The following is a 97,750-nucleotide window of genomic DNA, read 5'->3' on the forward strand; positions in this document are numbered from 1 at the left end:
AAATTCACGGCATGGATTGTGCCGAAGAAGTATCGTTGATCAAACGCGAACTGGTGCCGCTGCTCGGTGGCGATGAGCGTTTGGGTTTCGACTTGCTAAGTGGTCGACTAACCGTCGACCTCGATGGCGTTGACGTTACTTCCGGTGACGTGTTGGCGGCGATCGAGCGAACCGGGTTGAAAGCTGAAACGTGGGAGAACGCACAACAGTCCTCCGACGACCAATCGTTCTGGGTCAAGCATCAGCGGGCGATCATGACCGCGATTAGGGGTGTGTTCGGCGGGATCGGGCTGGTGATTCATTTGCTCTCAGGCGGATTCGACGGGGCCGTCGCAACGCCCGCGATCGTTTGCTACCTGATCGGAATTTTGGCCGGGCTGTATTTGGTGCTACCGAAAGCTTGGCGAGCACTGGTCACCTTGCGGCCTGACATGAATTTGCTGATGTCGGTCGCGGTGATCGGGGCGATCGCGATCGGCGAATGGTTTGAGGGAGCGGCGGTCGCATTCCTGTTTTCGCTGTCGTTGTTGCTGGAATCATGGAGCATCGGTCGGGCTAGACGGGCGATCGCTTCGCTCATGGACCTGACGCCGCCGGTCGCTCACCTGCGACACGAATCTGGAGAAGTCCGCGACGTTGTTCCTGCCGAGGTGCCGGTTGGTTCGACCCTGATCATTCGACCGGGCGAGAAAATACCGCTCGATGGGGAAGTCACCGTGGGCATTAGCGACGTCAATCAGGCACCGATCACCGGCGAAAGCGTGCCAGTCGAAAAGCAGGTCGGTAGTGAGGTGTTCGCTGGAACGATTAACGGCGACGGCTTGCTGGAAATGCGAAGCACCAAAGCCGCTGAAGACACGACGTTGGCCCGCATTATTCAGATGGTCGGCGACGCCGGATCGAAGCGTGCTCCGTCAGAAAAGTGGGTAGAGAAGTTTGCCGCGGTCTACACACCGGTGGTGATGGCGGTCGCGTTGTTGATGCTTTTAATTCCGACTTTGCTGCTCGGACAACCATGGTCGGTTTGGATCTATCGGTCGCTGGTGTTGCTGGTCATCGCCTGCCCATGTGCATTGGTCATTTCTACACCGGTGTCGGTCGTCGCATCGCTGGCCGCCGCTGCACGCAATGGCGTGTTGGTTAAAGGCGGCGTGTTCATCGAGCTACCTGGTAAGCTGGTCGCGATCGCGATGGATAAGACCGGGACGCTAACCAAGGGTGCCCCCGAAGTCATCGACGTCGTTCCGATGAACGACCACGACGAAGAAGAATTGCTAACGCGCGGCGGAGCCTTGGAACTCAATAGCAACCATCCGCTCGCACGAGCCATCGTTGATGAAACCAAGAAACGTGGCATGACGATGCCGCCAGCCGAATCGTTCGAAACGATTCAAGGCAAGGGGGCGACCGGAGTCATTAATGGTAAAAGCTACTGGCTCGGTTCGCATCGCTATTTGGAACAACGCGGTCAGGAAACCCCGGAGGTTCACCAGCAACTCGAAGCGATGCAGGAGGCCGGGCGAACCGTCGTCGTGATCGGCAATGACCAGCACGTTTGCGGCTTCATTACGCTGGCCGATGCCATCCGTGACGAGACTCGAGAGGCAATCAAGACTTTGCACCAAGTCGGCATCAAGCAAATCGTGATGCTGACCGGCGACAACGAAGGCACCGCCAAAGCGATCGGCAAGGAGTCCGGTATCGACGAAGTCCACGCGGAGTTGTTGCCTGAAGACAAAGTCGCGGCGGTCGAACAACTCGTTTCACGTTACGAGCATGTCGCGATGATAGGCGATGGCGTGAATGACGCACCCGCCCTAGCCCGGGCTTCATTGGGACTTGCGATGGGAGCGGCGGGAAGCGACGCCGCGATTGAAACAGCAGACATCGCCCTCATGTCCGACGACCTGTCGAAACTACCTTGGCTGATCGAGCACTCGCGACGAACGTTGTCCATCATTCGCCAGAACATTTGGTTTTCACTGGCAATCAAAGCATTGTTCGTCGTGCTGACCTTGGCGGGAGTGGCATCACTGTGGGCCGCCATCGCGGCCGATATGGGCGCTTCCCTACTGGTGATCGCCAATGGTCTGAGGCTGCTCCGCTGCTGAGACGTTAAAATCGTTACAACCCGATCGCGGATTCTTCCGAATGTTCGCACTTGCGGAATCGCAACTAACAATCCGATCGTACCCATCCGATGGAAAGCATGGGCTGGTCTGTATTTTCACGGAGGAAGACGCGGTGATCGCGAACGATAGGACCAGTACGCGCCGGCGGCGAGCAAGACGCTTGTTGCTTTTGGCGGCTTTGGGTTTCACGAGTGGTTGCCAGTCGGTTGGGCAGCATGTCGCTCAATCGACTTCGAGCGAACACGTCTCGGCGACGAACCAAACGCGGGTTGTTGAACCGCCTATCACCGTGCGGACGGTTGCGTTCACGGACGATGACGACTTGCAGGTCAGAGATCTTGATGAATTGGACGAACTCGACGTCGAGCTTGATGATTTGGATTCGGATGGTGGTGCCTCTGCCAACGATCCCGCGTCTCTACGCGACGCGATGGCTTTGGACGCGGCGAACGAGACGGTTGAAACCGCTCCGTTCATTCAGGACCAGTATTCCTACGGTTTTGAGCAACCCGCCGGACTGACGCTTCAGTCAATTGAGTCGATGGCATTGGGTTCGCATCCGGCCATCGCGGAAGCTCGTGCTCGTGTCGAATCAACTCGCGGGCAATACGTTCAAGCGGGCTTGCCGTTCAATCCGGTGCTGCAATATCAGTCGGATGAGATCGGCAACGAAGATGCCACCGGTCTGCATTCGGTGCAGATGTCTCAGCAGTTCGTTACCGCCAACAAGCTGGGGATTGCTCAACAGGTGCAGGCCCGCGAGATCCAAAAACAGCAAGCTGCGCTGCGAATTGCGGAGCTTCGCGTTTTGACTCGCGTTCGTGCTGCGTTTGCGACAGCCATCGTATCGCAGCGAAGGGCCAACATTGCTGACCAGATTGTCGAGTTGGCTGAGAAGTCGATCGAATCAGTGAATGCCCTGTTGGAAGCCGAAGAGGTTTCCAAAATTGCTTTGTTGCAGGCTCGCGTTGAAGCTGAGCAAGCGCGGATTACGGCGGAGAACGCTCGAACGCAGTTGCAAGCCAACCTGCGGACGCTTGCCGCTGCTGCCGGGATGCAAACACTGCCGCCCGGACCGCTTAGCGGCAACGTGGGTGACGATCTGACCGGCGCGCCGTGGGAAGCATTGCTCGCCGAAATCTCGACCAACAGTCCCGAACTATCGCGGGCCGGATCGGAGCTTGAGCGAGCTAAATGGTCGTTGCAACTTGCCTGTGCCCAAGTGACGCCGAACGTGACGGGAACCGTCGGTGTTGGTGTCGATGCCGCTACGGATGATACGTTCGCGGTCATTGGCGTCAGCGTTCCGCTTCCCATTCGCAACCGCAATCAGGGCAACATACGCAGTGCCCGAGCCGACATCGCCGCAGCGTCGGCAGCGATCCAGAGCACGCAACTCAGCCTAGAAGCCCGGCTCGCCGAAGCCGTCGGCCGCTACCAAGTCGCGTTGGAACGCTACACCCGCTTGCAGGAATCGGTCGTGCCGACCTCGGAGGAAACCTACAAGCTCTCGTTGGAGGCATTTGATGCGGGCGAAACCGATTTCCTACAACTGTTAACAGCACAGCGAACACTCTTCACGACTCAATTGAACGTCCTGGATGCCGCCGGACAAGCCAAGCAGGCTGCTGCGGAAATCGAAGGCCTGTTGGTGACTCTGAGCCTGTGATTTCCCGCGATACCGCCACCAGAAGATGCGTAATCTGACGAAAGTTTGACATTACTATTGGACTGGTATGGTCGTTTCCACCGTATCGACCGATAATACCGTTGTACCGTACCCGAAGGATGTTTTTGTGTCTGTCGTTTGTCGTCTCACTACCGTCGCCGCATTACTGCTGCACCTGATTTTCGGGTGTTCGCTGCATCATGCTGACGCGTGTGGGCACCACGACCATGACGGATGCCAGCACACCTGTTCAGCGGCTGATTCACCAAGTGTCCACGACGATCACGCGTGTGGCCACGATCACGAGCATGATTGCTCGGGTGAAGAAGAGACGGTGGATTCGATCCACAATGCGATCGAGTTAGCGGCTCCGTGTTGTGCCTGCGAGTCGCAACCCTGTGATGGAAACCATCCGGGGTGCCATGGCGTCGTCGAATGCAGTTTTGTGCCTTCAAGTGATGTCGTGTTCATCATTGATGCTCCGTTGGTCGCGTTCGTGACTTATGAGCACGATCCGATGCTGAGCTTCATTAGTTCGCTATCGGCCCGTCATTTGAATCAGCGGTCGCCGCAGGTTGCGACGGACTCTCTCTCCCATTGTGCTTCTCTCTGCACGTGGATCATTTGAATTGAAGATTGTTGATTGAAGATTGACGATTTGGAAATGCGTTTGCGCGTCGCCAGATTGTTGAATCCTTCAGTCCTCTTTTGAAATCTACATTCTTCAATCTCAAATCAACAATGTGTTTGCATGTCCACGCTAAGAGCTTGGCTGGTGCGCCTGCGCGCCCCCGTTTTGACCGTCCTGGCGATGGCAATCGCGATCGTCATCGGCGCGTTCGCCTTTACCGACTATCCACAACAATTTGGCCTCGTTGCCACTGCGGTCGATGAGTCTGATCCGCACGCGGGTCACGATCACGGTCCAGGTGAACACGATCACCACGGCGACGACGACCATGCCGGACATGATCACGAGGGTCACGAAGCGGGTCAGTCGATTGAATTGAGCCAGCAGGCTCGTGCGAACTTGCGGCTGACGACGGAGGCCGTCACGGTCGGTCCTTACACGAGCTACATCGAAGTCCCCGGCATGGTGACGCGCTGGTCCGGTGAAACGCATGTGTCGATCACGTCACCGCTTACCGGCGTGATCAACGCGATCAACATCTCTCGTGGCGAGATGATCAAGAGTGGCGAGCCGTTGTTCACGCTTCGGCTGACGCACCAAGACCTCGTCAATACGCAAGAAGACTTTCTCTCGCAGCTCGGGCAACTGGATGTCGAGGAGCGGGAGATTCAGCGGCTGACTTCGGCGTCCCGATCGGGCGCGATCGCTGGGAAAACGCGAATAACCCGCGAGTACGAACGCGACAAATTGCAGGCGAAAATCCGTGCGGCGAAGCAGTCAATGTTGCTGCACGGTTTGAGTGAAGACCAAATCGCAAGCATCGAACGCACTCGCACGTTGGTCCGCGAAGTCGTCGTGACGGCCCCCTTGGTCGAAGAAGACAATTCACTGCATCACGAATCGCTGGGCGAAGCGAACAACCGAGTCTCGGGCAACCCGAGTGCAAGATTAGCGGCAATGCAACCACCGCCGATGTCGCTGCCTTCGCACAATCACATTGACGCTGAGTTCTTGGTCACAGAACTGAGTGTTCGACGCGGCGAATCTGTTAGCGCTGGTCAGCAGATCGCGCAGCTGTCGAATTACAGCCGCTTGCTAATCGAAGGCCAAGCGTACCAGCGTGACGCAGGTCTGTTGCGAAAGGCTGCCGATTCGGGTGCTGAACTGCAAGCCACGATGACCGGTGCGGGCGACGAAGTCGAAACGATCACGGGATTGAACGTGGTCTACATCGGAAACGAAGTCGGTACCGAATCACGGTCGCTGCCATTCTATGTCGGACTGACCAATGAGATCGAACGCAGCGAACAGCGTGGCGACAAACGCTACGTCAGTTGGCGATACAAGCCCGGCCAACGGCTAACCGTTCGGCTTCCACAGTCGCAAGTCGCCGACGCGATTGTTGTTCCCAAGGACGCGGTTGCCGAAGAAGGCCCCGAGCGATTCTTGTTCGTCGAGAACGGAGATCACTTTGATCGTGTTCCGGTGGAAGTCATTGCGTCGGACAGCGTCAACGTCGCGATCAAGAACGACGGCCAAGTTTGGCCCGGTCAGACGATTGCCGTTAGCGGTGCTCATCAATTGCAGATGGCGATGAAGAACCAAGCGGGCGGAGCCATTGATCCCCACGCAGGGCACAACCACTGAGTTGTTCGCTTTGCCAAACCAAATTTTTGAGGGATCAAGATGCTAGATAAAATCATTCACTTCTCGCTGAACAATCGACTGATCGTGCTTGCGGTTGCCGCGATCATGCTGGGCGTTGGTGCGTGGCAATCCTTGCAATTGCCGATCGACGTGTTTCCAAATTTGAACCGGCCGCGTGTGGTGGTCATCACCGAAGCGCCGGGGATGGCACCAGAGGAAGTCGAGACGCTGATCACGTTTCCGTTGGAGACCACGTTCAACGGTGCCAGCGGCGTTGAGGCAGTCCGCAGCAGCAGCGGCATCGGTCTGTCAGTGATCTATGTCGAGTTCGAGTGGGACACCGACATCTACAACGACCGACAAGTCGTCAATGAACGTTTGCAACTTGCCGCTGAGCAATTGCCCGACGGCGTGAAACCGACACTCGCACCCATCTCGTCAATCATGGGACAGATTCTCATGTACGGCATGTGGAGTGAAGGCGGCAAAACCGAGCCGATGGAGGTTCGCACGCTGGCCGATTGGGTCGTCCGTCAACGATTGCTGACGATCCCCGGCGTGTCACAAGTCTTTTCAATGGGCGGCGGCCGGATGCAGTACCAAGTGCTGGTGAATCCGGACTTGCTGCGTGAATTCGGACTGACGATGGACGATGTCCACACCGCTGTCAGTGAGTCCAATCTGAACGCGACCGGTGGTTATCTGGATCAGCGTGGTGCGAACGAGTTGCTGGTTCGAGGACTCGGGCGAATCACGAGCCTCGCCGACCTGAAAGAGATTGCGATCACACTTCGGGACGGTCGCCCGATCACTTTGGGCGACGTGGCCAAAGTCGTCGAAGGCCCGCAAGTCATGCGTGGCGATTCGTCCGCGTATCTACGCACTGATGATGGGACGGTCGAAGGCGGCCCCGCAGTTGTTCTCACCATCAACAAGCAACCCGGCAGCGACACTCGCGCCGTCGATCAAGCGATTGCCGAAGCGCTCGAAGAGTTGAAGGTGTCCCTGCCGGATGACATCCGAATCGCCAACGTCTATTCGCAGCGTTCATTCATCGACCGAGCCATCGACAACGTCGTCGAAGCTCTCGCAGACGGCGGCGTGCTGGTCTTGGTGATCCTGTTCCTCTTCTTGCTGAATTTTCGCACGACGTTCATCACGCTCACCGCAATTCCTCTGTCGATCATCGCAACCGCGTGCGTTTTCGCCGCTTTCGGTCTGTCGATCAACACCATGACGCTCGGCGGGTTAGCGGTTGCCATCGGGGAACTGGTCGACGATGCGATTGTAGACGTGGAAAACATCTTCCGCCGGTTGAAAGAGAACCGCCACTGCGATTCCCCCCGACCGACACTCGCCGTGGTTTACGACGCCAGCATCGAGGTGCGCAGCAGCGTGGTCTACGGGACGGCGATTGTCGTTCTGGTGTTCATCCCGCTGTTTGCTCTCGAAGGTATGGAAGGCAAGCTCTTTGTGCCGTTGGCGATGGGATATGTCGTCTCGCTGATCGCGTCACTGGGCGTCTCGCTAACCGTCACGCCGGTACTGGCATCGTTACTGTTGGTCGGCCGGCGCGTCTGGCAAATCGTGGTACCGATTCTTGCTTTTGGGATCGCCGCGTTAACGATGTACTGGGTCGTCCCGCGTGCGATTCACATTCTCCATTTGCCGTTTGAACTGCCAGGCAATCCGCTGTGGTGGTCGCTCGTCCTGACGCCAGTGGTTTGGGTTCTGATTCAAGTGACCGAACGACTGCTCGGCGGTCCCGAAGCCGAGGAAGGCCGGTTGCTGGAGGGACTCAAAGGCATTGCCGGTTTGGCGATTAACTTCAGTACCAAATTCGCCGGTCCCGTGCTGGGAGTCGCGGCCGTCATGGTGACGTTCGCGTTGTTCGCGGTTTCGCAATTAGAACGTGACTTCTTGCCGCCTTTTAACGAGGGAGCCGTTCAGGTCAACGCGTTGCTTGCACCGGGCACATCGCTGGCGACGAGCAACCAGATCGGGCAGAGCGTGCAAGAGGAGTTGATGAAGATCGAATCGGTCAAGTCGGTCGCACGTCGAACGGGCCGAGCGGAGCTTGACGAACATGCCGAAGGCGTCAACGTCACCGAGTTGTTCTTAGAGATCGCTGACGACGCGGATCGCGAAGGCACGATCCAGCAGATTCGCGAAACGATGGAGGACATTCCGGGCGTGGTGTCGAGCACCGAGCAACCGCTGGCCCACCTGATCAGTCACATGATCTCGGGCGTCAAAGCGCAGATCGGCATCAAGCTCTTCGGCGACGATCTAGACGTGTTGCGGAACAACGCGGAGGAGATGAAACGACTCATCGCGGACGTGCCGGGATTGGCCGACGTGATGATCGAACAGCAGACCAATATCCCGCAGCTTCGCATCGAGCTAAATCGTAAAGCGCTAACGCAAAACGGGCTGCGACCGGCCAACGTCATGGAATTGGTCGAGACGGCGATGAATGGGCAAGTCATTAGCCAGGTGCTGCTCGGCCAACGCACGTTTGATCTGATGTTACGAATGGATGAGCCGTACCGCGAGGACGTCACCAAACTCAAGCGTCTTGCCGTCCCACTTCCCGATGGAGGCACGTTGCCGCTTGAGGCGGTGGCGAACATCTACGAGAGCGGCGGGCCGAACATGATCAAGCGCGAACAGGTACGGCGTCGAATCGTGTTGCAAGCCAACGTTTCCGAGCGAGGCGTCGTGGACGTTGTCAGCGAAATCAAAACGCGACTGGCAGATTTGGAATTGGAGCCGGGTTACTTCATCGAATACGGCGGCCAATTTGAAAGCCAGCAATCGGCAACGCGTCGATTGATGATTCTTTCGGGCGTCGCGTTGCTAGGCATGTTCTTGGTGCTTTACACGTTGTTTGGCAACGTCAACTTCTCGATGCAGGTGTTGGTTGCGTTGCCGACGGCGTTCATCGGAGCGGTCGCGGCACTCGTCATCACGGATCAAAACCTAACGGTCGCAGCGATGGTCGGTTTCATCTCGTTGTGCGGCATTGCCAGTCGCAACGGCATCCTGCTGCTGAACCACTACATCCACTTGGTCGAACACGAAGGCGAATCGTGGACGGGTGAGATGGTGCGTCGCGCGGGCCAAGAACGGATGGCTCCAGTGCTGATGACGGCACTGACGTCCGGCATCGGTTTGCTTCCGCTCGCACTCGCCGCGGGCGAACCCGGCAAAGAGATTTTGTATCCCATCGCCACCGTGATCGTTGGCGGATTGTTGACCAGCACGTTGGCGGAGTTCTTCGTTCGACCGGCGTTGTTTTGGACGATCGGTGTCGGCGCGGGCCAGCAGATTGTTCGCGATCACGCGGGAGACATAGGAGATGAGAAATCGGGCATGGGGAGTGAACACCTCAGTCCTGAACCTGAATTGGTCACAAGTTAGTTGTTTGTTCCGGTGCGTTGCCGGAGTGATGTTTTCTGTTTGAGAAGGTTTCCACGGAGGATTTGAAATGTTGAATTTACGGATGTTTGCAGTCGCGGCTTTGGTCGCATCGATTTCGTTGGGTGGCATGTTGGCGAAGGCCGCTGAGCCGAACACGGCTGCCAAAGAACTGGTGTCGTATCGCTTGGAGAAGTGGAAGACCACACACAGCGAAGGCGAGAAGGCGGACAAGTTGGTCGGCACACTGAAGAAACTTCGCTGCGAAGTCAAAGTCGGCTCGCACGGCGGACACATGGACGTCAACTACCGCTGTCCAAAGTGGCAGCAGATGGCGTTGAAAAGCCACGAAGAAGCTCACCAGTGGGAAGCATGGTTAAAGAAGCTCGGCTTCGAGACCAAACACGCTCACTAAGAATCGCGGAATTGGGAATGGGGGATAGGGAACTTCGTTCTATCCCCCATTCCATTCCCTGACTTTCATCCGCTCATCCCCATCCTCTCATCGGTATCCAAAATGAAAATTCATCTATTCGCTCTGACCCTCGCTTGCTTCACTCTTCTCGGATGTTCAAAGAAGGACGTGCAGGTCTCCGAAGCTCCGGAAGCATCTGGCCCTGTCGAGATAGACGAAATGCCACCGATGATTGAGATGGATGGGCATCCCGAGCACGGACCCCACGGCGGCGAGTTGGTCGAACTAGGCAAAGAAGCGTTCCACATCGAAATGATGCACGGCACCGGAGCGGTCGCCATGTATGTCCTTGATGGTTCGGCAACGCAGCCGGTCGCGATCGAAGCCGAAAAGCTAACGGTCAGCCTAAAGCATGATGGCAAAGTGAAGTCGTTCGAGCTTCCCGCCGACCCGCAAGGCGAAGACGCAGCTGGCAAGTCGTCACGATTCGCTTCGACCAATGCCGAAATGGACCAGTGGCTCGAAGCCGAGGCCGAAGGTGCGGTCATCGTGCAAATCGAAGGCAAATCCTACACAGGCAAGATTTCGCATGATCACGATCATGACCACTAAGAACGTGAAATCCACAACTGATAATTGACCAATTGAGCATTAAACAATTTGCTCCAGTCGTGTGCGGTGTCTCACCGTAGACGGCAAGGCTCCCGACCCATCATACGACTAGCCCTCGTTGGGTCGGGAGCCGCTTTTCGTAATAGACAAAAGACGACGAAATCATGATAGACAACAAGAGCCGCTCTCAAGTCAATGCAATCCTGCCCGGCGACCAGCCGCATTGGTACCCCCGGTGGGTATTGGTATAACTTCTTCAATGGGCCAGCCCGATGAACGCAAATCGACCGAAACGATCGCCTCCGAGACAATCGCCGCTGCGATATCTGGAGATCGTTCTGCGTTGCGCTCGATCTACCAGGCGACGTCGGATCGTGTGTTTCGCTTGATGGTTCGGATGGTCGGTCAGCAGGACGCCGATGACTTAACGCAGCAAACTTTCGTCCGAGCGTTTACGAAGCTCGATCAATTCAGTGGCGAGTCGAAGTTTGAAACGTGGCTGTATCGACTGGCCACCAACGAGGCATTGCAACATCTGCGCCGCGAGAAACATCGGCGGACCGAAGAACTGGTGGTCGAGCCGACCGCTGACCAAACCGACCACATTGAGCAAGACGAACGAGTCGCGATGGTACGCCAGGCACTCGATCAACTCGATCCGGAACTACGGTCGATCTTCACGCTCAAAGAAGAGAGCGGTCTGTCATACCAAGAGATCGCCCAGACGCTAGACATCCCCGAAGGTACTGTTGGATCGAGGTTGAACCGGGCACGGCGTGAATTGCGGAGGTTGATAGATGGGAGTCGGGAGTGAGGGAGGAGCGAGTTGTGTTCTCCCTTCTCCTTCACCCCCAACACCCCTACTTCTTATTGAGGGCAACCTACAGTGCGATCCAACTGGGCGATCGTGCCGGCTAGCGTAGCGTCGATGCGGGCGAGTTGGGTCTCGAACATTAAGAGCTCGCGGTAGGTTTCTATCAGCGTGAAGAAGTCCGTGCGTTTGCCACGGTAGTCGGCGATCGAAAGTTCAAGTGTGCCTTCGGTGCGGGGAATGATGCGGTTTTCATAGATATCGCGTTGTTCCGCCAATGCGTCGGCTTGAACGATCAGGCGACGGATCTTTCCGTAGAGTTCGTCGCGTTCGGCTTCGAGGCGACGGGTGGTGCTGCTGCGTCGGTGAGCGGCTTCGCGGATGCCGGCGTTAATCTTTTCCCGCCAGATCGGCAGCGTCGTCCCAAAGCTGATGCTCAGGTTGTCGTTCCCGTTGGCGACAGGACTGATCACATCGTGACCGTCGCTGATCAATCCCCAGCTGAGGCCGACATTGAAGTCAGGATACTGCTGCAAACACGCCAAGCGTTCCTTGTCGCGGTCGCGTTGAATTTCCCACGCAAGACCCCGCAGTTTTGGATTGCATTGTTCGGCCAACGCGATCAATTCTTCAATTTGCTGGGGCGTGTCAGTGATACCGAGTTCATCCGTTGCTTCGGGAAGCAAGTCAACAGGTTGTTGCAGCAGCGTTGCGAGGTCGGCTTGGGCGACTTGCTTTTGTCTGCGAAGCGTGATGAGTTGTTCGTCGAGGCGATCGGTTTCAAGCTGAGCGCGCAGCACGTCTTGTTGCGAACCACCGCTGCGGTAGCGGGCTTCGGCAACGTCAGTCAAGTCAGCGACGAGGTCTTTGGTTTCCTCGATGATCGCGATCGCACGTGTGGCAAACCAGACTTCGTAGTATGCCAGTCGTACGGACTCAGTGATCTCGCGAGCGATTCCGTCGACTTCGGTTTGAGCGATCTGGACTTCGCGACTCGCAATGATGGCTTTCGTTTTTAGCTTGTCGGGAAACGGGACTTTCTGGTTAACCGACATCTGATTTCCGACACGACCGCCTGCGGTTTGCAACGCGTTGTCATGGAACGGCCAGAACGTGTTGTTGAACGTTGGGTCGGGAAGTGCTTTGGCTTGCGGGATGACGTTTGATGCGGCGGCGACTCGCTGTCGTGCGGCAAGGATTTTCGGGTGCCGCGATAGTGCTTCGTTGACGAAGAACTCGACTGGGGCGGTGGGGGAGCTGGGAGTGGGGGAGTCTGGGAGAGGGGGAGTCTGGGAGTCGGTGTTTCGAACTTCATCTTCATCGCTCTCCCCATCTCCCTGACTCCCCCTCTCCCCATCTTCTTCAGGTGGATCCAATTGCAGGAAGTCGCTGAAGCTGCGGCTCGATACATCTGCCTCTTCGCTGTCCAATCCCAGCTCACCGTCGTTGTCTTGTGGCAGCGTGAACGCGGCGGGCGAGGCGACGACCATGCCATCGTTGAAGCCAGCCAATTGCACTGGCGTTTCGACAGATCGATAGGCAATTGCCTCCGGCCGCGTGTTCGTTGAGACTGTTTCAGCGGCGACGAATGAGGTCGCTTTTTGGGTGTCCGAGGCAATTTGGACGCCTCTTTGGGTCGCACAACCGGACATGGAGGCGGCGATCAGTGCACCAAGCAATATTCGCTTGGTTTGTTTCGTAGCAGGTGTCCAATATTGCCGATCCATGGCATTTCCGTCCTGTTCCGTTACACTGAAGAAGTCAAAGTTTGCCTAACCGGGTGATTCCTATTGAACTTTTCGGCCAGATTTCCGATACAGTTCACATACCGGGCATGGGTATCTATTTCGGAAGGCCATAGTGAACAACTTCCCCCTAATTCGCACCGCCGTTAATCTTTGTCTGATCGCTGCAATGGTGATTCAGCCGATGGCGTTGGTGGCTGCGCAGGGAACATGTGCTCAAGGTCAGTGCTGCGAGGCCGAGACGGTCTGCCACGCTTGCAAATGCTGTGAAGTGAAAACGGACGGCGAACTGTGCGGTTGCTGTAGCGGCAATGAAGAAGACGCCAGCAGTTGCTGCACGAAGAAAGGCGAACAATCAAAGCACGACGACCTGTTCGGTGAAATTTCTGATGTCGTGCCCGAGCCACCGAAATCCGACGACGAGAAATTGGTTCAAGACCAATTTGCGTTGTCATCGTGCATGTGTGGCATTCGATCAGAACCGCTAGCACCGGCACCACATCGCGTACCTGTTCCTCAGGTTCGTGATTTGGTCGTGATTGCGTACTTGGATCACGTTGCATCCGAGGCTGGACTTTCAATTCGTCCAGATCAACTGATGTCACGATTGCCGATCGGCGATCACTCACCGCATTTCTCTCAGCGGTTTCTTTGCATCTGGCGCATCTAGCGTCGTCTCGATAGGAGAGCTGCGCGCTCGTAGCTCTTCGTTTTCAAGTTGGCTTTCACGCGAATGATGCTGCGCGCTCGTTCCGAATGAAGTCTATCCAGATGCAATCCCTACGCGATTTGATCGCGTCACCAAAACAATGAACCGGTCACAGCCTGGAGGCGATGACTGGTCGATGATGCGATCCCCTCCGTCGCGTCGTCGGCCAGTCACCTCTTGAGCTGACGTTCGTGGATGGAACCACAAACGCGTGCCGGAAAACGCCGCGAGAACTGTCATGAATCAGGACGAACCAATCGAACCCAACAAAGCCGACGTTGACGATAAAGTCAGCAGCGTGGATACGGATGCGCGGACCGATAGCGAGCCAGTGGAAGCGGTGGCCGAAGAAACGACCACGCCTATTGAAGCCAAGCCGACCCCACCGCAAAGTGATGGCGGGATGAAGTGGCTGGTGCGCACTGCTGTGCAAGCATCAACGGTCGTCGTCGTAGTCGGACTCGTATTTTTTCTGCTCGGTGTCGCACAGCGAACGAAGTGGCTGACTGCGGATGGCTTTTCCGGGGGCCAAGGCGAATCCGTTGCAGAATCCGGCGGTGGCGAAGACAAGCGATACATCTGTCCAATGATGTGTACGCCACCGTCGACGGAACCCGGACGGTGTCCCGTGTGTGCGATGGAACTGGTTGAAGCAACTGGAGGTGGAGGCGGCGACGGCATCTCGGTCACGATTGAATCATCGGCGCGACGATTGGTCGGCATTCGAACCGCGATGTCAAAGATGGGTGAAGTCAATCGCACCATTCGCACGATCGGCTCGATCGACTACGACGAAAGCCAACTATCGACTATCAGTGCCTACATCGACGGCCGCTTGGAAAAGATGTACGCGAACTATGCCGGAGTGAAGGTCAAGGAAGGCGATGATCTGGCATTGATCTACAGCCCGCAGCTCTACACCGCTCAAACCGAATTCATCACCAGCATGAACAGCGATGGCAAGATTGGTCGCTTTCAAATCTCTGGCGGCGATTTGAACAAGATGGCACGGGAAAATTTGACGGAACTGGGGATGACGGAAAGTCAGATCGAGCAGTTGGGGAAGTCGGGTAAACCAATGTCGCGCATCCGCATCAAGTCACCGCAGAGAGGAACCGTGATCGAAAAGTCAGCGGTTGAGGGCGACTACGTGAAAACGGGAGACAAGCTTTACCGTGTAGCCGACCTAAGCAGTGTTTGGCTGATGCTTGATCTGTTCCCCGACGACGCATCGGCTGTTCGTTTCGGCCAACAAGTTGAAGCGGAAATTCAGTCGATGCCGGGCGAGGTATTCACGGGCCGCGTCGCTTTCATTGACCCCACCGTGAACCCGAAGACGCGAACGGTTCGCGTCCGTGTCGAGATCATGAACTTCGACGGCAAGCTGCGACCGGGCGACTATGCCACTGCTCGGGTGACCGTGCCGGCGATCCCAATGGACCAAGTTTACGATCCGGCACTGGCGAACAAATTCATCAGCCCGATGCACCCGCAAGTCATCCGCGACGAACCCGGTAAGTGTCCGCTTTGTGACATGGATTTGGTGCCGACGTCGCAGCTTGGGTTCGCATCAGAACCCTTGCCGATGCAACAAGTCGTGACCGTTCCGCGCGATGCCGTGCTTCTGGCTGGTGAAAACAGCGTGATCTACGTCGAAACCGAACCGGGACGTTTTGAGATTCGCCGAGTTGCGGTCGGTCCCATGAATCGCAAAGAAGCGGTGATTGTGGAAGGACTTTCGGCTGGTGAGACGGTTGCGACGGGCGGCAATTTCCTGATCGACTCACAAATGCAGCTCGCCGGCAATCCTTCGTTGATGGACCCGACGAAAGCACCGAGCTATTCGCCGGGACCGCTGGAACTTCCCAATACTACTCCTGTCATGCTGGCCAGCGACGCTGGCAAAACGCTTGATCGAACCTACGACGCGTACTTTGAAATCCAATGCGCAATGGCGGCCGACCAAACGCCTCCGCCCGTTGCGTTGAATACGCTGATCGAAGGTCTCCGCGAACTGGAAATGTTGGCCAATGTTCCCGATGAAGCTCAACGGCGGTTCGCAACTGCTCGCCGCGCGGCGTCACGCATGGACGGTTCGTTAGAAACGGCTCGCGAGGCCTATCGCGGTGTCAGTCACGCAATGTTGCGAGCGGCCACGGTGGCTCGCGGGCCGAAGACGGCTGTGAAGTTGACGCACTATTACTGCCCGATGGTTCCCGGCGGCGGTGGCGACTGGATGCAGCCCGGCGGCGACTTGCAGAACCCATATTGGGGCAGCGAGATGCTGACGTGCGGCGAAGTAGTTCGTGATATGGCAATGCCCGCGGGCATGGTTCCCTCAATCGCGCGCACGGTGCAATAAGGAGACGAACCATGCTTAATCTAATCATTCGCTTCTGCGTTAAAGAACCTTGGCTGGTGGTATTGCTGACCATTGGTCTAAGCGTCGCTGGCTGGGTCAGCTTCAAGTCGATTCCGATCGACGCGATTCCCAACATTGGCGAGAACCAAGTCATCGTGTTGACGCCTTGGCCGGGTCGCTCGCCAAAGGACATCGAAGACCAAGTCACCTATCCGCTGAGCGTTTCGTTGCTCGCTGTTCCCGGTGCGGAATCGGTGCGTGGCAAGAGCATGTTCGGCTACAGCTTTGTGCAGGTCACGTTCAAGGACGAAATTGACTTTTACTGGGCACGCAGCCGAGTTTCTGAGCAACTCGGCAGTGCCGCGTCACAGTTGCCCGATGGCGTCGTGCCACAACTTGGCCCGGACGCGACCGGATTGGGACAGGTTTACTACTACACGCTTCAGCCACCCGAGGAAGGCATGGGGCTGGCGGAACTTCGCAGCATGCAAGACTTCGTTGTGAAGTACGAATTGCAGGCGGTCGAAGGGGTCAGCGAGGTCGCGTCGATCGGCGGTTACGTGCGCCAGTATCAAATCGAAGTCGATCCCGACAAGCTTCGCTTTCACAACGTATCGCTCGACAAGTTGGCGATGGCGATCAAGGGATCGAATTTGGACGTCGGTGCTAAGACAGTCGAAACGACCGGCATGGAGTTCATCGTCCGCAGCAAGGGGTTCCTCGGCTCTGGCGGTGACAAAGACAAAGCGGTTGAGGACATCGAGGACACCGTCATCATGCAGCGTGACGGAGTTCCCGTTCGCGTCCGCGACATTGCCAATGTGCAGATTGGCCCTGATTTTCGTCGCGGTGCATTGGATTACAACGGAGCCGAAGCAGTTGGCGGCGTGGTCGTGATGCGATACGGCGAAAATCCTCGAGTCGTCATCGACCGCGTGAAAGCCAAGATCGCCGCGATAACGCCATCGCTACAAGGAGTGACCATTCATGGCGTCTACGATCGCAGCGGACTGATCGACGAGACGATGGCGACGCTGACGCATGCGTTACGCGACGAGATCATCATCACGGCGATCATCATCCTCTTGTTTCTATTGCACATCCGCAGCAGTTTCGTTGTCGCGATCTGTTTGCCGGCAGCCGTGCTGATGTCGTTCATCGCGATGCGGTTCGTCGGCGTCGGAGCGAACATCATGTCGCTGGCGGGGATCGCGATCGCGATCGGCACGATGGTCGACATGGCGATCATTGTTTCGGAGAACATCTACCAGCATCTTTCGGATTGGGAGTCTGGTAGCGAAGAGGCTCGGATCAAACAACCTCGCACGGAAGTCGTCTACGAGGCAACGGTTGAAGTCGCACCGGCCGTCGTGACCGCCGTGGCGACAACCATTGTCAGTTTCTTGCCGGTCTTCTTTTTGACCGGTCGCGATTACAAGCTGTTCTCTCCGCTGGCTTACACCAAGACATTTGCGATTGCTGCGGCGATGATCACCGCCGTCACGATTGTGCCGGCACTGTGCCGTTTGATGCTGCGAAGCAATGTGCGTCGCAAGAGTGCGGCTTTGCTCGCTGGCGTTTCGCTGGCCGGACTTCTCGGTGTGGCTTCGCATTTCCTTTGGGGGTCGCGACTCGCAGAGCGATTCGGCTTGGAAACCTGGATCGTGACCACCGTCGCCGCAGTGATCGGATTCATTGCCGGTTGGCAATTGCTGCGAGAGCGGATTCGGCCAATCGAAGAGATTCCTTCCAGTCGCTTCGTTCGTTGGATTTACGCAGCCCGATTGCGATACGCCCTGAACCACAAAGCGGTTGCGCTTTCGTTTCCGTTGATGCTGTTGATCATCGGCGTGGGTGCCTACGTCGGAATGCCAACCGTGCTCCGTCCGGTCGAAAAGTTCGCCAACTTGTTCGGTGCCGATCTGAATGACTTTCCCGGCTACGTCGATGCCAAGCATGTTTTTACGGGGTTGCAGAGCGACGACTGGATCGCCCTAGACGAAGGAAGCTGGTTCTACATGCCGACGCTGTACCCGGCAGCCAGTTTCTCGCAAGCGATGCAAGTGTTGCAGACGCAAGATGTTTTGATCGGCCAGATTCCCGAAGTCAAAGATGTGCTTGGCAAGATCGGTCGCGTCGAATCGGCACTCGACCCCGCGCCGGCCGCGATGGTCGAAACCTATGTGATGCTCAAACCCGAAAGCGAGTGGCGAGAAGGCGTCACGGCTCGCGACGTGTGGGACGAAATCAACCGAGTCGCCACGTTGCCCGGTGTCACGCCCGCGTCGGCGTTACAACCGATCGAGGGCCGAGTCGTGATGTTGCAGTCTGGCATCAAGGCACCGATGGCCATTCGAGTTTACGGCAACGAACTCGACGAGTTGGCTGACGCGGCCATGAATGTCTCCGCTGAGCTGAAGAAGTCGCCGCTGATCAACGCCGGCACCGTCAATCCCGATATCGTGCTTGGCAAACCCTACGTCGAGTTCACCGTCGATCGTGAGGCGGCATCGCGGTACGGGATGAGTTCGTCGATGGTGAACCAAGTCATCGAGACCGCACTCGGCGGGATGAATTTAATCAAGACCGTTGAAGGACGTGAGCGTTATCCAGTGCGGCTCCGTTACAACCGCGACCTCCGCGAACAGATCGACGGCCTGAAACGCTTACCCGTCGTCACACATTCGGGGGCGGTCGTACCGCTCGAAGAACTCGCGACGCTGGAAACGACTTGGGGGCCGGGTGCAATCAACAGTGAGAATGGCCGACTGGTCGCTCACGTTTCTTTCATGACCAATGGCAGCAAGGGCGATTTGGAATCCGTCTCCGCGATCGAAGAACAGCTCCGCGAGGCTCAGTCGCTGCCTCCGTCGGACCCGAATCGGTTATCGCTGCCAGCGGGATACTCTCTCGAGGCCGTTGGTAGCTTCCGAAATCAGATCGAAGCCAACAGGCGTTTGATGTGGATCATTCCGATGGTGATCTGCATCAATCTGATGTTGCTTTACATGGAGTTCCGAAACCTCTCGATTTCGTTGGCCGTGTTCTCCGGTATCCCCGTCGCCTTCGCTGGTGGCATGATTGCAGTGGCAACGATGGGCGTCGAACTCAATACGGCAGTATGGGTTGGCTTCATCGCGTTGTTCGGACTAGCCGTCGACGATGGCGTGGTGATGGCGACCTACATCCATCAACTGCTGAAGAAACGTAAAGTCGAAACGGTCGAAGATATCCGCAACACAGTCTACGAAGCTGGACTGAAACGCATTCGACCTTGCATGATGACAACGGTGACGACGCTTGCCGCGTTGATTCCAGTGTTAATTGCGACAGGCCGTGGTGCTGACGTCGCCCGAGCGATGGCGATTCCCGTGTTCGGTGGCATGTTAGCTGAACCGTTCACGTCGTTTATTGTGCCGACGCTCTATTGCGGCTACCTGGAATTGAAAATGCGTTTCGGATTTCAAGACGAGCTTTGGGAAGGCACCGAAGCGATGCCGGAGGAGGAACTCATGAAAGCGGCATAAAACTTTTCGTTTGACCGTGAAGGAATTCACGACTCAGGCATCCAATCAATCAACCTCACCAAGATCGACGGACCCAACGGACGGTGTCCTGAAACTTTACAACGGAGTTCTCCCATGAAACGAACACTCATCATCACCGCTTTCTCACTCGCGATGTCCACATCGGGCGTGTTTGGGCAGACGATTCAATCGCAGCACAATCACGCTGGGCACAACCACGTGATGCCCGGCATGACGCAGGCTCGCGAAGCGACGCAAGCAGGGCCGCATGGCGGCAGTTTGAAACAAACCGGCAACCTGCAAATCGAAACGATTGTTTCACAAGGCGGGCTGCAAATGTTCGTCTATGACCGCGCTGGTCAGCCGGTTTCGGTTGACCGGGGACGCGGTGCCGTTTCGGTACGAGTCGAAGGCAATGCGAAACGCTATCGCTACGACCTGTTACCCGATGGCAAAGGAGCGTTGACTGCTCCTGTGAACTTGTCGCAAATCGCTGGTCGACAGATTGACGTCGATGTGCAATTGGTCGGTATTGCGGCCAGCACAATCTCTTTCAACGAAGTCGCCACCGTTCCGGCCAGCGAGCAACAACTGGCAGCCGCGGCGATCGCACGACAAAAGATCTGTCCCGTCAGCGGCAAACCGCTCGGCAGCATGGGTGATCCCGTCGCCGTCGATGTCAACGGACAGAAGCTCTACGTTTGCTGTGCAGGCTGTGTGGGCGCGGTCAAGTCGGACCCGGCTAAGTATGCCGCCGGTCGCCCGCAGATCACGGTCACCACAGCGACCCAAGCTGATGCAGCAGCCATTGCCGCCCAGAAGGTTTGCCCCGTCATGGACGAACCGCTCGGCGGCATGGGGACACCGATCAAGGTGATGGTTGGTGACAAGCCGATCTATCTGTGCTGTAAGGGATGCATCAAGAAGATTCAGGCCGAGCCCGCGAAGTATTTGGCGATGGTTTATGGCAACGGCACGCAAGCCAGTGCCCAGCCTGCTGCCACGACGACGGCAAAGATCACTGTCTCGACCTCAACCCAAGCCGACGCAGCGGCCATTGCGGCCCAGAAGACCTGCCCCGTCATGGATGAACCACTTGGTGGCATGGGTATACCGATCAAGGTGATGGTCGGCGATAAGCCGATCTATCTGTGCTGCAAAGGATGCATCAAGAAGATTCAGGCAGAGCCAGCGAAGTATTTGGCAATGGTTTACGGCAGCGGTAATCAAGCGTCCGTTCCCGCAGGTACCGAACAAGTTCGGGAAGGCATCTTCAAGGTCGTTTCTGCCGATGCGCCGTTCATTGCCGCACAAAAGAAATGTCCTGTGATGGACGAACCGCTTGATGCGATGGGTGGGCCATACAAAGTCAATGCGGATGGAAAGGCGATCTATATCTGTTGCCCTGGATGCGCGAAGAAGATTGCGGCCGAGCCGCAAAAGTGGTTGGCTGTTCTGAAGTCTCAAGGAGTTGATGCTCCATTGATTCGTTAATCAACTCGGGAGCGAGAACTGCTCGCTTTCGATCTGACTCACGCGGGGGCGGTGTCGCGGCTGATTCACGCAAGTGATGACGTCACCACGCCGTCCCTGCCTTTTTGTTTTCAACTTACGACAAGGACGTCGTCATGAAATCGCTATGGAAATATTGCGCAACCGCAGCGCTCGTTTTGCCCCTCTCGCTATCCGCCGGATGCCGTTCGCTGCCCTGGCTGGGCAATCGAAAAGACGAACCGGCAATGACCGCTCAGCAATACGCCGAGCAAGCTGCCGCCAACATTCAATACGACACGAGGGTTGATTTCGACACCGACTATCAACCGCCCGCAGCAAATTCGTTCACAACCGCTCCCACTTCAGTTTCGCAGCGTCCCTCATCAGGCGGCGAAAGCTGTTGCCACTAACGCAGGAGCACGTTCTACCATGAAGTCTCAATCTACACGCTCGATACGTTGGTTGGCGTATCGAGTGGTCCGTCGTTTTGCGATCGCGAACGTCAGTCACTTCTATCAGTCGCCGATCGACACGATGCCGCGAACGCCGACGCCTGACAGCTACACGATTGGTTCGTGTTCATCCAAACGGCTACGAGAACACGCATCCGAGTTGGATTACGCAATCCCAGAGCGGGACTTGGAAATGCTGGACGCCGGCGCAGCCAAATGCATTGCAGCCTTTCAAGCCGATTCGCTCGCCGGGTTCGCTTGGGTCGCCTTTGGAAACATACCCGGTGAAATGAACCACGACGGCAAGCCCGAAACTGGTCTGCCAATCCAACTCTCCGACGAAGCCGCTTTCGTATTCCAAGTCTTGGTGCTTCCTGCCTACCGAGGACGACGACTGTACGCGGCGATCTTGAGCAGGATGGCCGACGAATTGCAACGCGACGGCATCCGACACCTGGTGCTGACGACCGAAGGATCGAACCACAACGCCCTGCGAGCGGTCGAGCGAATGCAATTCCAAAAAGTCGGCCAAGCATCGTTCTTTCGCATCGGACCACTCAGTCGATCAACCTACCCGACGCTTTCAAAAGATGTTGGATTCACAATCGGACGATATCTCGGCGACGATACCGCAGCCCATTCAAGTTAACTGAGCCACCAACAGCGTGGTGTCATCGAAGGCCTTGCGCCCCTTGCGGAACGTTTCGATGGACGACTCAAACGCTTCAACCAGTTCCCGAGCGTTGCAGCGTTTGACCGTGTTCATCAACTGCTCAATCCGCTCGGTTCCGTACTGTTCTTCACTCGGGTCAAACGCTTCAGTCACTCCGTCGCTAACAATGACTAAACGGGCCGCATCACCGAGCTGGATTGTATCTTCGTTGTATTGGGTATCCTCTTCGACGCCCAAGATCAGGTCGCCCACATTCAATCGCACCGGTGTTTCGCGTCCAATCTGCAAGAACGGAAATTCATGGCCTGCATTGGCGTAGGTCAGTTGTCGCCTTTTTGGGTCAACGACCAGTAGCGTCATCGTCGCAAAGTGTCCCATCATCACGTACTCGCAGTATCGCTCGTTGACATCTGTCAGAATCTGGGCAGGGCTGGACGATTTCTTTGCCGCTTCCGACACAAACGCCTTCAGCAATGTCGCCGCCATCGCGGCCGGCACTCCATGACCCGACACATCCGCGACGCAAAGTAGATATTGTCCATCAGACAATGGAATCACGTCGTAGTAGTCACCGCCAACATCGTCGGCCGGCTCGAACAATTCGGCGACGTCGATTCCAACCAATCCATTCACCGTCGGTCGTAAGTTCTGTTGAATTTGACGTGCCTTTTCCATGTGAACGCGATGGTCGCGCTGAGCGTGATCCAAAGCCTCGGTCATCGAATTGATTTGATCGGCGAGATAACTCAGTTCTCGACAGCTTCGCGTACGTGCAATCACGCTTAGGTCTCCGGCGGCAACACTCCGCAGCGCCGAAACGAAACCTTGGATTGGTTTGGCGATCAATTGCCGCAGTACCGCGCTGACCACGAAGGCAGTAATCCCTCCCAGCAATAGGACTCCGAACATTTGGATCAACAACGAGCGGCGTGTTGCGCCCACAACGGCTGAACGTTTCTCTGAAATGTAGACCGTGCCCGCTGATCCAGTGAAAGACCCGACAACGAGCGCGCCGGTAGCGTTTGATCTGGAGAGGGTTGAATCAGCAGCCGACCGCATTGCCAGGAGCATTTCGTCGGAAGCATGCCCATGCGAGACAGCTTGGTACGGAAGCCCTCGCCAATCCGCAGCAATATGGTGACCGGGCGAATCGTCAGTATTCATTCGAGCGCAGACGTTGTCGACCAGATTTTGAATCGCCTCGCCGCCGTGAGGTTCAGCGACCAACAGCGATTCGTACATCGTTTTCGCTTCTTCGGTCAACGCGATCTGCTTCTCGTTCAAATGCCGATCCATCCTCACGCGGTAGTCAACGAGAAGAAACAGAACGACAAACCCAAAGAGAATCGCATTGACGAGGACAAGCAGTTGCCGGCTGATCGGCAGCTGATGCCATCGGTATTTGAACGCTTCCATCACGGCAACCTAACAGAGAAAAGCCGGGCGAGTTTTTTAGGCTCGTCCGGCCGATATGAGATCGAACGGAATCAGACGCGATTAGCTGAGTTCAGCCAATTTTGCTTCCGTTGCACTTACCGATCCTTTTCCGCAGCAGGCCGCACCGACGCTGCAGCAGTACGCTCGCTTTGCACAACAGGTCGGTTTACCTGCCGAGCTGGCAATGTCGCTGGTTGCCGCGTTCGTTCCAGCGTGCTTCCCACAGCATCGTGCGTTTACCGAACAGCAATAGGCACGCTTGGCACAGCAGGTGGGTTGAGAAGTTGCGCCGGCCACTTCGTCAGTGGTTGCTGTCGTTTCCGCTTGTTTTCCACAGCACGCCGCTTGGACGGTGCAGCAGTATGCATGCTTGGCACAACACGTCGGCTCAGCCGATGCGGCGGTGCCAACATCACCAGCAGGGACCAGCGAAACGGCAAACAAAACAGCAGGGAATACAGTCGCTAACATTTTGGAAACTCCAGGATTGATGGCGCAGCCGACATCGACATGCACCGATTGGGGAACAGAGACATCTTCATTTTTGACTTGGTCTGGCTTCGCAAGTCGAAGCAGAGACGACTGCTAAATCTGAAGACGAATGTGCCAATCAATCAGAGAGCTAGGATGAACCAACGAGACCGACCGCACGAGTGCGACCGACTCCGTCCTCCAGTCAATCCGTGAGAAGTCACTGCGGTCCAAACCGCGAGGCGTCAGATCGCTGGTGGAAGTTCTCGGCGGCAACCAGACCTTCGTCTCGCACGATCCCATCGCGGGACATTCGTGCAAAGGATCACTGTCACAGCAGCCGTGCCCGACCGGCTGCGGTTGGCAGCACGCATGAGGGCAAGGCTTCGCGTCGTTTGATCCTGCTCGGGCCGCCGGCGAGGACGCCAACAGCACCGCGATCACTGCAAAAGCAGCAAACAATCGAGCGGCAGCATTGGTGTGACGACGGTTCATGGCGGACAGTTCCAAAAGCTTTCAAAGGACTCCCACTGAGGGAATCTCTTCTTTGATGCTCTTTGGATGCACGGCCCCGACGTTTCTTCACGACTTCGTGAAAAGATTTCAGGATTCTTTTCGGGGTTCGCTGCTGGTGCAAACCGCTAGCGCGTTCAGGTCGTGAAGCCACTCGGATTGCTGATCGACAAAGGCAGCTTTTAGCTGGTCCAATAAATCGTCAGAGTCGCCAATCAACGGTGAAATCTCGATCGCCAACCGTGGGTCGGGCGCGTCATGCGTCGAGTGACAGATCACGAAATGCCGTTTGGTCTCCTCCAGCATCTGCATGCTAGCGTGCCAAAGCCGATCGACAGCCTCGGTGCTGGCGGGGAGCTTGGCCGCATCGACTTGCCGCACCGCTCGCATCATCGAAGATACCTCCAGGCAGAATCTCAGCATTCGGGTCATTGCATACCGCGGTTCGCTGAATCGAAAGTAATGCAGGACCGGATAGAAATGATGTGACTCCAACAAGTCCGCCATGTTCGACGACATCGTGTATAGGTCTTGGTTGACTAACGAAGGATCGCTCCCGGTCAGATACGCTCGCAAATAGCCAAGGCTGTCGCCCGTTCGTCCGGTGCGATACTCAATTTCGTTGGCAAACTGGTTGCGACGGGCCAGGGTCGAATAGACCGAAATGACATAGGCGAGAACAAGCGTGAAGAAGCTAAACCCCAAACCAGCAGCCGTGATGGTCAAGAACTGCATTGCTGGCGTTCGCGGCACCAAGTCGCCCACACCCAGGGTGGTGATCGTGAAACCAGCGTAATACACCGCGCTCGCAAAACCCCTGTCCGTCGGTGTCAATCCGGTTGCCGTGATGCCCGTGCCGAGCTGAGGCCATACGATCAGGCTGACACCAATCAACAGTAGCGTCGCCCAACACAACACCTGCGTCGCTATCAACGCCGGTCCGCAGTAAACCACAACTCGCGGATGAGCGAATACTCGCGTTCGGACTAAAAAGTGAAAGCCACGATTGATGCATTTCGTGATCGGGCCAACCGTCGCACGAGGATGCAGAACTGCCATGAAGGTTTCCCAGACGCCAAGGCAGGTCACAAGAAACCCGCCAGTAGTCAGGAACCAATTCATCGCGTTAATAACTCACTCGCCGTACTTCCGAAAGACTGTCATCAGCTCTTCGATCTTCTCGTCGCGGTCCTTGGCACTGCCACTCTTGATCGCCTCGCTGACGCAGGATCGGATGTGCTGCTCTAGGACGATTTGGCCGACTTTGTTGAGTGCACCCGTCGCGGCGGACAACTGCATCAGGATATCGACGCAGTATTCCTCATCCTCGATCATGCGACCAACCGCTTCGACTTGTCCGATGACACGTCGAAGTCGATTGTTGAGCTTCTTTTTCTCGTCGTCGGACAGCATTCGTGGAGACTTTTAGTCAAGTTGGTTTCGCGGAGTTCCCGATTTTAGCCTCTAAACGGCTCCGCAGTTAGTCCGCTTCACATCATCATCTTGGGCGCAGCTTCGTACTTACCGGGGTCACCGAAACGACGAACGATTTCAGCGAATACCGCTCCCTTTTCAACCGGCTGGTCGCTGTTTATTACCAACTCATACAGATCGTCTGGCAGAACTCGCAGCACGGTCATCAATCCTTTGACCGACATCGCATAGTTCGCTCGCATTCCGCGAACTTCCTTTCGGCTCCAAATCGCTTTCATGAATGCGTCGGACATTTCCATGCCCTGCATCTTCTGTGGGTAGCCTGGCGTCGCGAATTTGTCACTTCGTGTAGCGTCGACTTGCGGACGGCTGCTGAGATTCGCGAGGTACTGATCGACCGAAGCGTCATCGCGCATTCGCGGCCCCACTTGTTTGACCATGTGGTTCATCATGTGGTGAATCATGTGACAATGGAAAATCCAATCGCCGGGGTTGTTGGCGATGAACTCGAAGCTTGAAGCCTGAGCGACACCGACCAATTCGTTGTTGCGTGGAACCCAGGCACTCTTGGGAATGCGAGCCCCTTCGTGACTGGTCACCCAAAACGTATGCCCATGCAGGTGGATCGGATGGTGTTGCATCGGGGCGAAGTTCAACAGTCGCACACGAACACGCTCGCCATGTTTGCATACAAGCGGTGTCGTGTAGGGGCCACTCTTGCCGTTGATCGTGTGCCAATTCCAGTCCATCGACCACGAATCGCTAATCGTGTGCGTCGGCGGAATATGAAAGTTCTGAAACAGCAATCCAAAATCGCGATCCACCGGCGGGTCGAAGACTCTCTTGGGATGGACGATGAACCATCCGACTTGCCCAAACGCTTCTTGCATCGCAACATGCGAGTGATAGAAAAACGTGCCTTCTTCATGGATGTCGAACTCAAAGACCTTCGTCTTTCCAGGCTTGATGGGGTTCTGTGTCAACGTGGCGGCTCCGTCATACTGAACGGGCAGCTCAAAACCGTGCCAATGCACGAACGTATCTTCCGGCAGTTCGTTGGTGACAACGATGCGAACTCGATCGCCTTGAGTGACTTCGATCGTCGGGCCGGGCATGCTTCCGTTGTAGCCGTAGACGTTCATCTTCACGCCAGGATGAAACTCTTGCTGAACTGCCATCGGCACAAGTTCAAACACCTTCACACCGTTGTCCATCTTGTAGGGCAACGTTGGGATGTCGGGAGCCTCAAATGGCGCGGGGCCATCGGAAGCCTTGCGAAACCCTGGAACCAGCTTGCCGATGTAATAGTCCGAGTCTGGATCGAGACCGCGACTGGGTTTGAAGCGAGAGAATCCGTCGTATTCCGCAACGACCTCAGATGAGGCCGGGATTTCAGGGCGAGCCGAGGCGTTGCCGATTGGCTGCGGCATGTTGTCGTGTTGCTTCATGCCGTTGTGCTGCATGGGCTCTTGCGCGTTGGCATCGCGTCCCAGCAAACTGCCAACGAAACCAGTTGCTGCGGCGAACGAGCCTACTTTCAAAAACTTGCGACGATCTTCTGGACTGGGCATGAGATTGAGACTGTTTGATGTGAATGGATGTTGGTGACGACGAAGCGTTGATTAACGAGGCTTCGCAACGGCGTCGATGTGACCTGGTGGCGTTGGGCCAGGGGCTGCCATCAAACCGCCGTGCAGCAGGTAGCCTCTGACGAGAACTTCGTTCGTGCGAACTTGTTCGAGATGTTGGACTCGGGTCAAACGTGAGTCGAAGTAATCCATCTGTGCGTCCAAAACGGTCGGCCAATCAACTCGGTTCGCTTTGTAGCTTTCGAGCAATTCTTGATAGGCCAATTCGGCTTCGGGAATGATCACCCGATCGTATTCCGTCGCGATTTGCAGTGCCGTCAAATACTGTTGGTAGACGTTGGCCATCTGCTGCCCCAGCATCAACTCGGTTCGTCGAATCTCTTCCTGTTGCCGGCGATAATCCAGTTGGGCTTGGCGAATGGTGCCCTGGTTCCGATCAAACACAGGCAGTTCGATCGAGACTCCGGCCGCTGCAGTGGTTTCTTTGGCCTCGAAGTTATATCCGGCTCCGCCTTCGGCAACGATGTCCGGAACCCACTCGACTTGTTCACGTCGGACGGTGATGCGGTCCGCTGCCAACTTCGCTCGGGCGGCGGCAAGTTCTGGACTTTCCGTGAGCACCAAAGACATCGCCTCCTGATAAGAAAGCGGTTCACCTTGCGGCATCAGATCGCCGGAGACGACGCCGTCGGTCAAGTCGACACCAACGATCGCAACCAACCGTCGAAATGATTCGCGGTAGTGATTCTCTGCGGACAACACGTCTAGCCTCGCCCGCTGCAACGCAATGCTCGATTTGCGAACTTGTGGACGTGTTGCTTGGCCTTGGTTGTAAAGCTCGCGTGCAGTGACAGCACCATCTTCGGCCGTTTTCAACAGTTCCTTTCGCAGCTCGACGATTTCGCGACCCGCTAACGCTCGGAAGAAGTGAATCCGCACGTCATTGCAGACTCGGAACTGTTGAGCCATCGCGAGGTGTTCGGAGACATGAGCACGACGCATGTATTTTTCGCGACTCAATTTCAACTTGCCGGCAGTGACAAAACGCTGACTCACTGTCATACCCTGAAACTCGCCCGGCGAATCCTTGTCGCCTTCGACATCAACTCCGATCTGTTCGCCGATGTAATTCAGGGTCGGGTTGGGGTACAAACCTGCCTGCAATGCCTTGGCGGTCTGTGCTGAAATCTGCAACCGAGCTTGACGGATCGTGGGATTGTTCTGAGCCGCCAGAGTCAGGAAATCATCTAGCCTGTATCCTTGGACTTCTGTTTCCATCGGGAACGCTTCCGAGATCATTTCGCCGTCGACGTAAACGGGAGCTGGCGTGCTACCGAAGTCGCTGCCGTCGATACGAACACCGGGGAACAGTGGCCCGCTTGGATCGAGCTGATCTAAACCGTAGGGTGCAGATGGCACTGGTGGTGGTGGCGTGAATGTGCGACCGATCGCCGAAGCCGTGTTACTCATCGAAGGCATTTGGGCACTGGCAGCGGTACAAAAAATTCCGGCAGTCGCAATGACTGATAGTCCGGACTTGAACAAAAACGATCGCACTGAAATCACTCCTTTGATCTGAGCAGCGGCATGTTGGCTTGCTTTTCAAATCGGCTAGATACCTGCGAGGGGTATGTTTGCAGTGAACTTTCTGAAAGTCATTTGCGAAAAGGGGGTCAGTTGTACGGTCTACCGAGCCTATGCGCTGGTCGCAAATCGACCAACCGGAACTACGTGAGCTTGGCTGCCCGCAATCTCAACGCATTCGCAATCACCGACACACTGCTAAAACTCATCGCTGCTGCTGCAATCATGGGACTGAGCAACACGCCGAAGATCGGATACAGCAACCCAGCTGCGACCGGGATTCCCAGGGTGTTGTAGATGAAAGCGAAAAACAAGTTCTGACGAATGTTGCTCATCGTTTTGCGACTCAAGTTTGCCGCCGCAGCCACACCGCGAAGATCGCCACCGACGAGCGTGACACCGGCAGACTCAATCGCAACGCCCGTCCCGGTGCCCATGGCGATGCCAACGTTCGCTTCGGCCAGTGCAGGAGCGTCGTTGATCCCATCGCCACACATCGCAATTGTCTTGCCTTCCTGCTTCAGCTTGCGAACGAAATCATGCTTTTCCTCGGGCGAAACCCCAGCATGAAATTCGTCGATGCCCAGTTTCGACGCGACGGCTTTCGCGGTCGGTTCGGCATCGCCGGTCAACATCACCACTCTCAACCCCAGTTCATGCAACGTCTTTAGCGCTGCAGGCGTGCTTTGCTTGATCGGGTCAGTGATGGCGAGAATTGCCGCCAGCTTGTTGTCGATCGCCACGAACACAACCGTCGCACCTTCGACCTGATGCGATCCCGCTTTGTCTCGCCCCGCATCAACGCCCTCGATGCCTTGTTCGTCCAACAAGTCAGCCTTGCCAATCAACACATCATGATCATCGACGCGAGCGCGAACGCCACCACCGGTTATACTATTGAATTCACTCGCCTCCACGAGCTGCAACTCATCCGCCTTCGCTCGGCGAACGACCGCCTGAGCCAACGGATGCTCGCTCTGTGCTTCGACAGCAGAAGCCAACGTCAACACATCGTTCTCATTCCAGTCAGCAAACGTCTCGACACCCGTCACTTCCGGTCGTCCCTGCGTCAGTGTGCCTGTCTTGTCGACAACAATCGTGTCAACCTTCTCCATGACTTCGAGGACTTCAGCGTTCTTGATCAGCACGCCTTCCTTCGCTCCTCGGCCAACACCCACCATCACGGACATCGGCGTCGCCAGCCCCAACGCACACGGGCAAGCAATGATCAACACCGCAACGGCCGCTACGAACGCATGAGCCAGTTGCGGCTCTGGACCAAACACCGCCCAGCCGATGAACGCTGCCATCGAACAAACGATCACCGCCGGCACAAAGTAACGCGCGACCACATCAACCAGTTTCTGAATCGGAGCACGACTCCGCTGTGCGTCCGCAACCATTTGCACGATGCGGTTCAGAACCGTGTCCCCGCCAACACCGACAGCTTCCATGACGAGCGCACCAGTCTGGTTCAACGTGCCGCCCGTGATTTCGTCACCTTCCACCTTCTTCACCGGCATCGGCTCGCCCGTCAACATCGACTCGTCAACGCTGCTCGACCCGCTGAGAACTTTCCCATCGACCGGAACTTTCTCGCCAGGACGTACTCGCAGCCGATCGCCCTTGTGGACTGAATCGAGCGAGACATCTTCCTCGCCATCGTCTGTGATTCGGTGTGCCGTATCGGGAGCAAGCTTCATGAGTTCGCGAATCGCTCCGCCCGTCTGCTGTCGTGCTCGCAGTTCCAATACTTGCCCGAGCAACACCAAGGTGATGATCACCGCCGCGGCTTCAAAATAGAGAGGTGGAACACCGTTCTCAAAGAACGCCTCTGGTATCACACCAGGAAGCAACACGACGACCAAACTGAACAGATACGCCGCCAATGTTCCCACGGCGATCAACGAGAACATGTTCAAGTTCATCGTGTGAAACGACTTGGCTCCGCGAACCAACAAGGGCCATCCGCACCAAAACACAACCGGCGTCGCCAGCGCCAACTGCAACCAACCAAACACCGTCTGGCTCATCCAATCCGCGACCCGCAATCCGACCATCGGCCCCATCGCGATTACGAGCAATGGCACCGACAACGCGACGCCAACCCAAAAGCGACGCTTCATGTCGACGTACTGATTGTCTTCACCCTCGTCATCCAACGAGACGACCTTCGGCTCCAAGTCCATCCCACAAATCGGGCAGTCGCCGGGGCCGACCTGCTCGATTTCAGGGTGCATAGGGCAGGTGTAGATCGCCGTCGGGTCTGCGGGCGCATCGCTCGCCTTGGTCGATGAGTGACCACTGCAGCACGAAGACGTGTCCGAGGTTTCCTCGATCTGTACCGCTGCGCCGCCACCGCAACAAGACGAACCGCTTGATGCCTCTTTCTGTGATCGCTTCGCCAGCACCCCCGCAGGATCATCTTGGAACTTTTCCAAGCACCCGTCGCTGCAAAAAACGTAGTTCTTGCCACCAAACTCAGCCGATCGTGGACTATCCGCCGAAACGGTCATTCCACAAACCGGGTCGACCTGCGTTGACGGATCGGCGACCGGCAAGGACGACTCGTGTTTCTTATCGTGGTCCATGATTTCTCCAGGCTGTCAAAAAGTCATTCTCCAATATACCCCGTAGTGGTATGCAAGTTGCATACCGCTAATGCAGCGGCAACGGGGCCGCAACAACAATTTCTAAAGGAGAAACGAATGAGTACCGCAACCGCATCCATGAAAGAGTGCATCGAAAACTGCCAAGAGTGCCAAACGACCTGTGCTGACATGCTGACCAGTCATTGCCTGTCCGAAGGCGGCGACCACGTCGAGCAAACGCACGTCAAGCTGATGCTCGACTGCATCGCGGCCTGTGCTGCCTGCGTCGACTTCATGAGCCGCAATAGCGATCACCATGCGCACTACTGCAAAGCTTGCGCAGCGATTTGCAAGGCCTGCGCCGACAGCTGTGAGAAGGTCGGTAACATGGACAATTGCGTCGAATGCTGCCGCAAGTGCCACGAAAGCTGTTCGTCGATGGCATCGTAGCACCAGCCGAAATCCCAAAACGCAAAAACGCCGACTCCCCGATGTGGGACGCCGGCGTTTTGTTTATTGCCTTGGTAGAGTAACGCTATTCGTTTTCGTCAACGGTCGGCGGTCACTCGTCGAGGATGCCTGGATAGCTCGGCCAATCGTCGCCTCAGTCTCCGGGATGAACGACGGGATAATCGGGCATACCAGGATAGGCTTCGCCGGGGTGACCTGGCGGAAGGTTGTCGGGAGCAGAGTAGCCCGGCGGAACGTGATAGGGATGGTCCGGCGGCAGTCGCGGCCAGACGTGAATCGGCGGCGGTGACTCGATCACGACCGGTTCTTCGGGTGGCGGCGGCCAAGGGTAATCGTTCGGCCACCAAGGTGGGCGTGGGCCAGGGTCGGGAGTGCCTGGCGGATAGTCGTCGGGCCACACCGGCGGCGGTGGCGATGGCGGCGGAGTGAGAATGATTGGACCGTCGTCGTCTTCCTCGGGATCGTAGGGCGGTTCGCTGCCGGGCGGATCAAACGGCGGGACAAAGGGATACGGCGGCATTTCCGGATAGTCGGAAGGATACGTCATTGCAGGGCACTCCGTTGCAGAGGATCGGGATGGAAGAATGCGGTGCGTTTGCTGGGGCACAAGCGGCACTGCGGGATAGATTTGGTTTCGATGAAGGTTTGCAGTTCTTCATCCGTCGCGTTTTCTGAACACGCTTGGTAGTCGCGGAAGAGTTGCCATTGCGGCAAGTCTTGTAATCGAAGTTTGGATTCGAGCTTGGCGAAGTAGGCGAGCGCAGGACATTTCCAAAGCTTGCTTTCGTGAAGCTGCGTGCATGTCTTCTGCATGCAAACTTTGAACGCGGCGTTGGGCCGCGAGGCGAAGGGCATTGGCTTTCCGCCTTCGACCCTGTATTGACGCATCCAGCCGCGGTGCGACTGTCGAATCTTGATGCGAATGCTGGGAAACTGTTCTCGCCAGCGCCAAACCAGGTGTTTGACTTCGCGAAAGCGTTTGACGTACTCGTCGTGCATTCCGTGTTGGCTGACTTCGAGTCGGCAATTCGTTTCGATGAGTAGTTTTGGCAACTCAGGAAACCGATGTAGAAAGAACCCGTTGGTAACGAGCATCAGGTCGCTGTCCCAATGCTGTCTCGCAAGCTTGATGTGTTCCAATATTGCGGGGTTCAACAGAGGCTCGCCGCCGAGCAACGCGAACCGAGTCGGCTTCAGCCGATGCGACCATTTTTGGTAGTCGGCATCGGCTTGCTCGATCGTGGGCATCGCGCCGGGCAAATGATGGTCGCTGTAGTGGCTGCATTGCTGGCAGGACAGATTGCAACCGTGGGCCAAGTGATACTCAAGTGCCGGCAAGTTGTGGCGTTGCATTGGCGTCCTCCTTAACGCGAAGTCGAAAGCGCCGGGCGTTGACGCCAAGCTGCAACAGAAAGCGGGTTAGCACCAAGTGCGATGAACCGGTTTCCGTATGACTGCACATTCGTCGATCCAATTGGTCTAGCTCGTCTGACCACTGGCCTGTGACAATCAAGTCTGGATAGATGGCCAGCAGGTTCGCGGCGAGTTGTGGAGTGAAGATCGGTCCGATGTCATATTCAGCCGGTGGATCATTTCCCCATCGTTGAATCAATTCTTGCGTTTCAGCATTGCCCGGAAATGGCAGCTCTGGTGGTACGCGACGTTGCCAATGACAGGCATCAATGTGAGCTTTTGAGCGACCAACAAAATGGTAGACGTAAGATTGCATGACCGGATTGATGGCCCAGGCGGCCGAGTAGATCATGCTGACGTTGAAATCGGGCGGTAAGAATTTGATGTAGCCCGGATGGTCGTTGTAAAGCTGATTGACGATCAACGACTCGTCGGTGGCTTGATCGCTGGCACCCCACGTCGGAATCAAATGCCGAATGATGCGAGCAAACATTGGCCCGTACATTTCTGTGCCGTACAGATAGAGTCCACCATTGGGATGCAGCCATGTCGGTGCCGGCCGCACACCGCATCGCTTCGCCCAAATCTCTTGCGCCCGCTGCTGCCAACCTCCATTGTCGATCCGATTATTGGCTGATTGACGCTCGGCAACCATTCCGAATTGCTTCGGGGTCAGCAGATCAAACGGCGAAGGACAGTCCGATCGGATCAACATGTCGTTGTCTAGTTGCAGCACGTGCGCCGGCCCGAACTCTTGATGCACGTGATCGCAGACAAACATCTTCTGCCAGAATGGATGCACCGGTTGAAGGTGATCGTCAATCCAAAGCACCTCCGCGCCCCATCGTTTCGCGGCAGCCTCATAGCTTTCTCGTACGTTCTGCGATGCTCGCCGTGGTGGCAAGTCGAGGACCGCAATCACTCGTTTCATTTCCATACAACTTTCTCCAGTCCGTGTTTGTCCAAACCGGCTTTCAAGAACTCCGGTCGCCGTCGTTGATAGCCGGGCGGGTCGACGTGCTCATGTTTGAACGAGTGATTCAGATCGACTGCGACGTTCATGCCGGCGATCTTTGCTCGCCAAAAGAAGTCCCAGTGCTCTTCGACCTTGAGTGACTCGTCCCAGCGGATCGCTTGCAGGATGTCGCGATAGGCAACAAAGCAGTTGCCGACGTAATGGCACCAGCGAATCGAACGCCGCTGCCGGTAGCTGCCGAATGTGATCCGCAGTGTTCTGCCGTCGACACGCAACATGCGAGGACGTTCGTCGTTGTTACTGAGCGCCGCCAGCAGGTCGAGATCGTGATGCTTGTTGAGCGTCCCGATTAACACGGGAAGACGCGTTTGATTCGTCACTAGATGATCGTCATCGGCGAAGACAACGATCGGTGTGTCGCCAGAATCGAGCAGCCTGTTGCGACCGGCGGAAAGGCCGATGTCGTATTCGGCCTCGATCAGTCGATCGACCATGGCGGCTTCGTCTGGACAAACGGCCGAGAATCGCAGTTCCGGTTTGCCGTCATCGAGGACGTGGATCAGTGGACGGTGATCGCCATAGTGGTCGTGAATACTGCGAACGAGTGCCGCACAGCAATGCGGACGATGGACCGTCTTGATGCAGAAAGTGGCTTGATTACGCACGGACGATTTGACCTCCTGGATATCGCAACGAATGGAAACCGTGTTTGCGAAGCCCCATCGCACGAAACTTCGCTCTGCCACGCAGGTCGCGGTAGCCAGTGCCTGCGACATGGGCGTGGACGACAGAACAATCGGTGGCGACCGCGATTTGCAGATTGGCGAGGTGACTCGCTCGGTAGAAGAACTCCCAGTGCTCGTACGTCTTCAGGGCCTCGTCCCAACGGAGCGTTGCGATCGTTTCCTTGCGAGCGAGGAATGCGTTGCTGACCATGTCGCACCAGGCGACCGATCCAATTCGCTTCTTTTCACCGCGATGCATCCAGATGCGATTGCCGTTCATCAGCGGCGAGAGCATCGTAGGGCGACCGCCGCCTCCTTGCCGGACGGCGAGAACGTCGAGTTCGTGCGCCGTGAAGTACTCGCAAACGCGGTCAATGTGAAAATCCGCGGTGATAACGTGATCGTCGTCGAGCAGAAAGATGTGCTCGGTCTGCGCCGCGTCGATCGCAGCATTGCGTCCGACTCCAACGCCCACATCGTGCCGATCCAGGTTGATGACCGTGCAATGCTTGGCGGTTTCAGGATACTTTTCGCTGAAGCGAAGTTCGGGGCGACCGTCATCGACGACGACAATGGTCGGGTCGGCGATTTGCTCGCGCAGCGACTGGACCAGCCGATGGCAGGACCAAGGCCGGTGAATCGTCTTGATGCAGAACGTGATGTCTACCGTTGAAATGCTTTTTGCCATGATGCTCACCCAAACTTCCGGAGATCTGGATTGACGTGTTCGATCGCCGATTGGATTTCATCCGGAGTCGGCGTGATGCCGAGGAACTCGACCAGATTGCCGATCACCTCCTCGGGATACGTCAGCGTCCCAGGAATAGCCTCGCGTCTTTAGCGCGCCGGTTCGTTGGGCCTGCCGCGTTTGTTGATAGAGTTCGTATCCGTGACGCAGATCGTCGAAGAGTTCACGAGCAGTTGACGGCAACATGGTGTGACCGGCCGCATGAACATGTCCGCCTGTCGAGTCCTGGAATAGCACCACAGGGAATTGATTTGCCGGGACAATGTCCGCATATCGCGTTCGATACAGTGCATTGGATTCAGTGTAGACCTGAAATGCACACTTCGATTTCAACTTCACCAGGTTTGGGTCCGTGTTGAACCAGTCAAGCAGACGCTGGCTTTTGGCGTCACTGGCAACGAACAAGGCGATTTGATAGCGATTCTTCGCTTGTTCGGGCGGCGTCACGGGTCGCGTGCTGCTCGACGCGGGGGTGACGATGATCGGAGCTGGAACCGTTGGAGCTGTTGGCACCACACGATAGGGCTGCACAATTCGATGCGGCTCCGCAGCGGGAATCGTGTTCGGCGGACAGGGCGGGCAGTAACCAGACTGCTGTTTCAGCTCGCCCTGTGCTTCCAAGTTGACACGCGAAGGTTGCGGCAACTGTTGGATTCGCGATCCAACCTCGCTGGTTGGTTGTGCCGGCGGCAATTGCCAGGATTCGCTCGTGTCGACTGCCGGTGTTCGGTGCAATGCCGTGAACACCACTCCGAGCATCACCGCATGCAGCACTGCGACTACAATCAGGCCGACGCTCAGCCGGATTCGGATTTCATCTTTCATCAATGACCTCGTAGCTTCGATATGGCAAGGAACTGGCGGGGTCTTCCATCACCGTCAGGGCGAACCCGCCGTAGCCGGCCCAAAGACGCACGAACTGTTCACGCGGTGTGAGTTCAAATCGGCCGGGATAGTTGTTGTCGAGAATGGCTGCGTATTGCCGGCCGTCGCGATTGACCCAACCGACGAAGGTGCAGCAGTGGGCTGGCTTCCACCACAGAATCGCGCCGCGCCGCGTCGCCGTTGCCCAGTCAAGGAAACGAGGATCCGCTTTGACGGTGTAGCTGTAGTCGATGTCGGCAGCATCAAGTCGGTTTCGTAATCGTGAATCCCATTCACCGTCGCTGTAGGTCGCCCGCCAGCGCTCGCCGAGTTCAAACTCGTTGAGCCAGCGAAGGTGATTCACCAGCGACGCGTGAACACAGCTACCTTGGTTGAGACGCCCCGTCCAATTTCGTTGATGCAACTGAGTGGGAAGATTGGCGATCGGTTGTTCGGGCGGAGGTGCCGGCAGCGAGCGGACTTGAACATCGCCCTCCGGCAAACAGCCCGTGCAAATCAGCAGCAAGCATGCGACGACAAACCATGCGAGTTTGTATCTCCGGTTCTTCGCGGCTACGAAGGACTCGCCAACGTAGAGACCGCGGTGGACGCGATCAAAGAACGCGGCGCACGGGTTAACGAATCTTGCGGCCTGCACGTAACGGTTTCCTGGAACGGCGACGCCGCGGCCTTGGCCCGACTGATTTCGCTGATCGCGAACCACGAACGAGCCATCTACGCTTCGACCGGCACCAAACGCCGCGAACGAACCCACTGGGCAAAGCAAATCAAAAGCTACGGCAATAAAGACGCCGCGAAGACCCGCTGCGAACGAGACCGCTACCACCTTCTCAACCTCACGCACCTGGCCGCCGGCCGAAACCGAATCGAGATTCGGGCCTTCGCCGGAACGCTCAACAAGACGAAACTGATCGGATACATCCAAATGATTTTGGGCTTGGTAGAACTCGCCCTCAATACGAAACGCTGCAGCGGATGGGATTACGCCAAGAAGCCTGGCACGAAGAGTTGCTGGGACCGACCGGATGCCGGCCACGGCGAAACGGAACTCAACCGGCTCTTCTAGGCATCGTAATCTGCGTTGTCAGTTCATCAATTGCTTCCTGCAGTGACGAGACCCCAGCATGCTCGCGTCCCAACACGTTGGCCACTCGCATCAATCCGTCGACATCCTTGGTCCCTGATTCGAGCGCTGCAACGACCTCGTGAACACGTTGTGACCGGCCATCTGTGGGGATTCGCGACCAGTAGTCGCGTTGTTGCTCAAAAACGCTTCTGGCATAGGTTGGGTCGTTTTCTCCGACGATCGCTGACCATCGAACGACTCGGTAGTGCCATTTAAGAAAGTCAACTTCGGACATTTGCGACGGATTGCATCGGTAGCACGCGACCCAGGCTATCTCCTTTGCTACGGCGTGAACCATTTCGATCTGATCGTCATCGACGAAGCTCACCGCAGCGTTTATCAGAAGTACCGAGCGATCTTCGAGTACTTCGATTCGTTGCTTCTGGGTTTGACCGCGACGCCGCGCGACGAGGTGGATCGTGACACCTACGGGCTATTTGGTTTGGAATCGGGGAACCCTACCTTCGCCTACGAACTTGACCAAGCGATCAGCGATGGTTTTCTGGTCGGATTCAAGGCGATTTCGGTGCCACTGAAGTTTCAGCGTGACGGCGTGAAGTACGACGAGCTGAGCGACGACGAAAAGCTCGAATACGAAGAGAAGTTCTACGATGACGAGACCGGCTCGCTGCCTGCGGCGATCGAGTCGCCAGCGGTCAACAAGTGGTTGTTCAACCAGGACACGGTTGATCGTGTTTTGAAAAAGCTGATGACGGATGGGTTGAAAGTGGGCGGTGGCGACCGCATCGGCAAGACGCTGATCTTTGCCAAAAACCACGATCACGCTGAATTCATCGTCGAACGATTCAACAAGAACTTTCCCAAGACGGCGGGCAAGACTGCCCGCGTGATCGACAACCATGTGAAGTATGCTCATACGTTAATCGACGATTTTTATATCGCGGACAAGGCCCCGCTGGTCGCCGTATCGGTCGACATGATGGACACCGGCATCGACGTGCCCGAAATCGTGAACCTGGTGTTCTTCAAGATCGTTCGCTCGAAGACGAAGTTCTGGCAAATGATCGGCCGGGGGACTCGGCTGTGCCCAGATTTGTTTGGCCCAGGAAAAGACAAGACCGAATTCTACATCTTCGATTATTGCCAAAACCTTGAGTTCTTTGGGCAGCGCCCCGACGGCTACGACGCACCACTACAAGACTCGATCAAGACCAAGATTTTTCGGCGGCGGCTGCAAGTTGCTCATCAATTGCCGGCATCCGCTCCAAGCACGGATCATGCCGCCGACGCGACGCTACGCATCGGCTCCGAGTCCGAGTGGCGTGAACTGCCCGAAGCGTTCCACACCAGCAGCGAGAAAGAACTGGGCCAGTTGACCGAGCTGCGCCACGACTTGGTCGATCAGATGCATGAAGTCGTGACCAAGCTCGATACCGACAACTTCATTGTTCGGCCTAAACGTCGCTACGTCGAAAAATTCTCCAATCGCGATAACCTCAGCAAGCTTTCGCCCGAGGACGTGCTTGATCTGGACCAGAATATCGCTCCGTTGCCGTACGAAGACGATGACGAGGAGATGGCAAGGCGTTTCGATCTGTTGATGCTCAGCATGCAGCTAGCGATCCTGGAAACCTCGCCCAGGCAGGCTCGCTATCAGCGGCAAGTCATTTCACTAATGGGGAACCTGGAGGAAAAACAAGCAATCCCAGCCGTTGCCAAAGAACTCGAGTTGATCTTGGAGTTGCAGCGAGATGAGACTTGGCAAAACATCACTTTGCCGATGTTGGAATTGGCCCGGAAGAAGCTGCGTGATCTGATCAAGTTCATCGACCGCACCGGTTCCCAGGAAACCGTCTACACCAACTTCATGGATGATGAAGGCGACGAAGTCGAGATCACCGGTTTGGTGCAAGCTGATCCAGGGCTGGCAAACTACCGGCTTCGCGTCGAGCGTTTCATTCGTGAGCATGAAACACACCCCACCATTGCACGGATCAAGAACAACCTACCGTTGCACGCCGGCGACATCGACTCACTCGAAGCCATCCTGTTTGCCGATGACGGCCCCGGAACCCGAGACGAGTTCATTGAAACCTACGGCAGCGACGAGCCGCTTGGTGTTTTGGTGCGAAGGATTGTGGGGCTCGATCGCACCGCGGCAAAAGCAGCCTTGGCCGACTTCCTTGCTGAAGGTCAATACTCAGCGGACCAAATTCGGTTTGTCGATTTGGTCATCGACCACCTCGTCGACAATGGCCTGATCGACCTTGCACAGCTCTTCGAGCCGCCCTTCACCGACATTCACGCTGAGGGCGTCGCCGGTGTCATGGGCGAAAACGCCGAAACATTCATTGGTGCAGTGCGTCGGATTAACGCGAATGCCACTGGTGTCGCTCAGTGAAGTTGAACAGCCGAATATGTTCGATCGCGCTACTCTGCGTTTTGTTCATCGCCGCTGGCATCAATCACTTTGTGTCGCCGGGCGTTTACCTGAAGATCATGCCGGACTATTTGCCTTGGCCGTTGCCATTGGTTTACGTCTCTGGGTTCTTTGAGTTGCTTGGTGGCGTTGGCTTGGCGGTGCCACGAATGCGGCGAGCGGCGGGGTGGGGATTGATCGCACTGCTTGTTGCCGTCTTCCCAGCGAACGTGGATATGCTGATGAACGCGGGCCAGTTTCCGGCGATCCCGGTTTGGGCACTGGTTGCTCGGCTGCCTCTGCAGGGTGTGCTAATCGCTTGGGTTTGGTGGGCGGCAGTGAAATCGCGATGATGTTCGCGTCTCCCAGCTATTCTCAGTGTCTCTAAATCAGATGACCCGGCAAACGGCGTTTGGGCTCTGTTTCGGTGGGTCGCTACGAAGTGGGTGATTGGAAACGTCGCGATTTTCAGGGGCAAACGCGGTTCTCAACTGGACCGAAAGGGAGGTCGCTACGGCTCCTAACCCAAACCGGCTAAGACACAGAGAACGTAAGAATTCTGGCCCAGAAACCGAAATCCGGCCGCGAGTGCCGGCCTGAGTGTTCTCAGGATTCTGAGACGACAGAGAAACCTCCGCCACGAACATCGACGCAAGTCGTGCGTAGACAGCGGGATAAAACGAAAAAAGCCGATGCGGAGCACGCATCGGCTTTTCGTTAACCGTTGGGTCAGAACTTGTTCCAACCTTTCAGAGAAGTTGCGGGAGCCGGATTCGAACCGACGACCTCGAGGTTATGAGCCTCGCGAGCTACCGGGCTGCTCCATCCCGCACCGAAGTTATCGTCGATCGACTCGCCGGCGCCTAGCCGTTTCGATTCGAAAGTGAAAATTTCTTGAAGATGATTTCGGCAGCGCTAGAACTCCAACCGCGCAGCAGCAACGGAAGGGGAGACGGTTTCATTTCCTTACGTTGACTGAAGGTGCGACCGGCTCTTCAAACCGTATCATTCTGCCCCGTATCATTCTGTCATCGGTCTGCTGATTCCGGCCGGCGTGACAGAACACGTTTGAGGGGTAGCGTGGTAGGAAGATTTCGGAGGTAGGAAAATTTTCCTCACCGAAGGGATGGGGCGATTCCGCCATCTTCTTACCCCAAAATCTTCTTACCAATTTTCAAGAACGCGGGACCGCTTGCGCGAACCGGACAATGCTGCTTGTGTCTCGTCGAGTGATCGCTTCTGTGAGTCGACAGCCCTTTGCAAAACGCATGCTGCTGAATTCTGAACAACCGCGAAATGCCGACGTTCACTCAGCCCGGGGACAACATGGGAACAAGCGAAATTGACAGGCTGGAAGCCTATCCCACGGGAATGAGCCGCTCGCTTACGCGTCCCGCTGGCATTTGGTGTGGCGAGAACTTATTGGAAGACTTCGACGGGCAGCGTGAAGACCTTGCCGTCGCCGATCCGTCCGCTTCGCGCCGCCGTGACGACTTTCTCTAACGTTTCTTCGTAACGCGAGTCGTCGACCCACATCGTGATTTCGACTTTGGGCAAAAAGGCTTCGGAGAATTCGGTTTCCTGGTACTCGTCCAAATAACTTTTCTGACGTCCGTACCCTTTGACTTCGCTAACCGTGATCGCTTCCAGCGGTGCCCGTTTGAGAGTCTCTAAAACGCGCTCGGCCAGATGGGGACGAACGACGGCGATGATCTGTCTCACGTGATTCCCCACTGACTCTTTTTCGTCGCGATGTACTCCGCCAATCGATCCGCCTGGATTGCCTCGCGCGCCCCACGCATGACTTTCTGGTAGTACGTCAGATTATGCAGCGACAACAACGTCGGCCCCAACATTTCACCGGCGATGAACAGGTGACGCAAGTAGCCGCGACTGTGACGGGTGCAGGTCAAACAGTCACATGAATCATCCAACGGCGACGTGTCGGTTTTGTGTTTGGCGTTCCGTATTTTAATCGGTCCGGAGTCGGTAAAGGCAAATCCGTTGCGACCGTTCCGCGTCGGCATCACACAATCAAACAGATCGATCCCCCGGACGATGCTTTCCAACAGGTCGATCGGGCGGCCCACCCCCATCAGATAGCGGGGCTTTTCGGCCGGTAATTCGGGCGTGGTTGCCGCGGTGATCCGGTACATCTCGTCGGGTGTTTCGCCGACGCTTAATCCTCCCACCGCATAGCCCTCGAAATTCATCGCCGCCAGTTCGCGGGCGCATTGCACACGAAGATCGACATCCAAGCCGCCTTGAACGATGGCAAACTTTGCCTGATCGCCGCAGCTGGCATATTCCAGACAACGTTTGGCCCAGCGGATCGACCGCTCCATCGCCTGCTGAACCTCGTCTCGCTCGGCGGGCAGCGCGACGACGTGATCCAACACCATCGCGACGTCGCTGCCGAGCGATTCTTGAATTTCCATCGAATGCTCGGGCGTCAGATCGATCAGCGCCCCGTCGATGTGGCTGCGGAAGACCACGCTGTGTTCGGAGATCTTGTTGATCCCTTTCAGGCTAAAGACCTGGAACCCGCCGCTGTCGGTCAGGATCGGGCCTTCCCATCCTGACATGGCGTGTAGTCCTCCGAGCGCGCGAACGGTTTGGTGCCCCGGTCGCAGCCCCAGGTGGTACGTGTTGCCCAGTATCATGTGCGCCCCGGTCGAGGCGACATGATCGATCGTCAGACCTTTGACCGTCCCCTGCGTTCCGACCGGCATGAACCCCGGAGTTTCCACCGGACCGTGCGGTGTGGTGAACGTTCCTCGACGCGCGCCGGTATCGGCGTCGGTGTGGTGGAGCTGGAATCGGAACGTCATCGGGTGAAGTGATTGGGGATCGAAAAATTCAGCCCGTGAGATCAGCAGGAGTGGGCGACGTGAGCAACCCCGGCAGCTTGCGATCCGAATGGACTCGTCGCGTCGTCCACTACACGAAACTCGAGCGGATCGGCTAAAGCCTAGACACCAACGAGGCGGCGGCCCGGAGGGGCCGTCGCAGCTCGCACCTGGGATCAGTCGCCGCGAAGTTTGAGTCCCAGGTCGGTCAGCTTTTCGCGGACTTCGGTCAGACTGGTGACGCCGAAGTTCTTGCACTCTAGCAATTCGTCGCCGGTCTTGCGGAGCAGTTCGCCGATCGAGTTGAGCTGCAACCGCGCCATGCACTTGCGGGCTCGAACCGACAGGTTCAGATCGGAGATCGGACGCTCCAGCATGGCCTGTTCGTCGGGCGACAGGTGGCTGGTGTCGACCGGCGGCTCGGGAGCCTTTTTCTCGTGGGCGAATTGCCCCAGCTTCAGTCCCTTGCTGACCAACATCTCGCGAATTTCGATCAGGCTGGTTTCGCCGAAGTTCTTGCTGGAGAGCAATTCGGATTCGCTGGTGCGGGTCAGATCGCCGATGGTTTCGATGCCCATCTTGGCCAGGCAGTTACGGCTTCGAACACTCAATTCGAAGTTGGCGACCGGCATGTTCAGCGTTTGCGCCAAACGGTCGTTGCGACGCTGCATTTCTTCGTCGTACAGCATGTTGCCGTTGGCCGACGCGTCTTTCATGTACAGTCGCGTTCGCTCGTCGTCCGGGTGGGCGTCCAGGATGCGTTTGTAGCACATCTGGGCCTTGTCGAACTCGTTTCGATCTTCGTAGATCAACCCCAGGTTGATCAGCGCGCCGACGCCGGTGGGGAAGGCCTTGGCGGCGCGTTCGTACAACCGCAGAGCTTCTTCGTCGTTGCCCATGCGGTCGTTTTCCCAGGCCAGTCCGAACAAGGCGCCGGCGTGATTTTCATCGGTTTGAACGGCCCGCTGGTACAGCGTGATCGCTTCATCGCGGCGTCCGCCGACGGCGGCGACCGTCGCGGCACGCTGATACATGTACTCGGCGGTCTGCTCGGCGGGACCGAAGATGTCGTCCAGCAACAACATCGCCTTGTCGATCCGTCCGCTGTAGCGGTTCGATTCGGCAATGAAGATCTTGCATTGGTCTTCGTTGTAACCGGCACGCTGAGCTTGTTCGTAGGTGTCGATCGCGGCCTCAAAGTCCTTCAACTCAAACAGCGACCGGGCGCAATAGAACAATGCCGTCGCGCTTCCGTCGGCAGCCCGCAAGGTCTGCAACGCGTCGGAAAAGTGGCCGAGCAAAAATTGGCACACGCCCATCTTTGTCTTGCCGGCAGGGGTCAGCGCCGGATCTTCTTCCATCTCATTGACAGCGTCTCTGAGCTCGGCGAAATGGCCGTAGTTCTCCGCGATCATCTGCCGAATCTCGGCGACATCATTCGGCCCGAACGAATTGTTCGACAGAATGAGTTCTTTCAAGTCGACGACGTCCAGTTCGACTTCGTTCATCGAGTTCAGTTCTCCTGCTCACGCCTGCGAGCGTTGTTGTTTTGGTCCGCCGGTCCAGTCATTGTCTCACGTCGCATCAGCGTCGCCCGAGAGCAGCCTGGCCGACCTTTTGATGCTGAGCGGCGACGGGATCCCGCCCAGGATTTGAAATTTTTAGCGAAAAAAATATTTTTTGTCGAGTCGTGGCACGGCAATCGCTCGCCGAAAAGCCCGCTACCGGGGCGTTTTTTAACCTTTGTCCCGAAATTTTTTTGAAAATATCGCGAGAACGTTGGAAACGGCACGTCCCCAAAGAACTATCCACCTGCACACACAAAGAGGGGCACTGGACGGTTAATCAAGGGACTCGAAAGTGCCCCCGGATCGTAGCGCGAACCCACCGATGTGATACAGTCTGGGATCCGTGGGTTCGCGCTGCGATCTGTGGGCAATCCACCTCCATGTGGTTGTCGGCGATCGAGGTCGGATTCGCTGGGTCCCGTCGCGGCGTTCGTGGAATCGACGCCGCTCTCTTTCGATCGATACCATTCGTCGCAACTTTGATTGCAGATCCGCTCTACCGTGGCCGAAGAACGTAGTTGGGCCGCCGGAGCGGGAGAGAATTTTCCGACCGGCGGGTGTGAGATGTGCCCTGGTGTGACGAGCCTTGGTGAGGTAACTTTCACACTCGGACGCAGGTCACCGCGAGTGATCGCCGGTGGCGTCCATTCAAGATGCCGACGTAGCTCAGCTGGTAGAGCAATTCATTCGTAATGAATAGGTCAGGGGTTCGAATCTCCTCGTCGGCTCTTCTCACTCTCAGGTCGTGTATTCGCTGTTGAAGCGAACGTACTCGACCGTCAGGTCGCTGGCCCAATGGATTGCGGTCCCGGGGCCGTTGCCGACGAACAGGTCCAATTCGACTTCTTTCTTGGCCTTGATCGCCTTGCTGACTGCGGCGGCATCAAACTCGGTCGGCACGCCGTTGTGATAGATTTCGGTCCCGGCAAGCTTGAGCGACGTTTGCTGGGGATTGATTTTTGCGTTGGCATATCCGGCCGCCGAGACGATACGTCCCCAGTTGGGATCGCCGCCCGAGATCGCCGTTTTGACCAGCGGACTGGCACCGACCGTCCTTGCGATCGTCGCGGCACTCTCATCGTCATCGGCACCGACCACACGGATTCGCATCACGTGCGTCGCGCCCTCGCCGTCGGCAACCAGTTCCCGCGCCAAACGACACGAGACCTCGGTCAACGCGCGGACGAATTCTTTTTCGTTGGAATCATCGATGCGAACATTACTGGCGCCACTGGAGAGCAACAACAACGTGTCGTTGGTGCTGGTGTGACCATCGACGCTGACGCAATTAAAACTTTTCGCTGCCACTTCGCGGAGGATCCGTTGGGATTGCTGGGGGTCGAGCTGAGCGTCGGTCATGACGACGGCCAGCATGGTGGCCAGATTCGGGGAAATCATGCCGGCTCCCTTGGCCATCGCGGCGATCCGAATCGGTTGCCCGTCGATGTTGACCTGGCGGCATTCGGCCTTGCGGCCCACGTCGGTAGTTAAAATCGCATCGGCGGCGGCGTGGAAATCATCGGTGCTTCGCCCCAGCTTTGCGACCGAAGAATCAATGCCCGCGTTGACCCGATCCATCGGCAATTTTTTCCCGATAATCCCGGTGCTCATCACCAGCACCTCGGCTTCGGTCGCACCGATGGCGTCGGCGACGTGGCGGCACATTTCCGCGGCGTCCAAGTGACCTTGGCGGCCGGTGCATGCGTTCGCGTTGCCGCTGTTGGTGACGACGGCACGAATGCGATGCGACGGCGTCAATCCGCGACAGATTTCAACCGGCGCGGCGACCACTTGGTTTTGGGTATAAACCCCCGAGGCGACCAAGCGATGGTCCCCGACGATCAGCGACAGGTCTGGTTTCCCGCTCGGCTTGATCCCGCAGGCGACGCCGGCAAACTGGAAACCGGCGGGAAGATCAGATGAAGTCATAAAGGAGTTTGTGGAACAGGAGGGGGCTGGCGGTACGAGCGGGGCTGGTGCGGTGGTCAAAGTCGCCAAGTCGTTCGACAATGAACCGAATCACTGCCCTATGATTCTACGGTTTGACCGACCGTCACAATAGACCGACACAAGATCCACCATCCGGATGTCGAGAGCGTCTTGAAACAACCAACTTTAGTGACCGATAGCAGCGGCCCAAGCGGTCCCGATTCGCCACCGCGTCGGATCGTCGCAGCGGAGGGAACCGCCACCGAGTCTCCGGTCGTGGTTTGCGAACAGCTGTCCAAGAATTACGGCGGATTCCGGGCGCTGGCCGATTGTGACTTGCAAGTGCATGCGGGAGACATTTTTGGGCTGCTGGGGCCAAATGGCGCGGGCAAAACGACGTTGATCCGATCGCTGCTGGGGTATTTGCGAATCAGCGGCGGCAGGGCCAGCGTTTGCGGAGCGGACCCGCAGCGGGATCCCGTCCAAGTTCGCCAGCACGTGTCGTATCTGCCCGGCGACGCGCGGCTGCCGCGACATCTGCGGGGCGACGGGGTGCTGCGGTTTTTTGCGGACATCCATCCCCGTGGCGATCTGGCACGCAGCCGCAAGATCGCCGACGCGCTAGAACTGGACACGCGTCGACATGTCGGAATGATGTCGACCGGCATGCGGCAAAAACTGGCCTTGGCCGTCGTGCTGGCACCGGCCACCGAGTTGCTGATCCTGGACGAACCGACGGCGAATTTGGATCCGACCGTCCGCGGCACGGTGTTGGAACTGGTCGCCCAGGCCCATCGTGAAGGCCGCACGGTGATGTTTTCCTCGCACGTGCTGAGCGAGATCGAGGACACCTGCAACTGCGTCGCGTTCCTGCGACAGGGGCGATTGGCGCTGGAACTGCAGATGGCGGATCTGTTCCAACGACACCGTGTCTGGGCCGATTTGCCGAACGGTCAATCGCTCGATCAGCCGGCCGTCACGGCGAGCATCCCCGAGGCGTTTCGGGATCAAATCACGCTCACCCGCGTCGATTCGGTGACCAGCGGCGACGCGGTTTCGATCCGCATCGACACGGCCGGCGACCTGGCCCCGATGTTGTCATGGATCAGTTCGCTGGGATTGCACCGGATGCGGATCGAGCCCTTGGGGCTGAGGGCGATCTACGACTCGGTGCACCACGACACGCTGGAAGACCCGCGTGATCACGAGTTGGCACCGGACGACGAGATTGCCGATCACATCAGCAGCGGGGTGTCGGCATGATCCATCGAATTTTGCTCCGCAGTTACATCAGCCAAGCGTCGTTGTTGTTTGTCTCTTTGGGCGTGGCCTTGTTCGCGTTCGCCTGGGTCCGGGTCTGGGTGGTCAGTTTGTTGGACATGGGACAATTCCAAACCATCTTGGAACAATTCCGCGAGTTCGAAAAGCTATCGCCGATCAGTTTCGATTCGCTGTTCACCTACCAGGGCCGGGTGGGGCTGACGTATGACGAACCGATCATCATCCTGTGCACGGTGATTTGGTGTTTGTCGCGTGGCAGCGACGTCGTCAGCGGCGAACTGGGCCGCGGCACGATGGAGATGTTGTTGGCCCAACCGATCAGCCGCGCGCAATTGCTGTGGTCGCACGCGACCGTTGCGGTCGGCGGTCTGGCGTTGTTGTGCATTTTGGTGTGGCTGGGAATCTATGTCGGCGTTTCGGTGACGACCGTCGACGAAACGCTTCCACCGCCGAGTGTGGAAGTGCCGCTGTTCGGTTGGTCGATCCCGATTCAAATCAGCGAACCGCAAGTCGAATCGTTTCCGCTTTCCGAGCGCGTCGATTCACGCGCGTTCGCGGCCCCGACGTTCAACCTGTTCGCCTTCGGATTCTTCTTGCTGGGGCTGTCGACGTTTTTCAGCAGCATCGATCGCTACCGCTGGCGGACGATCGGATTGGTGATGGCGATCTATGTCGTGCAATTGGTGATGTTCGGCTTGGGCAAGGCGGCCGAATCGCTGGACTGGTTGCAGGGGATGTCCTTCTTTAACTGCTATCGGCCTCAAAAGCTGGCCGCCCTGGTCGCCGAAGACGGCTTGTCGGCCCCCTGGGGCTGGTCGACCGCGATGCCCGATTCGATGTTCCCTCCGCTGGTTTACCCGATGATTCTGATCACGCTGGGGGCGGTCGGGTACGGGCTTGCGGCCAGGCAGTTCGGCAAGCGGGATCTGCCGGCGCCGCTGTAGAGCTGGCAGGTGGTGGGGGAAGACAAGAAAATGGGTGACAAGAAAATAGCGGATCCCCGTCAAAAACAACCAAGAACGATTAGACTTTCGCCATGGGAGATCAACAAACCTCGTCGGGGCCTGGTGCCAAGTTGTCGCTAATCGCGGCGGTCGCAGCCGTGTTGCTTGTCGGGTTGGTGTTTGGGGCTTCGTTGTGGGTGCTGGCGGCGATCGTTGCCGGCGCGGTGATCTTGATCAACCGGTTTCTTGCACTGACCTGGGCCCGCTGCTCGATCGCGACGCGTGATGGCGGTGACGTGGAGATGAAGATCGGCCAGACGTTGCCGATCACGGTGACCGTCACCAACACCAGCAAGGTCCCCGTGTTCTGGTTGCTGGTCGAAGACTTGATTCCTCGCTGGGCGACGATTCACACGCCGCCGACGTTGGACATCCAAGGCGATCGCGTCCAGGTGTTTTTGATGTGGCCCGGCCAGACGCGTCAGTTGCAATACACGATCCGATGCAACCGCCGCGGCTACTTTCAAATCGGCCCCACCGTGCTGGAAACCGGCGATCTGATGGGCTTGTACCGTCGCTACCGTGTCGGCACCCATCCCCAGTATTTGACGGTGTTGCCCAAGACCGTGGAACTGGACGACTATGCAATCGCGTCGCGTCGCCCGATGGGCGAAATCCGGATGCGTGACAACGTGATGGAAGACCCGACGCGATTGCGCGGTATCCGACGCTGGGAACCGGGCGACCCGATGCGCCGGGTCCATTGGTCGGCCACGGCCCGGACCGGAATCTTGCACAGCAAGGTCTATGAACCGACCTCGATCGCCGGGGCAACGTTGGTGTTGGACCTGCACACGACCACCAACCCGACTCAACACGAACCCGTTCGGACGGACCTTTCGATCACCGCCGCGTTTTCGATCGCCAGTTCCTTGCACGACCAATCACAACCGTTCGGGTTTGTCACCAACGGCCGCGACGCCGCCGATCGAATTCGCACCGATGGTTGGATCGGCGACCACCGCGTCCGCGATCAAGCGAAACAGTCCGCGACGATGCTGGACACCAATGATCGACTTCGCCCCATCATTCTGGATGCCTCGCGCGGCGCGGTTCACCTGCAGCGATTAAGAACCACGCTCGCCCGCCTGGAACGTAGCGACGGGATGACGCTGACCGAGTTGCTGGTCGAAACCGAGTCACGGATCAGCAACGAAACGACGTTGATCGCGATCGTGCAGCAAGCCACACCGGACTCGCTGGCGACCTTGATCGGGTTTGCCCGCCGCGGTAAAGCGGTCGCGGTGATCATCAACACACTGGACATCAACGATTACAGCGCGGTCGCCGGCCCGTTGATCGCCGCCAACATCCCGACGTTTCATCTGGTTGACGAACGATCAATTCGCGGACTGTGTCGCGAAGTGAATCTGCGGACGGCGTAGAGAACGTGGTAGGAAAATTTCTGGGGTAAGAAGATGGTGAACGACACCGTCCGATCGGTGTTGCACATTCTCTTACCCCTCGAAGGTTCCTGGCTCTTTCCCCGCGTCCAGCCTTGTCACTTTGGTGGGAGTGACAAGGGAGGGATGGCAAAATGATGCGGGGCAGAATGATGACAGGCTGGAAGCCTGTCCCACGGGCGCGGGTTTACTTTTCGAACCACTTTTTGATGGTGTGAATTGTTGCGGCGCGGCCGGCCCGGGCGATGGAGGTGGTCAGGGGGATTTCTTTGGGGCAGACGGCGACGCAGTTTTGAGCGTTCCCGCAGGCCTGGATGCCACCGGGGCCCGTCAACGCGTCCATCCGTTCGCCGGAAATCGATTTGCCGGTCGGATGGTTATTGAACAGCACGGCTTGCGAGATCGCGTGGGGTCCGACGAAGCCCTCATTCCAGGCCTTCTCTTCTCGCCGACGGAACTCCTCGTCCGTTTCGCCGTCTTTCCGTGCCAGTTCGATCTTGTTGTATTGTGGACAGGCGTCGACGCAACAACCACAACTCATGCACTGGCTGAGCGGATAGTTTTGTTCCTGGGTGGCGCGAAGCTGTCGTTCGCCCGGGCCCATGTTGTAATAACTGTCGACCGGCACCCAGGCTTTGACCTTTTCGAGTGCATTGAACAGACGGCTGCGGTCGACCATCAGATCGCGCAGCACCGGGAACTTGCTCATCGGTTCGAGCACGAGTTCGTCGGCGTTGTCCTTGAGCAACTGGTCGACCAGGGCGCTACAACTTTGACGGACGCGCCCGTTGATTTGCATCGTGCAGGCACCGCAGACTTCTTCCAGGCAGCCGCAATCCCAGACGACGGGTGTGACCTTTTTGCCGTCGGACGTTTCGCTCAATGCGGCGATCCGTTGCAGGACCGTGATCACATTCAATTCGGGTTCATAGTCGATCTTGAACAACTGCCAATACGGTTCTTTACCCGGGCCATCTTGTCGCTTGACGCGGACGTTGATGAACTTGGGACGGTTGGCGTCGGGATCCAGGGCAATCATGCGTTGACCTATGAAAGTTGTCGAAAGTTGAATGTTCGTGGAGTGAAGTGTGTCGGCCGCCCGATTCACGAGCGGTGCCGGGGGTCGATCAGGAGGATGCCATTTCGGGGGTTTGCTTTTTCGCTTCGGCCCGCTCCTTCCAGACCTCTTCGATGATATCGGCACCGACAAGCCCGTAGAGCCGGGGGCGTGGCGGCTGCAGCGACGTGTCGACGTCCTCGTAGCTGAACTGGGGCTGCATGGTGGCGTTGTCGTAATCCGCGATCGTGCTCTTCAAATACTTTTCGTTGTTCTTTTCGAACGCATCGCACCACTCCTCGGCTTGCTTGCGTCGCTCGGCGGGATCTTCCGCGGTCAGCGAAGGCTTTTGGAAGTCCGGTTTGAAGTGGGCCCCACGGCATTCGTCGCGGCGAAGTGCACCGCCCAAGATGGACTTGGCGATCGGGAACATGTCTTGCAGTGATTTTGCGAAGATCACGTTTTGGTTGGACCAGCTGCCGGTGTCCGACAAGTTGACCTTCATCGCACGCTCGTGCAAATCGTTGACCTTTTCGATCGCGTCGCTCAATTGATCGTTTCGGCGAACCACGGTCGCGGCCCGCGTCATGATGTCCCCGAGTTCTTGGTGAATCAAATAGGGGTTTTCGTCGCTGCCGGAGTTGCCGGTCAGCAGGTGGTCGTGGCGCTCTTGTTGCTTGGCGACGGCGGCTGAGAGCGTGGACGGCTCGATGTCCGCATGGCCGCCGGATTGGCTGTCGATGTAGTTGACGATCGATGGCCCGGTAAACAAACCGGTAAAGATGCACGAAAGCAACGAGTTGGCGCCCAGTCGGTTGGCACCGTGGTAGTGGTAGTCACACTCGCCGATCGCATACAGGCCTTCCAGGTTGGTCATGTGGTTCCGCGGGGCGCCGGCCTCCAAGCCTCCGTCGGCACTCTTGACGTAATCGGCCCACAACCCGCCCATGCTGTAGTGAACGGCCGGGAAGATCCGCATCGGTTCGATGCGAGGATCGACGCCCTGGAATTTTTCGTAAATTTCCAGAATCCCGCCCAGCTTGCGGTCCAATTCGGCTTTGGGGATGTGAGTCAAATCCAAGTAGACGCACATCCGTTCGGGATCCACGCTCAGGCCGTCGTTGACGCAGATGTCAAAGATCTCGCGGGTGGCGATGTCTCGCGGTACCAGATTGCCGTACTCGGGGTAACGTTCTTCCAGGAAGTAGTAGCGATCGCTGGCGGGGATGTCGCGTGGGGCGCGCGAGTCGTGCGGTTTGCGCGGCACCCAGACGCGTCCGCCTTCGCCACGCGCCGATTCGCTCATCAATCGCAGTTTGTCGCTGCCGGGGATCGCGGTCGGGTGGACCTGAATGAATTCGCCGTTGCCGTACTTCGCACCGGCTTGGAAGCAGCGGCTGGCGGCGCTGCCGGTACAGAACACGCTCATCGTGCTGCGGCCGTACACCAATCCGCAACCGCCGGTCGCCACGACGGCGGCGTCGGCGGGGAAGGCGCGGATTTCCATCGACACCATGTCTTGGGCGACGACACCTCGGACGCGACCGTTGTCGTCTTGGATCGGTCCCAGGAAGTCCCAGAATTCGAACTTGCGGATCAGACCTTCAGCGACGCGGCGGCGGACCTGTTCGTCCAGGGCATACAGCAATTGCTGTCCGGTGGTCGCACCGGCAAACGCCGTCCGCTTGTACAAGGTGCCGCCGAACCGTCGTCGGTCCAGAAAGCCTTCGCCGGTGCGGTTGAAGGGCACCCCCAGGCGGTCCATCAGGTCGATGACCTTGGGGGCCCAGTAGGCCATTTCTTTGACCGGCGGCTGGTGGTTCAGAAAATCACCGCCATAGACCGTGTCATCGAAGTGTTTCCACTCGTTGTCGCCCAACTGGCGGGTCTGGTCGTTGCAGCTGTTGATCCCGCCCTGGGCACAGACGCTGTGGGAGCGTTTGACGGGCGTCAGGCTGATCAGGTCGACGCTGACGCCGAGTTCTGCCAATTTCATCGCCGAGGCGAGACCTGCAAGACCACCACCGACGACGACCACACGTTGATTTGACATAGCGACTGAAATTGAAAGAGTGGAATGTGTGTTGATTGGAACTCGAAGCGTGGGACGGAAGCTCGGCGGCGTCAGGACGCCGGTTTCATGTCTTGCAACGACGCTTGTTCGCCGCCCTCGGCGTCATCGATTTCGGATTCGACCGCGGCCCGTCCGCGGAGGTCACGTTTGTGTTCGTTTTCGGGAACCGTTCCGGCGACGACGCCCGCTTCGTACATGCGGTCTTCGATCGCACGCATCTCCGCCACGTCGTCTTCGCCCGGGAAGACGGCCCCCGCCCACGCGGCCAACGAGACAACCGTCAAAACGATGCCCAGCGCCACACAGACTTTGGTCGCCCGTGCCTGAGCTTCGGGGGAAATCCACAGGCCCCAGGTGATTCCTGCGGTCCAGATCCCGTTGATGAAGTGGTAAACGAGCGCCAGAACGCCGGCCAGATAGATCACCGGCCAGATGATTCCATAACCGAGATTCATCGCGGCGACCAACGAGCTGCCGGCGTTGTAGGGGCTGAATTGGCCGAATCCGATTTTATCAATCGCGTTCATCCAGGCCTCGGCGTGGATTCCGCCGTGCAGGTGCATCACGTGCAAGAATAAATACACCAATCCGATGAAACCGGTCCAACGTTGCCAGCTGTAGCGTCGGTTGCTGGTGAACCGGTATTGGCTGCTGTTGGTTTTGCCCGTTTTGGCGATCCAGATCCCCAGCACGGCATGAAAGATCAGCGGCAGAAAGATCCCGCCCCACTCGATCAGCGGCAACAGCGGACCCGGGCTATGGATCAAGAACACGGCGCGTTGAAAGATCTCGACACTGCCCAACAAACTGGCGTTCGTGGTCAAGTGAACGCACATGTAAAGTCCCAGCGGCACGATCCCCGTCAGCGAGTGGAGTCGGCGGATCGCAAATTCGTGCTTGGTGAAAAACGACAGCTCGCTGTTTGAATCGGAGTTGGAGTCGGACACGTGACTGCTTGACCGGTGCGTTGGGAGGAATCGAAGACGACGCGCGATCGAATGATCGCCACGGTAAGATACCGCAGCCAGCCATCGGCCGCGCGAGCCTGCGAATTTTGTTAAGGTTTTCAGGCCCATACTTTAGGCTTCATCCGTCCACTCGCCTAGATCGACGGATTGACGCAGACGATTTGTAGAATTCTGCCCCGCGGTCTCTGACTGTCGCAATCCGCACACATAGAAAACTTGTCGATGAACATCTGGTTGGTCGTGACCCTTGCGGTCGTCGTCGTCTTGGTCAGCATCCTGGTGTTCCGACTGCACGCATTTTTAACGCTCTTGTTAGCCGGATTGCTGGTCGCCGGGCTGACCGGGCCGGACATGTTGAAGCAATATGCCGACGCCGAAGTGGCGGCGAACAAGTGGACGGCTCAGGCCGCTGTGACATTCACGCACAGCAGCGCCGCGGCGCGTGTGACAAACGCGTTCGGATCGACGGCCGGAAAAATTGGAATTTTAATTGCCTTGGCCAGCGTGATCGGCGGCTGCCTGTCCGAATCGGGCGCCGCGGCCACCATCGTCCAGCGGATGTTGAAACTGGTCGGCCCCCGGCGATCCCCCGAAGCACTGGCGGTCAGTTCGTTCATCATCGGGATCCCGGTATTCTTTGACACGGTGTTCTACCTGATGGTGCCGTTGGCCAGGTCGTTGCGCCGCGCCGTCGGCAATGACTATGTGTTGTTCATCTTGTCGATTCTGGCCGGCGGTTCGATCGCGCACTCGTTGATCCCGCCCACCCCCGGCCCGCTGCAAGTCGCTGAAATCCTGAACATCGACGTCGGCGTGATGCTGGGCGTTGGGTTGGTCGTCGGTGCAATGAGTAGCGTGCTGTCACTGGCCTCGGCGCGGCTGATCAACCGCTGTGTCGAAGTGCCGTTGCGGCCCATCGCCGGTGAATCGATCGCCAGTGAGGCGCCCGATTCGGCGGCCCCCGATTCGAACGCTACCGCCGGGGCGTCGGCAGACACGCATTGGCCTGGGTTCGTCGAGTCGCTGCTTCCGATCCTGGTCCCCGTCGTCTTGATCACGATCGGCAGCGTGTTGGCGTACCTGATCCAATCGGGCGCGGTGCAGCGGAGTGGGGGGACCGATGCGCTGCAATTGATCGGCGACAAGAACATCGCGATCGCGATCGGATTGGCGTTCGCGATGGCGTTGATGCGGTACATCGATTCGGACCGCCGCAGGACGCTGGTCAGTCGGTCGCTGGCATCGGCGGGCAACATCATTTTGATCACCGCTGCCGGCGGGGCGTTCGGCGCGATGCTGCGCCAGGCCGGGATCGCCGGCGCGGTCGGTGATTTGGTCGACGCCAACGCGGGGCTGGTTCTGTTGCCGCTGGCGTTCGGCGTGACCGCCGCCATCCGCACGCTGCAAGGTTCCGCCACGGTCGCCATGATCACCTCGGCAGGCGTCTTGCAAGGATTTGCGTTTGCCGAGGAACTGCCGTTCCACCCGGTGTATCTGGCGATGGCCATCGGGGCGGGCAGCAAGCCGGTGTCGTGGATGACCGACAGTGCGTTTTGGGTGATCACACGGATGAGCGGGATGACCGAAGCGGAGGGATTGAAAGTGATCTCGCCGATGAGCATTGCGTTGGGGGTCTCGGCACTGACCGTCAGCGTCCTGATGGCTTGGTTGTTCCCGGGAGTGGGGTGACGGCGGCAAGGAACCGCGTTGAAACCTAACCCTCCCTGGCAGGGAGGGTCGAGCGTAGCGAGGGGAGGGTCGGCGGCTAAGGCCCGCCCACTCGTCGAAAAAGCCGACTTCCGGTATCCTGTTGGCGTTTTTAGTTCACACCCGACCCATTCCGCTAGAATCGGCAATCGCACCACCATTCTTATGACCCGAATCGCGAAACTCGCACTCGAAGACGGCACGGTTTACACCGGAAAAGGCTTCGGCGCCGAAGGCGAAATCAACGGTGAAGTCGTTTTCAACACCTCGATGACCGGTTATCAGGAAATCCTGACCGACCCCAGTTATCGCGGCCAAATCGTGACGATGACGTACCCCGAGATCGGCAACTATGGCATCAATTCGATCGACGTCGAGCACGAAACGCCTTCCCTGGCAGGCTTCATCGTTCGCGAAGAGAGCCGCATCTTCAGTAATTATCGCGCCGAAGGCTCCTTGTCGGCCTACCTGGAACAACACGGCATCGTCGCCGTGGCAGGGATCGACACCCGCGCGTTGGTGCGACGCATCCGCGAAAAGGGTGCCATGCGCGGCATTTTGTCGACGAGCGACTTGGACGACGCCTCACTGATCGAAAAGGCGAAAAACAGCCCGGGGCTGGTCGGCCGCGACCTGGTCCGCGAGGTGATGCCCGCCGAAACGCGGCGATGGGACAGCCAACTCGATGAGTGGACCGCGACGGAAATCGCACGCGGCAAAGCCCCCGCCGCCAACGGGTCGGCCAACATCGTCTGCATGGACTTTGGCATGAAGTGGAATATCCCGCGGCACTTTGCCTCGCGAGGTAACCAGGTCACCGTCGTCCCCGGCGATACCAGCGCCGACGAGATCCTGAAACTCAACCCCGACGGCGTGTTTTTGTCCAACGGCCCCGGTGACCCCGAACCGTTGGATTATGCCCACAAAACGATTGCGGAACTGATCGGCAAGACACCGCTGTTCGGCATCTGCCTGGGGCACCAACTGCTTTCGCTCGCCTGCGGTGCGAAAACGTTCAAGCTGAAATTCGGGCACCGAGGGGCCAACCAACCGGTTTTGGATCTGCAAACCGGCAAAGTCGAGATCACGACCCAAAACCACGGGTTTGCCGTCGAAGAATCGTCGCTCCCGGACTGCCTGGAAATCACCCACCGAAACCTGAACGACGACACGATCGCCGGCGTTCGGCACCGCGAGGCCCAGGCGTTCGGCGTCCAGCATCACCCCGAAGCATCCTCGGGGCCACACGACAGCCACTACCTGTTCGATCGCTTCCAAAGCGTGGTCGGCAAGGCGTAAGCGGGTCCGCGTCTCATCCCGGCGTAGCCACGCTCGCCTGAGCGTGGGACGCACTGGGAACCACCTTCTGGCGAAGGCAGCGACGCTGGCGCGGCCCGGCTCGAATCGGCTAGCGGACGGGCTCTTGCTTGAGAAAGTCGTTGACCGAGGGGGAGGCGTCTTCGTCGGCGGATTTCGGGAACGGGGCGAACAGGTTGCTAAAGAAGCCGCCTTGCTGCTTGGTCTGGGGGGCCGGCGTGGTCTGGCTGTTTTGACGGAACCCGGCGGGAATCAGCCGCATCGGGTTCAGCGTATCCTTGGTCCGCTGCCAGCTCTTTTTGGCGGTCGTGGAAACTTCGTCCACCAAGCTATCTTTTTTCGTGATCACGCGTTCCTTTTCTTGCTTGGTCGGCAAGAAGGTGGACATCGTGGGCATTTTCAACTTCGGCATCTGCCAGTTCATCGGATTCAGCCCGCTGACCATCCGCGTTAGCGGATTGCCTGGCAGGGCCGGCTCGGTCGCCGAATCCTGGGCCGTCGCCGAATCTTGGGCAGACGCGGCAGGCTGCGACACGAAGGTCATCGCGGCAAGTAACAGGACGCAAGTTGAGGCAATGGTTCGTGTGTTCATCGCGGTGAATCGTCTCCCATGGGCGAAGCAGAGCGAGTTAGGGGTGGATCGTGCGGCCCATCCGGCCGATGCCGCTGACTCGACGCGTCGAACAAGCGGTATTGGCCTTTTGGCACGTGGGCTGCCTATCGCAAGATTCCCCTCCGCAGGGCAAGACCAGTTTGTTGTGAGACCTGGCGCCGGGAGGACAAACGCACGACGTTAGGACAAGACTCTCCCTGGAAGAGGTCGTGCGGTTTTTTAAATTCACCTCCCTGGCAGGGAGGGGCGAGTGCAGCGAAGGGCATCGGCACCAAGTGAAGACGAAACCCTACCACAGTGAGGGTGAAGTCGTACACACCTGTTGGACCCGCGTTGAAAAACACCGAACCGGCCTTGTTTGCCGATTCACATCGGCGATAGCATCGCCGTATACCTTGTTCGACGCATACCTTGTTCGACGCTCAGCCAGGTCCACTTTCCCATGATGATTCTCTCGCGACGGTACGGCCAACTCGGGAACCGGCTGATCCTGTATTCAAATTTGATCGCGGCGGCTCGGCACTATCGCATCGAGCTTCGCAATCCCAGTTTTGCCGAGTATGCCAGTCTGTTTCCCAGCACGCGTGAGGACCTATGGTGCCGCTATGACGCGCACCTGAAACCGTCGCCGAACCACCGCCCCAGCCGGCGTCCGCCGTCACGACGGCGTCGCAATGCGTTGATGCATGTCATGCAAGCGGTGGCGAAATCGATGAACGCGATCGGCATGCGTCACTATCCGGCCAAAGTGATTCGGTTGGGGGCTGGGGAGATCTGCGATTTGGAAGGCGACCGTTTTCGCAGTGCGGTCGAATCCGGGCGGACGCTGTTGTTGCAGGGCTGGCTGTTTCGCAGTCCGCGATTGCTGGAACAACATTGGCCGCACATCCGTGATTTCTTCACCGTGTCCAAAACCGATCGAGATGTGATCGACCAAAGGATTCGCCAGGCGCGGCGCGACAGCGATGTGTTGGTCGGCGTTCACATTCGTCGCGGTGACTACGCAAATTATCGGGGCGGACAGTACTACTATGATGACGCGTTGTATTCGCGATGGATGCACAGCGTTTGCGATCAATTGCCCGGGCAACGCGTCCGGTTTCTGGTTTGCAGCAACGAACCATTAGACGAGAGTGCCTTTACCGGACTCAACATCACCCATGGGCCGGGCACGGCACTGCGGGACATGTATGCCTTGGCCGACACCGACTGGATGATGGGGCCGCCGAGCACGTTTACCGGCTGGGCCGAGATGGTCGGTCGACGTCCACGGATCGAATTGCAATCTCGCCAGCAGAGCGTGGTGGTTCCCCCATCGGTTGTATCACAGTCGCTCGCATTCCAGCCGAACGCGGAGCAGGTTGCGGCCTGAGCCTTTGATGGAACCACCTCGTCCCCAATGGCCAGACGACTTGCCCCGTGTATTGCTGGTCGGTTGCGGTGTGGTCGGCCGAGCGATCGCCGATGCGCATGCGGCGCGCGAGATTTCGTTCTGTCTGGCCGATCAGGACGCCGATGCACTGCGCGTCGCGTCGCAATCATTTGCCGACGCGGGCATCGCGACACGCGAGTGCTTGCTGCCGGTTGAATCGCTGCACGGCATCGTGGTCGGCCAAGGCGAGTCGACCGACACGACGCAACCGCCGATCGTGATTGAATCGATCGTCGAACGCTTGGATGCCAAGCAAGAGCTGATGGCGGCGATTCATCAAGTCCTGGGCGATGAAGCCGTCTTGTGCAGCAATACATCGACGCTGAAGATCGACGAGATTGCCGGTCGCGGGCCGGATTTACCTGAGCGAGTTTGCGGGATGCACTTCTTCATGCCCGTTCATGCCCGCGCGGCGGTCGAAGTGATCGCGGGACCGCGCAGCGCGGACGACGCCATCCAAGCTGTCGTCCGGCACGCCACACGCCTGGGGAAGCGGGCGATTCGATGCCAAGACGGCCCCGGATTTGTCGTCAACCGAATGCTTTCGCCCTATCTGAACCAGGCGTTGTTGCTGCTCTGTCGCGGTGCCACCGAATCTCAAATCGAGCGGGCCGCGCGGGCCTATGGCATGCCGCTTTCTCCGCTCGAACTGATCGATTGGATCGGTGCCCCCACGATGTACCATGCCGGCAGGGCGTTTTGCAGTGCCTTTCCGCATCGTGTCGATCCGTCGCCGCTGGTCCCGGCGCTGTTGAAACGCAAACGGCTCGGCCGCGCCACTGGCCAGGGGCTGTACGACTACACCGACGGGCACCGCAGTCGCACGTTGGCCGACGAAACACAAGCGTTGATCGAAACCTACCGCACCGATCGACATGAGTTTACCGACGGCGATGTGTTGTTGTTGCTGTCGATTCCGATGTGGATCGAGGCGACATGCCTGCTTGGCGAAGGCATCGCCGATTCAATGGCAACCGTCGACTTGGCCATGGCCGGTGGGCTGGGATTCACCAGCGACGCCAACTGGTCGGACTTTTACAATCAACTCGGCCGGCAGCGGATCGATGATGCGATCGACCGCTGGCAATCGGATTTCAAGTCGATGCGAATGCCTGAAATCAAATAGAAACCAGCATTCCAGTGGCGGTTGGTCAAAAAATTTGGTGGTCAAAAAATAGAACGGACCAACCGATGAGCCTCGCAACCTTGCCCCCATCTTTTGACCACCCCATTTTTTGACCAACCCTCCCCACTCCCCACATCCACCGATGATCGATTCGGTCTTCGTTTACGGCACACTTAAACGCGGGCAGTGCCGCGAATCCTGTTGGCCGGTCCAACCGTTGCGGGTGACGTCGGGTTGGGTTCGCGGGGCACTGTATGGGCGCGAGGACTATCCGGCGCTATTGCCGGGCGAGCATCACGTGGCTGGGGAACTGTGGACATTTGACGCCGCGACCATGCCAACGGTGTTGTCGGTTCTGGACGAAATCGAGGGGACCGACGGCAATTCGGCCGACGACCTCTATCATCGCCATTGGGTCCAGGTGCACGATGACGCGGGAGAGGTGATCGCAACGGCATACAGCTACTTTTACCACCGCGACCCGATCGCAGACGGTTTTTTTCTGGTACCGACGTGCGGAGAAAAACAATTCTGGCCGACGGAAGCTCGCTAGGCGGCGGTGAAACGGTCCCGGTCGGCGACGGGTGTCATGCCAGCCGTGGATACCATTTTGTGGCGGATCAGTTACAATACTGGGCTCGTTTTTCCCGCCCCCCACCCGCCAGAATCGGCCGAGGCATTCGCGCATGCACACACCCGCTGAAAATAACAGTACCGACCGACGATCCTTTCTCAAACGCGGGGCCACCGCATCTGCCGTCGCGAGTGTCTCGGCGATGACGCTGCCCGGCCGCGCCGAAGCGGCCGCGAATTCGAATGAACGGCTGCGAATCGGATTCATCGGCCCGGGCGGACGCGGCTTCGGCGCCCATGTCAAAACTCTCTGTGGCCTGCACGGCGAAGGGCGCAAGATCGACCTGGTCGGCGTCGCCGAGGTCTACGAAACGCAACGTGACATGGTCGCCGATTACATCAAAGACAAAACGGGCACCGATCCGGGCCGCTATGTCGATTACAACGACATGATCGCCAAAGAAAACCTGGATGCGGTTTGCATCGGCACCCCCGATCACTGGCACCACAAGCAGATCATCGATTCGCTCGCCGCGGGACTGAACGTGTACTGCGAAAAGCCGATGACCAAAACGGTCGCAGAAGCCTTCAACGTCGAGAACAAATGGCGGGAATCCGGCAAGGTCATGCAGGTCGGCGTCCAATCGACCAGCTTGCCGGTCTGGAACGAGATTCGCGCGTTGCTTCAGGAAGGAAAACTCGGCAAGGTACTGGGATTCCAAACCGAGTACTTCCGCAACAGCAACGTCGGCCAGTGGCGTTACTACAAGCTGGTCGAGGACATGAACCCCAAAAAGATCGACTGGCAACGCTGGCTGGGGACCAATGAAGAACTCGCCCCGGAAATGCCGTTCGACCGCGCGGTATACAAGCAGTGGCGACGATTCTGGCCCTTCGGCAGCGGCATGTTCACCGACTTGTTCGTGCATCGCACGACGTCGATGTTGAAGGCGACTGGACTGCGGATCCCCGGACGCGTCGTCGGTGCCGGCGGAATTTTCCTGGAGTATGACGGACGCGATGTGCCGGACGTGGCCACCGTCGCAGCCGACTTTAACGAAGGCGTCCAGGGGCTGATCACCGCGACGATGTGCAACCAGGAATCGCGGGTCAATCAACTGATCCGCGGTCACTACGGAACGTTCGAACTGGGCAACGGCGAAGGCTTTGACGGATTCGATTTCGTGCCCGAACGCCGCCAAGTCACCTCCAAGGGCGATTCAGCCAAGCGGACCTTTGAAAGCGAACGGATCGCCACGCAACCGGTCAAAAACACGACCAAGGCTCACTTCGAAAACTTCTTGGACGCCTGCGAAGCCGGTGAGCCAGAGCTGTGCAACAACCCACCGGACCTGGGCGCCGCCGCGATGGCCGTGGTCAACCTTGGAGCCCAAAGCTATCGCAACGGTGAAGTCTACTTCGTCGATTCCGACAGCCGCGACATCAGCACCAACGATCCCGGCTGGGCCAAGAAGTGGGAAGCGAAATCGAAGTCGCGTGAATTGCCCAATCACATCGCAGGCTGGAAAGCCGGTGATTTCGGCAGCAAGCTCGACGAGCCGGAGTACATGAGCTTGGGCGGCCCCTGGACCGACGGCAAAGACCCCGCCGGATCCTAGGCATCGCCCGCAGAATCCTCGTTCCCAGGCTCTGTCCGGGAACACAGTGCATTGACCAAGGTGAATCAAGAAACTTCTCTTTGGAAGTCATGCGGTTTAGTGAGTCATTGATTCCAAAGGGATTTTGAGGATTTCCCTGGCCGCCCTGAACTACAGCGAGGTCGATTGCCCACGGATGGCAGCGCGAACCCACGGATCCCAGGCCGTATCACATCCGTGGGTCCGCGCTGCTATCCGCGGGCTTTTTCGGTCCCCCCACACCTCCTGCCTGAACGCACCACCTCAGAAAAAGCTTCATGCCAAGGGGAGTGAAACGCACCAACGCCTTCTATCTCCGAGGTTGAAAACCGCACGACCTCGGCAGGAAGGGGGACCGACTTGATCATTGGTTCCAGTTCCATCTCTTAGCTCGATGCGAATTGAGTTGATGGGCGAATGTGCCGTCCAGTGCAACCACCTCGCCGCCTTGGTGGCTGGACAAAATTGCCTGCTTGGGCACAAAATGCGGATCGCCGGAATTCCGTTTCGTTTCCCTTTCCGCCCCACGATCTCGATGGCCACGCTTTCAACCCCCACGTTCTCTACCAGTCGCCATCAGATTGCGGGATTGTCCGTCGCGGAGTTGGCAAAACAGTACGGCACCCCGCTGTACGTGTACGACCTCCGCGTGATCGAGCAGCGGATCGCGGATTTGGAAGCGTTTGATGTGATCCGCTATGCCCAGAAGGCGTGTGGAAACATCGCGATTCTCGACCGCATGCGGCGGCAGGGCGTCGTCGTCGATGCGGTCAGCTGCGGCGAGATTCAACGCGCGCTTGCGGCGGGGTATTCGCCCCGGGGCCACGAGATCGTCTACACCGCCGACATCTTTGACGCCGCCGCGCTGGATTTGATCGCCCAGCACAAGTTGCACGTCAATTGCGGATCGCCCGACATGATCTCGCAATTGGGTGAGCGTTTGCCCGGTGCCGACGTGACGTTGCGGATCAATCCCGGATTCGGGCACGGCCACAGCCAGAAGACGAACACGGGCGGCCAGCAGAGCAAGCACGGGATCTGGCACACACAAATCGACGAGTGCTTGCGACGGGCCGACCAGTACGGTGTGACCGTGACCGGGTTGCACATGCACATCGGCTCGGGAACCGACCTGGAACACCTGAGCGAAGTCTGTGAAGCGATGGAGCGCGTGGCGATGGAAGTCGGACGCACCCTGACGACGATCAGCGCCGGCGGCGGATTGCCGGTCCCGTACAACGAGTCGGAAACCTACGTTGATTTGGACAAGTACTTTCAATTGTGGGACGCCACCCGCAATCGGCTCAGCAAATCGTTCGGGCACCCGGTCACGCTGGAAATCGAACCGGGACGCTACCTGTCGGCCGAGTCGGGGTTCTTGATTGCGGAAGTCCGCAGCGTCAAGAAGGTCGGCGAAAACCTGTTCGTGTTGCTCGATGCGGGATTCAACGACCTGGCACGACCGGTCATGTATGGCGCCCAGCATCCGATCTCGGTCTGCGCCGCCGACGGCGCGGCGGTCGATGATCGTGAGACGATCGAAGCGGTCATCGGCGGCCCGCTCTGTGAATCCGGCGACATCTTCACGCAACGCGAAGGCGGGTTCGTGCACAGCCGCGAGCTGCCGATGTGCCGCGTCGGCGATTATGTGATTCTGGAAAACGCCGGCGCTTACGGCTTCGTCATGGCCAGCAATTACAACAGCAAGACACGCGCCGCCGAGGTCATGATCGAACAGGGCCAGGCAAAGTTGATTCGCAAGCGGGAAACGTTCGAGGATTTGGTCCGTAACGAGATCATTCCGGAGTGAAGGCAGCGGTGCATTTCGGTCGCCGTGCACTGTTGACGATCGCCGTCGTGACGGCGGTGTGGGTCGCGTTGATTCATCTGGCGCGGCCCGTCGCGTTCTTGCTGTTCGCACTCGCCGCGTTCAACGCGGTGTCGCTGCCGGCCATTTTGGTGTTGCTCGGTTTGACCTCGCGGCAAAACGGCACCGTGTTGGAGGTCAAATCCAACCCGGTCTTCATGGCTTTGCTGACAACATGGACGATCAGCGTTTTGCTGTGTGGTTCGTTTTATGTCGCCGCGTGGCTGCAAGCATCGATGCGCTAAACGCCAGCGGGAAGCATGACGACCTGTTGATTTACTAGCCCGCGGCGCGAGCGAGGGACGCAGCAGATCCACTCGCTTGCGTTTCGGGCTTGTATCGTCCTGTTCACTTATCGAAAACGACTAAATCAACAGGCCAGTGAGCGAGCGGCACGTTGCGCAGCGTCAGCGTGACATGCGAAACACGCCGACGTCCTGCTTTCCGCGAAACGTGGCGTTGAAATGCTGCGGCGTCACCGTGGCCGTCATTCGGTATTCCCCCAGCAACGGCAACCGTGTCGACGAACGGTACCGATTGTAGGTGCCCGGAACGCGTTCCAGTTTTGCGGGGTAGACGAACGGAATCACCTTGGCAAACCGACCGGCAAAAACGGCGCGGTACGTGTTACCGTCCACGGCGCGGATCCGGGCGCGAAGCGGGCCCTGGTGTCCGGTCGATGACGACGACCAATGACCGACCCAACGGCCCGCCGGACTGGCCGCGGACAAACTGACGATCGGCAGAAATAACGCAATGAGCAACGTGGCGAGCAACCGCGAGGGCATCGGAGAACTCGGTGGAAACGGGATTAGGAAAGCAACAGAGACCGAATGAATCATCCTAGTCGATCGCCGCCGGACTAGCTCGGACTATTCACGGCATTGAAGCGAAACGACGCAAAGCCATGCAACAGAAGATCTTATGTTTACCCTTGCAAAAACACACAGCGCAAACCAGCCGCCACGCGCTAGCGTGCGGTTCCTCCGCCAATCGCCGTGGAAGCACATGAACCGTGAGCTAGCGCTCATCGGCTAATGAATAATCCGGGCTAGTGCATGGTAACCTCACCAGCGGCGCATTGCGCCAGGCATCGGTCGTAGCGGAACTCTCGTTCCAGGTCACCTTCGCTGGGCTCCAGTGTGAACCAAAAGCACGTGCCGCCTCGGTAGCTCGGGTCGATCCAGATTCTGCCACCGTGGGTTTCGACGATTTTTCTGGCGATCGTCAGGCCTGCGCCGGATCCACCGCCGTAGGCATCGGCAGCGTGCAAGCGACGGAAGATCGTGAACACATCCGGTCGCATCCGTTCGGGGATTCCGATCCCGTTGTCGGCAACAAAAAATGCCGTCACCGGTTCGTCGCCATCCCCAAGGCGTTTCGTCACGGAACCGATCTCAATACGTTTGGAATCATGGTCGTTGTACTTGATGCCGTTGGAGATCAAGTTCTGTAACAATTCGTTGAACAGCACCGGCTGGCCGCTGACCGGCGGCAACAACATGCTGTTGACTTCGACGTGTCCCGAAGCGATCTGGGTGAACAGGTTTTCTTTGACGTGACCGATGATTTCGTTCAGGTCGACCGACTCGCGGCGATCGTCCACACAACCGACCCGTGCGTAGTGCAACATTTGGTCGATCATGGTTTGGGCGCGATCGGTCAGCCGACGGATCAGGTCCAGTTTTTCTTTCGCCGCATCGTCCAATTGGTCGCCATAGTCTTCGACAAAAAACTCGGTTAGCGATCCGATCCCGCGAATCGGCTGCTTCAAGTCATGTGACGCCGCGTACGCGAATTCTTGCAGCGCCTCGTTGCTGCGTTCCAGTTCCGCACGATATTTTTCCAGCTGGTTGGTACGCCCGCGCAGTTCGATCAACGACGTCGTTTGTCGGCCGAGCGCCTTCAGGGACGTCATTTGTTCGTCGGACAGTTCGCGTGGGACCGAGTCGATGACGCAAAGAGTTCCCAGGGCGATGCCGCCGGGGGTGACCAAGGGGGAACCGGCATAGAAGCGGATGTGTGGGGCGCCGGTGACCAGCGGGTTGTCCAGAAACCTTGGGTCGCGCGTCGCGTCGCGCACGGCCAGGACTTCCTGTTGATTCAAAATGGCATGGGCGCAAAAGGCCGCCGAGCGATCGGTCTGAGAAACGTCGACGCCGACGCGTGCCTTGAACCACTGGCGATTCTCGTCGATCAGACTGACCAGCGCGATCGGTGTTTTACAAATCCGCGCGGCGATCCCGACGACGTCGTCATACTCTTGCTCGGGCAACGTGTCGAGAATCTGGTAGTCGGCCAGAGTCTGTAGACGTACGGACTCGTTCTCAGGTAGTGGCGCCGCTGGCATGGGATTCCCCGTTGTGTCCCCGAAAATCGTCGACCCGATCGGATCGCGAATCGACAAATGGCGTAAAACTGCCCAACCCTAGCTCTTGCCGTTGCGGCGGGAATTGTGGCGGCGGGTTTTCGCACACGGCGAAGGGGCGAATCGTTCCCTTCTCAGACCGGTCAGCCGGGTCGCGAGGACGATTCGGGGGCGTGGGAAGGAGTGATGCCGGCGGAGTGGCGGCGAACCCTCGGCGCGGCAATTGCCGGACGACAGACGAGGACATCGTCCAACGCCGGCTTGATGTAGCGACCTTTGCCAGACGGTGGATGCTCGGAAGATGAATATTTCAGGGGGACATCACGCTCTGGCGAGCGTAGCGACTTCAAAGCGGCGAGCCGCTCCCCTACTGCCCGAAAAAACTCTCGTCGACCAGCGGCAGATCCTCCAACGACTCCAGCCCGAACAGCGTCAGGAATCGTTCGGTGGGGTAATAATGCGGCACCTTGCGTCCCCCGTCGGCCGGTTGTTGGCGTTTCATTTCCAACAGGCGGCGGCGGACGAGTTGGTTGAGTAGCGAGCCGCTGTCTTTGCCGCGTTGATCTTGAACCGTTTGGGCGGTCACGCCGGGCTGGTAAGCGACCAGCGACAGGACTTCGACGGCGGCTTGACTGAGTCGGGCTTCGCGGACCTTGCCCAGAAACGAGTGACGGACCTTTTCCACCGCCGGGGCGATCGTCATTCGATACCCCCCGCCTTCGTCTTCGACAATCCGCAACGCCTGCTCGGCCGACTTGTAGGATTGGTTCAGGCTGTCGATCATCTCCACGACCTCTTCCTCGGTCACACCGCGCATCAGGGAGGCGAGTCGGGCGGCGGTGAAGGCTTGGTTTTCCGGATGCCCGACGAACAACGCCGCTTCGATGATTCCCTCGGGATGAACGGCTTCGTCATCCTCTTCCAGCGGTTCCTCGAGCGACGATTCGTCGGCCAAGTCGTCCTCGGCGGCTTCATTTGCCGGAGGTTCGGGAGCGGCGAAGGTTTCCGGATCGTGTGCGGCGGCGGCCCGTGCATAGGCGGCGCCGATGTCATCAAGCGAAAACTCGCCAAAATCCGACTCGTCCTCCTCGATTGAGTCGTTTCCGGTTGCATCGTCTTCAAGCGAGTCGTCCTCGCGCGGCGGCTGGTGGTCCATCACGTCTTCACTTGCCCCTCCGCCCTGATCGGGGCTTGGATCGTTGCTGGCGTGAGGTGGATCACGCCGGGCGTCATCTTCGTCGTTCATGGGTTCAGCCTACCTAGCTGGACAGTGCCACTTTGTTAATAAAAACTTCGTGAGTCGACGAGCGAACTTCGCCCGAAGGTGCGGCTCGGTCGCTATCCACGCTCTGGCGAGCGTAGCTACGTCACAGCGCCGCTGTCCAGCTAATTCCGATCGCGGACCCAAGCCACAAAGCGAGCGATCTGTTCATGTTCCAACAGCGTCTCGACCGTGTTGTGGTAGCGTCCCAGGTCTTTCTCCCGTGGCACGAAGCGATGAATCGAGCGGTGGCAATCGTGGCACACCGAAATCGTCTGTTGCATGCGAGTTCGGGAGAATCGCTTTTTGAACCATTTATTGCGATGGCAACGACGGGGAATCAAGTGATGTTCGGTGGTTCCGCGTCGAGTGACACGGCCGCAGAGCGCACAGGGTTTGGGGGAGACGGTTGTTGCCGCGCGGCGACCGGGTTTCGTTTCGCAGGAACTCATTCTTGGCACTCCAAATTGGCGGGCAATCACCGATCCGATCGCACACGGACGATTCCCGGCGCCGGCACGATACCGACGCCGGCGGGAGTCGTTATGATAGCGTTCGAGTTGATTTCAGATTCATACTTCTTCCGAAGACGTCGCCGATGTCCAAAACAGTTCGCCTTGATGTGATGATGTTTCTGCAGTTTTTTGTCTGGGGGGCGTTTTTCGTCCCCATGACGAGCTACTTGCAACAGATTTTTGCTGACGAAGAGAACCTCAACACGATCATCGGGGACATCTATTCGACTCAAACTTGGGCGGCCATTTTCGCACCGATCATCGTCGGCTTTGTCGCCGACCGGTTGTTCAACAAGGAACGCATCAACGGCGTGCTGCAAATCGCCGGGGCGGCGATGCTGTGGTGGTGCAGTACGATTGTGGATTCACCGACGCGATTTTATTGGGTCATGATGGCGTTTTTCCTGTGCTACATGCCGACGTTGGCGTTGGTCAATGCGATCACGTTCCAGAACGTCGATTCGATCGAAAACGAATTTCCCAAAATTCGCCTGTGGGGGACGATCGGATGGATCGTTTCCGGGTTGGTCGTCTCGCAGTCGATGTTCGGCTTGTTTCCGATCCCCGTGCTGCCGGGGGTCGAGGATGCGGGCAGTTCGAACCTGCCGCTGCGACTCTCTGCGATCGTCGGTGCGATCTATGGGGTGTATTGTTTCACGCTGCCAAGTTCCCCGCCGCAGGGTCGCGATAAACCCGTCAGTCTGGGCAAGGTATTGGGGCTCGACGCGATCCGGCTGTTCCGCAATCCCAGCTACTTGGTGTTCGCCATTTGCTCGTTCCTGATTTGCATCCCGCTGGCGTTTTACTACGCCCGGACCTACGACTTTGTCGAAAAAATGGCGTTCGGCAGTGACAGTGCGGGGGTGATGGCGTTGGGGCAGGTCAGTGAGATCTTCTTCATGGCGTTGGTGCCGTTTTTCCTGAGCCGACTGGGCGTCAAATGGATGCTGTTGGTCGGCATGCTGGCGTGGGCGCTGCGGTACGCGCTGTTCGGATTGATGCCCAGCACCTCGGCGATGCTGGTTCTGGGGATCGTCCTGCACGGGATTTGTTACGACTTTTTCTTCGTCACCGGCCAGCTGTATACCGACCGCAGTGCCCCGAAAGAGATTCGGACGAGCGCACAGGCCTTGTTGGGATTGCTGACCTATGGGGCTGGCATGTTGGTCGGAAACCTGATCCACGGCCCCTGGGGGGACTATATCAATCTGGATCCGACAACGGCGGAGGGCTGGGAGGCCGGCGCGGCAGAGTTTTGGCTGATGCCCGCGGGGTTGGCGATTGGCGTGTCGGTACTGTTCTTTGCCACCTTCTGGGACAAGTCCAGTGCGGCCAAGGGCGATAACGCGGTCGCAGCGGACGCTGCGTCGGCTTAGCGGGCAAATCCTGATTTTCTGGCGTTGCCTATCCTACGCAAGACGGTGGTTGATCTGATATCTTTCCCGAAATTTGGAAACGCTCTCGATCCCTACCGGAAAACGACGTGCCACGACGCGACGACATCAAGAAAATTCTATTGATCGGCAGCGGGCCGATCATCATTGGTCAAGCCTGCGAATTCGACTATTCCGGCACACAGGCGTGCAAAGCCCTCCGCGAAGAGGGGTATGAGGTCGTGCTGGTCAATAGCAACCCGGCGACCATCATGACCGACCCGGCGACGGCGGATTCGACCTACATCGAACCGCTGACCTGGCAGATGGTCGAAAAGGTGATCGAAAAGGAACGCCCCGACGCGTTGCTGCCGACGCTGGGTGGTCAAACCGGGCTGAACGTCGCAATGGACCTGGACGCCAACGGCGTGCTGGAAAAATACGGCGTCGAAATGATCGCCGCCGACGCCAAGGTGATCGCCAAGGCCGAGGAACGCGACCAGTTCAAAGAGGCGATGGAAAAAATCGGCCTGGACGTCTGCCGCGGCCACGTCGTGCACAGCATCGAAGAGGCCCGAGCGGCGATGGAAGACGTCGGTTTGCCGGCCGTCGTCCGCCCCAGTTTTACGATGGGCGGCAGCGGCAGTGCGATCGCCTACAACAAGGACGACTTCGACGCCCTGGTCAAAAGCGGCCTGGATCAATCGCCGGTCACCGAAGTCCTGATCGAAGAATCGATCATCGGCTGGAAAGAATACGAAATGGAGGTGATGCGCGACAAAGACGACAACGTCGTGATCATCTGCAGCATCGAAAACTTTGACGCGATGGGCGTTCACACCGGCGACTCGATCACCGTCGCCCCGGCCCAAACGCTCAGCGACAAAGAATACCAACGGATGCGCGACGCCTCGCTGGCCGTGATCCGTGAAATCGGCGTCGAAACCGGCGGCAGCAACATTCAATTCGCGATCGATCCGTCGTCCGGACGAATGATCGTGATCGAAATGAACCCCCGCGTCAGCCGCTCCAGTGCCCTGGCCAGCAAAGCGACCGGGTTCCCGATCGCCAAAATCGCCGCCAAGCTGGCCGTCGGCTATCGGCTGTGGGAATTGCCCAACGACATCACCAAACAGACCAAGGCCTGCTTCGAGCCGACGATCGACTATGTCGTGACCAAGATCCCTCGGTTCGCGTTCGAAAAATTCCCCGAGGCCGACGCCACCTTGATGACGCAGATGAAAAGCGTCGGTGAAACGATGGCGATCGGACGGACGTTCCGCGAATCACTGCAAAAAGCAATGCGGGGATTGGAAGTCGGCGCCTTCGGCCTGGGCAGCGACAACCGCGACCTGTGGGGCACCGATGAACAACCCGATCTGGATACCATCCGCGCCAAGCTGGGAACGCCCAACGCCGAACGGATCTTCTACCTCCGCTACGCGCTCAAAGCCGGATTGTCGGCCCAGGAAGTCCATTCGCTGACCCACATCGATCCGTGGTTCCTGGATCACCTGTCACAGATCATCGAACACGAGGACCAGATCCGCGCCCTGGGTTCGCTCGATGCGATCGACCGTGACCAAATGTGGAAAGCCAAACGCGACGGATTCTCGGACCGTCAGATCGCGCACATGCTTTCATCGACCGAATTGAAGGTCCGCCAGCGGCGATTGGAACTGGGGATCCGACCGGTGTTCAAAAGTGTTGACACCTGTGCCGCCGAGTTCGAAGCCTACACGCCGTACTACTACAGCACCTACGAAATCGAAGACGAACTGCCACCCAAGGCGGATCAAAAGCGGGTCGTGATTCTCGGCGGCGGGCCGAACCGAATCGGACAGGGCATCGAGTTCGACTATTGCTGTTGCCACGCCAGTTTCGCACTTCGCGAGATCGGTTACGAATCGATCATGGTCAACAGCAACCCCGAAACGGTCAGTACGGACTACGACACGTCGGACATCTTGTTCTTTGAACCGCTGACGATCGAGGACGTGCTGAACATCTGCGATGCGACCCAGCCGGACGGCGTGATCGTTCAGTTCGGCGGTCAAACGCCGTTGAACCTGGCCCGCGGGCTGGAAGAAGCCGGCGTGCCGATCATCGGCACCAGCGTCGACACGATCGAATCGACCGAGGACCGCGAACGGTTCCAAGCGTTGATTAACGAATTGCAGCTGCGACAACCGCCCAGCGGCATCGCCCGCAACATGGAAGAGGCGCGTAAAGAGGTCAAACGCATCGGGTATCCGGCGTTGGTCCGGCCCAGTTTCGTCCTGGGCGGTCGCGCGATGGAGATTTGCTACGACAAGTCACAATTCGAACGTTACGTCGCCGAAGCGTTCATCGTCGCCGACGGGCAACCAGTACTGATCGACCGCTTCTTGGAAGACGCCACCGAAGTCGATGTCGACGCGATCTGTGACGGTCAAGACGCCGTGATCATGGGGATCATGGAACACATCGAAGAAGCCGGCGTGCATAGCGGCGACTCGGCCTGTGCGATTCCCCCATTCTCGATCCCGCCCCACGTGCTCGATGAACTGCGCGAGGCGACGATCAAGTTGGCCAAATCGTTGAATGTCGTCGGGCTGATGAACATTCAATTCGCCATCAAGAACGAAGAGAGCGGCCCGACGGTGTATATCTTGGAGGTCAATCCGAGAGCCAGTCGGACCGTTCCGTTCGTCGCCAAAGCGACCGGTATCCCCGTCGCCAATCTGGCAACCAAAGTGATGACGGGAATGAAACTGCCCGAACTGGGGATCACCCAAGAACCGATCCCCAAGCACGTGTCGATCAAGGAAAGCGTGTTCCCATTCCGCAAGTTCGCCGGCGTCGACATCGTGCTGGGCCCGGAGATGCGCAGCACGGGCGAAGTGATGGGGATCAGCGAAAAATTCCCGCTGGCGTTCGCCAAAAGCCAGCTCGCCGCCGGCGTGACGCTGCCGACCGAAGGCAAGATCTTTGTCAGTCTGAGTCCACGCCACAAGGATTCGGCGGTTAGCCTGGGCAAGGATCTGCGTGCACTCGGGTTTGAGATCCTGGCGACCAGCGGCACCGCGGCGCGACTGGAATCCGAAGGGGTTCCGGTGACTCGCATCAAGAAGTTGGCCGAGGGTCAACCCAACCTGATCGATTACCTGAAGAACGAAGACGTCGCATTGATCATGAACACGCCCAACGGCAAAGGTGCCCGAACGGACGAGGGGCGGATTCGCGCCGCGGCGGTTCAACAAGGCGTCCCTTGCATCACGACGATCGCGGCCGCCGAAGCCGCCGTGCGTGCGATGCAGGCGATTCGCGACGACGTGATGACGGTGCAGTCACTGCAAGAACGCTACGCGGAGTAAATCGATCGCGATGTCTGATTCCCAATCGCCGAAAAAGCCCACCGGCAAACCGGACTACGATCCGTCGACGTTCCGATTGCTGGTCGTCGACAACGAAGCGGCTCACGCCCGGGCGATGACGGAAAGCTTGGAAAAGGTCGGATACAAATGCACGGTCGCCACCAGTGGCCCCGAAGCGGCCACGTTGATCGAGCGTGACACGTTTGACATTATCATCACCGACATGGTGATGAACGATGTCGACGGGATGAAGCTGTTGAAGCTGGCCGGTCAGCGATTGCCCGATGCCGAAGTGGTAATGGTGACCGGCCATGCCACCGTCCCGATCGCGGTTGAAGCGATGCAGCAGGGCGCATTCAATTTCCTGGAAAAACCGATCACGCCGAGCCGCTTGCGGGCGATCGTCGAAAAAGCCGTCGGCGCGGTCAGCTTGCGTCGCCAAAACACCGAGCTGATGTCGCGTTTGGACGAGCGGTTCGGGTTCGAAGGCATTGTCTACACCAGCAAGAAAATGCAGCAGGTGATCGACCGCTTGCGGCGAATCGCTGCGACCGACGCCACCGTGCTGATCACCGGTGAAAACGGAACCGGCAAAGAAATCGTCGCCCAGGCGGTTCACCAGAACAGCCCGCGACGAAACAAATCGATCGTGGCGATCAACACCGGCGCGATCGCCGAAAATCTGGTCGAAAGCGAATTGTTCGGACACGTCAAAGGCGCCTTCACCGGCGCCGATGCCGACCGGGTCGGCGCGTTCGAATATGCCAACGGCGGCACGCTGTTTTTGGACGAAGTCGGCGATATGCCGATGAGCACCCAGATCAAACTGCTGCGGGTGCTGGAAGAGAGCAAGATCACACGCGTCGGCGACAACAAAACCATCAAGGTCAATGTCCGCTTGATCTCGGCGACCAACCGGCCGTTGGAAACGATGATCGATGCCGGAACGTTTCGCAGCGACCTCTATTTTCGCTTGAAGGTCGTGACCGTCGAATTGCCGGCGCTACGCGAACGTCGCGAAGACGTGATCCCGCTGATGGATCACTTTCGCAAAATGTTTCTGCGTCGCCACGACAAACCCACGGCGCATTTCACCCCCGCGGTCACCAAGCGTTTCTTTGCCTATGACTGGCCGGGGAACGTTCGCGAGCTGCGGAACTTTGTTGAAATGATGGTCGTCCTCGATACCGACGGAAAACTCGATGTCGACGACCTGCCGCCGGAATTGGTCGAGGACCAGGCGGTCGACCACGCGGCGGAGGAAATGGAGCTGCCGACCTTTAGCGCCGCGGCAGAATCCAGCCTGATCGGTCAACCGCTGAGCGTGATCGAGCGTTGGGCAATCGAAAAAACGCTTCAATTGACGAACGACAATCGCGAAGAAGCGGCAAAAATGCTGGGCATCGGGGCCCGGACCTTGTACCGCCGGCTGGACCAATACAAAAAAGAAAGCGACGAAGCGGATTCCGCCAGCGACGATAATTCCACATCGGCCGACAGCTCGTGAGTCCCAGGGTTATGCGTTCGGCTCTCGGGCGACATCGCCGATGACGCCGTGTTTGTGACGGACGATTTCGCCTTCCACCAGATAGATGGTTTCCTCGGCGAGGTTCTCGGCCAAATCACCGATCCGTTCCAACAGCCGAGAAGCACTGAAGCAGTGGAGGGCCGGTTCGACGACCGACGTGTCCGTCTTCATGAACTCCTGCAGGTAGTCAATGATTTCGCGGTTCTGTTGATCGACCGCGTCATCCATCTTGATCACTTCCACCGCCATCTTGGCGTCATGGGTGACAAAGGCATCCAGCGCCCGACGCACCATGCGGACGGTCACGTCGACCATCTCGTTCATCTGCTCGGGGACGTTGAACAGGGGGAATTCCGAGATCGCTTTGGCGCGTTCGGCGATGTTGCAGGCGGTGTCGGCCATCCGTTCCAATTCGCCGTTGACCTTGACGACCGTGATCAGCCACCGCATGTCGGCGGCCACGGGCTGGTGCAGCGCCAACAGTTTCAAACACTCCTCTTCGATTTTGACATCGCTCATGTCCACCCCCTCATCGCTTTCGATGACGCGTTGGGCAAAATCGGTGCGTCCTTCGACGAGTGCACGAACCGCCATCTGGATCATCTGTTCCACGACGGTGCATTGGTCGACGAGCTGTTCGCGAAGACTTTCAAGTTCTCGCTGGAGGTGTTTTGACATCAAGGGATTTATCCAAACTTGCCACGGACGTAATCGTCGGTCTGTTTATTTTTCGGCTTTGTAAACACTTGTTCGGTGTTGCCGGCTTCGATCAGTCTACCTTCAAAGAAGAACGCCGTCTTGTCGCTGCAGCGAGAGGCTTGTTGCATGTTGTGCGTCACGATCACGATCGTGTACTGCGACCTTAATTCGAAGATCAGATCTTCGATGGCCAGTGTACTGGACGGGTCGAGGGCGCTGCAGGGTTCGTCCATCAACAGCACTTCTGGCCCGACCGCGATCGCGCGTGCGATGCAAAGCCGCTGTTGTTGGCCGCCCGAAAGCCCGAGCGCGGGCCCGTGCAATCGGTCTTTGACCTCGTCCCAGACCGCGGCTTTTTGCAGTGACCATTCGACCAATTCATCGAGTTCGGACTTGCTCGTTTTCATGTGCAGCCGAGGGCCGAACGCGACGTTGTCGTAAATACTTTTGGGAAATGGATTCGGTTTCTGAAACACGATTCCGACCTTTCGCCGCAGCCCCACGACGTCCAAATTCGGATCCAGGACATCGATCTCCTTGCGCTGGCCTTGATGGTCGTCATCGATGGTCAAACGCCCCTTGGCCCGGGCACCGGGGACGACATCATTCATCCGGTTGATCCACTTCAGCAGCGTACTTTTGCCGCAACCGCTGGGGCCGATAAAGGCCGTGACCTTGTGCTTGGGGATCTCTAACGACAGGTCGTGAATCGCCTGGAAATCACCGTACCAAGCGTTCAGCTTTTCAATGTGAATCAGCGTCTGATCGGAAAGGTCGTCGGAATTCTTCTCCGAGACGATCGCTGGCGTTACGCTTGACATGACTTCGCGGGGTTCAAGATTGAGCTTTCTGGACTTTTTGTCGAATATAGATGGCGGTCGAGTTCAATAGAAGCAAGATCACCAACAGGACGATGATCGCCGCGGCGGAAAGCTCTTTGAACTCGTCTTGTTGGCGTCCGGCCCAATTGAAAATCAGCACGGGCATCGTCACGGCATCGTCCATCAGGTGCTGGGGGCCGCTGCTTTTGGCGACTGCCGCCCCCATCACCACCAGAATCGGTGCGGCTTCGCCGATGGCGCGTCCCATCGCCAAAATCGAACCGGTCATGATGCCCGGCAATGCCGCCGGCAGACTGACGTCGCGGACGGTTTGCCAAGTGGTCGCCCCCAGCCCCATCGACGCTTCGCGCAACGAAGACGGAACCCCGCGGAGCGATTCTTGGGCTGCGATGATGATAATCGGCAAGATCACCAGGGCCAGCGTCAGCCCGCCAGAGAGAAAACTCTTGTCAAATGGCAGCCGAAAATAGTACCAGTTTCGTTCGGTGATGGTCCCCCCGATCGCCCCCGATCGGACCGTCCGGCGACGGATCTCCGGATCGGTCGGCTTGGGTGTGCCAGGCGTCCAGATCGAAATCTCGATCGGATTGCCATCGGGATCGACGGCTTGGAACGGTTCATCAAACGTAATCTGACGGACCGTCGGATCGGTCTGGGGGGCAAACACGACGTGCCCCGGTTCCAACGTCAGCACCTGGTAAAAGTGCTTGTAGCCCATGATCTCCATGCCGGCGGACTCGTTGACGCGAATCTGGCCAAAAACGTTGAACATGTAGACAAACACGGTCAGCCCCAGCAGCCCGTAAACGATCGATGGCACACCGGCCAGGTTGGCGATGTTTAGCTGCACAAAACCATGGATCCAACGCAGCACTTTTTGGGTCGGTTTGAATTCCTCCAGAAACACGGCCGTGCCGACACCCAGCGGCAACGCCACCAGGGCACACGTTCCACAAACGAACAAGGAACCCAAGATCGCCGGCCACATGCCGCTGCGCTCGATCTCCAACTCACTATGGGCACGCGTCAGCAAGTCGGTCGTCAATCGAGACTGGCCTTGGCTCCAAATCGAAACCATCAACACAACCAAAATGACCACGCTGATCAACGCGATCGCGACACACAGGAAATAAAACCAAATGCTCAGTTGCTTTCGTCGGCGGGCATTGTCGACCAGGTACTGTTCGTCCTGGTTGACGATCGCGCTGGGCAGGGTGCTCATTGGTAGGACTCCTGGAACCGCCGGCGAATGATCTGGCCACAAAGTGTCATCCCGAAGGTGATCAAAAACAGGGTCACCGCGACCGCATACAGGCTGTAATATTGGACCGTGCCATATTCGCTTTCACTCTTGATCATTTCGACGATGAAACCGGTCATGGTTTGCGCCTGTTGGGTCGGATCCAACGTCATCGTGGGCAAGGTGCCTGCCGCCAAAGCCACCACCATGGTTTCCCCGACCGCCCGGCTGAAGGCCAATAAGAACGCCGAGATGATTCCGCTTAGTGCCGCCGGGACGACCACCTTGACGGACGTTTCAAAGGGCGTGCATCCGAGCCCATAGGCTCCTTCACGCAAACTGCGCGGCACCGCACGCATCGCGTCTTCGGACAGACTGCAAACCATCGGCAAACAGAGGATGCCCACCGCGATCCCGGCGCTGGTCGCGTTGAAGGTCGAAAACGCACCATCGCTGACCATTTGCAGCGACGGGCTGATCACCAAGATGGCGAAATACCCGAGCACGACCGTGGGAACCCCCGCGATGATTTCCAGCGTGGGTTTCAACCACGAACGGATCCTTGCCGATGCGAACTCGCTCAGGTAGATCGCGGTCACCAATCCCAGCGGCAGCGCGATCAACATGGCGATCAAGGTGACTCGGAATGTTCCGCTCAACAACGGCAAAATGCCGAACGTGGCCTGTTCCAGTTCCTTGCTCTGCAGCGCCGTCCACTCCGTGTCGGTCAAGAACCCCGACATCGTGACCGCATCGCTGCGAAAGAAACCGGCGCTTTCGGTGATCAGCATGTAGATGATGCCGACCGTAATCAGCACCGTCGCCACCGCACACAAGGCCAGCGAAATCACGATCAACCGCTCCGAGAACGCGCCGGCATGGGTGGACCGAAACTCCCGGTTCTGAAGGGCCTTGGGAAGCGACATCAGCTCACCCTCTGCGTACTGATTCAGGGGAGCGGTCGGCATCAAACTGCATTCGAATCACGGTCACGTTTCGCTTCACTCGATAAAATTACTTGGTCAAGTTTTCCGGCTGATAGATATCAGCGACCGCACCGCTGCGCGAATTGCCTTCGCCGTCGACGTAGTGGGTTCCGGTATTTTCTTCGTCCAAGTTCTTCGCCGCACGTTGCATGATCTCGTCGGGAAGCCGAACGTAACCGACGCGTTCACACAGCTGCGGGGCGTTTTCCAGGAAGTAGGAAACAAACGTGGCGATCTCCGCACGCGGCAGCGAGGCCGTGCTGACATAGATGAACAATGGACGGCTGAAGGGCGCGTAAGCTCCGCTGGCGATGTTTTCCGGCGTCGGCAAGTAGGCCTTGTCATCTTTCGGATTGACGATTTCCACCGCCTTCAATTTATCCTTGCTCTCCTCGTAGTAGGCCACTCCGAAGAAACCGATCGCGTACGGGTTGCCGGCGACACCGTTGACCAGCACGTTGTCGTCTTCGTTCAGGTTCATGTCGTTTCGCAACGAAGCCTCTGACTTTCCGATGACGACTTCACGGAAGTAGTCGTAGGTCCCGCTGCCGGTTCCCGGTGAAAAGATCTCGATCTTTTCTTCCGGCCAGCTCGGGTCCACGTCGCTCCACTGCTTGGCAGCATCGCCGGCGACAAAGATCTTCTTCAGTTGGTCGATCGTCAGTGATTTGACCCAATCATTCTTGGGGTGAACCACGATGGTCAGCCCGTCGTAGGCGACCGGGATTTCGATGAATTCGACGCCGTTGTCTTTACACGTTTCGAACTCCCCCGGTTTGATCGGCCGCGACGCGTCGGAGATGTCCGTCTCCTTGTCCCAAAACATCTTGAATCCGTTTCCAGTTCCCTTCCCGTCAACGCTGACGTTGACGTTCGGGTACAACTTGGCGAACTCTTCTTTGACCGCGTTGGCGATCGGTTGGACGGTGCTACTGCCGTTGATCTTGATTGTCCCGGTCAGGTTGGACACGGCCGCGGTGCTGCCCGACTCGGCAGCGGATTCGGTCGACGTCGGCGCGTCTGACTTGCTGCCGCATCCGCTCAGCCCGATCAACAGGCTCGATGCCAACGCGATGCAGCCGATCGTGTGTTTGCCGGTCAAAGGCGTCGATCGAGAATTGATTTGGAAAAACATCCCAGGAGGGCTCCGGTAATGATTGGAGGGTGTCCGTGTTTTGAATCGTAAAGGTGCCGATCATTGGGGGGAATCGGCTCGCGGCGGCCCCAAAATCGCTCGCTGCGCGGAAAGATAGCAGCGACTGCAAGCATTGACGACCGGCAAGCGGCCGATAGAAGTATGAAGATTCGATGAACACGGCTCGCCGCGGACGGATCGTCGCACCAAACCGGCACGACTCCCCCTTTTTGCCACAGCAAGCGTGCGGTAAATGGATACCATCGGCGGTCCGACAAAGTTGCTCGCGGCCGGCCGGCCGGCCCTTCATTCCCGGCCCCAAAAAACGAAGGTGGTGCGCTTTTTAACCTCTGATTTGGCAGGCGTTTACGCCTTCACGCTCCCTTGGAACGTCGATTGTATTCCCGCGGCTTTTGGCAACCCGTTTAGATTCTCTCCCGCTGGCAGAGACGGCGTTTGCGCAGCAAGCAAACGCCAGAGAGGGCCCGCCCAGAAAACCTCTCGGACGACTTCCGCCGCGATGGAATCCGTCACTGATTCAATCGGCACTCCCCCGGAATCGCCCCACGCTATCGGCCCGGGAGGGGCCGGTCGTGACCTACTCGGACGCCTCTCGGACTTTTTCCAGGATTTCCAACAATACCGAATCCGTTTCGACGCCCTCGGCTTGGGCTTCGAAGTTGAGCAGGACACGATGTCGCATCGTCGGCAAATAGACTCGCCGAATGTCCTCAAAACTGACGTTGAATCGCCCGGCCAGCAGGGCTCGGACCTTGGAAGCCAACGCCAGCGTTTGCGCACCGCGAGGACTGGCCCCCCAACGCACGTATTGATTGGTCGCATCGACCGAGTGCGGACCGTCGGGGTGGGTGGCCAGGGTCAAGCGGACCAAGTAATCGCGGATCGGCGGGGTCAGAACGACATCCCGCACCATCGCTTGCATCTGGCGGATCTCGGCACCGTCCATCACCTTGTCGATTTCAGGCTTCTCGCCGCGCGTGGTCCGCTCGACGATCGTGTTCAGATCTTCGCGGCTGCTGTATCCGACCACCAGCTTAAACAGGAATCGGTCCAGTTGGGCCTCCGGCAGCGGGTAGGTGCCTTCTTGTTCGATCGGGTTTTGGGTCGCCAAGACGAAGAACGGTTTTTCCAATTCGTACCGCGCACCGGCGGCGGTCACCGTGCCCTCCTGCATCGTTTCCAACATCGCCGACTGGGTTTTGGGCGTCGCGCGGTTGATTTCATCGGCCAGCAGAATTTGAGTGAACACCGGACCGCGTTGAAATTGAAACTGCCGCCGCCCGTCCTCGGACTCGACGATCATGTTGGTTCCCAGAATGTCCGCCGGCATCAGGTCGGGGGTGAATTGGATGCGATTGAAATCCAGATCCAACACTTCCGACAGGGTTCGCACGAGCATCGTTTTGCCCAACCCGGGAACCCCTTCCAGCAGACAGTGCCCGCCGCACAGCATCGCCGTCAGCACGCCTTGAACGATGTCATCGTGACCAACGATGACGCGTCCGATCATCTCGCGAACCTGTTCGTAGCGCTGGCGAAAATGGTCGGCTTTGGCTTGGATCGATTCGTCAACGTGGGTCATAGAGCACTCGAGAGCAAAAAACGATGGTGGAGAAAGCTGGCCGCCGACGTCGCCGCCGTGTTGCGGCATCGCCGGTGGCAGCAGTCTAGCGAATTCAGCGCGGGTGTGTCCGGTCCCAACCGCCGTTGACCTCGATCGTTTGGCCGCAGCAAAACGTGTTGGTCGGATCGGCCAGGAAACACACCGCCCTGGCCACGTCTTCGGGCGTCCCCCAGCGTTTCATCAACGATTGTCGACGCGCTCGTCCGTCCCAGTACGAATCGGTCGTCTCGCCCCAAGCCGTTTTGATCCAGCCGGGGGCGACGGTGTTGACCCGAATCGTCGGTGCGACTTGCTGGGCCAAGCTGTTGGCAAACGCCATCACCGCGGCCTTGACCGGGCCGAACATCTGGCCGGCGTCGCCCTCCATCCCCCGCGGTGCCTGGTCCCAACCGATAAAGGTCATCGACGGCGGCGTCTTCAACCACGGGTCTGTTTGACTTGCCGATGCGTCGTTCTGCCAGCGATCGATCACGCGGCGGCTGAGTGCGATCGTCGCCAGCACGTCGGTTTCAAACAGCAATCGCAGTTTTTCGGCAAACCCCCGATGTCGAACGTCGCCGGTCAGCACGTCCGCACCGGCATTATTGATCCAGGTGGTCGGCGGGCCCATGAAGTTCCAGGTTTCGTCCACCAACCGAGCGCGGTCCTCCGTCTGGCAGATGTCCGCCTGGATCAGCCGCGTCACCGCCCCGAACGACTCGGCCGCTTCCGCCGTTTCCCGGGCCCCGCTCTCGTTCCCGCGGTAATGAATCACCAGCTGCACCGGCTGGTCCGCGGCGGACGATTTTGGCGGCCGGGCATGCCGGCGGGCCAATTCGATCGCGATCTGGCGGCCGATCCCCGATGAAGCACCCGTGATGACGGCTCGAACAGGACACGATGGCATGGCGTTGTTTTGATTCGACCGCAAATCCGCTCGCGGGCCCGGGCGAGCGAGAAAGCGAGCACGGCTCTGCAGCGGGGGTGGGTCGACGGAATTCGGGGAGGCTAAAAAGTCATCAGTGGCATTTGCGGCCCCTGTCTTTCCGCCCCAATGGACGGCAACTTCCCGTGGTAACGCCCGGGTCTTGCCGCCGCAAGCCCCCGGCGGCTACGCTTTTGGGGCTGCACAGATGCCATAAACTCACCAAAATCGGAACAACGGCGACCTTCGAGTTACCGTAGCACTTCGTTTGACGTGAACCATCCATCGTTGATCCCGGTGATTATGATCCGGTTGAATTTTGGATGGATCAGACGCCGAAGAGTGAAACGACCCGCTGACCAAAGCCGTCGCGGACTGGATGCGGATGAATCTGGTCGAATCAGATCGTCGATCTTCCGATTGTGAACTAGCCTTCAGGGAACTTGCTTTTATGACCGACTCAAAGACGATCGCCCAGGATGAAGTGAAGAAGCACCTCGGCGAGCTTGAGCGAAATGCCGAAGTCGACGTCGACGCCTCCGAAACCAACGAGTGGCTTTCGTCGCTCGAATACGTGCTCAAAAGTAAGGGGCCCGATCGAGTTCGTTTTCTGCTCGAAAAGCTCCGTGACCGTGCCGCCGAACAAGGGGTTCAAGCGGCCGCCGATACCTCGACGCCTTACCTGAACACGATCCCCGTCCACGACGAACCGGCCTATCCGGGCAATCGAGAGTTGGAACGCCGGATCAAATCGATCATTCGCTGGAACGCGATGGCGATGGTCGTCGGCGGCAACAAACGCGGCGGCGGAATCGGTGGGCACATCAGCACCTTCGCCTCCAGCGCGACGCTTTATGAAGTCGCCTTCAACCACTTCTTCAAAGGCCGCGGCGAAGACGGTTACAGCGGGGACTCGGTTTACTTCCAAGGGCACGCCTCACCGGGCATGTACTCCCGTGCGTTTCTCGAAGGCCGACTTGGAAAAGAGAAACTGATTAATTTTCGCCGCGAACTGGAACCCGAAGGCGGATTGAGCAGCTATCCGCACCCCTGGCTGATGCCCGATTTTTGGGAGTACCCGACCGTCTCGATGGGACTGGGACCGATCATGGCGATCTACCAGGCCCGGTTCAACGAATACCTCCGCGACCGCGGCATCAAAGACACCAGCGGCCAAAAGGTGTGGGCGTTCCTGGGCGACGGTGAATGTGACGAACCGGAAACACTGGGCGCGATCGGTTTGGCATCGCGCGAAAAGCTGGACAACCTGATCTTCGTGATCAATTGCAACCTGCAACGTTTGGACGGCCCTGTCCGCGGCAACGGAAAAATCATTCAAGAACTCGAATCGATCTTCCGCGGTGCCGGCTGGAACGTGATCAAGGTCATCTGGGGCGGCGAGTGGGACGAATTGCTGGCCCGCGACACCACCGGGTTGTTGGCCAAACGGATGGGCGAGGTTGTCGACGGCCAGTACCAAAAGTACACCGGCATGCCCGGCAGCTACATCCGCGAGCACTTCTTCGGCAAGTACCCCGAACTGCTGAAGCTGGTCGAGAATTACAGCGACGAAAAACTGGAAAAAATGCGTCGCGGCGGCCACGATCCGGAAAAGGTTTTCGCGGCATATCAAAAAGCCGTCAGCTTAAAAAACGAAAAACCGACGGTCGTCCTGGCCAAGACGATCAAGGGATACGGTTTGGGCGAAGCCGGCGAAGGACGCAACGTCGCCCACAACCAAAAGAAACTCAACGAAGCCGAACTGCTGGAATTCCGCACCCGGTTCGGGATCCCGATCAGCGACGACGAAGTCGTCAACACACCGTTCTACAAGCCGCCGCAGGGCAGCCAAGAGATCAAGTACCTGCACGAACGACGCAAGGCGCTCGGCGGTTACCTGCCCTCGCGTCCGACCGAGCACCCGACGCTGGAAGTGCCGTCGCTGGACGACATGCGGAAAACGATCAAACGCTTGGAAAACAAAAGCGTCAGCACCACGTTCGCCGTCGTCCAAACCTTGATCGCCCTGTGCCGCGACAAAAAGATCGGCAAGTACATGGTGCCGATCGTCCCCGACGAATCGCGGACCTTCGGCATGGAAGGCATGTTCACCCAGTTCGGGATCTATGCCCATGCCGGCCAGCTGTACGAACCGGTCGATTCGGCGATCCTGCAAAAGTACAAAGAAGCCCAGGACGGGCAGATCCTGGAAGAAGGCATCACCGAAGCCGGATCGATGGCCAGCTTCAACGCCGCCGGAACCGCATACAGCTGTCACGGCGTCAACATGATCCCGTTCTTCATCTACTACAGCATGTTCGGGTTCCAACGCATCGGTGACCTGATCTGGGCCGCCGCCGACATGCGAGCCAAGGGTTTCCTGGTCGGCGGAACGGCCGGTCGAACGACGCTCAATGGCGAAGGGCTGCAGCACCAGGACGGTCACAGCTTGCTGAACGCGATCGCGTTCCCCACCGTGCGATCCTACGATCCCGCCTTCGCCTACGAAGCCGTCGTGATCATCCAAGAAGGATTGCAGAAGATGTACGCCGAAGGCGAGCAGTGCATTTACTACTTGATGAGCGAAAACGAAGAGTACATGCACCCCGAGATGCCCGAGGGTTGCGAAGAGGGAATCGTCAAAGGCATCTACAAGTACCGCAGCCGCGAAGTCGACGGCGCCAAGGCCCGCGTCCAACTGTTCGGCAGCGGCGCGATCCTGAACTGCGTTCTGGCCGCCCAGGAGTTGCTGGCCGAAAAATACGGCGTGGCCAGCGACGTCTGGAGCGTCACCAGTTACACCCAACTGCGACGCGACGCGGCGGCCTGTGACCGCTGGAACATGTTGCATCCGACCGAGACGCCGAAAAAGAGCTACTTGGAAGAAGTGCTCGACGGTGTCGAAGGCCCGTTCATTTCGGCCAGCGACTACGTTCGCGCCCTCGGCGAACAACTGACGCCCTGGATCCCAGGTGACTACTTCGTCCTGGGAACCGACGGGATGGGCCGCAGCGAAACCCGCGAATCACTGCGGCGTCACTTCGAAGTGGACAAGGAATCGATCACAATCGCCACGCTCAGCCGGCTCAGCAAGGCCGGCGTCGTCTCGCCGACCGACGTCAAACAGGCGATCGATGACCTCGGCTACGATGCCGACAAGCCGGACCCCTATTACACCTAGTTCTTCATCCCCGCACTGAATAGTTATCCCTGCACTGACATTTGTCCCCGCACGAAGCGACGGCACGACGCCGTCGCACTTGACCTCTCCTAATCGCTGATAATCCACTTATGGCTACTGAAGTTACCCTTCCCGATCTTGGTGACGGCATCGAATCCGGTGACGTTCTTGAAGTGTTCGTCTCGGTCGGAGACGTCATCTCCGAAGGTCAAGACATCGTTGAAATGGAAACGGACAAGGCGACCGTTCCCGTGCCCTCTTCGGTCGCCGGAAAGGTTTCCAAGATCGCCGTCAGCGAAGGCGACACCGTGCCGATCGGCGGCGTGTTAATCGAAGTCGAAGCCGAATCGGGGGCCGCGGCCCCGGCGGCCGCGCCCGAGCCGGAAGCCCCCAAGGCCGAACAGCCTGCCGCGCCGGCAGCCGATCCCGAGCCGGCAGCCGATCCCGAGCCTCAGCCACCGACACAGCAAACGCCCCCCCAGCCGACACCGGCACCTCAGGCAGCACCGGCACCAACGCCGCCGTCGGCTCCCGCACCCGCGGCCGCCGCCCCAGCACCAACACCCCCCGCACCAACACCCCCCGCACCAGCACCCGCCGCACCGGCCGCCGACGCCGAAGGCGGCGTGATCCCGGCCGGTCCGGCCGTGCGTCGTTTCGCCCGCGAGGTCGGGGTGGATTTGAATCGGGTTCAAGGGACCGGCGAAGGCGGCCGAATCACCCGCGACGACGTGTTGGCTGCCGTTCGTGCCGCCAGCCAAACCGCGGCCAATCAAGTCGCCACGAGCCAGCCGACTGCTCCCGCCGCCAACGCTCCCAGTGCCGCTCCCGCAGCCGCACCGGCCACCCAGAACTCGGATCGGCCCGGCACGCCCGCGATGGACGACTTCGGATCGATCCGCGTCGAACGGATGAGCAAGATTCGCAAGACGATCAGCAAGCAGATGCACGTCAGCTGGTCCACGGTTCCTCGCGTGACCAACTTCGATGATGCCGATATCACCGAACTGGAACACCTGCGGCAGACCAGTAAGGAAGATTATGCCAAGCAGGGTCTGAAATTGACGACCATGCCGTTCTTGATCAAAGCCGTGGCCACCGCATTGCAGCGTCACCCGGCGATCAACGCGACGATCGATCAAGAGAACGAGCAGCTGATCTACAAGGACTATGTCAACGTCGGCATCGCCGTCGACACCGACCGCGGTTTGGTCGTGCCGGTGTTGAAAGACGCCGACCGGATGAGCGTGCCCGGCGTGACGCGGACACTGGCCGAGATGGCCGGCAAGGTCCGTAGCGGACAGTTCGCCGTCAACGACTTGCGTGGCGGAACGTTCACGATCAGCAACTTGGGCGCGATCGGCGGCCAGTACTCCACACCGATCGTCAACGTCCCCGAAGTCGCGATTCTGCTGGTCGGGCGGTCTCGCAAACTGCCCGTCGTGATGCCCGACGACACGATCCAACCGCGGTTGATGATGCCGCTGTCACTGTCCTACGACCACCGCCTTGTCGACGGCGGAACCGCAGCCCGCTTCCTGAACGAAGTGATCGATCTGCTGGAAGCCCCCAGCCGACTGTTGCTGGCGTTCTGATCCGGCGCCGCGCCGCTGGTAGATCCAGATCGTAGCGGAAGCCGCCAAGGCTTTCGCTCGCCACCCCCGTGGGCCTCTGCCCGCCCGGGTGCCAGCGGGAAGCGTCAGCGAGCGGCCCCTCAGCCAACCCGCATCCAAACGGCAGCCACTCGCCCAATCGCCGCGGGGTTTTGCGAGCCTTGCCGACTGGAGCGGCAGATGCGGGCTGAAACCGAGGTTTCCGCGGGGATGTTGCGTGCTGTTTGAGCACGTCTGATAGACTATTCTGTTCTAAGGAAGACCGCGACGTGGCTGCGTCGTGCTTACCCTATCCCAGCTTTTCTTTCGGAGAATGTCGTTGATGACCAACGTGTATGGCCCGCTCCAGGTATTCGGGCTCCCCTGTCGATCCAATGTTGTTTTCAAGGCCGTGATCGTGATGGTCACCGCGTTGTTCTGTCTGTCGGGACCTGTGGCTGGGGTTGTCGCGCAAGACGACGCAATGGATGAATTTGGTGACATCGCCGGTCCGGGAGAAGACCCCGCGCCGGCCCCCGCAGATGACGGCGCTGCCCCCGCCGGCGGCGGACCCGCAGCAGGCGGGGGTTTGATGGGCGGTGGTAACGATGGTGGGGCCGACCAAACCGCTGCACCGCAATCCGATTCGTTGCTGTCCTGGGTCCTCGACTCGCTCGGCTACACCTACCTGATCATTTTCCTGCTGCTGTCGGTCACGCTGGTTTCGCTGTTTGTGATGAACATGCTGGCCGCACGTCGCGAGACCTTGTGCCCGAACGAATTGATCGAAAGCTTCGAAGAGAAACTCAACGCCAAACAGTTCCAAGAAGCCTATGACATGGCTCGAACCGACGAATCGGTCCTCGGTCAGGTCCTGTCGGCCGGACTGGCCAAGATCTCCCGCGGCTACAACAAGGCGATCGAGGGCATGCAGGAGGTCGGTGAAGAAGAGAGCATGAAGCTGGAACACCGATTGAGCTACATGGCGCTGATCGGAAACCTGAGCCCGATGATCGGATTGTTCGGCACCGTTCAAGGGATGATCGCGTCGTTCCGCGTGATCGCCACCAGCCCGCAAACGCCTAAGCCGGCCCAGTTGGCCGAAGGGATCTCGACCGCGTTGTTCACCACGCTGGTTGGCTTGGCCGTCGCCATCCCCGCCATCGCGGCCTACAACATCTTGCGGAACCGCGTCGCGCGGCTGCTGCTGGAAGTCGGCGTGCAGAGCGAAAACCTGATGAGCCGTTTTGAAGACATTCAACCGGGAGGCGGCGCCCAGTGAAGGTAAAGTCGAAGAAGCCGGACTTGGCCGAAGGCGACTTGACCCCGATGATTGACATGACGTTTCAGTTGATCGCGTTCTTCATGGTGCTGATCAACTTTTCGCAGACCGAATCAAACGAACGGGTCGTTTTGCCGAGCAGCCAACTGGTCAAGCCTCCGGAAAAGCCGCTGGAGTTTCCGATCATCTTGCACGTCGCCAAAGACGGGGAAATCATCCTCGGCGGCGACAGCTACACCACCGAAACGCTCAGCACCGGACTGCGCCGGGAACTGGCGGTCTTGAAAGCCGAAAAGAAATCGCCGGCCGATGCCAACGTCATCATCCGAGGCCACCAGGATGTCGCCGCCGGCCAAGTCCAGGAGATCATCCGCGTCGCTCAAGACCAACAACTGGAACAATTCGCGCTGCGTGCCAAGGAGGACCGGTCATGAGAATGCGACATGAAGTCGAGCACGAGAAGAACGAGTTGAACATGACCAGCATGATCGACATCGTTTTCCTGCTGCTCGTGTTCTTTGTGATGACCTTCAAGATCGTCGAAATGGAAGGTGACTTCACCGTCCGGATGCCCCTGGCGCGCGATTCCAACGCAACCCCCGACGTCACCGACCTGCCACTGAAACTACGACTGCGGGCCGACAACGACGGAAAGCTCACGTCGATGTCGCTGAACGAAATCAATCTGGGCACCGATTTCACCAAGCTCCGCGCAAACGTGATCGGACTGGTCGGCACCGACGAACCGGTCGAAGGCGATGATGGACCGGAGATCGAAATCGATACCGATTACAACCTCCGCTACGCCTACGTGATCCAGGCCATCACCTCGGTCAGCGGCTACCGCGACGACACCGATCAAGTCGTCAAACTGATCGAAAAGATCAAGTTCGCAAAACCGCGACGATGATTCGCGTGAATCAGGGACTCGGATTCGTAGCTACGCTCGCCAGAGCGTGGTCCTCCAACCGATCACCCGGCAGATCCACCTTCTGGCGAAGGTAGCTACGTCGGGGTTATTCGTCACGCCTCGGCGATCACGTGGGACCGAATGACCGATCCCTTGGCCAGGTGTTCGTCAAAGATCCGGTCGATGATCTCCGGCGTGCAGTCCCCGTACCAAATTCCGTCGGGCAGCACGCCGACGATCGGGCCGCCCTTGCAGACGCCGATGCACCCCGCCTTGATCCGCAAGACGATCGCGTGATCTTCCTTGCGGCGTTGTTTGACGCGGCGTTTGATCTGATTCCACGCCGCGTCCATCGCCTTCCCGCTACAACACTTGGCGGTCTTGCGATCCATACACACCACCAACGTGTGCTCGACTTTGTCGAGTTTCAGTTTGGCGGCTTTCTTGCGGGCGGAGCTTAAATTCATTCGTCGCGGTTGACCACGGGGTTGGAAACGTCGGGATCGTTGACTTCGGGCGAAGACACGGTCCCGGGCACGGGTTCGTTCTCCGACTTCATCTTCTGTTGAATCGACTCGCCGATCAGGTCGGTGATCTGTTGCTCGTCAAGTTCCTCTTCTTCCATCAACGCCCGTGTGACCTTCTCCAGGTCGCCGCGATGCTCGCGCAACAGTTGTTCGGCACGCTGGTCGGCTTCCATCAAGATCCGAGCGACTTCTTCGTCGATCAGCTCTTGAGTGTGCTCGCTGAATTGACGCGACTGGTGCATTTCGCGTCCCAAGAACGGATCCTCGTCACTGGTCTTGTAGCACACCGGTCCCAGTTTCGGACTCATGCCCCAGTGCGTGACCATTCGCCGCGCGATGCTGGTGGCGCGTTCCAAATCGTTTTCCGCACCGACGGTCGGTTCATCGTAAACGATCTTTTCCGCCGCACGTCCGCCCAACAGCACGATCAGCTGGTGTTCCAGTTCCTTCTTGCTGACGTTCAAGCGGTCTTCGTTGGGCACGTACTGCGTGACGCCCAGGGCCCGTCCGCGCGGGACGATGGTGACCTTGTGGACGGTATGGGCTCCATCCAGATGCCATGCGGTCAGGGTGTGGCCGGCTTCGTGATACGCGGTCTTCTCTTTCTCGATCCCACGCAGCACTTCCTCGCGTTTGGCGCCCATCAGGATTTTGTCACGGGCGTAATCGAAGTCATCCATGTCGACTTCTTTCTTGTCGTGACGGGCGGCCCACAGTGCGGCTTCGTTGACCATGTTTTGAATGTCTGCCCCGGTCAGTCCGATCGTTCCGGCGGCAAGCCGGTCCAATTTCACATCGTCGGCCAACGGGACATCGCGGACGTGGACCTTGAAAATCTCTTCGCGGCCTTTCATCGTCGGGCGATTGACGGTGACGTGACGGTCGAAACGTCCGGGACGCAACAGGGCCGGGTCCAGCACGTCGGGACGGTTGGTGGCTGCGACCACGATCACCGCCTGACTGGGGGTGAATCCGTCCATTTCGCCGAGGATCTGATTCAACGTCTGCTCGCGCTCGTCGTGTCCCCCGCCCAGTCCGGCGCCACGCTGACGTCCGACCGCATCGATTTCGTCGATGAAAATGATTGCGGGACTGTTCTGTTTGGCCGTTTGGAACAGGTCTCGGACCCGACTGGCCCCGACGCCGACGAACATCTGGATGAATTCGCTGCCGTTGACCGAATAAAACGGCACTTCGGCTTCACCGGCCACGGCACGGGCGAGAAGTGTCTTTCCGGTCCCCGGAGGTCCGTTCAGCAGAACGCCTTTGGGAACCCGCCCCCCGAGTTTTTGGAATTTGTCGGGGGTTTTCAGATAGTCCACGATCTCTTGCAAGTCCGCCTTGACGCCTTCCAAGCCCGCCACGTCTTCAAACGTGACGGTTTTTTCGTTCGCCTCGAATCGTTTCGCGGGACTTTTGCCGAATCCCGACAAGAAGCCTCCGCCCATGATGTCGTTCCGCGTGCGACGGATCATCATGAACACGAACAGGAACACGGCCAACGGCAACCCGATGAAGATCAGCAGATTGACCAGTTCACGGGTGTTGTCGGGCGCCTGGAAGTCGTAGGGAATGTCGGCGTCGACCAACATCCCCTCGATTCGCGAGGATGACTGGGGATCGAGCGAGATGTTGAAGTAGAATTTTTTCTTCAATTTGACCGGCTTGCCGTCGTCATCCTTATCAATCGTCTCGATGCCGTCCTTGATGACCGGAGGCGCTTCGGGCTCGTTTTTAAACGTCCCGACGACGGTTTGCTCGCCGATGCTGACTTTTTCGATGTTGTTCTTGGCCAACTGCTCACGAAAGAAACTGGCCGTGATCCTGGAACCGGGATCTTCGGTTCGCCAGAATAAAATGGCGAACCCGATCGCCAGCACCACCGCAATCAGCAATCCGTTATTGCGACGCGGGGGAGGTGCGTTGACGTCTGTCTCTTCGCGACGATTTTCCATAGTGGTATTTCGATCGAAAGTTGCTTGCCTTGGCCAGGCAGTGAGATTTAAGAGGAAGGGGCGACGGTGATTGCCAAGTCCGTTGTTGGCTTAGGCCCCGTGACAGGTCGCCCGACGGAAGCGGTGGTCAGCAAAACCGATGCCACACGCCGAAACCGACACGGAAACTATGCGTCGGTATGATAAATCGGTGTCAAAACATTCCCCAAAACTGACGCCGGGGAGTCGACCCGGCGGGCTACAATCCGCAAGGGTCTGTCTGTGCGGGGTCTGATTGTACCAATTTGCGCGAAAATGGAATCCGGGGCTTAGGACTGCCAACTTGGCGACACGCTGCGGCCCCTTGCCGCAGCCGCCTGCAGATGAGACGCGATTTGACGTCGATTCAGTTTTCGTATCTGACACACTTCCTCCATTGTGAACCCGTCGCTGAACAACCGCCAAGTCCAATAGGCGTCCCGCTCGCCGATCGATTCGTCCAAGTCCGCTTGGGCCTGGACCTCGACGATCGGGGGGGCGTCACTTGGCGATTTCTGCCGCGACTCCACGTTCGGTCGCCCCGCGTTAGCCTCGACGTTCCTCTCGGCTCCCGCACCGACGATGTCTCCAGACGGGACCTCCGATGGCGAATCGTTTGACTCGATCGGCGCCCCATCATCGACCGCCGGATCAGCACCCGCCAGGCACCCGCCGATGATCTCCAGGATGTCATACCCGTATTGTTCCATGGTCGCCGGACCGATGCCCGAGACGACCTCCAGCTCGCTGCTGCTTTGCGGACGGATCTCGGCCAGTCGATCGATCGTCGAATTGGACAACACCCGATAGGCCGGAATCCCCAGCGCCGCCGAGGATCGCCGCCGCCAGCGTTTCAGCGAATCACGAATCTCGTCGGCCAGCTTCTTTTCCGGACTGGTCAGATCATCCAGCGTCACTTGGATCCCGGTGTCCGCGTGTGCGCCTTCGGCCGGAATCGGATCGGCGTTCACACCGGCATCGGCGTGGGCGGATGGCTGGCCGCTGCCATCGGCACCGGAGGCATCACCACTGCTGACGTCGGTCGACTCGATGTGGCGTGCCGCCGCGGCCAAACACCGGGCCAGCCCCTTGGACAGCGTGAACGAGGCGGGCAACGGGGTCTTCAGGTGCATCACGGACTTGCCAAAATCGCTGATTTCGATCGTCGGCCGCCGCTGGTCGACTTCGCGCTGCTCGACCATCCCGTGTTCGATCATCGCGTCGATAATCTTGCTCAATTGCGATTGCTTCATCGACGACAGCATGCCGTAGGTGCTCAACCGCTGCAGTTTCCACTGGGTGATGCGTTTGTTTTGTGATCCACACAACATCTGAGCAACCAGATTCTTTCCGAATCGGCCGTGCATCCGTGTGACGCCGCTCAGTATGACTCGCAATCCGCACAGCACGGCGTTGGCGTCGGATTCGGTCAGACCCTCGGTCAGCGGGCTCGTCGATCCGGCCCCTGTCGGAACCTCACAACGATCACACTTGCCACAATTCTTGCTTTCTGGATCGCCGAAATAATCCAAGATCACACGTTGGCGGCATCCCCCGGTACGGGCGAACCCGATCACGGCCTCCAGCTTTTCGTACTCGTTCGCTTTCCGCCGCGCGAGTTCGTCAAAGTCGATTTCCAGGTTCTCAAACAGCACATCACGCTGGACAAAATGAACCGCCCGCCCGCGGAACGGTGGGACGTAATCAAAGGCGTTCAGACGACTCAGTTCACGCAGCGTCCGCATCAGCTGATCGCGATCGACGTCGGCCAATTCCATCAGCCGACTGGGGCGGACATAAACATCGTCGTTGCGACGTCGGCCGACAACCTGCTCGATCGCCGTCATCACGCGACGCCGCAGCTTGGCTTCCTTGGGCAAGAAATCCAGCATCGTTGGCGCATCGCTGTCGATCCGAACCAACATCTGGTTTTGGCTGCTATCGAGCCGCCGCAGCACGCCTGCCTTGGCGAGCAACGTTTCGGCCGTCCCGATCGCTTCAGAACTGTCCGCATCAATCGCGTCGCGGACCTGATCGAGCGTCAATTCGATCGGGTCCTCTGGTCGCGACAACAAGTACTGGTAGACCTTCTTGACGACCTCTTTGGACGGGTAACGATTCTCGATGAAGTACTCTTGGATGTAACGGTCCTGGTAAGAAAAGAACAACCGACAATCGCTCTCCAGACCGTCGCGTCCAGCCCGGCCGGCTTCCTGATAGTACGCTTCCAGGGTTCCGGGCATGTTGTAGTGGGCGACGAATCGGATATCCGACTTGTCGATGCCCATCCCGAACGCGTTGGTCGCGACGATGGCCGCCAACTCGCCGGCCATAAACTTCTCTTGGACGACGCGGCGTTTTTCCGAATCCATGCCGCCGTGGTAAACACCGATCGGGCGACGCGTCTGTTCGGGCAACCAGTCGCCGATCGCTTCACAGTTCTTTCGCGTCGCGGCATAAATGATCCCCGCGCCGTCTTGGCGTTTGACGAACTCGGTCAGCTGAGTCTCCTTCTCCACATCCGTTTTGCTTTGCGAGACCCCGAAACGCAGATTGGTGCGGGCAAACCCCGTCACAAAAACTTTCGGGGATTTCAGATCCAACAGCGAACACACGTCGTCGCGGACCAGCGGTGTCGCCGTAGCGGTCAGCGCGATCGTTTGTAGACCATCCAGGTACTGCGCCCGGACTTTGCCAAGCCGTGAGTAGTCGGGCCGAAAATCGTGCCCCCACTCGCTCACGCAGTGGGCTTCGTCGACGGCAAGCAACGTGACCTGGCAGCGTTGCAGGATTTCGAGGAACCGTCCGTTGCGCAGCCGCTCCGGTGCGACATACACCATCTCCAACTCGCCGCGGGTCATCGATTCCATCACGTCCTCTTGTTCGCGGACACTTTGGGTCGAATTGATCAACCGGGCGGCGATCCCCAATTGGCGCAGCGTGTCGACCTGATCCTTCATTAGCGCGATCAGCGGAGAAACGACGATCGTCATCCCGGGCCGCGCCAGGGACGGCAATTGGTAGCACAGGCTTTTGCCGCCGCCGGTCGGCATCACGCACATCACGTCGTCGCCGCCGGCAACGGCTTCGATCACCTCACGCTGGCCGGGGCGAAACTCGCGCAGTCCGAACCGCGACAGCAGCGAATCGTAATCGGTGGCAGTGGCATTCATGAGTCAGTCCGTTTGAGAAGGCGTGCGAGCCCCAAAGTATACGGAATTCCCATCACCTGGCGATCCGCGGCCCGCCCGCTTGCCGGCGCGTTGGCGATAGCCGCCGGCGGCGTCCTGGTCTATACTGGCGGATTGACAATTGACGCCGAGACCTGATCCGATCGAGCCTCCGTTTGCCATGCCCATCGCCCCAGTTTGCCGCGCCCGAGTCCATTCCATCGGCACTTCCTCCTGTTTATTGCGACGCGTTACGCCGCTCGATTTATGCCTTGTCGTCTTGGTGTTTGTCCTGGCCGCCGGAGGAGATCGTGCTGGGCGGGCCGCCGAGCCGGTTTTTGCAGAGGATTTTGAATCCGGCACCGCTCGCTGGGAAATGCTCGATCCCAAGACTTGGAAGCACAGCGAGCACGACGGATCGATGACGATCGAAATCACCGATCGGTCCAGCGAGTACAAGCCGCCAGTTCGCAGCCCGCTGCACGTCGCGTTGATCAAGAACCTGGAGCTGGGCAGCTTTGAAATCAACTTTCGCGTCAAAAGCACCAAAGACACCGGCAACCATCGCGATTGCTGTGTGTTTTTCAATTACCGCGACGACCAGCACTTTTACTACGTGCACCTGGGGGCCCGCCCCGACCCACACAGCGGTCAAATCATGATCGTCAACGAAGCACCCCGATTGGCTTTGACCGACAACCAACGCGAAACGCCGTGGGACGACCAATGGCACCGGGTCAAACTGATTCGCGATGTCAGAACGGGGCGGATCGCAATTTATTTCGATGACATGTCCAAACCCCACATGGAGGTGTTCGACAAAACGTTTACCGGCGGTCGCATCGGGCTGGGGTCGTTTGACGACCTAAATGCCTTTGACGATGTTGTCGTCCACGCACGCTAATCACGGCCATCGCCGGTCACTACTCTTCTCTCCGACGTCACCGTCGGAACCACCATCAATACAAGGATTCTGCAACGGATGAGCGATTACGGAATGTTCAGCGACGATTTTTATCTCAACATGAACTTGGCGACCGAAATGGATCTGCCGCAAAATCGCGAGTCCGTGCTCCACTATTTCGAACAGGTGCGACGCCGTTACCCCCAGTTGCTGAACTTCTACTCGCGCGAGAAGTCAGAGTTTGTGCTCGAAGAAGAAAAGGAAAAGGGCTCTTACCGTTGGGTCTCGATCGAACCGCGACGACTGAACAGCGGATCGGTCAACCCCGAGACGCTTGACGCCGCGATCGAACAGCATCGCAGCGTTCTGGAGTTGGTGCCCTACGAACTATCGATCACACCACTGGATTGTGAATCGCTGAGCGTGATGCTGGGATTCGATTTCAATTATCGCGGCAACCACAACGAGATTCTGAATCAGGCGATCGGGGTTGCTCCGGCGCTGGAGCGGTTCACGACGCTGCCGTACGGGAAAGTGCTGTCCAACGAACCGTCATTACAGTTCGCGCTGGACGAAGAGTGCCGCACGCAGTGCCGGATCAGTTTTGAATCCCGCACCACCGCCTATCAAGTCCGCACCGGCGAATACAGCGAAGACCAATTGAGCGTGTATCTGACGGTCCGCCGGTACGACAGCCTGGGGCCGGATGAATCCTTCGACAAAGAATTCATACGTCTCTCCTCGCTCTGCCGCGACCTGGTCGACGAGTACCTGGTCAGCGCCGTCCTCCGCCCCCTCCAAGAAGCGATCTCCCTGCACTAGCCCCATCAAAAGGGGACGGGGGTTGAATCAGCCACCAAGTGCAGCACCGCTGTCCCCAGCGGTTCTCCCCAGAAAGCGAAACGCAACAGCCCGGACGCAAGCGAGACCATGAATTGGTTCAGCGTGGCGGGCGGCAGATGCGTCTCGATTTCACTGGTGCCTTCGTCAAGTCAATCGGCCGTGGGCGGACAGGGAAGCAACGTCAAGCGTCCCGTCTTAGGGAGCTGATTCTTCGGTCGGTTCATCTAAGAGACCTGCCCCCTTAGATTCGGTCCATCGTTTCAAGGAGTGGATTGCGGCAGAGATTCCTAGCTGCGCTCACGAAGCTGCCGTTTTAGCGCCACTTCCATCGCGGCAAGCTCCTCCGATGAACGCATTCGCAGGTCTTCGATCGTTGATTCTGCGACGCCCGCAAGCGATTGAAGCACTCGTACCCGGCCGATTGCCTCCCCTCGGGCCTCTCCTCGGGCCTCAGCCGCTTCCAGGCGTC

Annotated in this window: 75 protein-coding genes and 2 tRNA genes; 39 read left to right on the forward strand and 38 right to left on the reverse strand. The window is 58.2% G+C overall.

The window, feature by feature from the left end; genetic code table 11:
• Positions 1-2: 2 nt before the first annotated feature.
• The 7 genes from H1B37_RS21870 to H1B37_RS21900 all read left to right on the forward strand — a co-directional run bounded on the left by H1B37_RS21870 (position 3) and on the right by H1B37_RS21900 (position 11,340).
• The gene (locus tag H1B37_RS21870) at positions 3-2,111 is read left to right on the forward strand and encodes a heavy metal translocating P-type ATPase (protein ID WP_182868803.1); all 2,109 of its coding nucleotides are present in this window, start codon (positions 3-5) and stop codon (positions 2,109-2,111) included.
• Between the two features lie 343 nt (positions 2,112-2,454).
• Positions 2,455-3,801: a TolC family protein gene (locus H1B37_RS21875; protein WP_196784630.1), complete on the forward strand. Its 1,347-nt coding sequence runs from the start codon at positions 2,455-2,457 to the stop codon at positions 3,799-3,801.
• A gap of 751 nt (positions 3,802-4,552) precedes the next feature.
• Positions 4,553-6,079, forward strand: a complete 1,527-nt coding sequence (locus tag H1B37_RS21880) for an efflux RND transporter periplasmic adaptor subunit (RefSeq protein WP_182868804.1) — start codon at positions 4,553-4,555, stop codon at positions 6,077-6,079.
• A 39-nt stretch (positions 6,080-6,118) separates the two neighbouring features.
• Positions 6,119-9,502: an efflux RND transporter permease subunit gene (locus H1B37_RS21885; RefSeq protein WP_182868805.1), complete on the forward strand. Its 3,384-nt coding sequence runs from the start codon at positions 6,119-6,121 to the stop codon at positions 9,500-9,502.
• A 67-nt stretch (positions 9,503-9,569) separates the two neighbouring features.
• Positions 9,570-9,914 carry a hypothetical protein gene (locus H1B37_RS21890; RefSeq protein WP_196784629.1) on the forward strand — a complete coding sequence of 115 codons (345 nt, stop codon included), beginning with the start codon at positions 9,570-9,572 and terminating at the stop codon, positions 9,912-9,914.
• A gap of 219 nt (positions 9,915-10,133) precedes the next feature.
• Positions 10,134-10,526: a hypothetical protein gene (locus H1B37_RS21895; protein ID WP_286178016.1), complete on the forward strand. Its 393-nt coding sequence runs from the start codon at positions 10,134-10,136 to the stop codon at positions 10,524-10,526.
• A 259-nt stretch (positions 10,527-10,785) separates the two neighbouring features.
• Complete coding sequence (locus tag H1B37_RS21900; RefSeq protein ID WP_182868806.1) at positions 10,786-11,340, forward strand: RNA polymerase sigma factor; 555 nt, start codon at positions 10,786-10,788, stop codon at positions 11,338-11,340.
• A 53-nt stretch (positions 11,341-11,393) separates the two neighbouring features.
• On the opposite strand, the gene H1B37_RS21905 is transcribed toward H1B37_RS21900, so the two are convergent.
• Positions 11,394-13,064 carry a TolC family protein gene (locus H1B37_RS21905; RefSeq protein WP_007326683.1) on the reverse strand — a complete coding sequence of 557 codons (1,671 nt, stop codon included), beginning with the start codon at positions 13,062-13,064 and terminating at the stop codon, positions 11,394-11,396.
• 965 nt (positions 13,065-14,029) lie between these two features.
• Here H1B37_RS21905 and H1B37_RS21910 point away from each other — a divergent pair.
• From H1B37_RS21910 to H1B37_RS21925, 4 genes are all read left to right on the forward strand, one after another.
• Positions 14,030-16,153, forward strand: a complete 2,124-nt coding sequence (locus tag H1B37_RS21910) for a heavy metal-binding domain-containing protein (protein WP_220498315.1) — start codon at positions 14,030-14,032, stop codon at positions 16,151-16,153.
• 11 nt (positions 16,154-16,164) lie between these two features.
• The gene (locus H1B37_RS21915; RefSeq protein ID WP_145295124.1) at positions 16,165-19,680 is read left to right on the forward strand and encodes an efflux RND transporter permease subunit; all 3,516 of its coding nucleotides are present in this window, start codon (positions 16,165-16,167) and stop codon (positions 19,678-19,680) included.
• 279 nt (positions 19,681-19,959) lie between these two features.
• Positions 19,960-21,174: a hypothetical protein gene (locus tag H1B37_RS34000; RefSeq protein ID WP_286178020.1), complete on the forward strand. Its 1,215-nt coding sequence runs from the start codon at positions 19,960-19,962 to the stop codon at positions 21,172-21,174.
• Positions 21,175-21,603: 429 nt separating this feature from the next.
• Entirely contained in the window at positions 21,604-22,275 is a 672-nt protein-coding gene (locus H1B37_RS21925) for a GNAT family N-acetyltransferase (protein WP_145295118.1), read from the forward strand.
• On the opposite strand, the gene H1B37_RS21930 is transcribed toward H1B37_RS21925, so the two are convergent.
• Complete coding sequence (locus tag H1B37_RS21930; RefSeq protein WP_231131368.1) at positions 22,267-23,208, reverse strand: PP2C family protein-serine/threonine phosphatase; 942 nt, start codon at positions 23,206-23,208, stop codon at positions 22,267-22,269. The genes H1B37_RS21925 and H1B37_RS21930 overlap by 9 nt on opposite strands.
• Positions 23,209-23,388: 180 nt before the next feature.
• Between H1B37_RS21930 and H1B37_RS34005 the strand changes: the two genes are divergently transcribed.
• On the forward strand, positions 23,389-24,204 hold the full coding sequence (locus H1B37_RS34005; protein ID WP_196784622.1) for a hypothetical protein: 816 nt from the start codon (positions 23,389-23,391) through the stop codon (positions 24,202-24,204).
• A gap of 606 nt (positions 24,205-24,810) precedes the next feature.
• Here H1B37_RS34005 and H1B37_RS21935 read toward each other — a convergent pair.
• The 5 genes from H1B37_RS21935 to H1B37_RS21955 all read right to left on the reverse strand — a co-directional run bounded on the left by H1B37_RS21935 (position 24,811) and on the right by H1B37_RS21955 (position 31,918).
• Positions 24,811-25,653, reverse strand: coding sequence for a potassium channel family protein (locus H1B37_RS21935; RefSeq protein ID WP_286178021.1), 843 nt, complete (start codon positions 25,651-25,653; stop codon positions 24,811-24,813).
• Positions 25,654-25,854: 201 nt separating this feature from the next.
• Complete coding sequence (locus H1B37_RS21940) at positions 25,855-26,133, reverse strand: metal-sensitive transcriptional regulator (RefSeq protein WP_007328345.1); 279 nt, start codon at positions 26,131-26,133, stop codon at positions 25,855-25,857.
• 77 nt (positions 26,134-26,210) lie between these two features.
• The gene (locus H1B37_RS21945) at positions 26,211-27,725 is read right to left on the reverse strand and encodes a copper oxidase (RefSeq protein ID WP_182868807.1); all 1,515 of its coding nucleotides are present in this window, start codon (positions 27,723-27,725) and stop codon (positions 26,211-26,213) included.
• 51 nt (positions 27,726-27,776) lie between these two features.
• Entirely contained in the window at positions 27,777-29,213 is a 1,437-nt protein-coding gene (locus tag H1B37_RS21950) for a TolC family protein (RefSeq protein WP_220498316.1), read from the reverse strand.
• A 257-nt stretch (positions 29,214-29,470) separates the two neighbouring features.
• Positions 29,471-31,918, reverse strand: coding sequence for a heavy metal translocating P-type ATPase (locus tag H1B37_RS21955; protein ID WP_182868808.1), 2,448 nt, complete (start codon positions 31,916-31,918; stop codon positions 29,471-29,473).
• 117 nt (positions 31,919-32,035) lie between these two features.
• Between H1B37_RS21955 and H1B37_RS21960 the strand changes: the two genes are divergently transcribed.
• Positions 32,036-32,368 (forward strand): four-helix bundle copper-binding protein, encoded by a 333-nt coding sequence (locus tag H1B37_RS21960; protein ID WP_146414949.1) that lies wholly within the window; start codon positions 32,036-32,038, stop codon positions 32,366-32,368.
• A gap of 154 nt (positions 32,369-32,522) precedes the next feature.
• On the opposite strand, the gene H1B37_RS21965 is transcribed toward H1B37_RS21960, so the two are convergent.
• From H1B37_RS21965 to H1B37_RS34485, 7 genes are all read right to left on the reverse strand, one after another.
• Positions 32,523-32,936: a hypothetical protein gene (locus tag H1B37_RS21965; protein ID WP_182868809.1), complete on the reverse strand. Its 414-nt coding sequence runs from the start codon at positions 32,934-32,936 to the stop codon at positions 32,523-32,525.
• Complete coding sequence (locus H1B37_RS21970) at positions 32,933-33,742, reverse strand: radical SAM protein (RefSeq protein WP_197137941.1); 810 nt, start codon at positions 33,740-33,742, stop codon at positions 32,933-32,935. The genes H1B37_RS21965 and H1B37_RS21970 overlap by 4 nt, the downstream gene beginning before the upstream one ends.
• Positions 33,714-34,457: a hypothetical protein gene (locus tag H1B37_RS21975; protein ID WP_286178024.1), complete on the reverse strand. Its 744-nt coding sequence runs from the start codon at positions 34,455-34,457 to the stop codon at positions 33,714-33,716. Before H1B37_RS21975 ends, H1B37_RS21970 begins: the two co-directional genes overlap by 29 nt.
• A gap of 272 nt (positions 34,458-34,729) precedes the next feature.
• A complete protein-coding gene (locus H1B37_RS21980) occupies positions 34,730-35,443 on the reverse strand; it encodes a glycosyltransferase (protein WP_182868816.1) in 714 nt (237 codons plus the stop codon).
• On the reverse strand, positions 35,436-36,191 hold the full coding sequence (locus H1B37_RS21985; protein ID WP_220498317.1) for a glycosyltransferase family 2 protein: 756 nt from the start codon (positions 36,189-36,191) through the stop codon (positions 35,436-35,438). The genes H1B37_RS21980 and H1B37_RS21985 overlap by 8 nt, the downstream gene beginning before the upstream one ends.
• Before the next feature lie 57 nt (positions 36,192-36,248).
• On the reverse strand, positions 36,249-37,076 hold the full coding sequence (locus H1B37_RS21990) for a hypothetical protein (protein ID WP_182868818.1): 828 nt from the start codon (positions 37,074-37,076) through the stop codon (positions 36,249-36,251).
• On the reverse strand, positions 37,066-37,479 hold the full coding sequence (locus H1B37_RS34485) for a hypothetical protein (protein WP_353620885.1): 414 nt from the start codon (positions 37,477-37,479) through the stop codon (positions 37,066-37,068). Before H1B37_RS34485 ends, H1B37_RS21990 begins: the two co-directional genes overlap by 11 nt.
• A gap of 54 nt (positions 37,480-37,533) precedes the next feature.
• Between H1B37_RS34485 and H1B37_RS34490 the strand changes: the two genes are divergently transcribed.
• The 4 genes from H1B37_RS34490 (at position 37,534) to H1B37_RS22010 (ending at position 40,995) form a co-directional block, all read left to right on the forward strand.
• Entirely contained in the window at positions 37,534-38,202 is a 669-nt protein-coding gene (locus H1B37_RS34490; protein ID WP_353620886.1) for an amidoligase family protein, read from the forward strand.
• A gap of 265 nt (positions 38,203-38,467) precedes the next feature.
• Positions 38,468-40,624 (forward strand): type I restriction-modification enzyme R subunit C-terminal domain-containing protein, encoded by a 2,157-nt coding sequence (locus H1B37_RS22005; RefSeq protein ID WP_182868821.1) that lies wholly within the window; start codon positions 38,468-38,470, stop codon positions 40,622-40,624.
• Positions 40,602-40,778 carry a hypothetical protein gene (locus H1B37_RS34015; RefSeq protein ID WP_286178041.1) on the forward strand — a complete coding sequence of 59 codons (177 nt, stop codon included), beginning with the start codon at positions 40,602-40,604 and terminating at the stop codon, positions 40,776-40,778. The genes H1B37_RS22005 and H1B37_RS34015 overlap by 23 nt, the downstream gene beginning before the upstream one ends.
• Positions 40,696-40,995 carry a DoxX family protein gene (locus H1B37_RS22010; RefSeq protein WP_353620889.1) on the forward strand — a complete coding sequence of 100 codons (300 nt, stop codon included), beginning with the start codon at positions 40,696-40,698 and terminating at the stop codon, positions 40,993-40,995. Before H1B37_RS34015 ends, H1B37_RS22010 begins: the two co-directional genes overlap by 83 nt.
• A 405-nt stretch (positions 40,996-41,400) precedes the next feature.
• Here H1B37_RS22010 and H1B37_RS22015 read toward each other — a convergent pair.
• From H1B37_RS22015 to H1B37_RS22030, 4 genes are all read right to left on the reverse strand, one after another.
• Positions 41,401-41,474: transfer RNA gene (locus H1B37_RS22015), tRNA-Met, on the reverse strand.
• 587 nt (positions 41,475-42,061) lie between these two features.
• Positions 42,062-42,364: a P-II family nitrogen regulator gene (locus H1B37_RS22020; protein ID WP_182868822.1), complete on the reverse strand. Its 303-nt coding sequence runs from the start codon at positions 42,362-42,364 to the stop codon at positions 42,062-42,064.
• Complete coding sequence (gene tgt / locus H1B37_RS22025; protein WP_182868823.1) at positions 42,361-43,473, reverse strand: tRNA guanosine(34) transglycosylase Tgt; 1,113 nt, start codon at positions 43,471-43,473, stop codon at positions 42,361-42,363. Before tgt ends, H1B37_RS22020 begins: the two co-directional genes overlap by 4 nt.
• 194 nt (positions 43,474-43,667) lie before the next feature.
• On the reverse strand, positions 43,668-44,999 hold the full coding sequence (locus H1B37_RS22030; RefSeq protein WP_182868824.1) for a tetratricopeptide repeat protein: 1,332 nt from the start codon (positions 44,997-44,999) through the stop codon (positions 43,668-43,670).
• 715 nt (positions 45,000-45,714) lie between these two features.
• Here H1B37_RS22030 and H1B37_RS22035 point away from each other — a divergent pair.
• Positions 45,715-45,787: transfer RNA gene (locus H1B37_RS22035), tRNA-Thr, on the forward strand.
• Positions 45,788-45,797: 10 nt separating this feature from the next.
• Here the strand turns inward: H1B37_RS22035 and argJ are convergent.
• Positions 45,798-46,988, reverse strand: coding sequence for a bifunctional glutamate N-acetyltransferase/amino-acid acetyltransferase ArgJ (gene argJ / locus H1B37_RS22040; RefSeq protein WP_182868826.1), 1,191 nt, complete (start codon positions 46,986-46,988; stop codon positions 45,798-45,800).
• A 237-nt stretch (positions 46,989-47,225) separates the two neighbouring features.
• Between argJ and H1B37_RS22045 the strand changes: the two genes are divergently transcribed.
• From H1B37_RS22045 to H1B37_RS22055, 3 genes are all read left to right on the forward strand, one after another.
• Positions 47,226-48,251, forward strand: coding sequence for an ABC transporter ATP-binding protein (locus tag H1B37_RS22045; protein ID WP_436298693.1), 1,026 nt, complete (start codon positions 47,226-47,228; stop codon positions 48,249-48,251).
• Positions 48,248-49,213, forward strand: a complete 966-nt coding sequence (locus H1B37_RS22050; RefSeq protein WP_182868828.1) for an ABC transporter permease subunit — start codon at positions 48,248-48,250, stop codon at positions 49,211-49,213. Before H1B37_RS22045 ends, H1B37_RS22050 begins: the two co-directional genes overlap by 4 nt.
• Before the next feature lie 92 nt (positions 49,214-49,305).
• Positions 49,306-50,658, forward strand: coding sequence for a DUF58 domain-containing protein (locus H1B37_RS22055; RefSeq protein WP_182868830.1), 1,353 nt, complete (start codon positions 49,306-49,308; stop codon positions 50,656-50,658).
• 205 nt (positions 50,659-50,863) lie between these two features.
• On the opposite strand, the gene sdhB is transcribed toward H1B37_RS22055, so the two are convergent.
• From sdhB to H1B37_RS22070, 3 genes are all read right to left on the reverse strand, one after another.
• Positions 50,864-51,715: a succinate dehydrogenase iron-sulfur subunit gene (gene sdhB, locus H1B37_RS22060; RefSeq protein ID WP_182868832.1), complete on the reverse strand. Its 852-nt coding sequence runs from the start codon at positions 51,713-51,715 to the stop codon at positions 50,864-50,866.
• Positions 51,716-51,803: 88 nt separating this feature from the next.
• Entirely contained in the window at positions 51,804-53,786 is a 1,983-nt protein-coding gene (gene sdhA, locus H1B37_RS22065; protein ID WP_182868834.1) for a succinate dehydrogenase flavoprotein subunit, read from the reverse strand.
• A 71-nt stretch (positions 53,787-53,857) separates the two neighbouring features.
• The gene (locus H1B37_RS22070; RefSeq protein ID WP_353620888.1) at positions 53,858-54,754 is read right to left on the reverse strand and encodes a succinate dehydrogenase cytochrome b558 subunit; all 897 of its coding nucleotides are present in this window, start codon (positions 54,752-54,754) and stop codon (positions 53,858-53,860) included.
• 243 nt (positions 54,755-54,997) lie between these two features.
• On the opposite strand from H1B37_RS22070, the gene H1B37_RS22075 reads away from it, so the two are divergent.
• Both H1B37_RS22075 and carA read left to right on the forward strand, forming a co-directional pair.
• Positions 54,998-56,464, forward strand: a complete 1,467-nt coding sequence (locus tag H1B37_RS22075; protein WP_182868838.1) for a GntP family permease — start codon at positions 54,998-55,000, stop codon at positions 56,462-56,464.
• Between the two features lie 183 nt (positions 56,465-56,647).
• Positions 56,648-57,781 carry a glutamine-hydrolyzing carbamoyl-phosphate synthase small subunit gene (carA, locus tag H1B37_RS22080; RefSeq protein WP_182868845.1) on the forward strand — a complete coding sequence of 378 codons (1,134 nt, stop codon included), beginning with the start codon at positions 56,648-56,650 and terminating at the stop codon, positions 57,779-57,781.
• A 109-nt stretch (positions 57,782-57,890) separates the two neighbouring features.
• On the opposite strand, the gene H1B37_RS22085 is transcribed toward carA, so the two are convergent.
• Entirely contained in the window at positions 57,891-58,391 is a 501-nt protein-coding gene (locus H1B37_RS22085) for a hypothetical protein (RefSeq protein WP_182868847.1), read from the reverse strand.
• 463 nt (positions 58,392-58,854) lie between these two features.
• On the opposite strand from H1B37_RS22085, the gene H1B37_RS22090 reads away from it, so the two are divergent.
• The 6 genes from H1B37_RS22090 (at position 58,855) to H1B37_RS22115 (ending at position 65,292) form a co-directional block, all read left to right on the forward strand.
• Complete coding sequence (locus H1B37_RS22090; protein WP_182868849.1) at positions 58,855-59,784, forward strand: alpha-1,2-fucosyltransferase; 930 nt, start codon at positions 58,855-58,857, stop codon at positions 59,782-59,784.
• A gap of 7 nt (positions 59,785-59,791) precedes the next feature.
• Positions 59,792-60,970, forward strand: coding sequence for a 3-hydroxyacyl-CoA dehydrogenase family protein (locus tag H1B37_RS22095; RefSeq protein ID WP_182868850.1), 1,179 nt, complete (start codon positions 59,792-59,794; stop codon positions 60,968-60,970).
• Between the two features lie 142 nt (positions 60,971-61,112).
• Positions 61,113-61,523 (forward strand): gamma-glutamylcyclotransferase family protein, encoded by a 411-nt coding sequence (locus H1B37_RS22100; protein WP_182868852.1) that lies wholly within the window; start codon positions 61,113-61,115, stop codon positions 61,521-61,523.
• Positions 61,524-61,656: 133 nt separating this feature from the next.
• Positions 61,657-63,162 (forward strand): Gfo/Idh/MocA family protein, encoded by a 1,506-nt coding sequence (locus H1B37_RS22105; RefSeq protein ID WP_182868854.1) that lies wholly within the window; start codon positions 61,657-61,659, stop codon positions 63,160-63,162.
• 553 nt (positions 63,163-63,715) lie between these two features.
• Entirely contained in the window at positions 63,716-64,990 is a 1,275-nt protein-coding gene (lysA, locus tag H1B37_RS22110) for a diaminopimelate decarboxylase (protein ID WP_182868856.1), read from the forward strand.
• Positions 64,991-64,998: 8 nt separating this feature from the next.
• A complete protein-coding gene (locus tag H1B37_RS22115) occupies positions 64,999-65,292 on the forward strand; it encodes a hypothetical protein (RefSeq protein WP_182868857.1) in 294 nt (97 codons plus the stop codon).
• Positions 65,293-65,454: 162 nt separating this feature from the next.
• Here the strand turns inward: H1B37_RS22115 and H1B37_RS22120 are convergent, their stop codons facing one another.
• The 4 genes from H1B37_RS22120 to H1B37_RS22135 all read right to left on the reverse strand — a co-directional run bounded on the left by H1B37_RS22120 (position 65,455) and on the right by H1B37_RS22135 (position 68,960).
• A complete protein-coding gene (locus tag H1B37_RS22120; protein ID WP_182868859.1) occupies positions 65,455-65,835 on the reverse strand; it encodes a hypothetical protein in 381 nt (126 codons plus the stop codon).
• A gap of 263 nt (positions 65,836-66,098) precedes the next feature.
• The gene (locus H1B37_RS22125) at positions 66,099-67,397 is read right to left on the reverse strand and encodes a sensor histidine kinase (protein ID WP_182868861.1); all 1,299 of its coding nucleotides are present in this window, start codon (positions 67,395-67,397) and stop codon (positions 66,099-66,101) included.
• Between the two features lie 385 nt (positions 67,398-67,782).
• Positions 67,783-68,661, reverse strand: a complete 879-nt coding sequence (locus H1B37_RS22130) for an SMC-Scp complex subunit ScpB (protein WP_182868863.1) — start codon at positions 68,659-68,661, stop codon at positions 67,783-67,785.
• A gap of 140 nt (positions 68,662-68,801) precedes the next feature.
• Positions 68,802-68,960 (reverse strand): hypothetical protein, encoded by a 159-nt coding sequence (locus H1B37_RS22135; RefSeq protein ID WP_286178032.1) that lies wholly within the window; start codon positions 68,958-68,960, stop codon positions 68,802-68,804.
• Between the two features lie 314 nt (positions 68,961-69,274).
• Here H1B37_RS22135 and H1B37_RS22140 point away from each other — a divergent pair, with 314 nt between their 5' ends.
• The 3 genes from H1B37_RS22140 (at position 69,275) to H1B37_RS22150 (ending at position 75,427) form a co-directional block, all read left to right on the forward strand.
• Positions 69,275-70,567 carry an MFS transporter gene (locus H1B37_RS22140; protein WP_182868864.1) on the forward strand — a complete coding sequence of 431 codons (1,293 nt, stop codon included), beginning with the start codon at positions 69,275-69,277 and terminating at the stop codon, positions 70,565-70,567.
• Positions 70,568-70,674: 107 nt separating this feature from the next.
• Positions 70,675-73,920: a carbamoyl-phosphate synthase large subunit gene (gene carB / locus H1B37_RS22145; RefSeq protein WP_182868866.1), complete on the forward strand. Its 3,246-nt coding sequence runs from the start codon at positions 70,675-70,677 to the stop codon at positions 73,918-73,920.
• A 10-nt stretch (positions 73,921-73,930) separates the two neighbouring features.
• On the forward strand, positions 73,931-75,427 hold the full coding sequence (locus H1B37_RS22150) for a sigma-54-dependent transcriptional regulator (protein ID WP_182868868.1): 1,497 nt from the start codon (positions 73,931-73,933) through the stop codon (positions 75,425-75,427).
• 9 nt (positions 75,428-75,436) lie between these two features.
• Here the strand turns inward: H1B37_RS22150 and phoU are convergent, their stop codons facing one another.
• From phoU to H1B37_RS22185, 7 genes are all read right to left on the reverse strand, one after another.
• Entirely contained in the window at positions 75,437-76,126 is a 690-nt protein-coding gene (gene phoU, locus H1B37_RS22155) for a phosphate signaling complex protein PhoU (protein ID WP_182868870.1), read from the reverse strand.
• 8 nt (positions 76,127-76,134) lie between these two features.
• Entirely contained in the window at positions 76,135-76,968 is an 834-nt protein-coding gene (gene pstB / locus H1B37_RS22160; protein ID WP_182868872.1) for a phosphate ABC transporter ATP-binding protein PstB, read from the reverse strand.
• Positions 76,969-76,981: 13 nt separating this feature from the next.
• Positions 76,982-78,211: a PstA family ABC transporter permease gene (locus H1B37_RS22165; protein WP_182868874.1), complete on the reverse strand. Its 1,230-nt coding sequence runs from the start codon at positions 78,209-78,211 to the stop codon at positions 76,982-76,984.
• The gene (gene pstC, locus H1B37_RS22170) at positions 78,208-79,197 is read right to left on the reverse strand and encodes a phosphate ABC transporter permease subunit PstC (RefSeq protein WP_286178033.1); all 990 of its coding nucleotides are present in this window, start codon (positions 79,195-79,197) and stop codon (positions 78,208-78,210) included. Before pstC ends, H1B37_RS22165 begins: the two co-directional genes overlap by 4 nt.
• Before the next feature lie 46 nt (positions 79,198-79,243).
• Positions 79,244-80,350: a PstS family phosphate ABC transporter substrate-binding protein gene (locus H1B37_RS22175; RefSeq protein ID WP_182868876.1), complete on the reverse strand. Its 1,107-nt coding sequence runs from the start codon at positions 80,348-80,350 to the stop codon at positions 79,244-79,246.
• Between the two features lie 598 nt (positions 80,351-80,948).
• Positions 80,949-81,953, reverse strand: coding sequence for an AAA family ATPase (locus H1B37_RS22180; protein WP_182868878.1), 1,005 nt, complete (start codon positions 81,951-81,953; stop codon positions 80,949-80,951).
• A 94-nt stretch (positions 81,954-82,047) separates the two neighbouring features.
• Positions 82,048-82,881, reverse strand: coding sequence for an SDR family NAD(P)-dependent oxidoreductase (locus H1B37_RS22185; protein WP_182868880.1), 834 nt, complete (start codon positions 82,879-82,881; stop codon positions 82,048-82,050).
• Between the two features lie 469 nt (positions 82,882-83,350).
• Here H1B37_RS22185 and aceE point away from each other — a divergent pair, with 469 nt between their 5' ends.
• From aceE to H1B37_RS22210, 5 genes are all read left to right on the forward strand, one after another.
• On the forward strand, positions 83,351-86,080 hold the full coding sequence (gene aceE, locus H1B37_RS22190) for a pyruvate dehydrogenase (acetyl-transferring), homodimeric type (protein WP_182868882.1): 2,730 nt from the start codon (positions 83,351-83,353) through the stop codon (positions 86,078-86,080).
• Positions 86,081-86,190: 110 nt separating this feature from the next.
• Positions 86,191-87,675, forward strand: coding sequence for a 2-oxo acid dehydrogenase subunit E2 (locus H1B37_RS22195; protein WP_182868884.1), 1,485 nt, complete (start codon positions 86,191-86,193; stop codon positions 87,673-87,675).
• Positions 87,676-88,015: 340 nt separating this feature from the next.
• Positions 88,016-88,954, forward strand: a complete 939-nt coding sequence (locus H1B37_RS22200; protein WP_436298690.1) for a MotA/TolQ/ExbB proton channel family protein — start codon at positions 88,016-88,018, stop codon at positions 88,952-88,954.
• Positions 88,951-89,388 carry an ExbD/TolR family protein gene (locus H1B37_RS22205; protein ID WP_182868885.1) on the forward strand — a complete coding sequence of 146 codons (438 nt, stop codon included), beginning with the start codon at positions 88,951-88,953 and terminating at the stop codon, positions 89,386-89,388. The genes H1B37_RS22200 and H1B37_RS22205 overlap by 4 nt, the downstream gene beginning before the upstream one ends.
• The gene (locus H1B37_RS22210) at positions 89,385-89,864 is read left to right on the forward strand and encodes an ExbD/TolR family protein (RefSeq protein WP_182868887.1); all 480 of its coding nucleotides are present in this window, start codon (positions 89,385-89,387) and stop codon (positions 89,862-89,864) included. Before H1B37_RS22205 ends, H1B37_RS22210 begins: the two co-directional genes overlap by 4 nt.
• Positions 89,865-89,977: 113 nt before the next feature.
• On the opposite strand, the gene H1B37_RS22215 is transcribed toward H1B37_RS22210, so the two are convergent.
• The 3 genes from H1B37_RS22215 to H1B37_RS22225 form a co-directional block, all read right to left on the reverse strand.
• A complete protein-coding gene (locus H1B37_RS22215; RefSeq protein WP_182868888.1) occupies positions 89,978-90,331 on the reverse strand; it encodes a (2Fe-2S) ferredoxin domain-containing protein in 354 nt (117 codons plus the stop codon).
• Entirely contained in the window at positions 90,328-92,346 is a 2,019-nt protein-coding gene (ftsH, locus tag H1B37_RS22220) for an ATP-dependent zinc metalloprotease FtsH (protein WP_182868890.1), read from the reverse strand. The genes H1B37_RS22215 and ftsH overlap by 4 nt, the downstream gene beginning before the upstream one ends.
• A gap of 308 nt (positions 92,347-92,654) precedes the next feature.
• Complete coding sequence (locus tag H1B37_RS22225) at positions 92,655-95,537, reverse strand: ATP-dependent DNA helicase RecQ (RefSeq protein ID WP_182868891.1); 2,883 nt, start codon at positions 95,535-95,537, stop codon at positions 92,655-92,657.
• A 178-nt stretch (positions 95,538-95,715) separates the two neighbouring features.
• Between H1B37_RS22225 and H1B37_RS22230 the strand changes: the two genes are divergently transcribed.
• Entirely contained in the window at positions 95,716-96,438 is a 723-nt protein-coding gene (locus tag H1B37_RS22230) for a hypothetical protein (RefSeq protein WP_286178034.1), read from the forward strand.
• A gap of 78 nt (positions 96,439-96,516) precedes the next feature.
• Positions 96,517-97,260 (forward strand): hypothetical protein, encoded by a 744-nt coding sequence (locus H1B37_RS22235; protein WP_182868893.1) that lies wholly within the window; start codon positions 96,517-96,519, stop codon positions 97,258-97,260.
• A 308-nt stretch (positions 97,261-97,568) separates the two neighbouring features.
• Here the strand turns inward: H1B37_RS22235 and H1B37_RS33425 are convergent.
• Positions 97,569-97,750, reverse strand: a 182-nt coding sequence (locus H1B37_RS33425; protein WP_220498318.1) for a hypothetical protein, incomplete at its 5' end; no start/stop codon positions are given.

The sequence above is a fragment of the Stieleria mannarensis genome, assembly GCF_014154935.1.
In the GTDB taxonomy this organism is placed as follows: Bacteria; Planctomycetota; Planctomycetia; order Pirellulales; family Pirellulaceae; genus Stieleria; species Stieleria mannarensis.

What these genes read in the sequence shown, in the direction of transcription:
- H1B37_RS21940 (WP_007328345.1), bottom strand. Translation starts at nt 26,133, where the DNA reads ATGCTGTCCGACGACGAGAAAAAGAAGCTCAACAATCGACTTCGACGT.
- H1B37_RS21945 (WP_182868807.1), bottom strand. Translation starts at nt 27,725, where the DNA reads ATGCCCAGTCCAGAAGATCGTCGCAAGTTTTTGAAAGTAGGCTCGTTC.
- lysA (WP_182868856.1), top strand. Translation starts at nt 63,716, where the DNA reads ATGGCCACGCTTTCAACCCCCACGTTCTCTACCAGTCGCCATCAGATT.
- phoU (WP_182868870.1), bottom strand. Translation starts at nt 76,126, where the DNA reads ATGTCAAAACACCTCCAGCGAGAACTTGAAAGTCTTCGCGAACAGCTC.
- H1B37_RS21880 (WP_182868804.1), top strand. Translation starts at nt 4,553, where the DNA reads ATGTCCACGCTAAGAGCTTGGCTGGTGCGCCTGCGCGCCCCCGTTTTG.
- H1B37_RS21990 (WP_182868818.1), bottom strand. Translation starts at nt 37,076, where the DNA reads ATGAAAGATGAAATCCGAATCCGGCTGAGCGTCGGCCTGATTGTAGTC.
- pstB (WP_182868872.1), bottom strand. Translation starts at nt 76,968, where the DNA reads ATGTCAAGCGTAACGCCAGCGATCGTCTCGGAGAAGAATTCCGACGAC.
- H1B37_RS21950 (WP_220498316.1), bottom strand. Translation starts at nt 29,213, where the DNA reads ATGAGTAACACGGCTTCGGCGATCGGTCGCACATTCACGCCACCACCA.
- H1B37_RS34490 (WP_353620886.1), top strand. Translation starts at nt 37,534, where the DNA reads ATGCAACTGAGTGGGAAGATTGGCGATCGGTTGTTCGGGCGGAGGTGC.
- H1B37_RS22105 (WP_182868854.1), top strand. Translation starts at nt 61,657, where the DNA reads ATGCACACACCCGCTGAAAATAACAGTACCGACCGACGATCCTTTCTC.
- H1B37_RS21970 (WP_197137941.1), bottom strand. Translation starts at nt 33,742, where the DNA reads ATGCAACGCCACAACTTGCCGGCACTTGAGTATCACTTGGCCCACGGT.
- H1B37_RS22140 (WP_182868864.1), top strand. Translation starts at nt 69,275, where the DNA reads ATGTCCAAAACAGTTCGCCTTGATGTGATGATGTTTCTGCAGTTTTTT.
- H1B37_RS22175 (WP_182868876.1), bottom strand. Translation starts at nt 80,350, where the DNA reads ATGTTTTTCCAAATCAATTCTCGATCGACGCCTTTGACCGGCAAACAC.
- H1B37_RS21925 (WP_145295118.1), top strand. Translation starts at nt 21,604, where the DNA reads ATGAAGTCTCAATCTACACGCTCGATACGTTGGTTGGCGTATCGAGTG.
- H1B37_RS22150 (WP_182868868.1), top strand. Translation starts at nt 73,931, where the DNA reads ATGTCTGATTCCCAATCGCCGAAAAAGCCCACCGGCAAACCGGACTAC.
- H1B37_RS22200 (WP_436298690.1), top strand. Translation starts at nt 88,016, where the DNA reads ATGACCAACGTGTATGGCCCGCTCCAGGTATTCGGGCTCCCCTGTCGA.
- argJ (WP_182868826.1), bottom strand. Translation starts at nt 46,988, where the DNA reads ATGACTTCATCTGATCTTCCCGCCGGTTTCCAGTTTGCCGGCGTCGCC.
- H1B37_RS21955 (WP_182868808.1), bottom strand. Translation starts at nt 31,918, where the DNA reads ATGGACCACGATAAGAAACACGAGTCGTCCTTGCCGGTCGCCGATCCG.
- H1B37_RS22050 (WP_182868828.1), top strand. Translation starts at nt 48,248, where the DNA reads ATGATCCATCGAATTTTGCTCCGCAGTTACATCAGCCAAGCGTCGTTG.
- H1B37_RS22235 (WP_182868893.1), top strand. Translation starts at nt 96,517, where the DNA reads ATGAGCGATTACGGAATGTTCAGCGACGATTTTTATCTCAACATGAAC.
- pstC (WP_286178033.1), bottom strand. Translation starts at nt 79,197, where the DNA reads ATGCCGACCGCTCCCCTGAATCAGTACGCAGAGGGTGAGCTGATGTCG.
- H1B37_RS22230 (WP_286178034.1), top strand. Translation starts at nt 95,716, where the DNA reads ATGCCCATCGCCCCAGTTTGCCGCGCCCGAGTCCATTCCATCGGCACT.
- H1B37_RS22100 (WP_182868852.1), top strand. Translation starts at nt 61,113, where the DNA reads ATGATCGATTCGGTCTTCGTTTACGGCACACTTAAACGCGGGCAGTGC.
- H1B37_RS22120 (WP_182868859.1), bottom strand. Translation starts at nt 65,835, where the DNA reads ATGCCCTCGCGGTTGCTCGCCACGTTGCTCATTGCGTTATTTCTGCCG.
- H1B37_RS21890 (WP_196784629.1), top strand. Translation starts at nt 9,570, where the DNA reads ATGTTGAATTTACGGATGTTTGCAGTCGCGGCTTTGGTCGCATCGATT.
- H1B37_RS22225 (WP_182868891.1), bottom strand. Translation starts at nt 95,537, where the DNA reads ATGAATGCCACTGCCACCGATTACGATTCGCTGCTGTCGCGGTTCGGA.
- H1B37_RS34015 (WP_286178041.1), top strand. Translation starts at nt 40,602, where the DNA reads ATGCCACTGGTGTCGCTCAGTGAAGTTGAACAGCCGAATATGTTCGAT.
- H1B37_RS22130 (WP_182868863.1), bottom strand. Translation starts at nt 68,661, where the DNA reads ATGAACGACGAAGATGACGCCCGGCGTGATCCACCTCACGCCAGCAAC.
- H1B37_RS22085 (WP_182868847.1), bottom strand. Translation starts at nt 58,391, where the DNA reads ATGAACACACGAACCATTGCCTCAACTTGCGTCCTGTTACTTGCCGCG.
- H1B37_RS21915 (WP_145295124.1), top strand. Translation starts at nt 16,165, where the DNA reads ATGCTTAATCTAATCATTCGCTTCTGCGTTAAAGAACCTTGGCTGGTG.
- tgt (WP_182868823.1), bottom strand. Translation starts at nt 43,473, where the DNA reads ATGACGTTCCGATTCCAGCTCCACCACACCGACGCCGATACCGGCGCG.
- sdhA (WP_182868834.1), bottom strand. Translation starts at nt 53,786, where the DNA reads ATGTCAAATCAACGTGTGGTCGTCGTCGGTGGTGGTCTTGCAGGTCTC.
- carA (WP_182868845.1), top strand. Translation starts at nt 56,648, where the DNA reads ATGACCCGAATCGCGAAACTCGCACTCGAAGACGGCACGGTTTACACC.
- H1B37_RS21905 (WP_007326683.1), bottom strand. Translation starts at nt 13,064, where the DNA reads ATGGATCGGCAATATTGGACACCTGCTACGAAACAAACCAAGCGAATA.
- H1B37_RS22180 (WP_182868878.1), bottom strand. Translation starts at nt 81,953, where the DNA reads ATGACCCACGTTGACGAATCGATCCAAGCCAAAGCCGACCATTTTCGC.
- H1B37_RS22135 (WP_286178032.1), bottom strand. Translation starts at nt 68,960, where the DNA reads ATGCAACAGACGATTTCGGTGTGCCACGATTGCCACCGCTCGATTCAT.
- H1B37_RS22195 (WP_182868884.1), top strand. Translation starts at nt 86,191, where the DNA reads ATGGCTACTGAAGTTACCCTTCCCGATCTTGGTGACGGCATCGAATCC.
- H1B37_RS21900 (WP_182868806.1), top strand. Translation starts at nt 10,786, where the DNA reads ATGGGCCAGCCCGATGAACGCAAATCGACCGAAACGATCGCCTCCGAG.
- H1B37_RS21975 (WP_286178024.1), bottom strand. Translation starts at nt 34,457, where the DNA reads ATGGTTGCCGAGCGTCAATCAGCCAATAATCGGATCGACAATGGAGGT.
- H1B37_RS21910 (WP_220498315.1), top strand. Translation starts at nt 14,030, where the DNA reads ATGAATCAGGACGAACCAATCGAACCCAACAAAGCCGACGTTGACGAT.
- H1B37_RS22215 (WP_182868888.1), bottom strand. Translation starts at nt 90,331, where the DNA reads ATGAATTTAAGCTCCGCCCGCAAGAAAGCCGCCAAACTGAAACTCGAC.
- H1B37_RS22095 (WP_182868850.1), top strand. Translation starts at nt 59,792, where the DNA reads ATGGAACCACCTCGTCCCCAATGGCCAGACGACTTGCCCCGTGTATTG.
- aceE (WP_182868882.1), top strand. Translation starts at nt 83,351, where the DNA reads ATGACCGACTCAAAGACGATCGCCCAGGATGAAGTGAAGAAGCACCTC.
- H1B37_RS22165 (WP_182868874.1), bottom strand. Translation starts at nt 78,211, where the DNA reads ATGAGCACCCTGCCCAGCGCGATCGTCAACCAGGACGAACAGTACCTG.
- H1B37_RS22125 (WP_182868861.1), bottom strand. Translation starts at nt 67,397, where the DNA reads ATGCCAGCGGCGCCACTACCTGAGAACGAGTCCGTACGTCTACAGACT.
- H1B37_RS21965 (WP_182868809.1), bottom strand. Translation starts at nt 32,936, where the DNA reads ATGACGTATCCTTCCGACTATCCGGAAATGCCGCCGTATCCCTTTGTC.
- H1B37_RS22075 (WP_182868838.1), top strand. Translation starts at nt 54,998, where the DNA reads ATGAACATCTGGTTGGTCGTGACCCTTGCGGTCGTCGTCGTCTTGGTC.
- ftsH (WP_182868890.1), bottom strand. Translation starts at nt 92,346, where the DNA reads ATGGAAAATCGTCGCGAAGAGACAGACGTCAACGCACCTCCCCCGCGT.
- H1B37_RS22210 (WP_182868887.1), top strand. Translation starts at nt 89,385, where the DNA reads ATGAGAATGCGACATGAAGTCGAGCACGAGAAGAACGAGTTGAACATG.
- H1B37_RS21895 (WP_286178016.1), top strand. Translation starts at nt 10,134, where the DNA reads ATGCCACCGATGATTGAGATGGATGGGCATCCCGAGCACGGACCCCAC.
- H1B37_RS21930 (WP_231131368.1), bottom strand. Translation starts at nt 23,208, where the DNA reads ATGTTCGGAGTCCTATTGCTGGGAGGGATTACTGCCTTCGTGGTCAGC.
- H1B37_RS34005 (WP_196784622.1), top strand. Translation starts at nt 23,389, where the DNA reads ATGCGAGACAGCTTGGTACGGAAGCCCTCGCCAATCCGCAGCAATATG.
- H1B37_RS21960 (WP_146414949.1), top strand. Translation starts at nt 32,036, where the DNA reads ATGAGTACCGCAACCGCATCCATGAAAGAGTGCATCGAAAACTGCCAA.
- H1B37_RS22030 (WP_182868824.1), bottom strand. Translation starts at nt 44,999, where the DNA reads ATGAACGAAGTCGAACTGGACGTCGTCGACTTGAAAGAACTCATTCTG.
- H1B37_RS21885 (WP_182868805.1), top strand. Translation starts at nt 6,119, where the DNA reads ATGCTAGATAAAATCATTCACTTCTCGCTGAACAATCGACTGATCGTG.
- H1B37_RS22185 (WP_182868880.1), bottom strand. Translation starts at nt 82,881, where the DNA reads ATGCCATCGTGTCCTGTTCGAGCCGTCATCACGGGTGCTTCATCGGGG.
- H1B37_RS21985 (WP_220498317.1), bottom strand. Translation starts at nt 36,191, where the DNA reads ATGGCAAAAAGCATTTCAACGGTAGACATCACGTTCTGCATCAAGACG.
- sdhB (WP_182868832.1), bottom strand. Translation starts at nt 51,715, where the DNA reads ATGATTGCCCTGGATCCCGACGCCAACCGTCCCAAGTTCATCAACGTC.
- H1B37_RS22055 (WP_182868830.1), top strand. Translation starts at nt 49,306, where the DNA reads ATGGGAGATCAACAAACCTCGTCGGGGCCTGGTGCCAAGTTGTCGCTA.
- H1B37_RS22090 (WP_182868849.1), top strand. Translation starts at nt 58,855, where the DNA reads ATGATGATTCTCTCGCGACGGTACGGCCAACTCGGGAACCGGCTGATC.